This window comes from Microlunatus antarcticus, assembly GCF_014193425.1.
Taxonomy (GTDB): domain Bacteria; phylum Actinomycetota; class Actinomycetes; order Propionibacteriales; family Propionibacteriaceae; genus Microlunatus; species Microlunatus antarcticus.
The window spans coordinates 112,845-227,539 of record NZ_JACHZG010000001.1 but is presented as its reverse complement, the minus strand read 5'-3'; the positions used below and the strand labels follow the sequence as shown (position 1 = coordinate 227,539).

General features: G+C 73.6%; 108 protein-coding genes, 2 tRNA genes and 3 pseudogenes (2 of these 113 cut by a window edge). 58 read left to right on the top strand and 55 right to left on the bottom strand.

What is annotated here, in order from left to right; all coding sequences use genetic code 11:
* The 12 genes from FHX39_RS01130 to FHX39_RS01075 form a co-directional block, all read left to right on the top strand.
* Window positions 1-505 carry the 3' portion of an SPFH domain-containing protein gene (locus FHX39_RS01130; RefSeq protein ID WP_183336050.1) on the top strand. It extends 395 nt beyond the left edge of the window, so only the last 505 of its 900 coding nucleotides appear in the window; its start codon lies off the left edge, out of view; it ends in the stop codon at window positions 503-505.
* Between the two features lie 172 nt (window positions 506-677).
* Window positions 678-1,367: a M24 family metallopeptidase gene (locus tag FHX39_RS01125; protein ID WP_183336048.1), complete on the top strand. Its 690-nt coding sequence runs from the start codon at window positions 678-680 to the stop codon at window positions 1,365-1,367.
* 101 nt (window positions 1,368-1,468) lie between these two features.
* Entirely contained in the window at window positions 1,469-1,681 is a 213-nt protein-coding gene (locus FHX39_RS01120) for a TOBE domain-containing protein (protein WP_183336046.1), read from the top strand.
* 225 nt (window positions 1,682-1,906) lie between these two features.
* Complete coding sequence (locus FHX39_RS01115; protein WP_183336043.1) at window positions 1,907-2,326, top strand: TOBE domain-containing protein; 420 nt, start codon at window positions 1,907-1,909, stop codon at window positions 2,324-2,326.
* Complete coding sequence (gene modA / locus FHX39_RS01110) at window positions 2,323-3,123, top strand: molybdate ABC transporter substrate-binding protein (RefSeq protein WP_183336041.1); 801 nt, start codon at window positions 2,323-2,325, stop codon at window positions 3,121-3,123. Before FHX39_RS01115 ends, modA begins: the two co-directional genes overlap by 4 nt.
* Before the next feature lie 13 nt (window positions 3,124-3,136).
* Entirely contained in the window at window positions 3,137-3,928 is a 792-nt protein-coding gene (locus tag FHX39_RS01105; protein WP_332836604.1) for an ABC transporter permease, read from the top strand.
* Between the two features lies 1 nt (window position 3,929).
* Window positions 3,930-4,985 carry a sulfate/molybdate ABC transporter ATP-binding protein gene (locus FHX39_RS01100; RefSeq protein WP_183336039.1) on the top strand — a complete coding sequence of 352 codons (1,056 nt, stop codon included), beginning with the start codon at window positions 3,930-3,932 and terminating at the stop codon, window positions 4,983-4,985.
* Window positions 4,986-5,086: 101 nt separating this feature from the next.
* Window positions 5,087-5,554, top strand: coding sequence for a DUF1707 SHOCT-like domain-containing protein (locus FHX39_RS01095; protein WP_183336037.1), 468 nt, complete (start codon window positions 5,087-5,089; stop codon window positions 5,552-5,554).
* 25 nt (window positions 5,555-5,579) lie between these two features.
* The gene (locus FHX39_RS01090; protein ID WP_183336034.1) at window positions 5,580-7,010 is read left to right on the top strand and encodes a glucose-6-phosphate dehydrogenase; all 1,431 of its coding nucleotides are present in this window, start codon (window positions 5,580-5,582) and stop codon (window positions 7,008-7,010) included.
* A gap of 121 nt (window positions 7,011-7,131) precedes the next feature.
* On the top strand, window positions 7,132-7,812 hold the full coding sequence (locus FHX39_RS01085; protein WP_183336032.1) for a PadR family transcriptional regulator: 681 nt from the start codon (window positions 7,132-7,134) through the stop codon (window positions 7,810-7,812).
* A gap of 195 nt (window positions 7,813-8,007) precedes the next feature.
* Window positions 8,008-9,105, top strand: coding sequence for an alcohol dehydrogenase catalytic domain-containing protein (locus FHX39_RS01080; protein WP_232530558.1), 1,098 nt, complete (start codon window positions 8,008-8,010; stop codon window positions 9,103-9,105).
* Window positions 9,106-9,189: 84 nt separating this feature from the next.
* The gene (locus FHX39_RS01075) at window positions 9,190-10,626 is read left to right on the top strand and encodes a 13E12 repeat family protein (RefSeq protein ID WP_183336030.1); all 1,437 of its coding nucleotides are present in this window, start codon (window positions 9,190-9,192) and stop codon (window positions 10,624-10,626) included.
* Window positions 10,627-10,647: 21 nt separating this feature from the next.
* Here the strand turns inward: FHX39_RS01075 and FHX39_RS01070 are convergent, their stop codons facing one another.
* A complete protein-coding gene (locus FHX39_RS01070) occupies window positions 10,648-11,208 on the bottom strand; it encodes a hypothetical protein (RefSeq protein ID WP_183336028.1) in 561 nt (186 codons plus the stop codon).
* A 232-nt stretch (window positions 11,209-11,440) separates the two neighbouring features.
* On the opposite strand from FHX39_RS01070, the gene kdpF reads away from it, so the two are divergent.
* The 8 genes and pseudogenes from kdpF to FHX39_RS01035 all read left to right on the top strand — a co-directional run bounded on the left by kdpF (window position 11,441) and on the right by FHX39_RS01035 (window position 21,660).
* The gene (kdpF, locus tag FHX39_RS21600; RefSeq protein WP_183336025.1) at window positions 11,441-11,530 is read left to right on the top strand and encodes a K(+)-transporting ATPase subunit F; all 90 of its coding nucleotides are present in this window, start codon (window positions 11,441-11,443) and stop codon (window positions 11,528-11,530) included.
* An 11-nt stretch (window positions 11,531-11,541) separates the two neighbouring features.
* Window positions 11,542-13,191 carry a potassium-transporting ATPase subunit KdpA gene (kdpA, locus tag FHX39_RS01060; RefSeq protein WP_408631496.1) on the top strand — a complete coding sequence of 550 codons (1,650 nt, stop codon included), beginning with the start codon at window positions 11,542-11,544 and terminating at the stop codon, window positions 13,189-13,191.
* Between the two features lie 133 nt (window positions 13,192-13,324).
* Window positions 13,325-15,436: a potassium-transporting ATPase subunit KdpB gene (kdpB, locus tag FHX39_RS01055; protein ID WP_332836922.1), complete on the top strand. Its 2,112-nt coding sequence runs from the start codon at window positions 13,325-13,327 to the stop codon at window positions 15,434-15,436.
* A pseudogene (locus FHX39_RS20820) lies at window positions 15,436-15,738 on the top strand (potassium-transporting ATPase subunit C); the annotation flags it as partial. The gene kdpB and the pseudogene FHX39_RS20820, both read left to right, overlap by 1 nt.
* Window positions 15,739-16,104: 366 nt before the next feature.
* A pseudogene (locus tag FHX39_RS20815) lies at window positions 16,105-16,341 on the top strand (potassium-transporting ATPase subunit C); the annotation flags it as partial.
* A gap of 32 nt (window positions 16,342-16,373) precedes the next feature.
* Complete coding sequence (locus tag FHX39_RS01045; RefSeq protein ID WP_183336019.1) at window positions 16,374-18,944, top strand: ATP-binding protein; 2,571 nt, start codon at window positions 16,374-16,376, stop codon at window positions 18,942-18,944.
* Window positions 18,941-19,639: a response regulator gene (locus FHX39_RS01040; RefSeq protein ID WP_183336018.1), complete on the top strand. Its 699-nt coding sequence runs from the start codon at window positions 18,941-18,943 to the stop codon at window positions 19,637-19,639. The genes FHX39_RS01045 and FHX39_RS01040 overlap by 4 nt, the downstream gene beginning before the upstream one ends.
* Before the next feature lie 65 nt (window positions 19,640-19,704).
* Entirely contained in the window at window positions 19,705-21,660 is a 1,956-nt protein-coding gene (locus FHX39_RS01035; protein WP_332836602.1) for an APC family permease, read from the top strand.
* Window positions 21,661-21,810: 150 nt separating this feature from the next.
* On the opposite strand, the gene FHX39_RS01030 is transcribed toward FHX39_RS01035, so the two are convergent.
* Both FHX39_RS01030 and FHX39_RS01025 read right to left on the bottom strand, forming a co-directional pair.
* Window positions 21,811-22,611, bottom strand: a complete 801-nt coding sequence (locus FHX39_RS01030; protein WP_183336017.1) for a sugar phosphate isomerase/epimerase family protein — start codon at window positions 22,609-22,611, stop codon at window positions 21,811-21,813.
* 76 nt (window positions 22,612-22,687) lie between these two features.
* Window positions 22,688-23,848 (bottom strand): Gfo/Idh/MocA family protein, encoded by a 1,161-nt coding sequence (locus FHX39_RS01025; protein WP_183336016.1) that lies wholly within the window; start codon window positions 23,846-23,848, stop codon window positions 22,688-22,690.
* Between the two features lie 113 nt (window positions 23,849-23,961).
* On the opposite strand from FHX39_RS01025, the gene FHX39_RS01020 reads away from it, so the two are divergent.
* Window positions 23,962-24,591, top strand: coding sequence for a TetR/AcrR family transcriptional regulator (locus FHX39_RS01020; RefSeq protein ID WP_183336015.1), 630 nt, complete (start codon window positions 23,962-23,964; stop codon window positions 24,589-24,591).
* A 184-nt stretch (window positions 24,592-24,775) separates the two neighbouring features.
* On the opposite strand, the gene FHX39_RS21595 is transcribed toward FHX39_RS01020, so the two are convergent.
* Both FHX39_RS21595 and FHX39_RS01010 read right to left on the bottom strand, forming a co-directional pair.
* Window positions 24,776-26,788: a hypothetical protein gene (locus FHX39_RS21595; RefSeq protein ID WP_183336014.1), complete on the bottom strand. Its 2,013-nt coding sequence runs from the start codon at window positions 26,786-26,788 to the stop codon at window positions 24,776-24,778.
* Window positions 26,789-26,923: 135 nt separating this feature from the next.
* Window positions 26,924-27,811 carry a hypothetical protein gene (locus FHX39_RS01010; RefSeq protein ID WP_183336013.1) on the bottom strand — a complete coding sequence of 296 codons (888 nt, stop codon included), beginning with the start codon at window positions 27,809-27,811 and terminating at the stop codon, window positions 26,924-26,926.
* Between the two features lie 507 nt (window positions 27,812-28,318).
* Here FHX39_RS01010 and FHX39_RS01005 point away from each other — a divergent pair.
* Entirely contained in the window at window positions 28,319-28,834 is a 516-nt protein-coding gene (locus tag FHX39_RS01005; protein ID WP_183336011.1) for a DUF1990 family protein, read from the top strand.
* Here FHX39_RS01005 and FHX39_RS01000 read toward each other — a convergent pair.
* Entirely contained in the window at window positions 28,831-29,736 is a 906-nt protein-coding gene (locus FHX39_RS01000; protein ID WP_183336009.1) for an alpha/beta fold hydrolase, read from the bottom strand. The genes FHX39_RS01005 and FHX39_RS01000 overlap by 4 nt on opposite strands.
* A gap of 54 nt (window positions 29,737-29,790) precedes the next feature.
* Between FHX39_RS01000 and FHX39_RS00995 the strand changes: the two genes are divergently transcribed.
* Entirely contained in the window at window positions 29,791-30,585 is a 795-nt protein-coding gene (locus FHX39_RS00995; RefSeq protein ID WP_183336007.1) for a glucose 1-dehydrogenase, read from the top strand.
* A gap of 28 nt (window positions 30,586-30,613) precedes the next feature.
* On the opposite strand, the gene FHX39_RS00990 is transcribed toward FHX39_RS00995, so the two are convergent.
* Window positions 30,614-30,689 (bottom strand) — tRNA-Thr (locus FHX39_RS00990).
* 99 nt (window positions 30,690-30,788) lie between these two features.
* Here FHX39_RS00990 and FHX39_RS20550 point away from each other — a divergent pair.
* Window positions 30,789-31,211 carry a DUF6992 family protein gene (locus FHX39_RS20550; protein WP_198423212.1) on the top strand — a complete coding sequence of 141 codons (423 nt, stop codon included), beginning with the start codon at window positions 30,789-30,791 and terminating at the stop codon, window positions 31,209-31,211.
* A 24-nt stretch (window positions 31,212-31,235) separates the two neighbouring features.
* Here FHX39_RS20550 and FHX39_RS00980 read toward each other — a convergent pair whose 3' ends face one another.
* The 16 genes from FHX39_RS00980 to ssd all read right to left on the bottom strand — a co-directional run bounded on the left by FHX39_RS00980 (window position 31,236) and on the right by ssd (window position 50,300).
* A complete protein-coding gene (locus FHX39_RS00980) occupies window positions 31,236-32,858 on the bottom strand; it encodes an alpha/beta hydrolase (RefSeq protein WP_183336005.1) in 1,623 nt (540 codons plus the stop codon).
* Window positions 32,855-33,745: a PSP1 domain-containing protein gene (locus FHX39_RS00975; RefSeq protein WP_183336002.1), complete on the bottom strand. Its 891-nt coding sequence runs from the start codon at window positions 33,743-33,745 to the stop codon at window positions 32,855-32,857. The genes FHX39_RS00980 and FHX39_RS00975 overlap by 4 nt, the downstream gene beginning before the upstream one ends.
* A gap of 308 nt (window positions 33,746-34,053) precedes the next feature.
* Window positions 34,054-35,232, bottom strand: coding sequence for a DNA polymerase III subunit delta' (locus FHX39_RS00970; RefSeq protein WP_332836601.1), 1,179 nt, complete (start codon window positions 35,230-35,232; stop codon window positions 34,054-34,056).
* Complete coding sequence (tmk, locus tag FHX39_RS00965; protein WP_183336000.1) at window positions 35,229-35,891, bottom strand: dTMP kinase; 663 nt, start codon at window positions 35,889-35,891, stop codon at window positions 35,229-35,231. Before tmk ends, FHX39_RS00970 begins: the two co-directional genes overlap by 4 nt.
* On the bottom strand, window positions 35,888-37,411 hold the full coding sequence (locus FHX39_RS20800) for a CYTH and CHAD domain-containing protein (RefSeq protein WP_183335998.1): 1,524 nt from the start codon (window positions 37,409-37,411) through the stop codon (window positions 35,888-35,890). Before FHX39_RS20800 ends, tmk begins: the two co-directional genes overlap by 4 nt.
* A complete protein-coding gene (topA, locus tag FHX39_RS00955; protein ID WP_332836600.1) occupies window positions 37,411-40,272 on the bottom strand; it encodes a type I DNA topoisomerase in 2,862 nt (953 codons plus the stop codon). Before topA ends, FHX39_RS20800 begins: the two co-directional genes overlap by 1 nt.
* A 109-nt stretch (window positions 40,273-40,381) precedes the next feature.
* Window positions 40,382-41,917, bottom strand: a complete 1,536-nt coding sequence (locus FHX39_RS00950) for a DUF7059 domain-containing protein (RefSeq protein ID WP_183335995.1) — start codon at window positions 41,915-41,917, stop codon at window positions 40,382-40,384.
* Complete coding sequence (locus FHX39_RS00945; protein WP_183335993.1) at window positions 41,914-42,726, bottom strand: AMP-binding protein; 813 nt, start codon at window positions 42,724-42,726, stop codon at window positions 41,914-41,916. Before FHX39_RS00945 ends, FHX39_RS00950 begins: the two co-directional genes overlap by 4 nt.
* A gap of 4 nt (window positions 42,727-42,730) precedes the next feature.
* Entirely contained in the window at window positions 42,731-45,085 is a 2,355-nt protein-coding gene (locus tag FHX39_RS00940; RefSeq protein WP_183335991.1) for a sodium-translocating pyrophosphatase, read from the bottom strand.
* A 162-nt stretch (window positions 45,086-45,247) separates the two neighbouring features.
* A complete protein-coding gene (locus FHX39_RS00935; protein ID WP_198423211.1) occupies window positions 45,248-45,625 on the bottom strand; it encodes an Rv3654c family TadE-like protein in 378 nt (125 codons plus the stop codon).
* A complete protein-coding gene (locus tag FHX39_RS00930) occupies window positions 45,622-45,948 on the bottom strand; it encodes a TadE family type IV pilus minor pilin (RefSeq protein ID WP_183335989.1) in 327 nt (108 codons plus the stop codon). Before FHX39_RS00930 ends, FHX39_RS00935 begins: the two co-directional genes overlap by 4 nt.
* Before the next feature lie 71 nt (window positions 45,949-46,019).
* Window positions 46,020-46,271, bottom strand: a complete 252-nt coding sequence (locus FHX39_RS00925; RefSeq protein WP_183335987.1) for a DUF4244 domain-containing protein — start codon at window positions 46,269-46,271, stop codon at window positions 46,020-46,022.
* Between the two features lie 154 nt (window positions 46,272-46,425).
* Complete coding sequence (locus FHX39_RS21910) at window positions 46,426-47,217, bottom strand: type II secretion system F family protein (protein WP_183335985.1); 792 nt, start codon at window positions 47,215-47,217, stop codon at window positions 46,426-46,428.
* A gap of 1 nt (window position 47,218) precedes the next feature.
* Window positions 47,219-48,061: a type II secretion system F family protein gene (locus FHX39_RS00915; protein ID WP_183335983.1), complete on the bottom strand. Its 843-nt coding sequence runs from the start codon at window positions 48,059-48,061 to the stop codon at window positions 47,219-47,221.
* Entirely contained in the window at window positions 48,058-49,209 is a 1,152-nt protein-coding gene (locus FHX39_RS00910; RefSeq protein WP_332836599.1) for a TadA family conjugal transfer-associated ATPase, read from the bottom strand. Before FHX39_RS00910 ends, FHX39_RS00915 begins: the two co-directional genes overlap by 4 nt.
* Window positions 49,206-50,300, bottom strand: coding sequence for a septum site-determining protein Ssd (gene ssd, locus FHX39_RS00905; RefSeq protein WP_183335981.1), 1,095 nt, complete (start codon window positions 50,298-50,300; stop codon window positions 49,206-49,208). The genes FHX39_RS00910 and ssd overlap by 4 nt, the downstream gene beginning before the upstream one ends.
* 427 nt (window positions 50,301-50,727) lie before the next feature.
* On the opposite strand from ssd, the gene FHX39_RS00900 reads away from it, so the two are divergent.
* Window positions 50,728-51,507: a class I SAM-dependent methyltransferase gene (locus FHX39_RS00900; RefSeq protein WP_183335979.1), complete on the top strand. Its 780-nt coding sequence runs from the start codon at window positions 50,728-50,730 to the stop codon at window positions 51,505-51,507.
* Between the two features lie 365 nt (window positions 51,508-51,872).
* Entirely contained in the window at window positions 51,873-53,294 is a 1,422-nt protein-coding gene (locus FHX39_RS00895; RefSeq protein WP_183335976.1) for an aldehyde dehydrogenase family protein, read from the top strand.
* 7 nt (window positions 53,295-53,301) lie between these two features.
* Here FHX39_RS00895 and FHX39_RS21905 read toward each other — a convergent pair whose 3' ends face one another.
* Complete coding sequence (locus FHX39_RS21905; protein WP_183335974.1) at window positions 53,302-54,936, bottom strand: RecQ family ATP-dependent DNA helicase; 1,635 nt, start codon at window positions 54,934-54,936, stop codon at window positions 53,302-53,304.
* 80 nt (window positions 54,937-55,016) lie between these two features.
* Between FHX39_RS21905 and FHX39_RS00885 the strand changes: the two genes are divergently transcribed.
* The gene (locus FHX39_RS00885; RefSeq protein WP_183335972.1) at window positions 55,017-56,138 is read left to right on the top strand and encodes a baeRF2 domain-containing protein; all 1,122 of its coding nucleotides are present in this window, start codon (window positions 55,017-55,019) and stop codon (window positions 56,136-56,138) included.
* 83 nt (window positions 56,139-56,221) lie between these two features.
* Here the strand turns inward: FHX39_RS00885 and rfaE2 (FHX39_RS00880) are convergent, their stop codons facing one another.
* The 3 genes from rfaE2 (FHX39_RS00880) to FHX39_RS00870 all read right to left on the bottom strand — a co-directional run bounded on the left by rfaE2 (FHX39_RS00880) (window position 56,222) and on the right by FHX39_RS00870 (window position 59,339).
* Complete coding sequence (gene rfaE2 / locus FHX39_RS00880; RefSeq protein WP_183335970.1) at window positions 56,222-57,715, bottom strand: D-glycero-beta-D-manno-heptose 1-phosphate adenylyltransferase; 1,494 nt, start codon at window positions 57,713-57,715, stop codon at window positions 56,222-56,224.
* An 88-nt stretch (window positions 57,716-57,803) separates the two neighbouring features.
* Window positions 57,804-58,640, bottom strand: coding sequence for an undecaprenyl-diphosphate phosphatase (locus FHX39_RS00875; protein WP_183335968.1), 837 nt, complete (start codon window positions 58,638-58,640; stop codon window positions 57,804-57,806).
* A gap of 84 nt (window positions 58,641-58,724) precedes the next feature.
* The gene (locus tag FHX39_RS00870; protein ID WP_183335965.1) at window positions 58,725-59,339 is read right to left on the bottom strand and encodes a DedA family protein; all 615 of its coding nucleotides are present in this window, start codon (window positions 59,337-59,339) and stop codon (window positions 58,725-58,727) included.
* Window positions 59,340-59,399: 60 nt separating this feature from the next.
* Here FHX39_RS00870 and FHX39_RS00865 point away from each other — a divergent pair, with 60 nt between their 5' ends.
* From FHX39_RS00865 to FHX39_RS00830, 8 genes are all read left to right on the top strand, one after another.
* Window positions 59,400-60,500: a glycosyltransferase family 9 protein gene (locus tag FHX39_RS00865; RefSeq protein ID WP_198423210.1), complete on the top strand. Its 1,101-nt coding sequence runs from the start codon at window positions 59,400-59,402 to the stop codon at window positions 60,498-60,500.
* Window positions 60,497-61,480, top strand: coding sequence for a glycosyltransferase family 9 protein (locus FHX39_RS00860; protein WP_332836598.1), 984 nt, complete (start codon window positions 60,497-60,499; stop codon window positions 61,478-61,480). The genes FHX39_RS00865 and FHX39_RS00860 overlap by 4 nt, the downstream gene beginning before the upstream one ends.
* 110 nt (window positions 61,481-61,590) lie before the next feature.
* Entirely contained in the window at window positions 61,591-62,832 is a 1,242-nt protein-coding gene (locus FHX39_RS00855) for a glycosyltransferase (RefSeq protein WP_183335963.1), read from the top strand.
* 29 nt (window positions 62,833-62,861) lie between these two features.
* Entirely contained in the window at window positions 62,862-63,398 is a 537-nt protein-coding gene (locus tag FHX39_RS00850) for an HAD-IIIA family hydrolase (protein WP_332836597.1), read from the top strand.
* Window positions 63,395-64,480, top strand: coding sequence for a glycosyltransferase family 9 protein (locus tag FHX39_RS00845; RefSeq protein ID WP_183335959.1), 1,086 nt, complete (start codon window positions 63,395-63,397; stop codon window positions 64,478-64,480). The genes FHX39_RS00850 and FHX39_RS00845 overlap by 4 nt, the downstream gene beginning before the upstream one ends.
* On the top strand, window positions 64,470-65,129 hold the full coding sequence (locus tag FHX39_RS00840; protein ID WP_183335958.1) for a D-sedoheptulose-7-phosphate isomerase: 660 nt from the start codon (window positions 64,470-64,472) through the stop codon (window positions 65,127-65,129). Before FHX39_RS00845 ends, FHX39_RS00840 begins: the two co-directional genes overlap by 11 nt.
* Entirely contained in the window at window positions 65,126-66,607 is a 1,482-nt protein-coding gene (gene rfaE2, locus FHX39_RS00835) for a D-glycero-beta-D-manno-heptose 1-phosphate adenylyltransferase (protein WP_183335956.1), read from the top strand. Before FHX39_RS00840 ends, rfaE2 (FHX39_RS00835) begins: the two co-directional genes overlap by 4 nt.
* On the top strand, window positions 66,604-67,347 hold the full coding sequence (locus tag FHX39_RS00830) for an SDR family oxidoreductase (RefSeq protein ID WP_183335954.1): 744 nt from the start codon (window positions 66,604-66,606) through the stop codon (window positions 67,345-67,347). The genes rfaE2 (FHX39_RS00835) and FHX39_RS00830 overlap by 4 nt, the downstream gene beginning before the upstream one ends.
* Before the next feature lie 9 nt (window positions 67,348-67,356).
* On the opposite strand, the gene FHX39_RS00825 is transcribed toward FHX39_RS00830, so the two are convergent.
* The 5 genes from FHX39_RS00825 to FHX39_RS00805 all read right to left on the bottom strand — a co-directional run bounded on the left by FHX39_RS00825 (window position 67,357) and on the right by FHX39_RS00805 (window position 71,602).
* Entirely contained in the window at window positions 67,357-68,121 is a 765-nt protein-coding gene (locus tag FHX39_RS00825; RefSeq protein WP_183335952.1) for an MBL fold metallo-hydrolase, read from the bottom strand.
* Window positions 68,122-68,130: 9 nt separating this feature from the next.
* Window positions 68,131-69,084: a glycosyltransferase gene (locus tag FHX39_RS00820; RefSeq protein WP_183335950.1), complete on the bottom strand. Its 954-nt coding sequence runs from the start codon at window positions 69,082-69,084 to the stop codon at window positions 68,131-68,133.
* A gap of 43 nt (window positions 69,085-69,127) precedes the next feature.
* Window positions 69,128-69,952, bottom strand: coding sequence for a sigma-70 family RNA polymerase sigma factor (locus tag FHX39_RS00815; protein ID WP_183335949.1), 825 nt, complete (start codon window positions 69,950-69,952; stop codon window positions 69,128-69,130).
* A 122-nt stretch (window positions 69,953-70,074) separates the two neighbouring features.
* Entirely contained in the window at window positions 70,075-70,785 is a 711-nt protein-coding gene (locus FHX39_RS00810; RefSeq protein WP_183335948.1) for a GAF and ANTAR domain-containing protein, read from the bottom strand.
* A gap of 127 nt (window positions 70,786-70,912) precedes the next feature.
* Window positions 70,913-71,602 (bottom strand): GAF and ANTAR domain-containing protein, encoded by a 690-nt coding sequence (locus tag FHX39_RS00805; protein WP_198423209.1) that lies wholly within the window; start codon window positions 71,600-71,602, stop codon window positions 70,913-70,915.
* Window positions 71,603-72,018: 416 nt separating this feature from the next.
* Between FHX39_RS00805 and FHX39_RS00800 the strand changes: the two genes are divergently transcribed.
* Genes FHX39_RS00800 through FHX39_RS00785 form a run of 4 tightly spaced genes read left to right on the top strand, consistent with a single transcriptional unit; the run spans window position 72,019 to window position 75,857 of the window.
* Complete coding sequence (locus FHX39_RS00800) at window positions 72,019-72,738, top strand: hypothetical protein (RefSeq protein WP_183335946.1); 720 nt, start codon at window positions 72,019-72,021, stop codon at window positions 72,736-72,738.
* On the top strand, window positions 72,735-73,481 hold the full coding sequence (locus FHX39_RS00795) for a GAF and ANTAR domain-containing protein (RefSeq protein WP_183335945.1): 747 nt from the start codon (window positions 72,735-72,737) through the stop codon (window positions 73,479-73,481). The genes FHX39_RS00800 and FHX39_RS00795 overlap by 4 nt, the downstream gene beginning before the upstream one ends.
* 20 nt (window positions 73,482-73,501) lie before the next feature.
* Window positions 73,502-74,704: an MFS transporter gene (locus tag FHX39_RS00790; protein WP_183335944.1), complete on the top strand. Its 1,203-nt coding sequence runs from the start codon at window positions 73,502-73,504 to the stop codon at window positions 74,702-74,704.
* A gap of 46 nt (window positions 74,705-74,750) precedes the next feature.
* Complete coding sequence (locus FHX39_RS00785) at window positions 74,751-75,857, top strand: CDP-glycerol glycerophosphotransferase family protein (protein ID WP_183335942.1); 1,107 nt, start codon at window positions 74,751-74,753, stop codon at window positions 75,855-75,857.
* Here the strand turns inward: FHX39_RS00785 and FHX39_RS00780 are convergent.
* Together FHX39_RS00780 and mgrA are read right to left on the bottom strand one after the other, a co-directional pair.
* Window positions 75,833-76,834, bottom strand: coding sequence for an NAD(P)-dependent oxidoreductase (locus tag FHX39_RS00780; RefSeq protein ID WP_332836596.1), 1,002 nt, complete (start codon window positions 76,832-76,834; stop codon window positions 75,833-75,835). The two genes, FHX39_RS00785 and FHX39_RS00780, sit on opposite strands and share 25 nt — an antisense overlap.
* Before the next feature lie 96 nt (window positions 76,835-76,930).
* The gene (gene mgrA / locus FHX39_RS00775; RefSeq protein ID WP_183335938.1) at window positions 76,931-77,971 is read right to left on the bottom strand and encodes an L-glyceraldehyde 3-phosphate reductase; all 1,041 of its coding nucleotides are present in this window, start codon (window positions 77,969-77,971) and stop codon (window positions 76,931-76,933) included.
* A gap of 63 nt (window positions 77,972-78,034) precedes the next feature.
* On the opposite strand from mgrA, the gene FHX39_RS00770 reads away from it, so the two are divergent.
* A complete protein-coding gene (locus FHX39_RS00770; protein ID WP_198423208.1) occupies window positions 78,035-79,039 on the top strand; it encodes a LacI family DNA-binding transcriptional regulator in 1,005 nt (334 codons plus the stop codon).
* An 81-nt stretch (window positions 79,040-79,120) separates the two neighbouring features.
* Window positions 79,121-81,061, top strand: coding sequence for an acetate--CoA ligase (gene acs, locus FHX39_RS00765; RefSeq protein WP_183335936.1), 1,941 nt, complete (start codon window positions 79,121-79,123; stop codon window positions 81,059-81,061).
* Window positions 81,062-81,078: 17 nt separating this feature from the next.
* On the opposite strand, the gene FHX39_RS00760 is transcribed toward acs, so the two are convergent.
* Window positions 81,079-81,486, bottom strand: a complete 408-nt coding sequence (locus tag FHX39_RS00760) for a VOC family protein (protein WP_183335934.1) — start codon at window positions 81,484-81,486, stop codon at window positions 81,079-81,081.
* On the bottom strand, window positions 81,471-81,920 hold the full coding sequence (locus FHX39_RS00755; protein ID WP_183335932.1) for a helix-turn-helix domain-containing protein: 450 nt from the start codon (window positions 81,918-81,920) through the stop codon (window positions 81,471-81,473). Before FHX39_RS00755 ends, FHX39_RS00760 begins: the two co-directional genes overlap by 16 nt.
* A 49-nt stretch (window positions 81,921-81,969) precedes the next feature.
* Here FHX39_RS00755 and FHX39_RS00750 point away from each other — a divergent pair, with 49 nt between their 5' ends.
* Window positions 81,970-83,175, top strand: a complete 1,206-nt coding sequence (locus tag FHX39_RS00750; protein WP_183335930.1) for an MFS transporter — start codon at window positions 81,970-81,972, stop codon at window positions 83,173-83,175.
* Here the strand turns inward: FHX39_RS00750 and FHX39_RS00745 are convergent.
* On the bottom strand, window positions 83,172-83,621 hold the full coding sequence (locus FHX39_RS00745; protein WP_183335928.1) for a MarR family winged helix-turn-helix transcriptional regulator: 450 nt from the start codon (window positions 83,619-83,621) through the stop codon (window positions 83,172-83,174). The genes FHX39_RS00750 and FHX39_RS00745 overlap by 4 nt on opposite strands.
* A 205-nt stretch (window positions 83,622-83,826) precedes the next feature.
* On the opposite strand from FHX39_RS00745, the gene FHX39_RS00740 reads away from it, so the two are divergent.
* Window positions 83,827-84,258, top strand: coding sequence for a phage holin family protein (locus FHX39_RS00740; RefSeq protein WP_183335926.1), 432 nt, complete (start codon window positions 83,827-83,829; stop codon window positions 84,256-84,258).
* 16 nt (window positions 84,259-84,274) lie between these two features.
* Here the strand turns inward: FHX39_RS00740 and FHX39_RS00735 are convergent, their stop codons facing one another.
* The 6 genes from FHX39_RS00735 to nth form a co-directional block, all read right to left on the bottom strand.
* The gene (locus FHX39_RS00735; RefSeq protein ID WP_183335925.1) at window positions 84,275-84,862 is read right to left on the bottom strand and encodes a DinB family protein; all 588 of its coding nucleotides are present in this window, start codon (window positions 84,860-84,862) and stop codon (window positions 84,275-84,277) included.
* A gap of 84 nt (window positions 84,863-84,946) precedes the next feature.
* Window positions 84,947-86,701, bottom strand: coding sequence for an alpha-glucosidase (locus tag FHX39_RS00730; RefSeq protein WP_332836595.1), 1,755 nt, complete (start codon window positions 86,699-86,701; stop codon window positions 84,947-84,949).
* Between the two features lie 23 nt (window positions 86,702-86,724).
* On the bottom strand, window positions 86,725-87,414 hold the full coding sequence (locus FHX39_RS00725; RefSeq protein ID WP_183335924.1) for an HD domain-containing protein: 690 nt from the start codon (window positions 87,412-87,414) through the stop codon (window positions 86,725-86,727).
* On the bottom strand, window positions 87,404-88,015 hold the full coding sequence (locus FHX39_RS00720) for an NUDIX hydrolase (protein ID WP_198423475.1): 612 nt from the start codon (window positions 88,013-88,015) through the stop codon (window positions 87,404-87,406). The genes FHX39_RS00725 and FHX39_RS00720 overlap by 11 nt, the downstream gene beginning before the upstream one ends.
* Window positions 88,016-88,098: 83 nt before the next feature.
* Entirely contained in the window at window positions 88,099-88,731 is a 633-nt protein-coding gene (locus tag FHX39_RS00715; protein WP_183335922.1) for a TlpA family protein disulfide reductase, read from the bottom strand.
* Entirely contained in the window at window positions 88,728-89,429 is a 702-nt protein-coding gene (nth, locus tag FHX39_RS00710; protein WP_183335921.1) for an endonuclease III, read from the bottom strand. Before nth ends, FHX39_RS00715 begins: the two co-directional genes overlap by 4 nt.
* Before the next feature lie 168 nt (window positions 89,430-89,597).
* On the opposite strand from nth, the gene FHX39_RS00705 reads away from it, so the two are divergent.
* The gene (locus tag FHX39_RS00705; RefSeq protein WP_183335920.1) at window positions 89,598-90,275 is read left to right on the top strand and encodes a Crp/Fnr family transcriptional regulator; all 678 of its coding nucleotides are present in this window, start codon (window positions 89,598-89,600) and stop codon (window positions 90,273-90,275) included.
* Here FHX39_RS00705 and FHX39_RS00700 read toward each other — a convergent pair.
* The 6 genes from FHX39_RS00700 to FHX39_RS00675 all read right to left on the bottom strand — a co-directional run bounded on the left by FHX39_RS00700 (window position 90,272) and on the right by FHX39_RS00675 (window position 94,803).
* The gene (locus FHX39_RS00700) at window positions 90,272-91,279 is read right to left on the bottom strand and encodes an Rv2578c family radical SAM protein (RefSeq protein WP_332836594.1); all 1,008 of its coding nucleotides are present in this window, start codon (window positions 91,277-91,279) and stop codon (window positions 90,272-90,274) included. The genes FHX39_RS00705 and FHX39_RS00700 overlap by 4 nt on opposite strands.
* 182 nt (window positions 91,280-91,461) lie before the next feature.
* A complete protein-coding gene (locus tag FHX39_RS00695) occupies window positions 91,462-92,817 on the bottom strand; it encodes a trypsin-like peptidase domain-containing protein (protein WP_183335919.1) in 1,356 nt (451 codons plus the stop codon).
* Between the two features lie 45 nt (window positions 92,818-92,862).
* A complete protein-coding gene (locus FHX39_RS00690) occupies window positions 92,863-93,675 on the bottom strand; it encodes an MBL fold metallo-hydrolase (protein WP_332836593.1) in 813 nt (270 codons plus the stop codon).
* A gap of 4 nt (window positions 93,676-93,679) precedes the next feature.
* Window positions 93,680-94,198 carry a RidA family protein gene (locus FHX39_RS00685; protein WP_183335916.1) on the bottom strand — a complete coding sequence of 173 codons (519 nt, stop codon included), beginning with the start codon at window positions 94,196-94,198 and terminating at the stop codon, window positions 93,680-93,682.
* Window positions 94,199-94,200: 2 nt separating this feature from the next.
* Window positions 94,201-94,362 carry a DUF4177 domain-containing protein gene (locus tag FHX39_RS00680; protein ID WP_183335914.1) on the bottom strand — a complete coding sequence of 54 codons (162 nt, stop codon included), beginning with the start codon at window positions 94,360-94,362 and terminating at the stop codon, window positions 94,201-94,203.
* 9 nt (window positions 94,363-94,371) lie between these two features.
* On the bottom strand, window positions 94,372-94,803 hold the full coding sequence (locus FHX39_RS00675) for a VOC family protein (protein ID WP_183335912.1): 432 nt from the start codon (window positions 94,801-94,803) through the stop codon (window positions 94,372-94,374).
* Between the two features lie 92 nt (window positions 94,804-94,895).
* Here FHX39_RS00675 and npdG point away from each other — a divergent pair.
* The 3 genes and pseudogenes from npdG to FHX39_RS00660 form a co-directional block, all read left to right on the top strand.
* Window positions 94,896-95,579: pseudogene (npdG, locus tag FHX39_RS00670) on the top strand (NADPH-dependent F420 reductase); the annotation flags it as partial.
* Window positions 95,576-96,538, top strand: coding sequence for an ArsA family ATPase (locus tag FHX39_RS00665; protein WP_198423206.1), 963 nt, complete (start codon window positions 95,576-95,578; stop codon window positions 96,536-96,538). The pseudogene npdG and the gene FHX39_RS00665, both read left to right, overlap by 4 nt.
* Entirely contained in the window at window positions 96,535-97,710 is a 1,176-nt protein-coding gene (locus tag FHX39_RS00660) for an ArsA family ATPase (RefSeq protein ID WP_198423205.1), read from the top strand. The genes FHX39_RS00665 and FHX39_RS00660 overlap by 4 nt, the downstream gene beginning before the upstream one ends.
* A 341-nt stretch (window positions 97,711-98,051) precedes the next feature.
* Here FHX39_RS00660 and FHX39_RS00655 read toward each other — a convergent pair whose 3' ends face one another.
* Window positions 98,052-98,339 (bottom strand): WhiB family transcriptional regulator, encoded by a 288-nt coding sequence (locus FHX39_RS00655; protein WP_183335909.1) that lies wholly within the window; start codon window positions 98,337-98,339, stop codon window positions 98,052-98,054.
* Between the two features lie 311 nt (window positions 98,340-98,650).
* On the opposite strand from FHX39_RS00655, the gene FHX39_RS00650 reads away from it, so the two are divergent.
* A complete protein-coding gene (locus tag FHX39_RS00650) occupies window positions 98,651-101,062 on the top strand; it encodes a transglycosylase domain-containing protein (RefSeq protein WP_332836592.1) in 2,412 nt (803 codons plus the stop codon).
* A gap of 80 nt (window positions 101,063-101,142) precedes the next feature.
* Here the strand turns inward: FHX39_RS00650 and FHX39_RS00645 are convergent, their stop codons facing one another.
* Complete coding sequence (locus tag FHX39_RS00645; protein ID WP_183335907.1) at window positions 101,143-101,616, bottom strand: GatB/YqeY domain-containing protein; 474 nt, start codon at window positions 101,614-101,616, stop codon at window positions 101,143-101,145.
* A 93-nt stretch (window positions 101,617-101,709) separates the two neighbouring features.
* On the opposite strand from FHX39_RS00645, the gene FHX39_RS00640 reads away from it, so the two are divergent.
* From FHX39_RS00640 to FHX39_RS00630, 3 genes are all read left to right on the top strand, one after another.
* Window positions 101,710-102,639 (top strand): metallophosphoesterase, encoded by a 930-nt coding sequence (locus FHX39_RS00640; RefSeq protein ID WP_183335906.1) that lies wholly within the window; start codon window positions 101,710-101,712, stop codon window positions 102,637-102,639.
* 63 nt (window positions 102,640-102,702) lie between these two features.
* Window positions 102,703-102,776, top strand: a tRNA-Pro gene (locus FHX39_RS00635).
* A gap of 250 nt (window positions 102,777-103,026) precedes the next feature.
* A complete protein-coding gene (locus FHX39_RS00630; protein WP_183335905.1) occupies window positions 103,027-104,133 on the top strand; it encodes a hypothetical protein in 1,107 nt (368 codons plus the stop codon).
* 283 nt (window positions 104,134-104,416) lie between these two features.
* On the opposite strand, the gene FHX39_RS00625 is transcribed toward FHX39_RS00630, so the two are convergent.
* Together FHX39_RS00625 and FHX39_RS00620 are read right to left on the bottom strand one after the other, a co-directional pair.
* Entirely contained in the window at window positions 104,417-105,637 is a 1,221-nt protein-coding gene (locus FHX39_RS00625) for an aminotransferase-like domain-containing protein (RefSeq protein ID WP_332836591.1), read from the bottom strand.
* Window positions 105,634-106,302 (bottom strand): RraA family protein, encoded by a 669-nt coding sequence (locus FHX39_RS00620; RefSeq protein ID WP_183335904.1) that lies wholly within the window; start codon window positions 106,300-106,302, stop codon window positions 105,634-105,636. The genes FHX39_RS00625 and FHX39_RS00620 overlap by 4 nt, the downstream gene beginning before the upstream one ends.
* A gap of 97 nt (window positions 106,303-106,399) precedes the next feature.
* On the opposite strand from FHX39_RS00620, the gene FHX39_RS00615 reads away from it, so the two are divergent.
* The 4 genes from FHX39_RS00615 (at window position 106,400) to FHX39_RS00605 (ending at window position 110,415) form a co-directional block, all read left to right on the top strand.
* On the top strand, window positions 106,400-107,770 hold the full coding sequence (locus tag FHX39_RS00615; RefSeq protein ID WP_183335902.1) for an HNH endonuclease signature motif containing protein: 1,371 nt from the start codon (window positions 106,400-106,402) through the stop codon (window positions 107,768-107,770).
* An 89-nt stretch (window positions 107,771-107,859) separates the two neighbouring features.
* Window positions 107,860-108,738: an ABC transporter substrate-binding protein gene (locus tag FHX39_RS20545; RefSeq protein ID WP_198423204.1), complete on the top strand. Its 879-nt coding sequence runs from the start codon at window positions 107,860-107,862 to the stop codon at window positions 108,736-108,738.
* A gap of 31 nt (window positions 108,739-108,769) precedes the next feature.
* A complete protein-coding gene (locus FHX39_RS00610; RefSeq protein WP_332836590.1) occupies window positions 108,770-109,615 on the top strand; it encodes an amino acid ABC transporter permease in 846 nt (281 codons plus the stop codon).
* Window positions 109,612-110,415 (top strand): amino acid ABC transporter ATP-binding protein, encoded by an 804-nt coding sequence (locus FHX39_RS00605; protein ID WP_183335898.1) that lies wholly within the window; start codon window positions 109,612-109,614, stop codon window positions 110,413-110,415. Before FHX39_RS00610 ends, FHX39_RS00605 begins: the two co-directional genes overlap by 4 nt.
* On the opposite strand, the gene FHX39_RS00600 is transcribed toward FHX39_RS00605, so the two are convergent.
* Entirely contained in the window at window positions 110,394-111,440 is a 1,047-nt protein-coding gene (locus tag FHX39_RS00600) for an N-acetylmuramoyl-L-alanine amidase (RefSeq protein ID WP_183335896.1), read from the bottom strand. The two genes, FHX39_RS00605 and FHX39_RS00600, sit on opposite strands and share 22 nt — an antisense overlap.
* A gap of 10 nt (window positions 111,441-111,450) precedes the next feature.
* Window positions 111,451-112,737, bottom strand: a complete 1,287-nt coding sequence (locus FHX39_RS00595; RefSeq protein WP_183335894.1) for an aspartate kinase — start codon at window positions 112,735-112,737, stop codon at window positions 111,451-111,453.
* 145 nt (window positions 112,738-112,882) lie between these two features.
* Here FHX39_RS00595 and FHX39_RS00590 point away from each other — a divergent pair, with 145 nt between their 5' ends.
* The 3 genes in view from FHX39_RS00590 to FHX39_RS00580 are tightly spaced (at most 59 nt apart) and all read left to right on the top strand, a layout consistent with a single transcriptional unit that may run on beyond the window.
* Window positions 112,883-113,419 carry a DUF1707 SHOCT-like domain-containing protein gene (locus tag FHX39_RS00590; RefSeq protein ID WP_183335892.1) on the top strand — a complete coding sequence of 179 codons (537 nt, stop codon included), beginning with the start codon at window positions 112,883-112,885 and terminating at the stop codon, window positions 113,417-113,419.
* A gap of 59 nt (window positions 113,420-113,478) precedes the next feature.
* Window positions 113,479-114,483, top strand: a complete 1,005-nt coding sequence (locus FHX39_RS00585) for a Gfo/Idh/MocA family protein (protein ID WP_332836589.1) — start codon at window positions 113,479-113,481, stop codon at window positions 114,481-114,483.
* Window positions 114,480-114,695: the start of a hypothetical protein gene (locus FHX39_RS00580; protein ID WP_183335890.1), read on the top strand. It continues 330 nt past the right edge of the window; only the first 216 of its 546 coding nucleotides appear in the window; it begins with the start codon at window positions 114,480-114,482; its stop codon lies off the right edge, out of view. The genes FHX39_RS00585 and FHX39_RS00580 overlap by 4 nt, the downstream gene beginning before the upstream one ends.

Below are 114,695 nucleotides of genomic sequence, written 5' to 3'. Positions count from 1 at the left end.
CGACTACCGCGGCTTCGACAACATCGGCCCGGGCCTGGTGAACCAGGAGCTCGCCGCCGCGCTCAACTACGCGTTCAGCGACTACGACCCCCTCAGCCAGGCCAAGGCCGCCAGCGGCGACACGACCACGCCGAAGATCAGCAACGACCAGGTGGCGGACGCCGTCAAGGCCCGGCTCGTGGCTCGGATCGGGGACCGGATCGTCATCGAGTCGGTGATCATCCCCAAGGTCGACTACGACGAGGCGACCCAGCAGCGGATCAACCAGCTGCAGCAGGAAATCGGCAACACCCGGATCGCGCAGCAGCGCGAGCAGACGGCCGAGGCCGACGCGCGGGCGAACGCGAAGATCGCGGCGAGTGTGTCCAAGGACCCGAACGTGCTGGTCAGCAAGTGCCTCGACCAGCAGCGCGAGATGATCGAGAAGGGCCAGGCGATCCCCGTCGGTGGCCTGGGCTGCTGGCCCCAGAGCGGCCAGACCCCGGTCATCGTCCAGCAGCGCTGAGCCGGCCGCCCTCGTTCCGGCTCGAAGGCACAGCAGCGTCGCGCCGCGCTGGTTCTCGCTTCCACGGCGATCACCTCGCTGTTCCCGGCCCCTTGCCGAGGGCAGCCCGACGTGCCGCGAGGAGGTCCTGGAGCAGGTCGAGCGTGACGGGGCGGTCGTACGCTGACCGACCATGAGCGTCGTCGAGACCGACCGGGTCGCCGCCCTGCGCGACGCCGAGTCCAAGGCCGTACAGCTGTTCGACGAGGCCGTCCGCCGCGGGCTCGTCGTCCCGGGGATCACCGAGCGCCAGCTGTCGGACGAGATCCGTGACCTCGCGAACGAGATGTTCGGGGTGCGGAAGTTCTGGCACAAGCGGATCGTGCGGTCCGGGGTCAACACGCTCGAGCCGTACCGGTCGAACCCCGCCGAGCTCACCCTCGAGTCCGACGACATCGTGTTCTTCGACTTCGGCCCGATCTTCTCCGAGTGGGAGGCCGACGTCGGCCGCACCTACGTCCTCGGTGACGACGAGCACAAGCACCGCCTGGCCGCGGACCTCCCGGTGATCTGGGCGGCCGGGCGGGACCACTTCGCCGCGACGCCGGAGATCACCGGCGACGAGCTGTTCGCGTACGTGCTCGGGCTGATGGGCGAGCGTGGGTGGGGCCACGGCGCCCGGCACGCCGGGCACCTGGTCGGGGAGTTCCCGCACGAACGGGTCGAGGACGACCAGGTCACCAGCTACATCACCCCGGGCAGCCATCAGCCGATGCGGCGTCCCGACGCCGCCGGCAACCCCTGCCACTGGATCCTCGAGGTGCACCTCACCGACCGCGAACGCGGCTTCGGCGGCTTCTTCGAACAGCTGCTCGACCTCTGAGCCCAGGGCGGGGACGACCGGCTCGGCGGGGGCGCCATGGCCCGGCCTAGGCTCGCCGGGGCTCCGGACGGGGTCCGACCTCGACCCCGGGAGTCAGTCTGATGCGCCTCTCCACCCGTAACCAGCTCGTCGGCACGGTCGCCTCGATCGAGGTCGGCTCGGTGATGACCATCGTGAAGATCGATCTCGACGGCGGTCAGCAGGTGACGGCCTCCGTCACCCGCGACGGGGTCGAGGAACTCGGGCTGACCGTCGGCTCGAAGGTCACCGCCCTGATCAAGGCCACAGAGGTCATGCTCGGCGTCGAGGACTGAGCCGACCTCGGCGCCGGCGGGCGCCCGCGACCTCGAGCGCCACGGCGCCGCTGGCGTAGCGGCCGCCGGAGACGTCGCTGTCGGTGACACCCGCTCGTGGTGTCGAGGACAGGGCTGCTGGCCACGACCAGCGGCTGGAGCGGCGTCCCGGCCCCGGAGTGCGGACCCGCGCCTGCGGACAGGACGCGCGTTAAGAGCCGCTGCTGCTCGGCTAGGCTCGCTGTCGTGCCGAAGATCCGGATCCGCGATGCGGCGCAGTTCCTCAGCGTGAGCGACGACACCGTACGGCGGTGGATCGAGGCCGGCGTGCTGCCGGTCGAGACCGACGCCAGCAATCGCAAGGTCGTCGACGGCAAGGCGCTGGCCCTGTTCGCGCGCGAGCACGCCAACCCCGTCACGGACCCGTCGAAGGTCGAGCGCTCGGCGCGGAACCGCTTCGTCGGCCTCGTCACCGAGGTCACCACCGACACGGTGATGGCTCAGGTCGAGATGCAGTGCGGCCCGTTCCGGGTGGTGTCGCTGATGAGCAGCGAGGCCGTCCGCGAGCTGGGCCTCGAGCCCGGCTCCGTCGCGGTGGCCGTCGTGAAGGCCACGACCGTGATCATCGAGACCCCCCACGACCGCAAGCACCAGGAGACCGCATGAACCGCACCACCCTCGCCCTGGCCGCCACGGCCGCGGCCGTGACGCTCCTGGCCGGCTGCGGCGGTTCGTCCACGCCGGCCGGTCAGGCGAGCTCCTCGGCTCCGGCGGCCAGCTCCGCGTCAGGCCAGACGCTCACCGTCTTCGCGGCCGCGTCGCTGAAGGGCACGTTCACCACGCTCGGCCAGCAGTTCGAGACCGCGCACCCCGGCACGAAGGTGACCTTCAGCTTCGCCGGCTCGTCCGACCTCGTCACGCAGCTGCAGCAGGGCGCGCCCGCCGACGTCTTCGCCTCGGCCGACACGAACAACATGACCAAGGTCGTCACGGACCAGCTCGTCGCGGGCTCGCCGGTGAACTTCGCCACGAACACGCTCGAGATCGCCGTCCCCCCTGACAACCCCGCGAAGGTCACGTCCTTCGCCGACCTCTCGAAGCCGGGCGTCAAGCTCGTCGTCTGCGCGCCGCAGGTGCCGTGCGGCGCTGCTGCGGAGAAGATCGAGACCGCGACCAACACCACGCTCAAGCCCGTCAGCGAGGAGAACGCCGTCACCGACGTCCTCGGCAAGGTGGAGTCGGGCGAGGCCGACGCCGGGCTGGTCTACGTCACCGACGTCCAGGGCGCGGGCGACAAGGTCAAGGGCATCCCCTTCGACGAGTCGAAGGCGGCGGTCAACACCTACCCGATCGCCGCCCTCACGGCGAGCAAGAACGCCGACCTCGCCGGTCAGTTCGTCCAGCTCGTCACCGGCACCCAGGGCCAGCAGGTGCTGGCCGACGCAGGCTTCGCCAGGCCGTGATCAGATCTCCGGGGTGAGCCGGCCCCGTTCCGCGGTCCCGGCCTGGGTGTTCGTCCCGGCCGGCCTGGGTGCCGTCTTCGTCCTGCTGCCCCTCGTCGCGCTGGCGACGCGGGTCGACTGGCTGCACTTCGGCGCCCTGATCACGACCGAGGAGTCGCTCGACGCGCTCGGCCTCAGCCTGAGGACGTCCGCCGCGTCCACCCTGATCTGCCTGGTCCTCGGGGTGCCGATGGCGCTGGTGCTGGCGCGGACGACGTTTCCCGGGCAGCGCGTCGTGCGGTCGCTGATGCTCCTGCCGCTCGTGCTGCCGCCGGTCGTCGGGGGCATCGCGCTGCTCTACACGTTCGGGCGTCGCGGTCTGCTGGGCCAGACCCTGGAGGTCCTGGGCCTGCAGATCGCGTTCTCCACGACGGCCGTGGTGCTGGCGCAGGCGTTCGTGTCGCTGCCGTTCCTCGTGGTCAGCCTCGAGGGCACGCTGCGCACCGTCGGCCAGCGCTACGAGCAGGTCGCGGCGACGCTCGGGGGCGCCCCGACGCTCGTGCTGCGCCGGGTGACCCTGCCCCTCGTCCTGCCCGGGCTCCTGTCGGGCGCGGTCCTGGCGTTCGCGCGCTCCCTGGGCGAGTTCGGCGCGACGCTGACCTTCGCCGGCAGCCTCCAGGGCGTGACCCGCACGCTGCCGCTGGAGATCTACCTCCAGCGCGAGACCGACGCGAACACCGCCGTCGCGCTCGCGCTGCTCCTGGTGGCCGTCGCGGTCGCCGTCGTCGGCCTCGCGGCCGGGCGTCCGACCCGGACCTGGCGCTGACGTGGGGCTGAGCTTCTCGGCCCGGCTGGCCGCCCGCGACTTCGACGTCTCCCTCGAGCTGGGCGACCACGAGCGGCTCGCCGTGCTCGGACCGAACGGGGCGGGCAAGTCGACGCTGCTCGGCATCCTGGCGGGCACCGTACGCCCGGACTCCGGCCGCGCCGAGCTCGACGGCGAGGTGCTGTTCGACGTCCGCGCCGGGCGCTGGCCCGCCCCCCACCGGCGCCGCGTCGGCCTCCTGGCCCAGGACCCGCTGCTCTTCCCCCACCTCGACGTCCTGGCGAACGTCGCCTTCGGGCCCCGCGCCGCGGGCGTCCCCCGTCGTACGGCCGACGCCGCGGCCCGTGCGCACCTGGCGACGGTCGAGGCGGACGGTCTCGCGACGCGTCGGCCGGCCCAGCTCTCCGGTGGCCAGGCGCAGCGGGTCGCGATCGCGCGGGCGGTCGCGACCGACCCGCGGCTGCTGCTGCTGGACGAGCCGCTGGCCGCCCTGGACGTCACCGTCGCCCCGCTCGTCCGCCGCGTCCTCCGCTCCGTCCTGACCGGCCGGACGACCGTGCTCGTCACGCACGACCTGCTCGACGCCCTCCTGCTCAGCGACCGCGTCGCGGTGCTGGAGGGCGGCCACCTCGTCGAGACGGGGCCGACCGCCGAGGTGTTCCGGCACCCGCAGACCGCGTTCACGGCTCGGCTGGCCGGGCTGAACCTCGTGCTCGGCGTGGCCGACGCGACCGGCGTCTCCACCCCGGCCGGGCTGCACGTGGGCGCCGGTACGGGCGGGGTCGCGCCGGGCGCACCGGCGGCCGCGGTGTTCGCCCCGAACGCGGTGTCGGTGTTCGTCGACGCACCGCACGGCAGCCCGCGCACGGTCCTGCGCGCCCGGGTCGGCGAGCTCGAGCCGTCTGGCGACGACGTCCGCGTCACCACGCTCGCCGCCACCGGCGAGTCCATCACCGCCAGCGTCACGCCGGCCTCGGTCGGCGAGCTCGACCTCTACCCCGGGCGGGACGTCTTCCTCGCGATCAAGGCCACGGCGGTGACGGTCTACCCGGTCTGAGGACCGCGGGCTACGACCCCGGTCTCGACCTGGTCGGACCGGCGTCGTGGAGGCGGCGGCGGCTCTTCCGGAGCCCGGCCCACCACGCGAGGCTGACGCTCGTGGACCAGACCCCGTCGTACCAGCACGGCCTGAACCGACCGTCGCGCACCACCGAGCCCTCCTTCCGCGTCGGCGAGTCCGAGCGCTCGGCCGCCTGCGACGCCCTCGCCGACCACTTCGCCGCGGGTCGCCTCGACCCCGCCGAGCTCGACGACCGGCTCGCCCGCGCCGTCGCCGCGCGGTCGCACGCGGACCTGCAGGCCCTGTTCCGCGACCTGCGGCCCCGGCGCGTGGTGCCTGAGACACCGCTCCGTCCGGTCGGCGACGAGAGCCGCGGGATGCGCTCGGCGGTCCCCCTCCTGACCTCCCTGCTGATCCTCAGCGTGATGCTCGCCGGGGGCATGCTCCTGCTGCTCGGGTCGTACAACGGGGCGCTCGTCGTGGCCGCGCTCCTCGGTGGCACGGCCACGGCCGTCGCGGGCGGGTGCGTGACGGCGATCGGTCAGGCCACGTTGCGCCGACGCTGACCGAGGGTCGCCGTAGCGTGACGCCATGAGCATCTCCTCGGCCACGCCCGACCCCGACCTGACGGTGCAGGGCGCCCCCGTCCCCGCCGCGCACATCAAGACCCTCGTGCTGCTCGGCGCCAGCGGCGACCTGGCCAACCGGCTGCTCATGCCGGCGCTGGGCAAGCTGCTCGACGCCGAGCCGCAGCGGCGCGACATCGTCCTGCTGGGCGCCGGCGCCGAGGACTGGGACGCCCCGACGTGGCACGACCACCTCAAGGCCTCGCTCACCGCGGCCGAGGTGTCGACCGAGACGATCGACGCGCTGCTGGCCACGACCTCCTACCAGCGGGCCGACGTCACCTCCGCCGACGACCTGGGCCGCCTGATCGCCGCGGCCGCGCCCGCCCCCGCGCTCTACTTCGCGCTGCCGCCCGCGGTCACCGCCCGGGCCTGCGACGCGCTCCAGCACGTGACGCTGCCCGAGGGCACCGTGCTGGTGCTCGAGAAGCCGTTCGGCACCGACGTCGCCAGCGCCAAGGCGCTGAACGCCCGCCTCTCCACGCTGGTGCCCGAGGAGCGCACGTTCCGGGTGGACCACTTCCTCGGACGTTCCACGGTGCTCAACCTGCTCGGTGTCCGCTTCGCGAACCGCATCTTCGAGCCCGTCTGGAACAACCAGCACGTCGCCTCGGTCGACATCGTCTTCGACGAGCAGCTGACGCTGGAGGGTCGCGCGGTCTACTACGACAAGGCCGGCGCGCTCGTCGACATGATCCAGAGCCACCTGCTGCAGGTGATGGCCCTGGTCGCCATGAACCCGATCGGCGAGGTGTCGGCCTTCGACCTGCGCGAGTCCAAGGCCGAGGTGCTCCGCGCCACGCGGGTCTGGGGCGGGGACGCGGCCACCGCGTCCCGGCGGGCCCGCTACGTCGCCGGCGACGTCGACGGCCGTCAGGTCCCCGACTACGTGAAGGAGCCGGGCGTCGACCCCGCCCGCGGCACCGACACCCTGGCCGAGGTGACCCTCGAGATCGACAGCTGGCGCTGGGCCGGCGTGCCGTTCCGGCTGCGTTCCGGGAAGGCCGTCGGCGTCGCGCGCAAGGAGGTCGTCGTGACGTTCAAGGACGTCCCGCACCTCCCCGTCGGGCTGACCGGCGCCTGCGAGCCCGACCAGCTGCGGCTGGTCATGGGCCCCGACGCGATAGCCCTCGACCTCAACATCAACGGCGAGGACGACCCGATGAGCATCGACCGCGTCAGCCTCGACACCACGCTCAGCCCCGGCCGCCTCCCCGCGTACGGCGAGGTCCTGGCCGGCGTGCTCGACGGCGACCCGCTGCTCGCGGTCCGCGGCGACACCGCGGTCGAGTGCTGGCGGATCGTCGACTCGGTCCTCGACGCGTGGCGGTCCGACCGGACGCCGATGCAGACCTATCCCGCCGGCTCCCAGGGCCCGGAGGGCTGGCCGGTCTGAGTCGGTTCTCCGTACGAGGTCGCATGTCCCTTGAGGTCGCCCGGAATATCTTCTAGACTATCGGCGATATATCGGTGACGCCGTCACAGGGACGGCACCAGATCTCTGAAGGAGACACCAGATGCGTAGCCACTTCAACGCAGCTCAGCAAGGATTCATCCCCGGGAAGGCCTTCCGGCGCATGGCCGCGATGGCCGGCGGGTTCGACGGCCCGGGCTTCGGGCCAGGCGGTCACGGCGGTCCGGGCTTCGGCCCGGGTCGCGACTTCGGCCCCGGCGCCGACCGTGACTTCGGTCCCGGTGCCGGCCCGGGTCGCGGCTTCGGCGGCGGTCGTGGGCGGGGCTTCGGTCCCGGTCGCGACTTCGGCGGCGGTCGCGCCCGGCGCGGCGACGTCCGCAGCGCCATCCTCGGCCTGCTGGCCGAGGGCCCGTCCAACGGCTACGGCCTGATCAAGGCCATCGCCGAGAAGACCGACGGCGCCTGGAAGCCGAGCCCCGGCTCGGTCTACCCGACGCTCGCCCAGCTCGTCGACGAGGGCCTCGTGGCCAAGGAGGACGGCCCCCGCGGCGCGTACTCCCTGACGGACGAGGGCACCGCCCACGTCACCGAGAACCGCGAGTCGATCGACGCCGCGCTCGACAACGCCCGCGAGGGCGGCTCCGGCTCGGAGCTCCGCGACGCCGCCCGCAAGCTCCTGGGCAGCCTGCAGCAGTTCCGCGGCGCGAGCCCCGAGCAGCAGTCCCGCGCCAAGGAGAAGGTCGACCAGCTCCGCCGCGAGCTGTACGGCATCCTCGCCGAGTGAGGCCCGGGGCGGCCCCCCGAGGGCTGCCCGACCGGACGCACCCGCGTACCGCCCAGCCAGCCGCACAGGTCCCGACCTGTGCGGCTGGCTGCGTCCTGAGCGGCTCTGACGCAAGGCGTGCGGCTGTCGACCGTGGGGCGCGGCTCGCTACCGTGAGGGGCGCTCCCGCGCACCCGTCCCCATGAGAGGCACGACATGGCCGTCGACCCCGGCACCCCGGTCCCCACCACGATGCAGGCCGTGGTCAACCACGGACCCGAGGACTACCGCCTCGAAGAGGTCCCCGTCCCCACCCGCGGACCCGGCGAGGTCCTCGTCAAGGTCGAGGCCGTCGGCATCTGCGCCAGCGACCTGAAGTGCTACCACGGCGCCGCGAAGTTCTGGGGCGACGCCAACCGCCCAGCCTGGGCCGAGACCGAGGTCATCCCCGGCCACGAGTTCACCGGCCGCGTCGTCGAGCTCGACGACGAAGCCGCCGCGCACTGGGACATCACGGTCGGCGACCGCGTCGTCGCCGAGCAGATCGTGCCCGACTGGACCTGCCGCTACTGCCTCGACGGCGCCTACCACATGTGCGCCCGCCACGACATGTACGGCTTCAAGCGCGCGACCCCCGGCGCCATGGCCTCCTACATGGTCTTCACCACCGACAGCCTCGTGCACAAGGTCAGCGCCGACATCCCCCCCGCGCACGCCGCCTTCGCCGAACCGCTCTCCTGCGCCCTGCACGGCGTCGAACGCGCCCGCCTCACCTTCGACGACGTCGTCGTCGTCGCCGGCTGCGGACCCATCGGGCTCGGCATGATCTCCGGCAGCAAGGCCAAGAACCCCCGCCTCGTCATCGCCCTCGACCTCGACGACAACAAGCTCGCCATCGCCGCCCGCACCGGCGCCGACCTCACCATCAACATCGGCCGCGAAGACGCCGTCGCCCGCGTGAAAGAGCTCACCGGCGGCTACGGCGCCGACGTCTACATCGAGTCCACCGGCCACCCCTCAGCCGTCGGCCAGGGCCTCAACCTGCTCCGCAAGCAAGGCCGCTACGTCGAGTACAGCGTCTTCGGCAGCGACGTCAGCGTCGACTGGTCGATCATCAGCGACGACAAAGAGCTCGACGTCCTCGGCGCCCACCTCGGCCCCCACTGCTGGCCCGCCGCCATCCGCCTCATCGAGTCCGGCAAGCTCCCCATGGACGAGATCTGCACCCACCAGCTCCCCCTCGCCGACTTCCAGAAAGGCCTCGACCTCGTCGCCAGCGGCAAGGAATCCATCAAGGTCACGCTGATCCCGTAGCGGCTCGCGAGGGACACCACGTCCGACGGATCGGACAACACCGAGGTCCGTGTTCTGTCAGTGCTCGCTGGCAGAATCGCTCGTATGTTCGATCCGTCGGGGTGCACCGGAGCACAGCTCGCGGCGCGCGTGGTGGCGAACGAGGCCGACCTCCGCCAGCGCGAGTGCGAGGTGCTGGTCCTCGCTGCCGGGTGGGCGGACCTGCATGACCTCGACACCACCGCGACCGGCTACGAGCCGTTGGTCGAGCGTGGGGTCGGCTACGGCGGTGACGGGTGCCCGGACGTGTCGGAGTACGCGGTCCACGAGCTCGGCGCTCTTCGTGCCACAAGCAGCGGCACCGCCGAGCAGCTCGTGGCCGACGCCCTCGACCTGCGCCACCGTCATCCCCGCCTGTGGGACCGGATCCGTCACGGCGAGGTGCGCGCCTGGCAGGCCGTGCACGTCGCCCGCGCCTGCCACACGCTGTCGCGAGAGGCGGCCGACCTGGTCGACCGCGCCGTCACCGCTCATCTCGGCCGGCTGCCGTGGGCCCGGTTCGGCCGGATCCTCGCAGCGGCGATCGTGCAGGCCGACCCGGCCCTGGCCGAGCAGCGGGCCGAGGAGGCCCGCCAGGCCCGCGGGGTGTGGGCCTACCCCGGCGAGGACGGGCTGAAGACCCTCGTGGCCAAGGCCGCCGCCGGCGACGTCACGTTCCTGCTGGCCACCGTGAACCGCCTCGCCGACATCCTCGCCCTCGACGGCGACGCCGAGCCGGCCGACCATCGCCGCGCCAAGGCTCTCGGTCTCCTCGCTCGCCCCGCCCAGGCGCTCCAGCTGCTCATCGATCACCAGCACGACGCGGACCGCTCGACGCCCTCGCCGGACGACGAGTCAGAGCCCGACGACGGGGGCCCGTCCCTCGACCTGAGCGCGCCGACCGAGCTTGCCGACGTCGCGGCGCTGCGCCCGCGGATCGTGCTGCACTTCCACCTGTCCGACACCGCCACAGCGACCGGCCACGGGGTCGTCCGGCCCGAGCACGGCGAGCCGACCAGCCTCCAGCAGCTGCGGACCTGGCTCGCCGAGACCGGCTGCCCGGTGACCGTCCGCCCGGTCCTCGATCCCGCCGACCTCGCACCGGTCGACGCGTACGAGACGCCGCTCCGCCTGCGCGAGGCGCTGTTCACCCGGCACCCCGCCGAGGTGTTCCCCTTCGGCTCGGCGGTGGCCCGCAGCCTCGACGCTGACCACTCGATCCCGTACCGACAACCCGATCACGGCGGACCGCCCGGCCAGACCGGCCTGCACAACCTCGGACCACTCGCTCGAGCCCACCACCGTGCCGTCACCTTCGGACGTTGGCGCCGCCGACAACCCGAGCCCGGGACGTACGTGTTCCGCACCCCGCACGGCTACGTCTTCGTCGTCACCAACCAGGGAACCCTCAACCTCGGCTGCGCCGCGTTCGCCGACGACGTCTGGCGACGCGCCCACCAGTCACCCACCCACGCCCGGACCGGCGAGGAGTCGGCGGCCTGAGCGAGCGGCGGCCGGCGCTCCTCAGCCGGCGGCGCGGGTGAGGGTGAGGGTCGCGTCGGGCAGGACGACGAGCGCGGTCCCGGCGGCGTCGTCGCAGGTGACCTGCGCGGTCGCGGCCTGGCCGATGAGCTGGTTGGCCAGGCCCCCGGCGGAGTAGTTGCGGCTGACGCCGAAGCCCTTGATCGCCACGTCGCCGTGCGCGCCGGTGGTCTTCAGCGCCAGCGCCGAGGGGTCACCCTCGTACGTGCCGGTGATCTCGCCGTTGAAGCGCATCTCCGCGTTCACCGGGCCGAGGTCGAGCTTGGCCGGCTGCGAGCCGTCGGAGCTGATCGTGAACTTCCCCGAGGTGAAGTCGGCGGCGATGTTCCCGCCGGTCCCCTTGCCCGCGGCCGCGGCCTGGCCGCGACCTTCGAACGCCGTCATGACGTACGCACCGTCGGGGCAGGGCCCGGCGGAAGCCGTCGCGCTCGACGCGCTCGCGGACGGCGCGGGCGCAGGGGTGACCGTGGGCGTCGGCGCGCTCGAGCACCCCGCGACCACCAGCACGACGGCCGCGGTCGCCAGCAGGCTCAGCTTGGGCACGGACCCACCACCTCTCGATCGGACAGTCAGCGTAGGTGCGCGGCGTGAAGACCGCGTGAAGATCGCGGGCCGCGCGTAGCAGGCGCGTGAAGATCGCTGCGCCCCGAGGCCCTCCGGTGCTGTTCTCGGACACGTGAGAGAGCAGAGATCCGATGGCTGACGTGGTGTTCGTGGTGTTGACGGTGGTCGTGTTCGCCGTCCTCGCGCTGGTGGTCCGAGGGGAGCAGCGGCTGTGAGCGTGGAGAACGGGGTCGGCCTCGTCGTGGCCGTCCTCCTCGTGGTCTTCCTGGTGTGCGCGCTGCTGTTCCCGGAGCGGTTCTGATGTCCGAGACCCTGAGCGGCGTCGTCTTCGTCGCGTCCCTGGTCCTGGTGCTGGTGCTCGTGCACCGGCCGGTCGGGAACCTGCTGCACGCGGCCGCGACGTCGGAGCGCGACCTCACGCCGGAACGTGTCGTCTACCGCCTGGTCGGCGTCGACGCCCGCGCCGAGCAGTCGTGGGCGACGTACGCCCGCAGCGTGCTGGCCTTCTCGGCGGTGTCGGTGCTCTTCCTCTACGCGTTCCTCCGGCTGCAGGGCCACCTCCTGCTGAACCTCGGCTTCGGTGGCGTCGAGCCGTCCCAGGCCTGGAACACGGCGGTCAGCTTCGTGACCAACACCAACTGGCAGTCCTACTCCGGCGAGTCGACGATGGGCCACCTGGTCCAGATGGCCGGCCTGGCCGTGCAGAACTTCGTCTCGGCGGCGGTCGGCATCGCCGTCGCCTTCGCCCTGGTGCGCGGGCTGGCCCGCGCCAGCAGCGCGACGCTCGGCAACTTCTGGGTCGATCTCGTCCGCATCAGCCTGCGGGTGCTGCTGCCGCTCGCCTTCGTCGGCGCGGTCGTCCTGATCGCGTGCGGCGCCTTCCAGAACCTGTCCGGCGGCACCGACGTCACGACCCTCGCGGGTGGGACGCAGCACCTGACCGGCGGGCCGGTGGCCAGCCAGGAGGCGATCAAGGAGCTCGGCACGAACGGCGGCGGCTTCTACAACGCCAACAGCGCCCACCCGTACGAGAACCCGACCTCGCTCAGCAACTGGTTCGAGCTGCTGCTCATCCTGGTGATCCCGTTCAGCATCCCGCGGGTCTTCGGCCTGATGGTCGGCGACCTCCGGCAGGGCCGCGCCGTCGCCCTGACCATGGGTCTGCTCGCGATCATCAGCGTCGCCCTGACGAACGCGTTCCTCGTCCACCCGAGCGGCACCATCCCGTCCGCGGTCGGCGGGGCGCTCGAGGGCACCGAGGCCCGCTTCGGGGTGGCCCAGTCGGCCACGTTCGCGGCGATCACGACCCTCACCTCGACCGGCGCCGTCAACTCCTTCCACGACTCGTTCCCGGCGGCCGGGGGCGGCGTGGTGATGCTCAACATGATGCTCGGCGAGGTGGCGCCCGGCGGCGTCGGCTCGGGCCTGTACGGGCTGCTGGTCCTCGCGATCATCACGGTCTTCGTGGCCGGCCTCATGGTCGGCCGGACGCCCGAGTACGTCGGCAAGAAGATCGGCGGGCGCGAGATCAAGTTCGCGTCGCTGTACTTCCTGGTGACACCGACCCTGGTGCTGGCCGGCACGGCCGCCGCGATGGCGCTGCCGTCGGCCCGGGAGTCGATGCTGAACGGCGGCCCGCACGGGTTGTCGGAGGTCCTGTACGCGTACACCTCCGCGGCGAACAACAACGGCTCCGCCTTCGGCGGGCTGAGCGCGAACACGACCTGGTACAACACCACGCTCGGGCTCGCCATGCTGCTCGGCCGCTTCCTCCCCCTCGTCCTGGTCCTCGGGCTCGCCGGCTCGCTGGGAGCCCAGGGTCGAGCACCCGCGAGCGCCGGCACCCTGCCGACGCACCGCGGCCTGTTCATCGGGATGCTCGCCGCCGTCACCCTGGTGCTCGTCGGCCTGACCTACCTCCCCTCGCTCGCGCTCGGACCCCTCGCGGAGGCCCTCCGATGAGCAGCACGACGAGCACCAGCACGACCCAGAGCACCCACTCCCAGAACGAGGTGACGCGGTGAGCACCGCGACCCAGGACCCGACGACCCAGACGCCCACCGCGCTGGAGCCCCGACCCCCGGAACCACGCCGCATCGGCGGCGGCGTCCTCGACCCGCGGCTGCTGGTCACGTCCCTGCCCGACGCCGTGCGCAAGCTCGACCCGCGCACGCTCTGGCGCAACCCGGTCATGCTCGTGGTCGAGGTCGGTTCCGTCCTCACCACGGTCCTCGCGATCGCCGACCCCAGCCTCTTCGCCTGGTCGATCACCGTCTGGCTGTGGCTGACCGTCGTCTTCGCGAACCTGGCCGAGGCCGTCGCGGAGGGGCGGGGCAAGGCCCAGGCCCAGGCCCTGCGCAGGACGCGCGAGGACACCACGGCCCGTCGACTGACCGGCTGGACGCCGGGCGCCACGGAGCTCGACGAGCAGGGCGTGGCCGCGGCCGAGCTCCGCCGGGGCGACTTCGTGGTCGTCGAGGCGGGCCAGGTCGTCCCCGGTGACGGCGACGTCGTCGAGGGCATCGCCTCGGTCGACGAGTCGGCGATCACCGGCGAGTCCGCGCCCGTGATCCGGGAGTCGGGCGGCGATCGTTCCGCGGTCACCGGCGGCACCCGCGTGCTGTCGGACCGCATCGTCGTCCGCATCACGCAGGAGCCGGGCGCGAGCTTCCTCGACCGGATGATCTCCCTGGTCGAGGGGGCGAACCGGCAGAAGACCCCGAACGAGATCGCGCTGAACATCCTGCTCTCGGCGCTGACCATCGTCTTCCTGCTGGCCGTCGCGACCCTGCAGCCGCTGGCCATCTACTCCTCGGCCGTGCAGGGCGTCACCGGCGGCTCCCGGGTCATCGGCGCGGACGGCGTCACCGGCATCGTGCTGGTGTCGCTGCTCGTCTGCCTGATCCCGACGACCATCGGTGCCCTGCTCTCGGCCATCGGCATCGCCGGCATGGACCGGCTGGTGCAGCGCAACGTCCTGGCCATGTCCGGGCGGGCCGTCGAGGCCGCGGGCGACGTCAGCACGCTCCTGCTCGACAAGACCGGGACGATCACGCTGGGCAACCGGCAGGCCGTCGACCTGGTCACCGCGACCGGGGTCGACGCCCTGGCGCTGGCCGAGGCCGCGCAGCTGTCGAGCCTGGCCGACGAGACGCCGGAGGGACGTTCCGTGGTCGTCCTGGCCAAGAACGGCTACGGGCTCCGCGCCCGCCCGGCCGGTGAGCTGGAGGGCGCCACCTGGGTGCCCTTCACCGCCCAGACCCGCATGTCCGGGGTCGACCTGCCCGACCACGACGGGAACGGCGTCACGCTCCAGGTCCGCAAGGGCGCGACGGCCGCCGTGCTCGCCTGGGTCCGCCAGAACGGCGGCCAGCCGGACCCCCGCGTCGGTGAGGTCGTCGACGGCATCAGCGCCTCGGGCGGCACGCCGCTCGTGGTCGCCGAGCAGCGCGGCGACGAACCGGCCCGCGCGCTCGGGGTGATCCACCTCAAGGACGTGGTCAAGAGCGGGATGCGCGAGCGCTTCGACGAGATGCGCCGGATGGGCATACGCACGGTCATGATCACCGGCGACAACCCGATGACCGCGAAGGCCATCGCCGAGGAGGCCGGCGTCGACGACTTCCTCGCCGAGGCCACGCCCGAGGACAAGATGGCGCTGATCAAGGCCGAGCAGTCCGGCGGCCGGCTCGTCGCCATGACCGGCGACGGCACCAACGACGCGCCCGCGCTGGCCCAGGCCGACGTCGGCGTGGCCATGAACACCGGCACCTCGGCGGCGAAGGAGGCCGGGAACATGGTCGACCTCGACTCCGACCCGACCAAGCTGATCGAGATCGTCGAGATCGGCAAGCAGCTGCTGATCACCCGCGGCGCGCTCACGACGTTCTCGATCGCGAACGACATCGCCAAGTACTTCGCGATCATCCCGGCGATCTTCGCCGTGGTCTACCCCGGCCTCGACGCGCTCAACGTGATGCGGCTGCACAGCCCCACCACGGCGATCCTCTCCGCCGTGATCTTCAACGCGGTGATCATCGTCGCCCTCGTGCCGCTCGCCCTGCGCGGCGTCCGGTACGTCCCCGGCGGCGCGAGCACCCTGCTCCGCCGGAACCTCCTGGTCTACGGCCTCGGCGGCATCGTCGCCCCGTTCGTCGGGATCAAGATCATCGATCTCCTCCTCGCTCTCATCCCCGGGTTGTCCTGATGCGTCGTCCGTCCTGGTTGTCCACCCACCTCGCCGCCCTCCGGGCGCTGCTGGTCCTGACCGTGCTCCTCGGTCTCGCCTACCCCCTCGCCGTGCTGGCGGTCGCCCAGCTCCCCGGGCTCCAGAGCCGGGCCGACGGCTCGCTCGTGACGCGCGCGGGCTCCGACACGCCGGTGGGCAGCCGGCTCGTCGGGCAGTCCTTCACCGACGCCGACGGGAACGCGCTGGCGCCGTACTTCCAGACCCGTCCGTCCGCCGCCGGCGACGGCTACGACCCGACGGCGACCAGCGCGTCGAACCTCGGGCCGGAGGACGTCGTCGACACGCTGCCCGACCCCTCCGCCCCGGCGGACAGCGACGAGGCCGCCGGCTCGCCGAGCCTGCTGACCCAGGTCTGCGCGCGCAGCGTCGCCGTGGGGCAGGCGGACGGGGTCGACGGCCGACGTCCCTTCTGCACGACCGACGGCGTCGGGGCGGTCCTGGCCGTGTTCCACGCCGAGGGTCTCGCCGGTCCGGTCGTCCGCGTGGTCAGCGTCAACCAGGCCTGCCCCGCCCAGCCGTTCCTGGCGTCGTACGAGGGCGTGCGCGTCGAGTGCGCGACCCCGGGCGAGGACCTCACCGGGTCCGTCACCAGACCCGTACGCGGTGACGCACCCGCCGTCCCCGCGGTCCCGGCCGACGCCGTCACCGCGAGCGGGTCCGGCCTCGACCCGCACATCAGTCCCGCGTACGCCGCCCTCCAGGTGGCCCGTGTGGCCACGGCCCGAGGGGTCTCCCCGGCCGACGTCACCGCCGCCGTCGAGCGGCACACGCAGGGCCGGGCGCTCGGCTTCCTGGGGGAGCCGACGGTGAACGTCCTCGAGCTCAACCTGGACCTGGACGCGCGCTTCCCGGCGCGCGGCTGAACGGGGAGAGGCGCAGGAGGGATGATCACGTGGTGGGCAGAGGTGAGCTGAGGGTCTACCTCGGCGCCGCCCCCGGCGTCGGCAAGACCTACAAGATGCTCGAGGAGGGCCACCGCCGGCTCGCCCGCGGCACCGACGTCGTGGTCGGCATCGTCGAGACGCACGGCCGGCAGCACACGGCCGACCTGCTCGAGGGCCTCGAGGTCGTGCCCCGCACGACCGTCTCCTACCGCGGCTCGGAGCTCGTCGAGCTCGACCTCGACGCCGTGCTGGCGCGGCGCCCGCAGGTCGTGCTCGTCGACGAGCTCGCCCACACCAACGCGCCGGGCCTGCGGTACGAGAAGCGGTGGGAGGACGTCGAGACCCTCCTCGACGCCGGGATCACCGTCGTCACGACGCTCAACGTGCAGCACCTCGAGTCGCTGAACGACGTCGTCGGCGACATCACCGGCGCCCGCCAGCGCGAGACCGTGCCCGACGCCGTCGTCCGCCAGGCCGACCAGATCGAGCTGATCGACATGGCACCGGAGGCGCTGCGGCGCCGCCTCGCGCACGGCAACGTCTACCCCGCCGACCGCGTCGACGCCGCCCTGGGCAACTACTTCCGCATCGGCAACCTCTCGGCCCTGCGCGAGCTCGCGCTGCTCTGGGTCGCGGGCAAGGTCGACGAGCAGCTCGAGCGCTACCGGGCCGAGCACGGCATCGGCTCCCCGTGGGAGACCCGGGAACGGGTCGTCGTCGCGCTCACCGGCGGGCCCGAGGGCGACACCCTGATCCGCCGCGCCGCGCGGATCGCCTCGCGGGCGACCGCGGCCGAGCTCCTCGCCGTGCACGTGGCGCGGAGCGACGGGCTGAGCGCCGGCAGCCCGGCCCACCTCGCCCTGCAGCGCGAGCTCGTCGAGGACCTCGGCGGCACGTACCACCAGGTCGTGGGCAGCGACGTGCCGGACGCGCTGCTCACCTTCGCCCGCGCGGTGAACGCCACCCAGCTCGTCCTCGGCACCAGCCGTCGCGGCCGCTGGGCCCAGCTCCTCGCCCCCGGCGTCGGGATGACGACGACCGCGGAGTCGGGCGCCCTCGACGTGCACCTGGTGACCCACGAGCGCACGGCTCGCCGCAGCCAGGCCCTGCGCCACTGGCTGCGTGGTGGCCGGTCCAGCGCGCTGGGCCGGGGCCGGCGGCTCGCCGGGCTGGCGCTCGCCGTCGGCGGGCTCCCGGTGTTCACCGCGCTGCTCCAGCAGTTCGCCGGCGACGCGTCCCTGGCCACCGACCTCGTCTTCTTCCTGCTCCTGGTCGTGGCCGTCGCCCTGGTCGGCGGCATGCTGCCGGCCCTGGTCGCGGCGGTCGGCGGCTTCCTGCTGCTGAACTACTTCTTCACCCCGCCGCTGCGGCTCTTCACCATCGCCGAGCGCGAGAACCTCGTCGCCCTCGTGGCCTTCCTCGTCGTCGCGCTCTCCCTCAGCACGGTCGTCGACGCGGCGGCCCGGCGTACGCGGGAGGCGCTCAGCGCGCGGGCCGAGGCCGCGACGCTCTTCACCCTGTCCGGCAGCGTGCTGCGCGGCTCACGCCCGCTGGACGCCCTGCTCCACCAGGTCCGCGAGACCTTCGCCCTCGACGGGGTCACGCTCCTGGAACGCCGCGACGAGGCCGGCCAGGGGCCCGACGTGGAGCGCAGCGACGACGCCTGGCAGGTCGTCGCGTCGGTCGGCGAACCGGTCGTCCGCACCCCGAGCCAGGGCGACGCCGAGGTCCACGTCGACCAGCGCTACAGCCTGGTGCTCGTCGGGCACCCCCTCGAGGCCGACGCCCGCCGGGTGCTCGAGGCGTTCGCCGCGCAGGCCGCCGGCGCCGTGCAGCACGAGCGGCTGCAGGAGACGGCCGCGACCGCCGGCTCGCTGGCCGAGGTCGACCGGGTCCGCACGGCGCTGCTCAGCGCGGTCAGCCACGACCTCCGTACGCCGCTCGCCTCCGCCAAGGCCGCCGTCGGGACGCTCCGCTCCCCCGACCTGGACCTCAGCGCGCACGACCAGGAGGAGCTCCTCGACACCGCCGAGGGCTCGCTCGACCGCCTGGCCGCGCTGGTCGAGAACCTGCTCGACATGAGCCGGCTGCAGGCCGGGGCGCTGGCCCTGCTCGTCCAGGAGGTCGACGTCGCCGACGTCGTGTCCGGGGCGGTCGCGAGCCTGGGGCCGCCAGGGGCGCCCGTCTCGATCCGCATCGCCGACGACCTGCCCGAGGTGCGGGCCGACCCGGCGCTGCTCGAGCGGGCCGTGGCCAACCTCGTGCAGAACGCGCTGCGGTTCAGCCCGCCCGGCACCGTACCGGGCATCACCGCGAGCGCGCACGGCGACCGCGTGGAGGTCCGCGTGACCGACACCGGGCCCGGCGTGCCCGAGGACGACCGCGACCAGATCTTCCTGCCGTTCCAGCGGCTCGGCGACCGCGACAACAGCACCGGCGTCGGGCTCGGCCTCGCGCTCTCGCGCGGCCTGGTCGAGGCGATGGCGGGCACCCTGACGCCGGAGGACACGCCGGGTGGTGGACTGACCATGACCATCTCGCTGCCCTCGGTCTCCGCCCACCCCCCGCAGGAGCCCGCATGACCCGCGTCCTGGTCGTCGACGACGAGCCGCAGATCCTGCGGACGCTGCGGATCAACCTGCAGGCCCGCGACTACGAGGTCGTGACCGCGAGCAGCGGCCGCGGCGCCCTGCAGGCGGCCACCGACGCGCACCCCGACCTGGTGGTGCTCGACCTCGGCCTGCCCGACGTGGACGGCGTCGAGGTCGTCCGGTCCCTGCGCACCTGGACCTCCGTGCCGATCCTCATCCTGTCCGGCCGGCTCGACAGCCAGGCCAAGGTCGAGGCGCTCGACGCGGGCGCCGACGACTACGTCACCAAGCCGTTCAACGTCGACGAGCTCTTCGCCCGCGTTCGGGCGGTGACCCGACGCACGGGCGAGCCCGAGCCCGCCGGCCCGGTCCGCATCGGCGACTGGCTCGTCGACGTCGAGGACCGCACGGCCCGACGGGCGGGAGGTCCCGCCGGCCCGGACGGGGACGACCGGCTGCACCTGACCCCGACCGAGTGGCAGCTGCTGGAGGTGCTGGTCCGTCAGCCCGGGCGGCTGGTCGGGCAGCGCCAGCTGCTGCTCCAGGTGTGGGGTCCGACGTACGTGGAGCAGACGCACTACCTGCGCCAGTACATGAAGACGCTGCGCCGCAAGCTCGAGCCCGACCCGAGCCGACCGCGCCACCTGATCACCGAGACCGGGATGGGCTACCGCTTCCAGCCCTGAGCGACGCGTAGAGATCCCGTAGAAGTCCCTCCCGCACAGGCCCCTACGTGGCTTCACTGGGACACGTGGTCACCACCCTCCCGCCCGACGTGCGCTCGACCGGCCTGCGCACCTGGCTCATGCGCGGCACCGAGGAACACCCGGCCCGGCACCCCGGCCCGCACGCGGCGCCGCCGCCCGCGGAGAAGACCCACTCCTGGTGGAAGGTCATGTGCCTCACCGGGGTCGACTACTTCTCGACGCTGGGCTACCAGCCGGGCATCGCGGCCCTCGCGGCCGGCGCCGTGAGCCCGATCGCGACGGTCGTCCTGGTGGCGCTCACCCTGCTGGGCGCGCTGCCCGTCTACCGCCGGGTCGCCAAGGAGAGCCCGCACGGCGAGGGCTCGATCGCCATGCTCGAACGGCTGCTGACCTTCTGGAAGGGCAAGCTCCTCGTCCTCGTGCTGCTGGGCTTCGCGGCCACCGACTTCATCATCACGATGACGCTGTCGGCCGCCGACGCCACCGCGCACCTGACCGAGAACCCGCACCTGGAGCCGTACCTCGGCGGCCACCAGGTCGTCGTCACGCTCGTCCTGCTCGGGCTGCTCGGCGTCGTCTTCCTGCGCGGCTTCACCGAGGCGATCGGGATCGCCGTCGCGCTGGTCGCGACCTACCTCGTCCTCAACGTCGTCGTCATCGGCGTCGCCGCGGCTCATGTGCTCGCCGAGCCGCACGTGTGGGTCGACTGGCGTACGGCGCTGACCACCCAGCACGGCGACCCGCTGATGATCCTGCTGATCGCCCTGCTCGTGTTCCCCAAGCTCGCGCTGGGGTTGTCCGGCTTCGAGACCGGCGTCGCGATCATGCCGCAGATCCACAGCGCCCCGGGGGACACGCCGGAGCGCCCGACCGGTCGCATCCGCGGCGCTCACCGGCTCCTCGCCACCGCCGCGGTGATCATGAGCGTCTTCCTGATCAGCAGCAGCCTGGTGACGACGCTGCTGATCCCGGCCGCCGACTTCCAGCCGGGCGGCCCCGCCAACGGGCGCGCGCTCGCCTACCTCGCCCACTCCTACCTCGGCAGCACCTTCGGCAGCGTCTACGACGTGTCGACGGTGGCGATCCTGTGGTTCGCCGGTGCCTCGGCCATGGCCGGACTGCTCAACCTGATCCCCCGCTACCTGCCGCGGTACGGGATGGCACCCGCGTGGGCCCGCGCGGTGCGACCGCTCGTGCTGATCCTGATCGGCGGGGCGTTCGTGATCACGATCCTGTTCCGCGCCGACGTCGACGCGCAGGGCGGGGCGTACGCCACGGGCGTGCTGGTGCTGATCTCCTCCGCCGCCGTCGCGGTGACGCTCGCCGCCCTCCGGGCCCGCCAGCGCAAGCTGACCGTCGCGTTCGGGATCATCGCCGTGGTCTTCCTCTACACGACCGGCGCGAACGTCGTGGAGCGTCCCGACGGGGTCAAGATCGCGGCCGTCTTCATCGCGGCGATCCTGCTGGTGTCGTTCGTCTCCCGGTTCGGCCGGGCCTTCGAGCTCCGGGTCAGCAAGGTGACCTTCGACCAGCTCGCGAGCACCTTCGTCCGGGACTGCTCGCACCGCACCATCCGGTTCATCGCCAACGAGCCCGACCGGGGCGACCGAGGCGAGTACAGCGACAAGCTGCGGCAGGTGACCCGGGACAACGACATCCCCGACCCGAACGACGTGATCTTCGTCGAGATCACGATCACCGACCCGTCCGACTTCGCCAGCCGGCTGGACGTGGTCGGCGAGGTCCGGCACGGCCGCTACCGCGTGCTCCGCCTGCGCGGCTCGACCGTACCCAACGCCATCGCCGCCCTGCTGCTCGAGACGCGCGACCGGACGGGTCGGCTGCCGCACGTCTACTTCGAGTGGACCGAGGGCAACCCGGCCCTCAACCTGCTCCGGTTCTTCCTCTTCGGCGTCGGCGAGGCCGCCCCGGTGACCCGCGAGGTCCTGCGTCGCGCGGAGCCCGACCGCACCCGCCGCCCGCACGTGCACGTCGGCTGACCCGCCCCCTCGCCCGGCGTCACCTCCGGCGAGGACGGGCGAGCCTCAGGACTTTCACGTTCACGTGAAAAACTGGTGCTCACCACGGCAGATCTGCCGTGGTGAGCACCAGTTTTTCGTGCACCGCGGGCGACGGGCGCCCGCGCGCGACTACTGCCCGAGGGTCTTCCGCAGCCAGGCGTAGCTCTCGCCGATGCCGGCGAAGATGTCGCCCTCGTAGTGGTCGAACTCGATCACCGCGTACTGCGCGCTCGTGGCGGCCTCGAGCGCGGCGGCGAGCGGGACGTCGCCCGTGCCGGCGGGCTGCTGCGTACGCGGCAGGTCGCGCGAGGAGGTGCCCGGCTTGATCGGCCCGTCCTTCACGTGCACGGCGATCACGCGGTCGCCGAGGCGCTTCAGCAGCGCGACCGGGTCGACCCCGCCCGCGGCAGCCCAGTAGAGGTCGACCTCCAGCACGACGGCCGGGTCGAGCAGCCTGGCGAAGAGCTCGAGGACGGGCGTGCCGTCGAGCGTGGCCGAGAGCTCGTGGTCGTGGTTGTGGTAGCCGACCTTGAGGCCCAGCTCGGCCGCCTTGGCCGAGGCCTCGTTCAGGCGGTCGGCGTTGCGCTGCACGTCCTCGAGCGTCTGCCAGTGGTCCAGCGGCACGTACGGGTCGATGACGACCTGCACGCCGAGGGTCTGCGCAGCGGCGAAGACCTCCTCCGCCGGCGGGCGGGTCAGCAGGCCGTCGGGGGTGTTGGCCTCCTTCTCGATCAGCACCGCGTGCGCGGTCGGCGAGCTGAGGCCGTAGCGGTCGAACGACGCCTTGAGCGCGTCGGCCCGACGGACGAAGTCAAAAGCCTCGACGGTCGTGAGACCGGTCTCGGCGAGCTTGGCGAGCGAGCCGTCCAGGTCGGCGTCGAGCGCCTCGTGGATCGAGTACAGCTGGACCGAGATCTGGGGCGTGGTCATGCGCGTTCTCCTCTGCGTCTCTGCGGATGTGGTGACGAGCGGTGGTGCGGGGCGTACGAGGTCGGGCCGTACGCGCTCAGAGCGTGCGGGCGAACGGGTCGAAGTCCTCGGCGACGGCGGGGATCCGCTCGACCCGGCTCTCGACCTCGACGACGCGGCCCTCGTGCACCGACTCGTCGATCGAGACGAGGGTGTCGAGCACGTGGTAGCCGAGGTCGCCGGAGGCGAGGGGCCGCCCACCCGTACGGGCGGCGCGGGCCAGGTCGAGCACACCGAGGCCGCGCTCGGCGTACACACCGGTGACCGGCACGTCCTCCCACACCTGCGGGGCGGAGAGGGCGGCCTGGACCGCCTCCTGGTCGCCGCCGTCGGTGATCGAGACACCGCGAGCGATCTTGATCTCGCCGGTGAACCGGTTGGGGTCGGGGATGACGAGCGTGCCCTCGGTGCCGATGACCTCGACGACACCCTGCCGCTTGAGCGGGGAGTCGAAGCTGAAGACGCTCTGGCTGACGCCGCCGTCGACGTACTGCGCGATCGCCGACACGTGGGTCGGGACCTCGACGTCGAACGCCGTGCCACGGCGGTCACCGACCAGCACCGAGCGCTGCGCCCGGCTCTGCGAGCCGAAGGCCGCGACGCTGGCGACGGAGCCGAAGACGTGCACCAGGGTGGTGACGTAGTACGGGCCCATGTCGAAGAGCGGGCCGGCGCCCTTGGCGAACAGGAACTCGGGGTTCGGGTGGAACGTGTCCGGCCCGATGTACTGCATGACGGTCTGCGCCGACAGCGGCTGCCCGATGTCGCCGTTGGCGATGGCGCGGCGGGCGCTCTGGACGCCCGGGCCGAGCACGGTGTCGGGGGCGATGCCCACCAGCAGGCCGGCCGCGGCCGCCTGGGCCAGGAGCTCGCGGCCGCTCTCGCGGTCGGTGCTGATCGGCTTCTCCGACCACACGTGCTTGCCGGCGGCGACGGCCTGGCCGGAGACCTGCGCGTGCACGGCCGGGATGGTGAGGTTGACGACCAGCTCGACCTCGGGGTGCGCGAGCACGTCCTCGGGGGTGCCCGACTCGGCGACGCCGAAGCGGTCCGCCTGCGCCTTGGCCGCGGCCACGTTCAGGTCGCCCAGGATGACCACGCGCACGTCCGGGAACCGCGTCAGGTTCTCCAGGTAGGTGCTGCTGATCATGCCGGTGCCGATGAACCCGATACCGACGGGTCCGTTGCCTGACGACACTCGATCGCCTTCTCTCGTCTGCTCTGACGGGTCGCCGCGTACCGACGGCCGCTTCGATTGAATCGTAACCAACTGCTAAGTTTTGGTGCAACCCGGGGGTGGGAGGTGCAGACATGGACGTGGTCTCCGAGACCGCGAAGGCGGCGCGGGCCGAGCGCGGGCCCTACCGCAAGGGCGTGCAGCGGCGCCAGGAGATCGTCAGCGCCGCCGCCCAGGTCTTCGCCGAGCGCGGCTACAACGGCGGTTCGCTGCGCAGCATCGGCGAGCGGGTGGGCGTCTCGTCCGCCTCGCTCGTGCAGTACTTCGGGACCAAGGAGGGGCTGCTCACCGCCGTGCTCGAGGAGTGGGCGCGCGAGAGCCGCCCCGCGGGGACCGACGGCCTGCGCGGCCTGGCGTGGATGCGCAGCATGCGGGAGGCCATGGTCTACAACGCCACCCACCGCGGTCTGATCGAGCTGTTCCTGACGCTGACCGCGGAAGCGACGAACCCCGCGCACCCGGCGCGGACGTTCGTCCAGCACCGCTACGCCATGGTCGTGGCCGAGCACCAGCGACACCTGCACGAGGCGGTCGCCGACGGCGAGGTGACGCCGCTGAGCGAGACCGAGGTGGAGCAGGAGGCGCGGCTCTTCGTCGCGGCGATGGATGGCATCGAGCTGCAGTGGCTGCTCGACCCCCGGGTCGACCTGCTCGAGCTGTTCGACCGGTTCCTCGAGTCGACGCTGGCCCGCTGGGCGGGCTGAGACCGTACGACCCCGGGCGTGGGTACGGCCCGTCGGCCGGTTCAGCGCGCCACCCCCCGAGGACAGGGTGGGCGCCGAACCGACCGACGGGCGGTGGGTGCCGGGGACCAGACGCCCCCGCGTCTGGTGCCCGGACTGCTCGTGGCCGGACTAGTGGGTCCGGTTCTTGGTGGTCAGCTGGTGGTCAGCTGCGACGGCGGCGCAGGGTGAGGCTGAGCCCGCCGATGAGCAGGAGCAGTCCCCCGCCGAGCAGACCCGCGAGGCCGGCCGCGGCGCCGGTCTGAGCGAGCCGGTCGTCGTCGCCGTTGTTGCCGCCGAGGCCGTTGCCGGCCTGGCCCTGCGGGCCGGTCAGGAACACGGTGCTGGCGTTCCCGCTGTTGCCGTTGTTCCCGTTGCGGTTCCCGCCGTTGTTGCCGCCGCCGTTGTTCCCGCCGTTGTCGCCGTTGCCGTCGTCGCCGCCGTTGCCGTCGCCGGGCGTGGTCGGGGTCGTCGGGGTGGTGGGGGTGGTGGGGGTTCCGGTGGTGCAGCCGGTGGCGTTGATCAGGACGCAGGCGTCGACGCCGCCGACGCCGGGGATGGTGGTGCCGACCTCGCCGATGACGACCGGGATGATCGGGACGGCCGGGCCGGTGGGCCCGGTCGGGGTGGTGCCGGTTCCGCTGGTGCAGCCGAGGGCGTTGATCAGCAGGCAGGCGTCGACGGTGCCGACGACGGGCAGGTCAGCGGTGGCCTGACCCACGACCGGCGGCACGATCACCGGCAGCGCCGGCAGGTTGTTCGAGCCGGTGCCGGTGCCGGTGCCGGTGGTGCAGCCGGTGGCGTTGACGAGCGCGCAGGCGTTGACGTCGCCCACGATGGGCAGGTCGGCGGTGGCCGTGACGATCGCGGTCACGATCGGGTCGGTCGAGGTGTTCGGGTTCGACCCGGTCGAGCCGGTGTTGCCGGTGCCCGGGTTGGTGCCGGTGCCGGTGGTGGTGCAGCCGGCGGCGTTGACCAGGGCGCAGGCGTTCACGTCGCCGACGACCGGGAGGTCGGCGGTGGCGGTGACGATCGCGGTGATGATCTCGTTGGTCGAGCTGGTGGGGTTCGAGCCGGTGTTCCCCGTGCCCGGGTTGGTGCCCGTGCCCGGGCTGGTGCCGGTGCCCGGGTTGGTGCCGGTGGTGCAGCTGCCGGCGTTGATGAGGGCGCAGGCGTTCACGTCGCCCACGACGGGCAGGTCAGCGGTGGCGGTGACGATGGCGGTGACTAGCTCGTTCGTCGAGCTGGTGCTGCCCGAGCCGGTGCTGCCCGACCCGGTGTTGCTGGTCCCAGAGCCAAGGCCGGTGGTGCCGGTGCCCGTGGTGCAGCCCGTGGCGTTGATCAGGGCGCAGGCGTCGAGGTCGCCGACGACGGGGACGTCAGTCGCGGTGGCGGTGACCACCGAGGTCAGCAGCGGGCTCGACCCGAGCCCGCCACCGGTGTCGCCGGCGCCCGGGTTCGTGCCGGTGTGGGTCGGGTCGGGGGTGCGGTCGCAGCCGTCGGTGTTCACCAGGACGCAGGCCCGGACCGGCAAGTCCAGGACACGCCCGTCGGCCAGGACCCGGGTCGCGGGGATCAGACCCTTCAGCAGCGCCGCATCAGCCCGCACCTCGAGAGCCTGCTGACGCTGCTGGGCCGCCTTCACCTTCGCCGCCTTCACCTTCGCGGCCTTCACCTTCGCCGCCTTGACCGCCTTGGCCTTCGCCTTGGCCTGCTTGGCCCGTTCCGCCTTCTGCTCGGCCTTGACCGCGCGGGCGTGGGCCTGGACCTGGACGTACGTCCGGTTGCTCGTCGCCCGGCTGCTCGTGGACCGGTGCGAGGAGCTGTTGCCGGTGCCGACGCGGACGGCGACCTGGTTGCTGCTGCGCGAGCCGGAGCCGCCGCCGGTGCCGACGCGGACGCTGTTTGAGGAGTGGCGCGAGCCGAGGTTGACGTCGGCGCGGACCTTCACCGGCGTCCGCAGCGACACCTTCAACCCACCCGAATGCGACTTCGAGCTGGACGACTTGTGGCTGCTCGACTTCGAGCCGGAGGACTTGTCGTGATGGGTCGAGACCTTCACGATCCCGAGGTCGAGACCACCGTCGTGATCATCGGCGTGGGCGGCGCCGGTCGTCAGCGCCAAGGCGCCGACCGTGCAGGCTGCTCCGGCGAGCAGACGGGTGAACCATGCGTTCATGGGGGTTGCTTCTCTCTACGAGTTCAGGGAGGTAGGCCGACCGCACGAGGGGTGCGGGGGTGGCCCGGGGACCGGCGCGCAAGGAGCGCCGTGCCGACCCGCGAAGGGTGGGCACCTGGGGGTGGAGAGAAGACGTCAGTCGGGAGAGAAGCCGGGCTGACGCAGCAGCCCCAGCGTGTGCCCAGAACGGGCGTGCGCGGGCCGGGCGTGCAACGCCATCAGCCCCGCCAGACCAGCCGAGACGGCCAGCCCGAAGATCATGAGGCCCGAGACGCCGGCGCCCGCCGAACCGTCCGGGCTGACACCCGGCCCCGCACCGGCACCCGAGGCGCCGTACGCGGCCAGGAGGGACACCCCGGCCTCGACGTGAGCTGCGACCACACGACGGCCGTCGGCCTGGTTCGCCGTCACGGCAGCAGCACCGTCCGCCGACTGTCCAAGCGATGGGTGGACCAGATGGGTCGTGAGAAGAGGAGCAGCCGCCGGGTGCACGGACGACGCCGAGGCCGCGGCGGTTGACGTCGAGCTCGAGGCGTGCGGCGCGGTCGTGGCCAGCACCGCCACGGGAGGCAGACCGGCGCCGGGGAGGACACCAGGCAGGTCGACCTGCACCTGCGGCAGTCCGACGCTCACGCCCACCGACGGCAGCTCCACCACGGCCAGGTCAACCACGTTCAGGTCAAGGGCCGGAAGAGTCACAGCCACGTTCAGGTCAGGCAGCGTCACAGTCGGCAGCTCGAGCGGCGTACGCGGGGTCAGGACCGTGGAGGTCACGTCAGCCAGAGCCTTCGTCGTCACCTTCGACACGTCCACCGACACCAGCGCGGCCGGAGCGGTGCGGGAGCCCTTAGTCGGCTTCGCGGAGCTGCCGAAGACGGTCTTCGTCACGTCGGTGACGGCCCGGTCGACCTGCTGGACCCGCTTCTTCTGCGCGACCAGCTTCTTCTTCTGCGCGACCTGCTTCGCCACGCGCTTCTCGTGCGCCGTCTCCACGTGGACGACCCGCACCGCGGGCTTGGCCACGCGGTTCACGGTCCGCACCACCGGTCGGACCACGCTCTTACGCACCGACACCCGCTGCGTCGACACCTTCACCGACGAGCGGTGGGACGACGTGAACGAGTGCGACGACTTCGACGAGCTGGACGACTTCGACGACGAGTGGGACGACTGGGAAGACGAGGAGTGCGAGGAACCGGAACCGGTCACCTTCTTCACCGTGTCGGACACATGGCCCAACGTCCCACTCAACCCGCTGTCCGCCTGCGCAGCCCCCGCCGACAACGACAGACCAGCCGCCCCCGCCGCCAGCACCAGACCCGCCCGCAGCACCCAACGGCGCACACCAGCACCAGCGGCGTCTCGGGACTCTTCCCTGCGCCGCCACCCCTGGCCCCCGAGGCCTGACGTGTCGATACCGGCACTCAACCAGCCCCGAGAACCACTCGCAGCCGATAAGTGTGACCTTCAGAACATTCTCAGCGCCATGCTCGGCCGCCCGGCCCCTTCGTTGCGACGCACAGTAGAGGCGTGACGACTGCGGACCTGGCCGACCTCGCCCTCACGTACGACGAGGTCGGTGCGACCAGCGGAACGTTGCCGGTGGGCTACCACCACCTCGACGTCAGCCGCGTCGTCGGGCAGGGTCGCGACTGGTTCGACGTGGCGGCGGCGCGCGTCCTGACCTGGGAGGTGCAGCGCCGCGCGGGCCTCACGGTCGACGCCTCCGGCGCGGTGGCGCTCGGAGTCCGGGCCGTGCTGCGGATGCGCGTCGGGCCCGTGCTGGTCCGGGCGCCGGTCGAGGTCGTCGTCGTCACGGTCGAGCCGGACCGGGTCGGCTTCGCGTACGGGACCCTGGCCGGTCACCCGGAACGCGGCGAGGAACGCTTCGAGGTCGCGCTCCGCGCCGACGGCGCGGTCGAGGCGAGGATCCGCGCGTTCTCCCGACCGGGAGCCTGGTTCACCCACCTCGCCGGCCCGGTCGGGCGGCGCCTGCAACGGTCCACCGCAGCGCGCTACCTGGACGCCCTGACCCAGCCGTCCTAGGGAGCGCCGGCCGACCCCGGGTGCCGGGCCAGGTGCTCGATCACCAGGTCGGCGACGCGGTCCGGATCCTCCCGCTGCGGGAAGTGGCCGACCGCCTCGAGCACGACGCGGCGGTATGCGTCGAAGTGGCCCTCCAGCCCCTCGGACTCCGACGGCGGGTCGCAGGTGTCGGCCCCACCCTGGACCATCAGCGTCGGCACGGTGAGGTGGTCGACCGCCGCGACCCGCGCCCGGACGTCGTCGTAGCGCGCGTCCACCGGCTCGTCGGGCAAGAAGCGCGTGCGGTAGCCGTTGAGGGTCGTGGCCGGCCAGTCCGGGTGCCGGAACGCGACCTCGGCGGTCGCCTCGAGCTCGGCCTCGTCCCACCAGCCCGGCGGGCTCCACGTCTCCCACTGCCGACGGGCGAAGCCGACCGGGTCGCGGCGGACGGCCTCCGCACCGGCGTCGACGTACATCAGCCACTGGTACCAGAAGTTCTGGGCCTGGGCGAAGGACGGGAAGACGAACTCGCCGCGCGGCTGGTAGGCCAGCGCCAGCCCCGCGATGCTCGTGAGGCGTTCCGGCACGACGGCGGCCAGCACGTACGCCACCCGCGCGCCCCAGTCGTGACCCACGACCGCGAACCGCTCGATCCCCAGCGCGTCGACGAGGTCGAGGACGTCGGAGGCCAGCGCGGAGGCGGTCGCGTCGCGGACGGTGCCGGCCTCGCGGAACCGGGTCCCGCCGGTCCCCCGCCAGTCCGGCAGGAGCACGCGGTGGCCCTCGGCCGCGAGCCGGGCCGCCACCGGACCCCAGGAACGGGCCGCGTCCGGCCAGCCGTGCAGCAGCACGACCACTGGGCCGTCCGGGCTGCCCACCTCCGCGTAGGCGAGCTCCAGCACGTCGGTCGTCACGGTCGGCACCCGCGCGATCGTAGCCAGCGCCGACCCCGGGGCCGCGGGTGGTGGGATGGACGGATGAGCGAGCCCCTGGTCCCCGACGTCCCGGCCCTGTTCGACCTCACCGGGACGGTCGCGCTCGTCACCGGCTCGAGCCGCGGGATCGGGCGTGCGCTGGCCGAGGGCCTCGCCGGCGCCGGGGCGACCGTCGTGCTCAACGGCCGCGACCCCGACCGCCTGGCCCGCACCCTTGACGAGCTCGACGCGCGGCTCGGCGGCGGCCGGGTGCACGCGTACGCGTTCGACGTCACCGACGAGGCGGCCGTCGCGGAGGCGGTGGCCCGGGTCGAGACCGAGGTCGGCCCCGTCGGCGTGCTGGTCAACAACGCCGGCGTGCAGCACCGGGTCCCGCTCGTCGACCTCGAGGCGGCCGACTGGCGCCGGGTCCTGGAGACCGACCTCACCAGCGCGTTCCTGGTCGGGCGGGCCGTCGCCCGGAGCATGATCAACCGCGGGAGCGGCAAGATCATCAACATCGCGTCGGTGCAGTCCGACCTCGCCCGGCCGGGCATCGGCCCGTACACCGCGGCCAAGGGCGGCCTCCGCACGCTCACCCGCGCCATGGCGGCCGAGTGGGCGCGTTCCGGGATCCAGGTGAACGCGCTCGCCCCGGGCTACCTCGCGACGGAGATGACGCAGGCGCTCGTCGACGACGCCGACTTCAACGCCTGGGTGCTGGGCCGTACGCCTGCCGCCCGCTGGGGCACGCCGGCGGACCTGGTGGGTCCGGCGGTCTGGCTCGCGTCGCCCGCGTCGGCCTTCGTGAACGGCCAGACGATCTTCGTCGACGGCGGGATGACCGTGGTCGTGTGAGGCCCGGTCGGGCAGTTGCGGGGCAGGCTGGAGCCACCTATCGGATTCGAACCGATGACCTACGCTTTACGAGAGCGTCGCTCTACCAGCTGAGCTAAGGCGGCGGGCGCCCGCGGGCACGATGTGCCCCACGAACGACGGCCCACTGTACCCAACGGAACGCCTCGCGTCGAAGCGGCCGCAGGGCATGGTCTGATCGGGTGATGGATCCCTGGCAGCGTCAGATCGCCCTCGCTCGGGTCACGGTCGGCTGGTCCGTCCTCAGCACCGCCGTCGGCCTCCCGCTCGTGGCCCGCGGCGACGCGTGGTGGCGGGCGTTCGGGCGCCAGCAGGTCGGGTGGGCGGCGGTCGACGCCGGGGTCGTGGTCGTGGCCGGCGCGTTGCGGAGACGGCGGATGCGTCGGGTGGACAACCCGTACGCGCCGGCCGCCCTGCAGCACGAGCGTCGCGTCCTGCGCCGGGTGCTGGCGGTCAACGCGGCGGCGGACGCGCTCTACGTCGCCGGCGGCGTCTGGCTGTGGCGCGCGAACCCCGAGCGGCCGGAGCGAGCCGGTGCGGGCGTCGGGATCGCGGTCCAGGGCGCGTTCCTCTGCGTGCACGACACGTTCCACGCGCTGCGCGCCTGAGCCGGACGGGCTGCCCGGCTCACCTCAGTCCGCGCAGCGCGCCCCGAGCGCCGGGACGCGGCCGTCGTTGAAGTAGGCCTGCACGAGCCCGCGGACGCAGGCGCTGGAGCCGTACGCGGTGTGCCCCTCGCCCTCGTGGGTGACGAGCACGGCGGAGTCGAGGTCGCGCGCCATGTCGACCGCGTACTCGTACGGCGTGGCCGGGTCCCCGGTCGTGCCGACGACCACGACCGGCCGGTCGCCGACGCGGTGCAGGCGCCCGGTCTTCGGCGCCGGTGGCACCGGCCACAGCGGGCAGTAGACGTCCGCCCCGCTGAAGGGGCCCAGCACCGGGGCCCGGGGGACGAGGCTCGCCGCGCGCCGGTCGGCCGCCGCGACGCTCTCCGCCTGGCTGTCGCGGCAGCGGATCGCCGGGAACGAGGCCGCGATGGAGCCGTAGCGGCCGTCGCGGCCGCGCTCGTTCCCGGAGTCGGCCAGCGCCAGCAGCCCGGCACCCTGCCCCCGGCCGGCCTGGTCGAGCGCGTCCCGCAGCCGGGGCCACCCGTCGGCCCCGTCGTAGAGCGGGGTGACGACGCCCGAGACCCCGAGCTGCTGGGTGAGCTCCCGCCCGCCCGCGCCCGGCAGCGGGTGCGCGTCGAGGTCGGTGAGCAGCCGCTTCACGCTCGCCAGCACCGCCGCGCGGTCGGAGCCGAGGCCGCAGCGCTGCTGGGCGCACCAGGTGGCGAAGTGGTCGAGGGCCCGCTCGAAGCCCTGGAGCTGGTCGACCCGGGAGTCGTCGCCGAGGTCGACCGCCCCGTCCAGCACCATCGCGCCGGTGTGCTCGGGGAACGTGTCGGCGTACTGCGCGCCGATCTGCGTCCCGTACGAGAAGCCGAGGTAGCTCAGCCGCTCGTCACCGACCAGGCCGCGCAGCAGGTCGAGGTCGCGCACGGTGTCGGCGGTCGAGATGTGCTCGAGCAGCACCCCCGAGCCGGCCAGGCAGTCCCGGCCGAAGCCCTCGACCGCGGAGTTGAGCGCGACCGCCTCCGCGTCGTCGTCGGGCGAGCCGTCGAGGGCGAACAGGCGGTCCAGCGAGGCGTCGCCGGAGCAGCGGACGGGGGTCGAACGGCCCACGCCACGGGGGTCCCAGCTCACGAGGTCGTAGTGCTCGAGCCCCTCCGACGGGAAGCCGGCCAGCAGGTTCAGGCCCGAGCCGCCCGGCCCGCCCGGGTTGAGGAAGAGGCTGCCGAGCCGCGGGGAGGCGGTGGCCTTCACGCGGCCCATCACCAGCGTCAGCGCCCGGCCGTCGGGCGCGGACCAGTCCAGCGGCGCGGACACGGTGGCGCACTCGACGCGCCGGCTGCAGGCCGACCAGTCGGGTTTCTGCCCGGTGTAGCGACCGAGACCGGAGCCCGCGGGCGGGTCGGTGATCCCGGGGGCCACGACCGCCGGCACGGGCTGCAGCGGACGCCCGTCGGGCGGGGTCGGGGCCACCGACGGCAGCGCGGGGGCGGCCGTCGACCCGCTGGGGGCGGCGGACGGCGTGGACGCCGTCGACGGCCGGTCGGGTCCGGGCGACGGGGTCGCGCTGCACCCGGCGAGCAGGGTGACGAGCACGACGACCACGCCGGCCAGGCGAGCCGTGGGTCGGGGGCGCGACGAGGTCACGCGGACGGGTTCGCCCGGTGACGCTCGCGCCGGCGGGGCTTCGGCTCGGGACGTTCCTCGTAGGTCTGGCGCGACCCGCAGACGCTGGCCCGGCTGCACTGGCTGACCGCTCCGCTGTCCTTCATCCGCACGAGCACCGCGTCGGCGGGCACCTGGTGGGCGACGACGACCCCGGGCTCGCCGTCCACCTCCACCGCCGAGCCCACGGCCGGCACCTCGCGGGCGAACTCGGTGTAGAGCGGGTGCTCGTACTTGAGGCAGCACATCAGCCGGCCGCAGGCGCCCGAGATCTTCATCGGGTTGGGCGGCAGGTCCTGGGCCTTGGCCATCCGCAGGCTGACCGGCTCGAAGTCCTTGAGGAACGTGGCGCAGCACAGGTCGCGGCCGCAGTTGCCGATCCCGCCGCTGAGCCGGGCGGCGTCGCGCGACCCCACCTGGCGCAGGTCGATGCGGGAGTCGAGGCTGCGGGCGAGCTCGACGACCAGGACGCGGAAGTCCACCCGCTGCGGGGCGGTGAAGTAGAAGACGACGAGCTCCTCGGGCGATGTGGCCGGGTCGAGGTAGTCGACACCCACGATCTTCATCGCCAGCCCGTGGGTCTTGATCAGCCGCCGGACGACCAGCCTGGCCTCGGCCCGGCGACGGCGGTGCTCCGCGTCGCGCGCGAGGTCGGCGTCGGTGGCCGGACCGGCGCAGGCGGGCAGGTCGCCGAACGCCTCGACCCCGTCCCCGTCGACCCACTCCGGGGCCCACACGCACTCGGCGACCTCGGGCCCGGAGTCGGTGGGCACGAGCACCCGGTCCCCGACCCGGAACGTCTGCTCGCCGGGATCGAGGTAGTAGAGCCGCCCGTAGCGCTCGAACGAGACCGCCATGAGCCGGGGCATGGGCGCCAGCGTACGAGACGCCCGGAAAGACGGAAGCCCGGCAGATGCGGGTCTGCCGGGCTTCCTCGGGTGGGCGTACTGGGGGGCAGGTGGCCCACCCGGGCCAGGGAACGTCTGCGTCGGTCGCCGTCCCCCAGGACGGGGGACGGCCGAGCCGGTCGAACATGTCCGATCATGTCCGAAGGTCGAGGCCCCTCACAAGTCGCCGGGCGGTAGAGGCCCGATCCGGTGAGGAACATCGAATCTTTCTCAGACCGTACGGATCGGGAGGCCCCGCCGGATGCGTCTGGGGCCGGTCGTCTCGGACGTCAGGCCTCCACGAGAGCGATCATGGTCGACTCCAGCGCCAGCAGCGGCGCGACGTTGCCCTCGAGGGCGGTGCGGCAGCCCAGCAGCGCGTCGATCCGGCGGAGCGTCGACTCCGGCGTCGAACGGCGCGCCAGCGTCGCCAGCCGCGGGCCGAGCTCGTCGTTGACCAGCGCCGCGCCCGAGTGCGTCTGCAGGCTCAGCACGTCGCGGTAGAAGCCGGTCAGCTCGGTCAGCGCCCGGTCGATGGCGTCGCGCTGGAACCGCTTGGCCCGCGCCTTCTGCTGCTCGTCCAGCTCCTTGACCGCGGCCGCCGCCTGCCGGGGACGGGCGCCGCGGGTGCCGAAGCCGAGCGCCTCCTCGAGGGCGGCCTTCTCGCGGGTGTCGACCAGCTCGGTCGCCGCCGTCGCCTCGGCCGAGCACATCTCCACCAGCCGCGCCGCCGCACCGAGGCAGGCTGCGAGCGTGGTCAGCCCGAAGGGGATGAGCAGGATCTCGCGCCGTCGGGCGCGGGCCGACGGGTCACGCGCGAGGACCCGGGCGCGGCCGACGTGCCCCTGGGCCGCCCGCGCCGCCTCCGTCGCCAGCGCGGGGTCGATGCCGTCGCGGGTGACGAGCAGGTGGGCGACGGCCGCCGGGGTGGGGGTGGCGAGCGACAGCAGCCGGCAACGCGACCGGATCGTCACCACGACGTCGTCGGAGGTGGGGGCGCAGAGGATCCACACCGTGGCCTTCGCGGGCTCCTCCACGCTCTTGAGCAGCGCGTCCGCGCCGCGCTCGGTGACCCGGTCGGCGTCCTCCACGACGATCACCTGCTTGCGCCGCATGGTCGGGCTCATCGCCGCCCGACGGACGAGGTCGCGCACCTCCTCGACCCCGATCGACAGCTGCTCGGTGCGCACCAGCGTCACGTCCGGGTGGGCCCCGGTGAGCGCCGTACGACACCCGTTGCACCGACCGCAGCCCGCCTCGACGCCGTCGGGACGCTCGCACTGCAGGGCGGCGGCGAAGGCCCGCGCCGCGTTCGACCGGCCCGAGCCCGGCGGGCCCACGACCAGCCAGGCGTGCGACATGGCGTGGTCGTCGCCCCGCGCCGCCCGGCGCAGCGTCTCCACCGCGCCCGGCTGCCCGACCAGGTCGCCCCAGACCCCGTACGCCGGCTCGGTCGCCTGGATGCTCACCGGGGAAGTCTGTCAGCGTCCGCTGACAGCAGGGCGTCCACGCGTACGGCGACCGTCTCGGCCAGCACCTCGCGGGAGCGGCGGGCGGGCAGCACGAGGTAGCGGCCGGGGTCGCGCTCGGCCAGGGCGAGGAAGAAGGCCCGCGCCCGGGCGTGGAGGTCGAGGCCGGCGGACTCGAGCCGGTCCGGGTCCGTGAGGCCGCGCAGCCCCTCCTCGGGGGCCAGGTCGAGCAGGACCGTCAGGTCGGGGCGCAGGTCCTCGGTGGCCCAGCGGGCGATGCCTTCGACCTCGACCGGGTCGAGGACCCGGCCCGCGCCCTGGTAGGCCACCATGGAGTCGACGTAGCGGTCGCACACCACGACCGCGCCCCGGGCCAGCGCGGGGCGGACGACCTCGTGCAGGTGCTCGGCCTTGTCGGCCGCGTAGAGCAGCGCCTCCGTACGGGCACCCACGTCGCCGGCGTCGGAGTGCAGCAGCACGCCGCGCAGCAGCGCGCCCAGCCGCGTGGCGCCGGGCTCGAAGGTGCGCACGACCTCGTGCCCGGCCGCCTCGAGCCGGCGGACGAGCAGGTCGACCTGGGTGGACTTGCCGACCCCGTCGCCGCCCTCGAACACCACGAAGGCGCCGCGGGAGGCGGTGGGACCGGGGGGAACGGTCACGCGCCGAGCTTCCGCACCGTCTTCGCCCACCGCTCCACGAAGTCCTGCCGGGCCCGTCGGTGGGCGAGCCGGGTGCGTTCGTGGTCGCGGCCGGCCTCGAACGCCTCGGCCGGGCTCATCGCGGCGACGTCCGGGACGGTGGGCGGGAGCCCGAGCTGCACGGCGGCCAGCAGCGGCGCCGTCTTGCGCAGGAGGGCGAGAGCCGTCGCCGAGGCGTCCGGGAGCACGGGCGATGCGACCCGGGCGAGCGCCCGTAGCCGGTCCACCGCCCGCCGGACCTGGTCCCAGTGCGCGTCGGTCGCGTCGGCCCGCAGCGGGTCGGCGACCTCGCGCAGGCGACGGGTCTCGGCCTCGAGCATCCGGGCGAGGACCTCCACCGTCGGCTCCGTGCCGTCGACGACCAGCCGTGGCGACCGGGCGGCGGCGACCAGCCGCTCGAGCACGGAGAGGTAGCGCTCGCTGCGCAGCGGGGCCGCCCCCGCACCCCGCAGGGCCGGCGTCGCCGGGTCCTGCGTGGCGGCGACCAGCCAGTCGAGGTCGTCGGTCAGGTCCTCCGCCCACGCCGGGTCGAGGCCGGGTGAGAGCCCGGCGACCTCGGCGCGCAGCGCGGCCGCCTCCGTCGTCAGGCGGGCCAGCGCGTCCCCGTCGCCGCCGCGCAGGGCGAGGTCGCAGCGCACGACCTCGCGCAGCCGGTTGCCGACGAGCGCGGCGACGAAGCGGCGGAAGGGCATGGTGCCGTCGAGCGCCTGCTCGGCGGGGATGTCGGACGAGCCGGTCGCCGGGGCGCCCAGGCGGGTCACGAGGCGCGGGAACCGGGGCACCCGGTTGGCCCCGACGTGACGGAACGCCCGGTCGACGGAGGCCCGCTGGTCGGCGCTCAGCCCCGGACCGACGGGGGTGAGCATCACCTCGCGGTAGCGGGCGGTGGTGAGCCCGCCGCGGCGGACGGTCACCTTGTCGTCGCGCACCAGCGCCAGCGTGGTGCCGGCGTCGTCGCGCAGCGCGAACTCGCGGCGGTCGCAGTTGAGCCCGGCCACCGGGCCGAGCGTGGCCCGGCGTCGCAGCGGACGGATGAGCGTGGCGAGGTCCTCGGGCAGGTCGGCGTGGCCCATCAGCTCGATCCGGTCCTTGGGCAGCAGCGGCTGCCACTCGGGCGCGGTGAGGAACCACTCGCCCCGGCCGTCGAGCACGCGGTGCGCCAGCAGCACGCCCGACCGGATCAGGCGGTGGTCGGGCGCGTCGAGCAGGGTCACGTCGATCGAGTACGGGGCGTTGTGCCCGCCGCGGGCGACCAGGTTGTGCAGGCCGACGTCGGCGTTGATCAGCCGCGGCTCGGCCGAGCTGAACGGCACGTCGTACAGCCGCTGGCCCGGGGGCCGACCCGGGACCGCCGGGAGCTCGGGCGGCAGCGGCTCCTCGACGGGGCCGGCCGCCCGTGGTCCCCGGGCGGCCTTGTCCTTCGCCTTCGCCTCCGCCCGGTCCTGCTTGCGGGCGCCCTTGGCCTTGCGACCCTTGGCCATCAGCTCGTCGGGGCGGACGCCGTGGCGCGCGGCTTGGCGGCGGTCTTCTTGGCCGCGGCCTTCTTGGCGGGGGCCTTGGTCGCCGTCTTCGTCGCGGTGGACGTCGCCTTCTTGGCCGGCGCCTTCTTGGCCGGTGCGCGGCGCGTCGTCTTCTTCGGCGCCGGGCCCTTGGCCCGCTTGTCCGCGAGCAGCTCGGCGCCACGTTCCGCGGTGATGGTGGTCGGGTCGTCGTCGCGGCGCAGGGTCGCGTTCAGCTCGCCGTCGGTCACGTAGGCGCCGAAGCGGCCCTCCTTGACCACCATCGGACGGCCCGAGACCGGGTCCGGCCCGAGCTCGGCCAGCGGCGGCTTGGCCGCCGCCCGACCGCGCTGCTTGGGCTGGGCGTAGATCGCCTCGGCCTGCTCGAGCGTGATGTCGAAGATCTGGTCCTCGGTCTCGAGCGAGCGCGAGTCCGTCCCCTTCTTCAGGTACGGCCCGTAGCGCCCGTTCTGCGCGGTGATCTCCTCGCCGTCCGCGCCCGCGCCGACGACCCGCGGCAGGCTCATCAGCTTGAGCGCGTCCTCGAGCGTCACGCTGTCGACGCTCATCGAGGCGAACAGCGACCCGGTGCGCGGCTTCGCGTTCTTGGGCGCGCCCTCCTCGAGCACCTCGGTCACGTACGGCCCGAAGCGGCCCTGCTTCGCCACGACCGTCCGGTGGGTCTCGGGGTCGGCGCCGAGCTCGCGCTCCTCGCCCATCGGCTTGCTGAGCAGCTCCTGGGCCAGCTCGTACGTGAGCTCGTCCGGCGGCAGCTCGTCGTCGACGTTGGCGCGGCGCCCGTCGGCGTCCTCGACGTACGTGCCGTAGCGGCCCACCCGCACGACGACCGTCGAGCCCAGGTCGCCGACCGGGAACGTCGAGAGCCGGCGGGCGTCGATGTCGCCGAGCTCGGAGACCAGGCGCTGCAGGCCCTCGTGACCGGCCAGGTCCTCCTCGCTCAGCACGGGTGCGTCGGGTGCCGGCTCGCCGCTGCCGTCCAGGACGCGCTTGCCGCCCGCCCCGAAGTAGAAGTCGGTCAGGACCTCGACGCGGGCCGCGTTGCCCTTGGCGATCTCGTCGAGGGTGTCCTCCATCTGCGCGGTGAACTTGTAGTCCACGAGCGCGGGGAAGTGCTCCTCGAGCAGCCGCGTCACGGCGAAGGCGAGCCAGGTCGGCACGAGCGCCGAGCCCTTCTTGAACACGTAGTCCCGGCTCGTGATGGTCCGGATGATCGACGCGTACGTCGAGGGCCGGCCGATGTCGAGCTCCTCGAGCTTGGCCACCAGCGACGGCTCGGTGTAGCGGGCCGGGGGCCGGGTCTCGTGGCCGGCCGGGGTCAGCGACTCCGGGCGCAGCGTCTGGTCCTCGCGCAGCTGCGGCAGCCGCGCCTGCGCGTCGTCGCCGCTGCCGTCGGGCTCGTCGGACGACTCGACGTAGGCCTTGAGGAAGCCGTGGAACGTCAGCGTGCGGCCCGAGGCCACGAACGTGCAGGGCTCGGCCGCGCCGCCGTCGAGGCCGGTCGCCGGCGTCGCCTCGATGCGCACCGTGGTCGAGAAGCCCTCGGCGTCCTTCATCTGCGAAGCGATGGTCCGCATCCAGATCAGCTCGTAGAGCCGGAACTGGTCGCCCCGCAGGCCCGTCTGGGCGGGCGTCCGGAACGTGTCGCCCGCGGGCCGGACGGCCTCGTGGGCCTCCTGGGTGTTCTTGCCCTTGTTGGCGTAGATCCGCGGCGACGACGGCAGGTAGCTCGCGCCGAAGAGCTGGGTGACCTGGGCCCGCGCCGCGTTGATCGCGGTGTCGGACAGCACGGAGGAGTCCGTACGCATGTAGGTGATGTAGCCGCCCTCGTAGAGGTCCTGCGCGACCGACATCGTGCGCTGCGCGGTGTAGCCGAGCTTGCGCCCGGCCTCCTGCTGCAGCGTCGTGGTGCGGAACGGCGCGTACGGCTTGCGCGTGTACGGCTTGGAGTCGACGCCGGCGACCCGGAACGGCGCGGTCTCCAGCGACGCGGCGAGCGAGCGGGTCTGCGTCTCGTCGAGGTGCACCAGCACCTCGTTGGGGCGGCTGACGAGCTGGCCGCGGCTGTCGAAGTCGCGCCCCTGCGCGACACGACGCTCCCCCACCCGGGTCAGCCGGGCCGGGAACAGCGGCGGCTCGGCGCCCTCACCCGCGTCGAGGACGGCGTCGAGGTCCCAGTACGAGCCGGTGCGGAAGGCGATCCGCTCGCGCTCCCGCTCGACGACGAGGCGGGTGGCGACCGACTGCACGCGCCCGGCCGACAGCCGGGGCATGACCTTCTTCCACAGCACCGGGGAGACCTCGTAGCCGTAGAGCCGGTCGAGGATGCGGCGCGTCTCCTGGGCGTCGACGAGGTCGGTGTCGAGGTCGCGGAGGTTGGCCACCGCGTCGGCGATCGCCTTGGGCGTGATCTCGCGGAACACCATCCGCCGCGCCGGGACCTTCGGCTTCAGCTCCTGCAGCAGGTGCCAGGCGATCGCCTCGCCCTCGCGGTCGTCGTCGGTGGCGAGCAGGAGCTCGTCGGCCTGGGCGAGCGCGTCCTTGAGGGAGCGCATCGTGGCCTTCTTGTCCTGCGCGACCACGTAGAGGGGCTCGAAGTCGTGGTCGACGTCGACGCCGGTGCGGGCCCACTTCTCACCCTTGTACTTGGCGGGCACCTCGGCGGCACCGGTCGGGAGGTCGCGGACGTGACCGCGGCTCGACTCCACGATGTAGCCGTCGCCGAGATAGCTCGCGATGCTCGCGACCTTGGTCGGGGACTCGACGATGACGAGCCGTCGACCGGATCCGCCAGCCTTCGGCCGACCTGTTGCAGCCTTCGCCACGTGTTCCTCCATCTGGTGCCCGCCCGCTCGGGGCGCGAGCCGGGCACACTCTACGACCCGCCCTACCCTCCGAGCCGCCAACGATGCAGCGCGCTCCACCATTCCGGGATCAACGGTCGGCGGTGAGCAGCCCGTCCACGGCGAGGTCCCGGACCCGGTCGACGAGCGCGGCGGCCAGCGGCGCGGCGTCCACCCGGAGCAGCCCGGCCACGGTCTCCACCAGCGTCCGCAGGGGGAGGTCTCCGTCGCAGGCCCCGAGCACGCCGGCGGCGGCGGTGTCGAGCGCGACGGCGCGACGCAGCCCGCGCTGCTGGCGCAGGACGATCGAGGAGGGGTCGTCGGCCCCCGGTGCCCCGAACGTCTCCTCGACCACGTCGGGAGCCAGCGTCCAGGCGGTGTCGAGGACCTCGTCGGCGGTGCGCCCGCGGAGCGCGTCGACGACGTCCAGCTCGCGGGCGAAGGCCGGGGCGACCGGCTGCTCGACGCCGTACGGCCAGGACTCGAGCGTGCGGTGCGCGGGGCCCGTGCCGGAGCCGGCGCCGCCCGGCCCGCGGACCAGCAACCAGCCCATCCCGACGCCCTCGATGCCGAGCCGGTCGAAGTAGGCGCACCAGGCGGCGTACCGCTCGAGGTAGTCGGGCGCCCCGGTCAGCCCGGCGTCGGCGAGCCAGAGCTCGACGTAGGCGTACGGGTCGAGCACCTCGCGCTCGACGGCGTGCAGGTCGAAGCCCGCGGGCACCCAGGCGGCGACGCGGTCGGTCCAGTCCTCGCCGCGGACGTGGGCCCAGTTGGCGAGGACCTGCAGCACGCCGCCGTCGGTGAGGTGCTCGACGCCCTGGCGCACGACCGCCTCGACCAGGCCGTCCGACGTCCGGGTGCCCTCGCGGTAGGTGAGGCGCTCGCCGGTCGGCGGGGAGAGCACGTACGGCGGGTTGGTGACGACGAGGTCGAAACGTTCCCCGGCGACGGGGGCGTAGAGGTCGCCCTGGCGCAGGTCGACCTCGACGCCGTTGAGGTCGGCGGTGAGCCGGGCCAGGAGAAGGGCGCGCGGGTTGAGGTCGGTGGCCACGACCTCGCGGGCGTGCCGCGCGAGGTGGAGGCTCTGCACGCCGCAGCCGGTGCCGAGGTCCAGGGCCCGGGCGACCGGACGGCGGACGGTCATCTGGGCGAGCGTCGAGGACGCCGACGAGACGCCCAGCACGAAGTCGGGCCGCATCGGCGTGATGCGGGTGTCGAGGCCCGGCGTCAGGTCGGAGGCGATCCAGCCCGACGCACCGTCGTCGGAGGCGTACGGCCGCAGGTCGACGAGGGCGAGGACCGTGTCGTCGTCGGCCTGGAGGATCCCGGCGTCGGCGAGGGTCGGGACGAGGCCGGGCAGCGCCCGGTCGAGGTCGCGGCGCGGCACGCGGTCCTGCAGCAGCCACAGCCGGGTGAGCGTGGCGAGCGGGTCGTCCCGACCGGTGAGGGCCAGGCGGGCCGGGACGGTCGCGTTCCGGGCGAGCGCGGCGTGGGCGGGTTCGCCGATCGCCGCCACGACGGCGTCGACCTCGTACGCGTGCTCGGCGAACGCCGCCGTCAGGTCGGCGCAGGCGGCCGGGGTGAGCAGCCGCCCGGGCGCGCCGTCACCGGTCGTCGGAGCGGTCATCGGCGCAGCTCGACGGCGGCGCCGAGCATCAGGGGTGCGAGCAGCGCCGCGTACGGGGCCGCGTCGGTGGGGTCGTCGGCCGGGGCCACGTAGCTCCCCGGCGCCCACCCGGCGCGGACCGCGGTGTCGGCGAGGTCGGCGGCCCAGAGCTGGTCGAAGACCCTCGGGGGCTCGGCCGCGTCCTGCGTGGACGACCGGACGAGGAACGGGCTCCCGGGCGCCAGCTCGGCGCACGCCGCCGGCTGGAACGAGCCCGGCCGCATCAGGACCGCGAGGTCGAAGGACCCCAGGGTCGCGTCGACCGTGCCGGGGGCGGGGTGCCGCACCACCTCGTAGGTCGGGGTCATCCCGACCTCCTCGAGGACCGGGTCGAGCGCCGCGCGACGCTCGCCGTCCACGACGACGACCGTCGGCGGTGCGGTGGCCGGGTCGTTCCCGAGCCGGCGGACGTCGGCCGGCTCGGCGTCGACCAGCGGCACCGCGACCGCGCCCAGGCGGGCGCAGGCGAGCAGGCCGAAGAGGAGCTCCGGTCCGAGCGGCAGGGCGAGCAGGACGTACCGGCCCGGCGTCACCCCCAGCTCGCGGAACGCTCCCCCGAGCTGGCCGACCTGCTCGAGGAGGTCGGCGTACGAGTAGGAGGTGCGTGACCCCTGCTCGGCGAAGGGGTCCAGCAGCGCTGCCTCGTCGGCCAGTCCACGCACGACGTGGCGGTCGAGCGCGTTGTAGGCGAGGTTGAGCGTCCCGGTCGACGTGGAGGACGGCCGGGTGAACCAGTCCAGCGCGCCGGGATCGCGGGCGGGGCGGGCCACGGGGTCAGCTGGGGTTGCGCTCGACCGGGGTCGAGACCTCGGTCTGCGCCGGGCCCTGGGTGCGGCCACCCGAGCCCAACGACGGCGTGCTGGACGAGCCGCCGTCGTCGTGCAGCACCGACCCGCGACGCGCGCTGATCACGAGCATGACGACGATGATCGCGACGGCGGCGAGGGCGATGACGAAGCGCAGCCCGTTCGGGTCGCTGCTGAGCGGCGACATGGCCACGACGGCCGGCGCGATCAGCAGGGCGACCAGGTTCATGACCTTGATCAGCGGGTTGATGGCCGGGCCGGCGGTGTCCTTGAACGGGTCGCCGACGGTGTCACCGATGATCGTCGCCTCGTGGGCGGCCGAGCCCTTGCCGCCGTGGTGGCCGTCCTCGACGAGCTTCTTCGCGTTGTCCCACGCGCCACCGGAGTTGGCCAGGAACACCGCCATCAGCGTGCCGCAGGCGATGGCGCCGGCGAGGTAGCCGGCCAGCGCCGGGGCGCCGAGGCCGAAGCCGACCGCGATCGGGGCGCAGATGGCCAGCAGGCCCGGCGTCGCCAGCTCGCGCTGCGAGTCGCGGGTGACGATGTCGACGACCTTGCCGTACTCCGGCTTGCCCGTCCCGTCCATGATCCCGGGGATCTCGCGGAACTGGCGACGCACCTCGTAGACCACGGCACCGGCCGCGCGGCTAACCGCGTTGATGGCGAGCCCGGAGAAGAGGAAAACGACGGCCGCGCCGATGATCAGGCCGACCAGGGTCTGCGGGGAGAAGACGACCGACTCGTCGACGAAGGTCTGGTAGCGCTCGACCAGCACGCTGCGGATCGAGTCGGTGTACGAGCCGAACAGCGCGGTGGCGGCCAGCACGGCGGTCGCGATCGCGATGCCCTTGGTGATGGCCTTGGTGGTGTTGCCGACCGCGTCGAGCTCGGTCAGGACCTGGACGCCCTCGCCGTGCACGTCGCCGGACATCTCGGCGATGCCCTGGGCGTTGTCGGAGACGGGGCCGAACGTGTCCATGGCGACGATGACGCCGACCGTGGTCAGCAGGCCGCAGCCGGCGAGCGCGATGGCGAAGAGACCGACGATCCCGGACCCGCCCAGCAGGAAGGCGCCGTAGACCGCGGCGGCGATGACGAGCGCGGTGTAGACGGCGGACTCCAGGCCGAGCGAGATGCCCGACAGGATGACCGTCGCCGCGCCGGTGAGCGAGGTCTCGCCGACGGTCTTGACCGGCTTGTCCTCGGTCCCGGTGTAGTAGCCGGTGAGCTTGAGGATCGCGGCGGCGAGGACGATGCCGATGATCACGGCGCCGATGGCGACGACCCGCGGGTCGTCGATCGGCGCAGTCGTGCCGGCGCCCAGGTCGGCGAAGTCGCTCGGCAGGTAGGCGAAGCTCGCGATGGCGCAGAGCACGGCGGAGATCCCGGCCGAGAGGTAGAAGGACCGGTTGATCGTGCGGAGCGCGTTCTCCCCGGCCCGGGGGCGCGTGAGGAAGATGCCGATCAGCGCGGTGACCACACCGATCGCCGGGACGATGAGCGGGAAGACGAGGCCGGCCTCGCCGAAGGCGGCCTTGCCGAGGATGAGCGAGGCGACCAGCGTGACCGCGTACGACTCGAAGAGGTCGGCGGCCATGCCGGCGCAGTCACCGACGTTGTCGCCCACGTTGTCGGCGATGGTGGCGGCGTTGCGGGGGTCGTCCTCGGGGATGTTCTGCTCGACCTTGCCGACGAGGTCGGCGCCGACGTCGGCGGCCTTGGTGAAGATGCCACCGCCCACGCGCATGAACATGGCGAGCATCGCGGCGCCGAAGCCGAAGCCCTCGAGGATCGTCGGGGCGTCGCCCCGGAAGACGAAGACGACGAAGGCGGCACCCAGCAGACCGAGACCGACGGTCGCCATGCCGACGTGGGCGCCGGTGCGGAAGGCGATCTTGATCGCCGGCGTGCGGCCCGCGATGCCCGCCCGGGCGGCCGCGGCGACGCGGAGGTTGGCGCGCGTGGCCAGCCACATGCCGAGGTAGCCGATCAGGCCCGAGAACACCGCACCCGCGAGGAAGGCGATCGAGCGGGCGATCCGCAGCCCCCAGTGCGCACCCTCGGAGTCGGTGTGGGCGGGCAGGGCGAGCAGCAGGAAGAACGCGATGACCGCGAAGACCCCGAGCGTGCGGAACTGCCGGCTCAGGAACGCGGTCGCGCCCTCCTGCACGGCGCGGGCGATGTCCTGCATCGCCGGGGTGCCGTCGGCGGCGGAGAGCACCTCGGCCCGGAACCTCCAGGCCATGAACAGCGCGATCAGCGCGATGACACCCACGATGGCGACGAGGGTGAGGTTGCCTGCGGACAACGTCGTGACGTTCATCGGGGGTCCTCCTGGGTGCTTCGGGGGACGCGTACGAAGGTCACGGCGGCGCGTCTCCGGCCAGCCAGGCGCACACGTCCTCGTGCTCAGACCGGCGCAGTCTAACCACATGCGTCACTGGTTCGGTCGTGCGCCGTACGCGCGCCCGCGGCGTCCACCGGGTCAGGCCACCGGGCCGGCGTGCGCCCGGCCGCTCAGCGCCCGCGGGAGGCCCGGGACGCGCAGCCCGACCTCGACATCGACGGTCACGCTCACGACGTAGTCGACGTCGTCACCCACCCGGTCGCACCGGACCAGCCGGGCGTCGTTCACCCGGGCGAGCCGGGCGGCGGCCGGGCAGGGCGGACGCCCCTCCGCGTACGCCGCCGCCCCGCTGAGCGCGGCCAGGTCGGCCGCACCGTGGGCCCGGTGGCCCGCCACCAGGTAGGCCGCCGCCACCACCGCCATCATGGCCACGACCCCGACGACCCCCATCACCCCGACGACCAGCAGCGACCCGCTGCCCCGCTCGTCGCGGCGTCCGCTCGGACGGCCGGTCACCAGTCACCCCCGGGCTCCTTGGCCACACGCGCCTGTGCGGCCAGCGGCACCGAGGGCAGGCCCTCCACGATCGGCCGGGCCCGGACCCGGACCGTCACGGTCACGACCCCCGCGCGGGTGCTCGTGGTCACGCTCGCGCCGGCCGGTGCGGCCGCCTTGGCCATCCGCACCCCCTGGGCGTCGCCGCGGGCCGCCTGGCGGGCCACGGCCGCCGCGGTGTCGACGCACCGCAGCTCGACGACCACGAGGAAGATCCCCCACAGCATCATCCCGAGCAGCGCGAGGGCCGCGAGGGTGGCGACGGCCAGCTCGGCCGTCACCATCCCCCGCTCCCCCGGGCGCCGCACCGTCCGTCCGGACGTCCCGCTCCTGTCCACCGTGCGACGCCCCGGCCTCAGTGAGCGAACTTCAGGAACGTGCTCAGCACCTTGAGCACGATCCCGAGCAGCGCGGCCTTGACCGCCCCGGACGTCACCACCGCGAGCAGCACCCCGGCGATGGCGACCGCCGCGACGATGCCCACCGCCCACTCGGCGCTGACCATGCCGCGCTCGGTGCGCGGGCTCCGCACGGGCACCGACGGGGCCCACACGACCGCGCGCCCCTTCTCGTCCGTCGCCGCCACCGCGTCCTGCACCTGCTCCATCTCCGACCTCCTCAGGTCATCCCGCCCCACCGGGACGGGGCGTCCGCCCGGACGCACCGGGAGTCTCAGGACGGAACGCCGGACGGGCCGGTCGGGTCGGGGCCTGTGGACGGACCCCGCCCCGGGCCGTCGGGCCTGTGGACGGGCGGCCCGCTCACAGCGCGAGCGCACGACCCAGCGCGGAGGCGACGGTCGGGACGACCCCGAGCAGGAGGAAGGCCGGGATGAAGCAGGTCATCAGCGGCAGCACGCTGCGGACGCCGACGCTGCGGGCGACGACCTGGAGCGCCGCCTCGCGGCGAGCGCGCGCCTGCACAGCGTGGTGGCGCAGGGTCGTCACGAGCAGCGTGCCGGACTCGACGGAGCGCGCGAGGTCGGCGGCCGCCGGCCCCAGCTGGGCGTGGTCGGCCAGCTGGAGCCAGGCGTCCACGTCCGCCACCCCGAGGTCGGTCGACGCCCGGACCCGGCCGAGGTCCTCCCCCACCGGCCCCTCGAACGCGTCGGCCACCACGGCGCACGCCCCGCGGACCGGGAGGCCCGCGGCCAGGCACGACGCCATCAGCTCGAGCGCCTGCGGGGTCTGCAGCACGAGCACCTGCCGTCGCCGTCGGACGGCGACCGGCTCCACCCGGCCGAGCAGGACCACGACCGCCAGCGCCGCCAGCGGCCCGAGGGGCCAGGCCCACCCGGCACCCAGGCCGGACCTCACCGCGAGCAGCACCGCCACCGCGCCGAGGACCACCCCGAGCCAGACCCGCCGCACCACCGGCACGGCGTCCTCGCGCCCACGGATCCAGCCCGCCGGCCGCGACGACCGGTTCTGCGCTGCGGGCTCGAGGTCCCCCGGGCGGCGCGAGGGCGGCAGCAGCGCGAACGTCGTCAGCCCGGCGAGGACGGAGGCCGCCCACACCCAGGACGAGACCGCCGCCGGGTCAGGGGGCGCCACCTCAGCCCCCGGCGGCGGCGGCGCGGGCGAGCCGCTCGATCCAGAGGACTCCGCCAGCCGCCAGCAGCAGTCCCACCAGCAGGCAGGCCCAACCCACCGGTGCCGCCACCAGCCACTCCAGCGGCCGACCGCCCAGCAGGTAACCGAGGGCGATGCCGACGAGCGGCAGGACCGCCATGACCTTGCCGGTCGAGCGCGGAGCCGCGAGCTCGGCCGACACGACCGAGCGCAGGGACTCGTCCGACGCCAGCCCCGAGGCGACCTCCTCGAGGGCCGGCGCCATGGGCGCGCCGGTCGAGGACGAGACCTGCCAGGCCCGGGCCAGGTCCAGCAGGCCACCGTGGCCGGGGCGTCCGGCGTGGGCCCGCAGCGCGTCGGGGACGTCGCCACCGATCCGCTGCACGGCCGCCGCCTCGGCGAGCACGGGGCAGTCCGCGGCGACGAGGACCAGCGCGTCGGCCGGCACCTGCCCGACCCGGACGTAGGACGCGAGGACACCGCAGGCCCGCGCGACCTCGGTCTGGGCCCGGCGGGCGGCCCGGTCGCGGGCGTGGAGCACGACGATGCGGACGACGGTCCCACCGGCGATCGTCACCGCCGTGCCGAGCACGGCCCCACGGACCCCGCCGACGGCGGCCGACGCGACCACGACGGCCGAGCCCGACGCCAGCGCGAGCACGGCCGCGCCCCGCCGACGCCGCAGCGGCCCGGTCGACGCGGTCGTCGTGGTCGGCGACCGTCCCAGCCGCGCCCGGGAACGTGCGGCCGCCGACCGGGGCACGGCGAGCGCGGCGGTGAGGGCGGCCAGCACCACGGTCAGGACGGCGGCCAGGCCAGCGCTCATCGGGCGAGCATCCGTTCCAGCCGCGGACCACCGGGGCCGACCCGGGTCGTCCCGTCCGCGTCGAACGCCACGGCCTGCTCCGTCCGGGTCAGGCCCGTCGCCGCGTCGCGCGCAAACACCGAGATCTCGCTGACGCGCCGGCGCCCGTGGGCGTCCCGGGTGATGTGGACCGAGGCGTGCAGCGCCGAGGCGATCTGCGCGTGGACCGCGAGCCGGGACAGGCCCGCCAGGGCGGCCAGCGCCTCGAGACGGGCCGGGACGTCGGCGGAGGAGTTGGCGTGGACGGTCCCGCAGCCGCCCTCGTGCCCCGTGTTCATGGCCGTGAGGAGGTCGGCGATCTCGGGACCGCGCACCTCCCCGACCACGAGCCGGTCGGGCCGCATCCGCAGGGACTGCCGTACGAGGTCGGTCAGGGTGACGGCGCCGGCGAGCTCGGAGTTGGCCGGGCGCCCCTCCATCCGGACCACGTGCGGGTGCGCAGGCGCCAGCTCGCGGGAGTCCTCGACCACCACGATCCGCTCCGTCGGCGGGACGAGGGCCAGCAGCGCGGCCAGGAGCGTGGTCTTGCCGCTGCCGGTGCCCCCGCTGACGAGGAAGGCCAGTCTCGACCCGACGATCCGGGCGAGCAGCTCGGCCGCACCCGGGGTGAGGGATCCGGAGGCCACGCAGTCGGCGAGGGAGAACGTCCGGCTGGCCGGGACCCGGAGGCTGATGCACGTGCCCGGGTCGGCGACGGTCCCGAGGACCGCGTGGACGCGGCTGCCGTCGGCCAGGCGGGCGTCGACAAAGGGGACGGCGTCGTCCAGGCGGCGACCGACCGAGGCCGCCAGCCGCTGGGCGAGCCGGCGCACCTCCGACTCCGAGGAGAAGCGGACCGGCGTACGTTCCAGCCCGCGCCCCCGGTCCACGAAGACCTGGTCCGCGCCGTTGACCACCACGTCGGTCACGCCCGGCTCGGCGAGCAGCGCCTCGAGCGGGCCCGCTCCGACGCTGTGCCGGTGCAGGAGGTCCAGGGTGTCGATCAGCGCGGAGTCGCTCATCACCCGGCCCTCGGCCCGCATCGCCTCCGCGACGTCCGCCGGGGTGTGCGCCCGGCCGAGCCGGGCCAGCCGCGTCCGGATCGGCTCGAGCTCCTCGAGCGCGCTCACGCCGCCACCTCGGTCTCGGCGCGCAGGAGCCGGCCGCAGAGCCGGGCGAGCGACGACCGGGATGACCGGCCCGGCGGGTCCCCCCGCTCCGCCGCGCTGCGCACGGCCTGGTCCTCCTCGAGCACCCCGGCCAACGGCAGGTCGAGCGCGTCGGCGACCAGGCCCGGCGCGAGCGTGCGCCCCGGACCCGTCCGGACGACCACCTCGAGCTCGCGGCAGCGCGGGCCGAGCGACCGGGCGGCGTGGTCGGCGGCCGCGACACCCCGGACGTCGGCCCGGGTCAGCAGCAGGACGCGGTCGGCCCGCCGCAGGACCTCCTCGTGGGCGGCGTCGAGATGACGGGGCAGGTCGACGACGGTCACGTCGTTGCCGCGCGCGGCGGAGTCGAGCACCGCCGCCAGCTGCTCGGGCCGCAGGGCCGTGCCCGGACGGCCGGGTCGGTCCACCGCGAGCACGTCGACCCCGTCGCAGTGCGGGAGCTGGCCGGCGAGGTCGCCGAGGTGGCCGCGGGCTGCCTCCAGACGGTTCCAGCGCCAGCCCGGCAGGTGCTCGGCCCCGAGGAGGACGTCGATGCCGCCGCCACCCAGGTCGGTGTCGAGCAGCAGCGTGCGCAGGTCCTCGCGGGCGGCGGCGAACGCCAGAGCGGCCGCGAGGGTCGACGTCCCGACCCCGCCGGACCCGCCGGCGAGCGCCAGGACCAGACCCCGTCCGGCCTCGGCGGCCAGGGCGGACAGGGCTGCGGCCAGGTCGGCGGCGCCGTCCGGGAGCAGGGCGGCGGCCGCACGCAGCCGCGTGGACCAGGCGTAGGTCTCGACCCGGTCGTCGTCGCGACCCACGACGTAGACCTCCGGGCGCGTGGGGAGCGCGAGCGCGCTCACCGTGCTCGCCCGGTCCCACCCGACGAGGACGGCCGAGGAGGTGCGCCACGCGCGACGCACCTCGTCGTCCTCCGCCGCCAGGTCGGGCGCGAGCCCCACCGCGGCGACGACGGAGAGCAGATGGCGCGCGAGGAGAGCGTCGGCCGTCAGGACCAGGACGCGGGGACCCGGCTCGGGCGCCGGGTGCGGCGGTGGAGGACTCGGTCGTGGCACGTCCACACCTTGGGGACGGACCGGCGCCGCGTGCCGGGTCGAGCGCCGCCTGTGGACAGATCCGGACGTCGCGCCCCGCCCCTGTGGACAGCGGCACGATTCCGGGACGCGTCGCCAGAGTGGTGGTGAGGGAACGCCGCCAAACGAAAGAAGTCCTGTGAGCCACTTCACAAGAGCGAGGATCGGGTGCACACTCGGAGACAGGAGATCGCGGGTCGCGAGGCCCGCACCATCTCGGTCCGACGCCGGGTACCCACGCGGCGATCACCCATTGACACAGGGAGTTGCGTCCTCGGCTCGACCGGGGCCAACGTTGCACACGCACGCCTGGTCACCCGGCGCCGGACCACCTCCTCCGGAGGGCGCCGCCCGCTGCGGCAGGCGCGCCGACGCCGGCCCGTCCCGGTCCACGGCTACCGTTTGCGCCATGCCCCCCGCCCCCTCCTCCGGCAGCCGCCCGGGCCCCCGGGGAAGCGGTGCGCTGACCCCCGCCGCCGTCGACTGGCTGCTGGGCGAGGAGCCCGTCCGCGTCCTCGACCTCGGCTCGGGGAGAGGCGCCTTCGCCTCGACGCTCGCCGACGCCGGCCACGAGGTCTTCTGCCTCGACCAGGACCCCGCACGGGTCGCGACCCTCCCGGGGCGGCTCGGGACCCGGCTGCACGTCGCCGGGCAGGTCGAGTCGATGCCCTACCTCTCGTGCCACTTCGACGTGGTCAGCGCATCGCAGACGCTGCACCGCTTCGCCCCCGGCCTCGCCGTCACCGAGATCGCCCGCGTGCTGAGGCCGGGCGGCCACCTCGCCGTCGTCTACCAGACCCGCGACGACACCGTTCCCTGGGTGCGGCGCCTGATGGGCATCCTGCAGCGCGTGGACCCTTCCGCGATGCAGGGGGCCTACGGCGACGCATCGGTCGCGGAGGTGGGCGAGAGCCCCTACTTCCACTCCCTCGAGCGCCGCGACTTCCGGGCGTGGGTGCCGACGACCCGCGAGGGGCTGGTCACGATGGCCAGCCGGCGTTCGGCCGTCGCCGCGCTGCCGGCGGCCGAGCGCGAGGACCTGCTGGCGGAGGTCGGGGCCCTGTACGACTCGTCGGCCCGCGCACCCGAGCCGCTGCTGCTGCCGTTCCGCACGAGCTGCTGGCGCGCTCAGGTCGACCACACCGAGCTGTCGATCGACGACGACCCGGCTCTGACCATCGCCGTCTGAGGTTCTCGCGCACCGCCTCCGGAGCCCGTACGTCGCGCAGGTCAGCGGGGGCGTCGCGGAGGGCGACGCGCCCGAGGCCGGGTCAGCACCCCGGCACTGGGCGTCGTCACCCTCCGCACCAGGGTCGGCGCCCCGGTATGTCTCATTAGTACCCCGCCCGCACCATCTGACACAAGGAACACGCGGTCCAGCCCCGCCGATCTGCATCGCCCGGTCCGCACCACCGGTCCGCACCGCCGGTCGGTTCCGGCCGGCCGGCTCGGGTAAGAAGAACTCTGCACGCGAGCCCGCCCCGGGCCTGGCGTGCACCAGCCGGACCAGCACGACCGAGAACGATGCCCAGCACCTGACGGAGGCCAAGAACCGTGACCCTGCTCGACCAGCCCGGCACCGCCCGCGCGAGCGACGACCCTGACGGCTCGCGCACCATCACCATCGTCGACCCGCAGGACGGCAGCCCGGTCGGCACGGTGCACAGCGCCGACGAGGCGGACGTCGCCGGCGCCGTCGAGGCCGCCGTCCGGGCCTCCGAGGCCTGGGCCGCGACCCCGCCGGCCGCGCGGGGTGCGCTCCTGCACGCCATGGCCGACGGGCTCGCCGCCCGGGCCGACGAGGTGGCCGCGCTGAACACCCGGGAGACCGGCAAGCCGGCCGGTGACGCCCGGGGCGGGGTGGACGCGGCCGTCGGGACGCTGCGCCAGTACGCCGAGCTCGGGCCGCTGCACCGCACCCACAGCCTGCGCGGGGCGGACGTCGCCGTCGACTACACCCGGCCCGAGCCGCGGGGCGTCGTCGCCGCCATCACCCCCTGGAACGATCCCGTCGCCGTCGCCGCCGGCCTGATCGGGGCCGCGCTCGTCACGGGCAACACGGTCGTCCACAAGCCCAGCGAGCGCTGCCCGCACGTCGGGGCGCTGCTCGGCGAGATCTGGTCGGCCCCGCTGCCCGACGGCGTCCTGACGACTGTGACCGGGGACGGGCGTACGGGTGCCGCCCTGGTGCGCTCCGCCGCGGTCCACGCGATCGCCCACGTCGGCTCGACGGCCACCGGGCAGGCCATCGCCGCCGAGGCGCTGCACACGGGCGCCCACCTCGTCCTGGAGAACGGCGGGAACGACGCCCTCCTCGTGGACGCCGACGTGGACCCGGTCTGGGCCGCGGGCCAGGCCGCCCTCGGCGCGTACGCGAACAGCGGCCAGATCTGCACCTCCGTCGAGCGCGTCTACGTCCACGCGGACGTCGCCGAGGAGTTCGTCGCGGCGCTGGTGGCCGAGGCCGAGAGGTGGAACGCGGACGGCATGGCCCCGCTCGTCGACACCCGCATGCGGGCCGAGGTCCACCGTCAGGTCTCGGCGGCCGTGGCCGGCGGCGCGCGTGTGCTCACGGGCGGCAAGATCCCCGCGGGCTCTGGCGCGCACTACCCGGCGACGGTCGTCGTCGACGTCGCGTCGACCGACGACCTGATGCGGGAGGAGACCTTCGGCCCGGTGGCCCCGGTCCAGGTCGTCGCGAGCTTCGAGGACGGGCTGAACCGCGCGGTCGCGTCCCGCTACGGGCTCGCAGCCACCGTGCTGACGGGTTCGCTGGAGCACACGACGGAGGCGATCCGGCGGCTGCCGGTCGGCACGGTCAAGGTGAACGCCGTCTTCGGGGGCGCCCCGGGCGGGGCCGCCGAGCCGCGCGGGGCCAGCGGGCGCGGCTTCGGCTACGGTCCCGAGCTGCTCGACGAGATGACCACGCGCAAGGTCGTCCACATCGGGCGCCCGGTGCTCCGCGCCCGGGGCTGACCCCGCCTCAGACCACCCGCACCTCGAGCAGGTCGTGCTCGACCAGGGTGGGCACCGAGAGGGTCTTGTAGCCGACGTCGTCGAAGAGCACGGTGACCTCGTCGCCCTCGACGCTCATCACCACGCCGTCACCGAAGGCGGCGTGGTGCACCGGCTGCTCGGCGACGAAGGGCGAGGGCTCGGCCGTGGCCGTCTCCTCGTCCTCGTCCGCCGCGGCGCCGGAGCGGCAGTTGTCGCAGCGCTCGCAGCGCGGTGAGCCGTCCTCGCCGAGGTAGGCCAGCAGGAACTGGAGCCGGCAGCGCCGCGTCTCGGCGTAGCCGCGCACCATGTCGACCCGGGACCGTTGCAGGGCGCGGTAGCCCTCGGCCCGGCCGCGGACGTCCTCGACGCCGACGGTGTCGCCCTCGTCCCCGGCCTCGACCACGAGGTTGGCAATCCGGGTCAGCCTGCGGGCGCTGACCCCGGCCGCCTCCGCCTGCTCGGCCGGCGCGGCGTCGGGCAGCGTCGCGAGCGCACCGAGCACGCGGGTCACCTGCGCCGCGGAGGGCACCGCGACGGTCTGGAACTTGAGCAGGGCGAGGTCCTCGGGGCGGTAGAAGAGCACGCCCTGCGACGGTGCCCCGTCGCGCCCCGCCCGACCGACCTGCTGGTAGTACTCGTCGGGCGACTCCGGGATGTTGGCGTGCACCACCCACCGCACGTCCGCCTTGTCGATGCCCATCCCGAAGGCCGACGTGGCGACGACGACGTCCACCTCGGACGTCATGAAGTCGGCCTGCGCCTGCTCGCGCGTCTTCTTCGCCAGCCCCGCGTGGTACGCCGTCGTCGTCCGGCCCGCGTCGGCGAGCAGCCCCGCGTAACGCTCGGCGGCCCGGCGGGTGGCGACGTAGACGATCCCGCTGCCCGCGGCCCCGGCCGTGTGGGCGACGACCTTCTGCTCCTGGTCACGCTCGTCGAGGCAGCGCCGGACGGCCAGGTCGATGTTCTCCCGGGCGGCGCCGCCGACGACCACCGTCGGGTCCTGCAGGTGCAGCCGCTCCTGGATGTCGCTGCGGACCGGTGGGGACGCCGTCGCGGTCATGGCGATGATCCGTGCGTCGAGGCCGTCGAGCAGCTCGCCGAGGCGCAGGTAGTCCGGGCGGAAGTCGTGGCCCCACGACGACACGCAGTGCGCCTCGTCGACGGCGACGAGGCTCGGCCGCAGGGCCCCGACCGCGGCGTGGACGGCGTCGTTCGCCAGCTGCTCGGGCGCCAGGAACAGGAACTCGACCTCGCCGCGCGCCGCGGCCTCGAGCGCCTCCTCGCGCTGCCGGGGCGTCTCCGCCGACGAGACCCGGCGGGCCCGCGTCCGGCCGCCGTACGCGGCCAGGTGGTCGGTCTGGTCCTGCTGCAGCGCGAGCAGCGGCGAGACCACGAGCGTCGGCCCGTCCATCAGCACCGCGGCCAGCTGGTAGGCCAGCGACTTCCCGGCCCCGGTCGGCTGGACGAGGAGCACGTCGTGCCCGGCCAGCAGCGCCTCCACCGCCGGGCGCTGCCCGGCCCGGAGCCGCTCGTGCCCGAACACCGCGCTGGCGGCCTCGTCGATCCTGTCCGGCACCCGGTCTCCCCCGTCGTTCTCCGCACCGCCCGCACCCACGGGCACCGCTTACCCGCGGCAGGCCCCTCGGACGCCGCCCCCGGGGTCCCATCCTGGTCGCCACGGCGCCCGGTAGCGTCGGAGCCATGAAGCTTCCCGCCCTGTCCCAGGTGCTCGCGAACGATCCCGGCCCCTTCGCGACGGCGTACGCCGACGTCAGCCGCGTGGCCGCGGCCGGCGACGACGAGGTCACGCTGACCGCCCGTGCCGCCCACGACGAGCTCGTCGCCGCCGGCTGCCCGACCGACGTCGCCGAGGCTCTCCAGGAGGCGCTCGGCGCCAGCACCCACGAGGGTGGCGAGGTGGCCCGCGTGGTCGTCGCCAGCGCGAGCGGCGTGGTCTTCTCCGCCCTCGTCCGCGGCCGCCGCCCGCAGCCGACGACGTCGTGGGGCGCCCTGCCCGACCTCGGGCCGTGGCTCGCCGACGCCACGCTGGTCGTCCCGTTCGTGCTCGCCCGCGTCGACCACGCCGGCGGCGACGTGTCCACGTACAGCGACGGCGCGAGCGGCCCGCTGCGCGAGGAGCAGGAGGCGGGCGGCGACAGCAACTTCCTCCACAAGACCGGCGACGACAGCCGCGAGGGCTCCGTCGAGGAGGAGTGGAAGCGCAGCGCCGACGACGTCGCGGCCGAGATCACCCGTCAGGTCACCGCCGGCCCGTCGCTCGTGCTCCTCGGGGGCGAGCCGGACGCCGTGAGCGAGGTCCGGGCCAAGCTCAAGCACCTCGAGGCCGAGGTCGTCGAGCTGCAGGGCGGGCGCCGCAACGAGGACGGCGGTGACGCGGCCTTCGACGAGGAGATCGCCGAGGCCCTGCGCGGGCAGGTCGTCGCCGCGAACCTCGACGTCCTCGCCCAGCTGAAGCAGCGCCTCGGCGAGCGCGCCGCGGGCTCCAGCAGCCGGGGTGCCTCCGGCGTCGGCGAGGTGCTCGACGCCCTGGTCGTCGGCCAGGTCGACACCCTGCTGCTCGACCCGGTCGCCGCCGCGGAGACCTCGGTGACCCTGGCCGAGCACCCCGGGCTCAGCATCGGGATCATCGACCCCGGTCAGCCGCTGCCCGCCGACCAGGTCCTGGTCGCCCTGGCGGCGCTGACCGACGCCGACGTCCGGATCGAGCGCGTGGGCACCCTGGGCGGGGAGCCCGTCGCGGCGCTGCTGCGCTGGGACAACACCGCCGACGCGTCGACGACCTCGAGCGACGACCTGCACTGACGCACCCGTACGACAGCGCTGCCCGCCCCGGACGTCGTCGGGGGCGGGCAGCGTCGTCTCTACGCCCGGGGAACGACCCCGGCTCAGGCCTCGGGCGCGAGGCTCCGGATCCGGGTGACGACGTCCGTCGTGGAGTGCGCCGGGACGAAGTCGAGGATCCGGACCTCGCCGCCGTACGCGCGGACCACGGGGGTCTCGGCCATCATCTCGGGCGTGTAGTCGCCGCCCTTGGCGTAGACGTCGGGCTGCAGCAGCTCCAGCAGCGGGATGGGGGTGTCGGTCTCGAACACGGTCACGTAGTCGACGCAGCTGAGCGCGGCGAGCACGCTCGCCCGGTCCGCGGCGGTGTTGATCGGCCGCTGGGGGCCCTTGAGCCGGCGGACCGAGTCGTCGCTGTTGACCGCGACGACCAGCAGGTCGCCCAGCCGGGCGGCCTGGGCCAGCGAGGTCGTGTGCCCGCGGTGCAGAACGTCGAAGCAGCCGTTGGTCAGCACGACCCGACGGCCGGCCGCCCGCTCCGCCTGCACCCGCAGCGCCAGCTCCGCGTGGGGCATGACCCGCTCCGACGTCCGCCCGAGGTGGTCGGCCAGGTCGTCGGCGGTGCAGACCGAGGTGCCCGAGCGGTGCACCACCACGTCGGCCGCCGCCTGCGCCAGCTCCAGCGCCACGGGCAGCTCGACGCCGGCGGCGCGGGCCAGGGTGAGCGCGGCGACGAACGTGTCGCCCGCCCCGCTCGCCTGCTTGTCCAGCACCGGGCGCGCCGTCGTGCGGTGCAGGACCCCGGTGGCGTCGAGCAGCACGGCGCCTTCCGCGTCGAGCGTGACGACGACCTGCGTCGCACCGGTGCGCTCGAGGATCTCGGCGGCGGCGGCGTGCACCGACTCGACGCGCGCCGACGTCGGCGGCGTCCGGCCGAGCAGCCGGAACGTCTCCCCCGCGTTCGGGGTGACGAGGTCGGGGGCGACCTGGGCCCAGGGCGCGGGGTCGTGCGCGTCCACGACCAGCAGCGCCGGCCGGTCGCGCAGCAGCGCCTCCACCAGGGCGGGCGAGGGGCCGGAGCCGTAGTCGCAGACCACGACGGCGTCGCTGCGCCGCAGGACCGCCGCGGCGGCGACGGCCGCACGGTCGCGGAGCTCCTCCGGCGGCGCGACGTCGGTGCCCTCGTCGATGCGCAGCAGGATCTGCTCGCCGCCGACGATCCGGACCTTCGTGGTCGTGCGGACCTCGGGGGCGAGGACCAGGCCGGAGACGTCGACCCCGGCGGCCTCGAGGAGGCTGTGCAGCATGCGGCCGGCCTCGTCGTCGCCCGCGACGCCGACCAGACCGACCTGCGCCCCGAGGGCGGCCAGGTTCATCGCCGTGTTGGCTGCCCCGCCCGGCACGTGACGGCGCTCGAAGACCTCGACCACGGGCGCCGGCGCCTCACGGGACATGCGCTCCGTACGCCCGCGCCACCAGCCGTCGAGGATCGGGTCGCCGACCACCGTGACCCGGGGGGCGCGGTCGCGCAGCGCCAGCGGCAGCTCCGGCCCGAGCAGCCGCCCGCGCCCGCCGTCTTCCCACCCTGCGGCCTGCATCACGTCTCCTCGTCCTGCGCGGGACCCCTGCCCGCACGAGCCGCCATCGTGGCCGAACCCGGGCCCGGGGCCCGGGGAGCCCGACCCGTCAGCGGGCGTCGACCACGCCGGTCAGCAGCAGGACGGCGACGACGGCCGCGAGGACCAGCCGGTAGGCCACGAAGACCGTGATGGGGAACTTGGCCACGATCCGCAGCAGCCACGCGATGGCCGCGAGCGCGACGACCAGGCTGACGACGGTGCCGACGATCGTCGGGCCCCAGCCGACCGAGGAGGCGATGTCGTCGGCGCTGCCGACCGCCTCGAAGACGCCCGCCGCGGTCAGCGCCGGGATGGCCAGGAAGAACGCGAGGCGGGTGGCCGACACGCGGTCGAGCCCCCGGAACAAGCCGGCGCTGATTGTCGCCCCCGAGCGCGAGACGCCGGGGATCAGCGCGATGCACTGGAACAACCCGACGACCAGGCTGTCCTTGAGCGTCAGGCTCTCCTCGCCGCGGTCCTGCCGGCCGTAGCGCTCGGCGAGGATCATGACGAAGCTCCAGACCACGAGCCCGGCCACGACGAACCAGAGGCTGCGCAGCGGCCCGGTGATGAGGTCACGGGCCGCGAAGCCGACGATCCCGATCGGGATCGACCCGGCGATGACGAGCCAGGCCATCTTGTAGTCGCGCTCGGCGCGCGCCGCCTTGTTCGCCAGCCCCCGGAACCAGGCGGTCGCGAGCCGGATGATGTCGCCACGGAAGTAGACGATCGAGCCGAGGATCGCGCCGACCTGGATGACCGCGGTGAAGGCGGTCACGCCCCGGTCGTCGACGCTGAGGCCGAGCAGCTTCTCCACGATCGTGAGGTGCCCGGTGCTCGACACCGGCAGGAACTCGGTGATGCCCTCGACGACGCCGAGAAGGATCGCCTGCCAGAAGTTCATGGGCCGGAAGCCTAGGGGTGATCGGCCTCCAGGACCGATTCCTCCTCCTCAGCGAACGTCCCCCGGGCTCGTGGTAGCCCGGGGTCACAGCTCCGCGCCCCGCCTCCGCAGCACGCGTCGGACGAGCACCCAGGCCACGACCAGCACGACGACGACCCCCACGGCGATCTCGCTCGCGTGGTTCACCCGGGTCAGCACGGACGCGTACGCCGCCCCGGCCCCGTAGCCCAGCGAGGCGATCGCGACGGCCCAGGTCACGCCGCCGAGGACGTTGAACACGAGGAAGTCACGCTTCGCCATTCCGCTGGCCCCGGCCACGCCGGGCACGAGGGCCCGCAGCAGCGCGGTCCAGCGACCGAGCAGCACGGCCCAGCGACCGCGGCGGGCGACGAAGCCCGTCACCTGCTCCGCGCGGCCGCGGAGCCGGACGGGCAGCCGGCCGACCAGGCCCGGACCCCAGCGCCGGCCCAGCCGGTAGCCGATCTGGTCGCCCACGACCGCCCCCACGGCCGCAGCGGCGATGACCGCGGCGAGCGGGAGCCGGCCCCCGTGCGCGACGACGCCGGCCACGAAGACGGCCGTCTCCCCGGGCACGACCAGCCCGACCAGGGCGGAGGCCTCCACGGCCGGGAGCACGAGCGCGGCCACCAGCACGAGCGCCGGCGGCAGGGCCAGCAGCCAGGCGACGAGCTGCGTCAACGACCGACCTCTCCCTCGCGCTGGGCCGCTCGACCGAGCAGGCTCTCTATCCTGACGCCTGTGCAGCCCCCGTCGTTCCCGTCCGGCACCCTCGTCGGCGAGCTGGGGCCGCGCTTCGACGACGTCCGGCGGATCGCGGTGCTGCGCGGCGGGGGCATCGGCGACCTCATGTTCGTGCTGCCCGCCGTCGAGTCGCTCGCCGCGGCGTACCCCGGGGCCGAGATCGTCCTGCTCGGCATGCCGTCCCACGCGGCGCTGCTGGCCGACCGGCCCGCCCCCTTCAGCGCGGTCGAGGTCCTGCCCGTCCACCCGGGCGTGCGCGAGGGCGCAGGCGTCGACCCGGCGGCGACCGACGCGTACGTCGCCCGGGTCCGCGGGCTCGACCTCGACCTCGCCGTCCAGGCCCACGGGGGCGGCGGCAACTCCAACCCGTTCCTGCTGCGGCTGGGGGCCCGCCACACCGTGGGGACCGCCGCCCCCGGCGCGCCGCAGCTGGAGCGCGACCTCCCCTACCGCTACTTCCAGCACGAGACGCAGCGCTGGCTCGAGGTCGCGGCGCTCGCGGGCGCCCCGGCGGTCCAGCTGGAGGCGCGGCTCCGCGGCCGGGCCAACCGCCGTCCCCGTCCAGGGGCCGCGCCGCGGCTCGTCGTGCACCCCGGCGCCACCGACCCCCGGCGCCGCTGGCCGGCGCGACGCTTCGCCGAGGTCGCGGCCGCCGTGGCCCAGCGGGGCGTCGAGGTCGTCGTGGTCGGGGACGCGAGCGACCGTGACGCCGCGGCCGCGATCGTCGCGTACGCGGAGAGCCCGCTCGTCACCTCCGTCGCCGACACGATCGGCCTGCCCGCGCTGGTCGACCTCCTCGAGGACAGCGACGTGGTGCTGGCGAACGACTCCGGCCCGCGCCACGTGGCCATGGCCGTCGGCACGGCGACGGTCGGGGTGTTCTGGGGCCCGAACATGATCAACGCCGCGCCGGTCGCCCGCCGCCGGCACCGGGTGCTGCCCGGCTGGGTCCTGCACTGCCCACGCTGCGGCGCCCCCCTCGCGCAGGGCGACGACCGCCGCTGCGACCACCAGGAGTCGTGGGTGGCCGACGTCGGGGTCGAGCCGGTGCTCGCCGACGTGCTCGACCTCCTCGACACCCCACGGGACCTGTCGTGAGCGTCCCCGCCGTGGTCGCCCGAGCGCAGGACGACCGCCCCGTCGCCCTCGTGCTGCGCGCGCTGGGCCTGGGTGACCTGCTGGTCTCCGTGCCCGCCCTGCGGGCGCTGCGCCGGGCCCGGCCGGAGCACCGTGTCGTCCTCGCCGCGCCCGCGTGGCTGGGCCCGGTCGTCGACCTCGTCGACGCCGTCGACACCCTGCTCCCGGTGGCCGGGCTCGACGAGCCGCTGCCCGAGGTGGGCGGGGGTCCGCCCGACCTCGCGGTGAACCTCCACGGCCGCGGACCGCAGAGCCACGCCCGCCTCGACGCGCTCGCGCCGCGGCACCGGGTCGGGCACGCGGCGCCGGGCTGGGACGGGCCGGCATGGGTCGAGGAGGTCGGCGAACGCCTCCGGTGGCTCGATCTCCTGCGCCACCACGGGCTCGCCCGCGACGCCGACGACCCCGACGACCCGGCGGCGCTCGGCCTGCGACGTCCCTCCGTCCCGAGCCCGGCACCCGGTGCGGTCGTCGTCCACGTCGGGGCGGCGTACGGGTCCCGCTCCTGGCCCGCCGAACGCTTCGCCGCCGTGGCCCGCACGCTGACGGCGGCCGGGCACCGGGTCGTGCTCACCGGCTCCGCGGCCGAGCAGGAACGGGCGGGAGCGATCGCCGTGGCCGCCGGGCTGCCGCAGGGCGCGGACCTGGCCGGGCGTACGGGTCTGGCCGAGCTGGCCGCCCTGGTGGCCGACGCCGCGCTGGTCGTCACGGTCGACACCGGGGCGGCGCACCTGGCCACCGCGTACGGGACGCCGTCCGTCGTGCTGTTCGGCCCCGCCCCGGTCGCCCGCTGGGGCCCGCCGCCCGGCGGGCCGCACGTCGTCCTCACCGACGAGCGCGTGCGCCGCGGCGACGTCTTCGCCCCCGAGCCCGACCCGGCCCTGCTCGCCGTGACGGTCGACGACGTGCTCGGGGCCGCCGAGCGTCTGCTCCGGGCGTGACCCCGCAGACGTGGAACCCTCCGGTCACGACCCCGTAACGTCGGGGCGGTTTGGTTCAGGCCCCGGGTGGTACTAGGTACTCAGATCAGACGTCGGGCGAAGGAGATGGTGTGCGGATCGCTCTGGTGTCCGAGCACGCGAGCCCCCTCGCCGCGATCGGCGCGGTCGACGCCGGCGGGCAGAACGTCCACGTCGCCGAGCTCGCGAGCGGGCTGACGCGGCTCGGCCACGACGTCGTCGTCTACACGCGCCGGGACGCCGTCGAGCTCCCGTCGTCGGTCCGGACCGACGACGGCTACGACGTCGTCCACCTCGACGCGGGCCCGGCCGAGCGGCTGGCCAAGGACGACCTCTGGCCCCTCATGCCGAGGTTCGCGGACGCGCTCCGCCGCCACCTGCAGAGCCGCCCGGCGGACGTCGTGCACGCCCACTTCTGGATGTCCGGCTGGGCGGCGACGCGCGCGACGCGCGGTCTGGGCATCCCCACGTTCGTCACGTTCCACGCGCTGGGCTCGGTCAAGCAACGCCACCAGGGTGACGCGGACACCAGCCCGGCCGAGCGCGTCGACGTCGAGCTCGCCGTCGCCACGCGCGCCGCCGGCGTCGTGGCCACCTGCCGCGACGAGGTCGCCGAGCTCGCCGCGATGGGGGTCGACCTCGAGCGCGTCGACGTCGTCCCCTGCGGCGTCGACGTCCGCCACTTCACCCCCGACGCGGCCCCGCTGGACGACCCGCCCCGCCGCCAGCCGTACCGGATCGTCAGCGTCGGGCGGCTCGTCCCGCGCAAGGGGTACGCCACCGTCGTCGAGTCGCTCGTCGACCTGCCCGGGGTCGAGCTCGTCGTCGCCGGCGGTCACGTGGACGACGGGCACGTCGAGGCCGAGCAGCTCCGCCTCCAGGCGCTCGCCGCCGGGCTGGGGGTCGCCGACCGCGTCCACCTCATCGGCCAGGTCGGGCACTTCCTCATGCCCGCCCTGCTCAGCACCGGCGACGTCGTCGTCTGCACGCCCTGGTACGAGCCGTTCGGTCTCGTCCCCCTCGAGGCCATGGCCTGCGGCGTCCCGGTCGTCGCCTCGGCCGTCGGCGGGATGCTCGACTCCGTCGCCGACGGCGAGACCGGCGCCCTGGTGCCCCCGCAGGACCCGGCCGCGCTGGCCACCGCCCTGCGCGGGCTGCTCGCCGACCCGGCCCGGCGCCGGGCGTACGGGCGGGCCGGCGTCCGTCGGGCCCGGTCGCTTTACTCGTGGGACGCGGTCGCCACGGCGACGGCCGAGGTCTACGAGGAGGCGCTGGTCGCCGGGGTCGCGCCGAAGCACCGGGCGAGCCTGCTGCCCGCCCTGGGCCCGGCGTGAGCCCGGGCGTCGACGAGCGGCCCCGAGGTGTGCGAGCGGTCCTGTTCGACCGTGACGGCACGCTCGTGCACGACGTCCCCTACAACGCCGACCCCGACCTGGTCGCCCCGGTCGACGGGGCGCGGGAGGTGCTCGACGACCTGCGTCGCCGGGGCCTCGGCCTCGGCGTGGTCAGCAACCAGTCCGGCATCGCCCGCGGGCTGATCACCCCCGCCCAGCTCGCGGCGGTCAACGGCCGGGTCGACGCGCTGCTCGGACCGTTCGGGACGTGGCAGGTCTGCCCCCACGGCGCGGCCGACGGGTGCGCCTGCCGCAAGCCGGCGCCCGGGATGGTGCTCGCCGCCGCTGCGGCCCTCGGGGTCGAGCCGGCGGACTGCGTGGTGATCGGCGACATCGGCGCCGACGTCGGTGCCGCTCTCGCCGCCGGGGCCCGCGCCGTCCTCGTCCCGACGCCGGTCACCCGGGCCGAGGAGGTCGCGCACGCTCGCGAGCACGCCCTGGTGGCGCACGACCTCCGCGAGGCCGTCGCGCTGGCGCTCGCCCTCGGCGAACAGGTCGCCCCGTGAGCGCCCCGACCGGCGGCCACGTCCTCGTCGCCCGGCTCGACAGCGTGGGCGACGTCCTGCTCTCGGGTCCTGCCGTCCGGGCCGTGGCCGCGTCGTCGGCGCGGGTCACGCTGCTCGTCGGCCGGGGACGTTCCGCGGTCGCGCGGCTGCTGCCCGGGGTCGACGACGTGCTCGAGCTCGACGCGCCCTGGATCGTCGCCGACCCCGGGCCCGTGGACCCCGCCGCGATCGGCGCGTTCGTGGAGACCGTCCGTAGGGCCGGCGTCGACGCGGCGCTGATCCTCACCTCGTTCCACCAGTCGCCGCTGCCCCTGGCCCTGCTCCTGCGCCTCGCCGGGGTCGGCTGGGTCGGCGCGATCAGCGACGACTACCCCGGATCCCTGCTCGACCTGCGCCACCGGATGCCCGAGGTCCCGGCCGACGTGCCCGAGAGCGAGCGGGCGCTGTCGCTCGCCCGCGCCGCCGGCTTCGGTCTCGACGGGCCGGCCACGCTCGCCGTCCGCCGGCCGCTCCCCGACGTCTCCGCCCTCGTCGGACCGGACCCGTACGTCGTCTACCACCCGGGCGCCGACGCCCCGGCCCGCCGGCCCGGGGCCGAGCACAGCCGGGCGCTGGTCGCCGCGCTCGTCGAGGCCGGGCACCGCGTGGTCGTGACCGGGTCCCCCGGCGAGTCCACGCTCACCGGCCTCGTGGCGGGCGGGCTCGCCCTCGACCTCACCGGCGCCGTCGACCTCGCCGGCCTCGCCGCGGTCCTCGCGGGTGCCGAGGTCGTCGTGGCGCCCAACACCGGTCCGGCCCACCTGGCCGCGGCCGTGGGCACCCCGGTCGTCTCCCTCTTCGCCCCGGTCGTCCCGCCGGAGCGCTGGGCCCCGTACGGCGTCCCGGTCGTCCTGCTCGGCGACCAGGACGCGGCCTGCCGCCTGACCCGGGCGCGGCACTGCCCCGTGCCCGGACACCCCTGCCTGGACGGCGTCAGCCCCGCTGACGTCGTCGCCGCCGTGGCGGAGCTCCGCCGCGTCCCGCCCGTCGACGACCGTGACCCGGTCCCGGCCCGTCCCCGAGAGGTCGACCATGTCGCTTGACACCACGGTCAGCCCCCCGTCCGCCCGTGCCACCGAGCCCGTTCCGCCCGTACGCGCCAGCGACCGCCTCGCTCTCGTCACCGACCACCTCGCAGCGCTCGCCGAGGCGGCGGGCCGGGCCGGGGCGTACGCCGCCACGGTCAGCGCCTGGGGGGCCGAGCTGGCCCGGCGCTACGACGCCGGGGCGCACCTGATCGCCTGCGGCAACGGCGGCAGCGCCGCCGAGGCGCAGCACCTGACCGGCGAGCTGGTGGGACGGTTCCGCCACGACCGCCGGCCCCTGCCCGCCGTCGCGCTGTCCGCCGACTCCGCGGCGCACACGGCCATCGCGAACGACTACGGCTTCGACGAGGTGTTCGCCCGCCAGGTCACCGCCTGGGGGCGCCCCGGGGACGTGCTCGTCGCCTTCTCCACCAGCGGCACCAGCCCGAACGTGCTCGCCGCGGCCCGGGCCGGCCGCCGGGCCGGCGTGAGCGTGTGGGCGCTCACCGGGCCCGGCCCCAACCCGCTCACCGCGCTCGCCGACGAGGCGGTCGCCGTCGAGGCACCCACGACCGCGACGGTCCAGGAGATCCACCTGAGCCTCGTGCACGCGCTCTGCATCGCCCTCGACGACGCGCTCGGCGTCCAGCCCCCGGTCGTCGCGTGAGCACCACCCGCGCGGTCGGCCCGCTCGTCGTCGTCGGCGACTCCCTGCTCGACGTCGACCTCGAGGGCAGCTCGGAGCGCCTCGCCCCCGACGCCCCGGTGCCGGTGGTCGACGTCGCCCGCGAGTGGCAGCGTCCCGGCGGTGCCGGCCTCGCCGCGCTGCTCGCCGCCCGGTCGGGCCACGAGGTCGTGCTCGTCACGGCGATCGGGGCCGACGACTCCGCCGACCGCCTCCGCAGCCTCCTCGGCGGGCTCGTCGAGGTGGTCGCGCTGCCGCTGTCCGGCGGCACGAGCCGCAAGACCCGCGTGCTGGCCAACGGCGTCCCGGTGACCCGGCTCGACGTCGGCCGCGGTCGGGCGCTCGACGCCCCGGTCCCGCAGGCGGCGTACGACGCCCTCGACCGCGCCGGAGCCGTCCTGGTCGCCGACTACGGCCGCGGGGTCACGGCGCTCGACGGGATCCGCGAGCGGCTGACCGCCCGGGCCCGCCAGGTCCCCGTGGTCTGGGACCCGCACCCCCGCGGGACCGCTCCGGTCGCGGGCTGCGCCCTGGTCACCCCGAACGCCAGCGAGGCCAGAGCGCTGGGGGCCGTGGACGGCACCGCCGACCAGGGCCGCGTGCTCGGCCGGCTCTGGCGGGCCGAGGCCGTCGCCGTCACGCTCGGCGCGCGCGGGGCCCTGCTGGTCGAGGGCGACCTCGACACGCACGTCCCGCTCGACGAGCCCGAGACCTCTTCGACAGGCTCAGGACAGCGCGTCGACGCGGCCGGCCGCGCCCCGCACGCCGGTCGGCTCGACACCTGCGGGGCCGGTGACGCCTTCGCCGTCGCCGCCGCCGTCGCCCTGCTCGAGGGCGCGACCCCGGGCACCGCGGTCCGCCGTGCGGTCGCGAGCGCCACCGCGTTCGTGCTGGCCGGCGCCGCGACCGCCGTCTCGACCGAGGTCCCGTACGCGACGTCCTCCGACCGGCCCGAGCCGGCCGACGCCTTCGCGCTGGTGGCGCAGGTCCGCGCCGCCGGCGGGACCGTGGTCGCGACCGGCGGGTGCTTCGACCTGCTGCACCGGGGCCACGTGAGCCTGCTGACCGCCGCCCGTTCCCTGGGCGACGCGCTCGTCGTCTGCATCAACTCCGACGCCTCCGTCCGCCGGGCCAAGGGGCCGGACCGGCCGCTGGTCACGGCCGAGGACCGCGCCCGGGTCCTGTCCGCCCTGGCCTGCGTCGACGGGGTCGTCGTCTTCGACGAGGCCACGCCCGCCGAGCTCCTCGCCGAGCTCCGGCCCGACGTCTGGGTCAAGGGCAGCGACTACGCCGGCCAGGACATCCCGGAGGCCCGGGTCGTCGAGGAGGGGGGCGGGCGCGTCGTCCTGCTGCCCGTCGTCGACGGCTACTCCACCACCCGCCTCGTCGACCGGTCCCGTGCGACCGCGTCGGCGGCACCCGTTCCTGCACGTCCGAACCACACCGAGGAGATCTCATGACGTCGACCCTGACGCCCCCCGCCACCGACACCGCCGCGTCGTCGCGCGAGCGCACGACGCTCGGCACCGTGCTGATCACCGGCGGGTCGTCCGGCCTCGGCGCGGCCACGGTCGCCGCCGTCCTGGCCGCCGGGGGCACCCCGCTCGTGCTCGACCTCGCGCCGCCCGCCGGAGACGTCGCGTACGCGCAGGTGGACCTGTCCGACCCGCGTGCGGCCGAGGCGGCCGTCCGCGACATCGTGGAGGCCCACGGCGGGCGGCTGGACGGCGTCCTGACCGCGGCGGGCATCGACTTCCCCGCACCGCTCGACGGGATCGACGGTCCCACGTGGGAGCGGATCGTCATGGTGAACCTGTTCGGCACCGCCGCCGTCGCGCGCGCCGCGCTGCCCTACCTCAAGGCCAGCCACGGCCGCATCGTCACGGTCGCCTCGACGCTCGGCATCAAGGCCGTCGGCGACGCGACCGCGTACTGCGCGTCCAAGTTCGGCGTGGTCGGCTTCACCCGGTCGCTGGCCGCCGAGACCGCCGGCCAGGTCGGCGTCACGCTGCTGATCCCCGGCGGCATGCACACGCACTTCTTCGACGAGCGGGACGCGCAGTACAAGCCCGGTGCCGACGCGGTGCTCAACCGGCCGGAGGACACGGCCGCCGCGGTCGTCTTCGCCCTGTCCCAGCCCGCCGGCTGCGAGGTGCGCGAGCTCGTCGTCGCGAGCTCGGTCGAGACCTCCTGGCCGTGATCTAGAGGGTCAGGCGACGCCGGCCGCGCGGGCGGCGTCGACCGCCGCCCGGCTGCCGCGGAGCCACGGCTCGCCGTGGCCGGGCAGCACGGCGGCGACGTCGAGCTCGGCGACGGCCGTGAGGGAGTCCAGGGCGAGCCGGGCGTCGTTCGTCGCCGCCCGGGCGACCACCCGCGGGCCCCGCCGCCCGGTGTACGGGTCCAGGGTGACGAGCGCGTCGCCGGTCAGCACCGCGCCGTGGTTGGGCAGGTGCACCACCAGCTCCCCGTCCGTGTGGCCGGGCGCCGGGACCAGCTCGGGGCGGCCCGGCAGGTCGAGGGACGTCCGGCCTCCGACGAGGTGGTCGGCCGTCACGCCGGGCACGCGCAGCGCGCCGGCCCGCACCATCGAGCCCAGCACCGGCCAGGACCGCGGGTGCACCGGCGGGTAGGTCAGGCGCGGCCGGGCCGGGCGGTAGCGGTACGGGTGGCGCACCAGGAAGGCGTCCCCCGCGCCGGCCCAGACCTCCACGCCGTGGTCGCGCTGCAGGCGCCCGGCGAAGCCGACATGGTCGAAGTGCCCGTGGGTCAGCACCAGGCCCCGGACGTCGGACACGCGGCGACCGACGTCGGCCAGGCACTGCCGCACCGCCGACCACGTCCGGGGGTACGCCGCGTCGACGAGGGTGACGCCGTCCTCGCCCTCGACGACGTAGCAGTTGGTGTGGCCGTGGGTGACCAGGTGGACCCCCGGCACGACGTCGCGGACGGTCTGGACGTGATCGGCGGCGGGCACCCCTGCTCCCTACCCGGCGACGGCCTCGGCAAGCACCCGGTCCCAGTCGCCCAGGAACCGGGCCAGCCCGTGCCGCGCGAGCGCCGCCTCCCGGGCCACCAGCCCGGCGGCCCGGGCCTCGTCCGGGTCGGTCAGCAGCCGGCGTGCCGCGGCGACCAGCACGTCCGGGTCGGCCGAGATCGCCCCGGCGGCCGGGGGCACCGTCCGGGCGGCGACCGTGGTGTCGAGGACGACGACGGGCAGCCCGAGCAGCATGGCCTCGATCAGCGACAGACCCAGCGAGGTCCAGCGGTTGAGGTGCAGGTACGCGCGCCGCGCGACCAGGGCGTCGCGCAGCTGCGGGGGCTTGAGGTTGCCCGCGAAGGCCACGCCGGGCTGGTCGTCGAGCGCGGCCGGGAGCAGGTCGCCGTCGATCCCGAAGGCGTCGATCCCCAGCGGGGCGAAGCGCGGCAGCAGGTCGGTGCCGGTCACCCGCCAGCGGCGGACGGGCTCGTTGACCACGAACGCGAGGTGGTCGACGTCGCCGACGTAGCGCAGGCCGGGGTCCGGCAGCCCGTGCTCGACGACCGTCGTCGGCGTCCGTCCGCAGTCCCAGAGCAGGGCGTTGAGGTGGGTGACGTGGACGACCCGGATCGGACCGTCGGCGAGCGGGTGCCGCGTGTTCGGCACCGACTCCTTGGGCGTGTTGTGCTCGAGGAACACGGCCGGCACGTCCGTCCCGGCCCGCAGGCCGGTCCGATCCGCGATCGTCGCCGCGTCCTCGGGCCGCTGCAGGAGCACGACGTCCGGCGGGTCGTCGCGGAGCTCGGCCGAGTCGACCTCGCGCGCCCGGGCCGGGGCCAGGGCGCCGAGGCGGGACAGCCCGCCCCGGCCGTCCACCGCCGGCAGGAACGCGTAGTCGTGCGCCCCGGCGAGCAGCGCGTCGGTGTAGCCGCCGTGCACGTCGAACAGCAGGATCCTCACGACGCGGGAGCGTACGGCGCCGCCCGCGGCCCACCCGGTGCGGTCAGGCGGCGTGGGACGCGACGGTGGGCTCGTCCAGGGACCCGATCATCCCGCGCAGCCGCATGAGCAGCCGGGCGAGCATGCGGGAGACCTGCATCTGGTTGGTGCCCAGCGCGACCGCGATGTCGGCCTGGGACCGCTCCTCGAAGAAGCGCATCTGCAGCAGCCGCCGCTCGACGTCGGTCAGCTCCTTCCACACCGAGGACACGAGCACGTGCGCCTCGGCCCGGTCGGAGTCCGGCTCGTCGCTCTCGTGGTCGTGGGTCAGGGCGTCGAGGGAGCTGCACGTGTACGCCTGCGTGGCGCGACGTGCCCGCCGGACGTCGTCGAGCGGCACCCGCAGCACCTCGGCCAGCTGGCGCTCGGTCGGCTCGCCGCCCACCGCCTGCGCGACCTCCGGCCAGCGCCGCCACATCTCGGCGGACAGCTCCTGGGTGGGGCGCGAGGGCCGGATGGACCAGCCGTGGTCCCGGAAGTGGCGCTTGACCAGCCCGGTGACCGTGGGGAAGGCGAAAGCGGCGAACGAGCCCTGGTCGGGGTCGAAGCGGGCACAGGCCTCGACCAGGCCGGACCGGGCGATCTGACGCAGGTCCTCGGAGTCCTCGCCGCGGTCCCGGAACCGGCGGGCGACCGAGTCGGCCAGCCAGAGGTGGGAGACCACGACCTCCTCGAAGAGCGCCTGGCGGCCGGCCTCGTCCGCCACCCGGGCGGCACGCAGCCGCGCCAGGGTCAGCTCGGCCAGCTCCAGACGCTGGGCGGGATCCGACCCACGGGTCGGGGCACGTCCGGTGGAGACGGTGGGGAGAGGGGGTGCGAGAAGTGACATGGCGCGCTCTTCCGTCCGTGTGTGTACGAACGTGGCGCGCTGCTGGCCACAGCAGGAAGTGAACCACAGACTCGGGCGGTCGGGTACCCCCCTAGGGGCGACCGCCCCGGCCGGCTCGCGGCCTACGTGGAGCGGCCCGGCAGCGGCGGCACCACCCGGGTCCGGACGATGTGCCCGGCGAGCTGCAGCAGCCCCACCTGCGTGCTCTGCGACAGCCGACGCAGGTAGTCGTACGCCTCGTCCGCGCCCAGGTCGAACCGCTCCATCACGATCCCCTGGGCCTGCCCCAGGCCGACCCGGGACACGAGCGCGCGCTCACGGTCGTCGAGCATCCTCGCCTCGGCGCTCGCCCCGGCGAGCTGGCTCGCCAGTGCCGTCGCGAGCTGCTGCCGGCCCGGGTCCCAGACGTCCGGGCGGTCGGCGTAGAGCGTGAGCGACGCGACGACGTCCTCGTGGCGCTCGAGCAGGACCGACATCGTCGAGCGCACCCCGAGGCCGTCCACGACGCGGGGGGCCCAGGTGCGCCAGCGCGGGTCGGTGCGGAGGTCCTGGCTGACGACCGTCGTCCGGCCTCGCACGCTGTCCAGGCCCGGCCCCTCGCTCAGCTCGTGCTGCCAGGCGTCCCCCCGCACCACGACGTCGTCGGTGGCGGCGACGCTCTCCACGAAGGCCGGCGTCAGGAGCGTGACCCCCGCGTGGTCGCAGCCCGGGACGAGCCTCGCGAGCAGCTCGACACCCCGCTGCAGCCGCCCCCCTGCGGTCGAGGGCTCGTGCACGAGCGCGGTGAAGACGCCGAACGAGCGCTGGGCGTGGTCGAGATGAGGTGGGGCCATGAGGGCCAGCTCCTGCTTGGGCGCCGGCGTCGCCGGGCCACGGTCCCGGCCGCTTCCTGACCTGAGGGTCGAAATTCTTGCACGGTGCGACCGTCTGCGCGGGGAGTCCGACGCAGTCGTCGTCGCGTCAGTCCGCCTCGACCAGGTCGAGGTGCCCGGTCTCAACGAGCTGACGGGCGACGTCACGCAGGGGCCGGTTGGTCGACTGGCTGACCCGGGCCAGCACCCGGAAGGCGCCGTCGCCGTCGATGCGGTAGCGCTCCATGAGCATGCCCTTGGCCTGCCCGATCAGGTCGCGGCTCGCGACGGCGCGATCCAGGTGGTCCAGCTTCTGCGCATCGGCGAAGGCGACCGCCGCATGGACGGCGAAGAGCAGCCCGACCTCTTCGGACTCGTCGTCGAAGGCCCCCGCCGCCCGGTTGTAGAGGTTCAGCGCGCCCAGGGTGTCGCCCTGCACGTACAGCTGGAACGAGAGCATGCTGCCGGCGCCGGCCTGGTAGGCCTCTCGCGCGAACTTGGGCCAGCGCCGCTCGTGGCGCATGTCCGGCACCCGGACGGTCTGGTGCTCGTACGCGGCGTCCAGGCACGGCCCCTCGGCCGTCGCCGTCTGGATGGCGTCGACCTTCCCCGGCAGGTCGCCCGTCCGGTGGGGCGAGGAGATCTGGCGCCGCGCGACCACCAGGCTGATGGAGGCGTCCTCGGCGCCTGGGATGAGCCGGACCGCGGCCGCGACGACCTCGTCGAGCATGGCGGCGGTGTCGTCCTCGGCCTCCAGCGTCCGAGCCAGCCGGCCCAGCTGCCCGGCCAGGTCGCGCACGGCCTCGACCTCGGAGCTCGGAGGTCGGGGGTCTCGCGCAGGGGCTCCTGGACTACCGGTCATCGGGGACACCTCTCGCTGCGGACGCCACCGTCCGGCGGCGCCGCTGGTGCGACCCTACCGAGCGGACCGGCGGACCCTTGCCGCATCCGTGCGTGTCCGGACGGAGAACGGGGTAGACCACGAGTGCTGGTCGTCGAGGTGCTCGACGACCGCACAGGTTCGGCGAGTTCAACAGCGCAGCCCGCCGGGCCCTCCCACCCCCGGCGACGCACGCCGGACGCCCCGTGGCGTGAGGGACTGCGCGCTAGCCTGTGCCCGGCTGGGAAGTTGCCGGGGCGCTCGCGTCCCCACTCTCCCAGCACCTCCGAAGGTGGCTCGATGCCCTGGCTCCGCCGGTGCGAAGCAGCGTGGTCGTGGACCTGACCGCCGACCTCCTCCAGTCCGTCAGCCACCGCATGCGCGGAAGCACCGGGCTCACCCCGGCCGTCCTCGCGCAGGCCGCCGTCGACCTGCTGCCGGTGGACGCCGCCGGGCTGTCGACCCTGCTCGAGATCCTGCGGCTGCCGCTGGGCGGGAGCAGTGCGACTGCGTCCACCGCCGAGGAGCTGCAGACCTCCATCGGCGAGGGTCCGTGCCTGGCCGCGGCCGTGGCCAAGGCCGCCTGCGTGGCCGACCTCGCCGAGCTGACCCACCGCTGGCCCGTCTACGGCGAGGAGCTGGTGAAGCGCACGCCCTTCCGCTCGGTCGCCTCCATCCCCCTGAGCACGCCGGACGGCGAGGTCTTCGCCGCGCTCGACCTCTACGCCGAGGACGAGTACCTCAGCCGCCGCCTGGACGTCGCCGCGATCACCGACCACGTGGCGGGTCCGGTCTCGGCCCTCCTCAGCATCTGCATGGCCGACGTCCACGACGTCGACCTCGACGACGCCATGCCCGACTGGTATCGGGTCGCCACCAGCCGACGCCACCACGTCTGGGTGGCCACCGGGATGCTCGTCGGCCGGCGCCGTCAGGCCACCCGCGACGCGCTGGCGCTGCTCCGGGCCCACGCCTACTCCCTCGACGTGACCCTGGACGAGCTCGCGGACGACCTCGTCGCGGGCCGGACCACCCTCGACGAGCTCGAGCAGTGACCGTCCCCGACCCGCAGCCGGGTCACCACCTGCCGATCGAGCGGCTGCAGAACCTGCTGCTCGACGTGGCGGACATCAAGCTCTTCCTGAAGGAGCTGGCCGAGCTCTCGACCACGGTGCTCAAGGCCCCGGTGTCCAGCGGGATCATGCTCCGCTACGACGACACCCTGCTGACGTTCGGCTTCAGCGACGCCCGGGCCGAGACCCTCGACGAGACGCAGTACCGGGTCGGGTCGGGGCCGTGCCTGGAGAGCCTGAGCCGGGGCCAGGTCGTCTCCGTCGTCGACGCTCGGACCGAGCAGCGGTGGCCGGACTACGTCGGGCTCGCGGCCGAGACCGGGCTCCGGTGCTCGCTGAGCCTCCCGCTGACCATCCGGAGCGACACCTTCGGCGCCCTCAACCTCTACGGCTTCTCCGAGCCCGGCCTCTTCGGCCCGACCGAGCAGCGCGACCTCGAGCTGTTCGCGACCCAGGCGGCCGGCACCCTGCGCGTCGCGACCCGGCAGGTCAAGGACGCCAACCTCCTGGCCCAGATGGAGGAGTCGCTCCGCTCGCGCACGGTCATCGACCAGGCGCTCGGCATCATCATGGGCCAGCAGCGCTGCACCGCGACGGTCGCCTTCGAGCTGCTCCGCCGCGAGTCCCAGAACGGCCACCGCCGCCTCCGCGACGTCGCTGCGGACCTGGTGCAGCGGACCAGCGGTCAGTCCCCCGAAGAGGGACGACCCTTCGACCCCTCCTGATCTCGGGCAGAGTTCTCCGCGTGCCGCACTCCTCCACGTCCTCCCCGGTCGCGATCCAGGCCGGGGTACGGGCCACGTACGCGGCCTTCATCGCCACCGGCTTCGCCTTCGCGAGCTGGGCGTCGGAGATCCCGCAGGTCCGTGACCGGCTCGAGCTGTCGTCGGCCCAGCTGGGCCTGGTCCTGCTGGCGATCGCCGCCGGGTCGGTGATCTCGCTGCCCCTGGCCGGACCGGTCGTCGCCCGGATCGGCTCGCGGCGCACCGTGCAGCTGATGGCGCTCGTCGACGCCGTCGCGCTGGTCGTCGTCGGCCTGGGCTACCTGGGCGGGGTCGTGCCGGTCGTGGTGGGGCTGTTCCTCTTCGGTTTCGGCCAGGGCGCCTGGGACGTCGCCATGAACGTCCAGGGCGCCGTCGTCGAGCGTCGCCTCGGGCGGGCGATCATGCCGCGCTTCCACGCGGGCTTCAGCATCGGCACGGTCGGCGGCGCGCTCAGCGGCGCGGCGCTCGTGGGCCTGGGCGTCGGCGTGACGGTGCACCTGGTCGTCGTCGGCGTCCTCGTCGCCGCGGTGGTCCCGTTCGTCGTCCGCGGCTTCGTCGCCGACGCCGACGAGCCGGTGCCCGGGGACGGACCGGCCCCCGAGCGGCGCAGCGCGCTGGCCGCCTGGCGGGAGCCGCGCACGCTGCTGGTGGGGCTGTTCGTGCTCGCCTTCGCCTTCGCCGAGGGCACCGGCAACGACTGGACGAGCGTCGCGCTGATCGACGGCTACGGCACGTCGCGCGTCGTGGGCATCCTGGGCTTCGCCACGTTCCTCGCCGCGATGACCGCCGGCCGCTGGTTCGGCCCCGAGCTGCTCGACCGCTACGGCCGCGTCGCCGTCTGCCGGGTCATGGCCGCCGCGAGCGGGCTGGGCCTGCTGCTCTTCGTCTTCGGCGGGCACCCGGCGCTCGCCTTCGCCGGGGCCGTCCTGTGGGGGGCGGGCCTGTCGCTCGGCTTCCCCGTGGGCATGAGCGCGGGGGCCGACGACCCCGCGCACGCCGCGTCGCGGGTCAGCGTCATCGCCTCGATCGGCTACCTCGCGTTCCTGGGCGGGCCGCCGCTGATCGGGTTCCTCGGCGAGCACATCGGCGTCCTGCACGCGCTGACCGCCGTCGCCGTGCTGCTGGCCCTGGCGGTCGCCATCGCCGGGACCGTACGCCCGCTGCCGAGCGACGACCGGCGCTGACCCGGCGTCACCGCAGGTCGTTTCGACTTTCCTGCACACTTCATCGGTGAGGTTCCTTTACAACGCGTTCAACGGGCGCTACGCGGACAGCCCCCGCGCCCTCCACCAGGGCCTGCTCGCGCGGGGCGTCGAGGCCGAGCACGTGTGGCTGCAGGACGAACGCTTCGTCGGCGGCTTCCCGGCCGGCGTCACGACCGTGCCGATCGGCACCCCGGCCGCCGTGGCCGCGCTCGAGTCGGCCGACGTGCTCGTCAGCAACACCCACATGCAGCTCGACCGCTGGCGCAAGCCGGCGGGCGCCTTCTACCTCCAGACCTGGCACGGCACCCCGCTCAAGCGGATCCACCGCGCGGCGGCCAGCATCCCGGCCGAGGAGATGATGCGTGAGCTCGACGACGACATCGCGAGCTGGGACGCGCTGGTCAGCCAGAGCCCCGCCGCGACCGTCCTGCTGCGCGACGCGTTCGGCTACGGCGGACCCGTCCTGGAGACCGGCTACCCGCGCAACGACGTGCTGAGCGCACCGGACGCCGCCGAGCGCCGGGCCGCGCTGCGCGACGAGCTGGGCATCGGCCCTGACATCACCGCCGTCCTCTACGCCCCGACCTACCGCGACGACACCGTGGACGCCGCGGACTCGCCCGACGGGCTCGACCTCGAGCTCCTGCTCGAACGCCTCGGCCCCGGCTACACGGTGCTCCTGCGCCAGCACTACTACCTCTACCGCCGCCCGGTGCGGACGGGCGTGGCCGGCCTCGTCGACGTGTCGGACAACCCCGACATCGCCGACCTCTACCTCGCCGCCGACGCGATGGTCACCGACTACTCCTCGGCGATGTTCGACTTCGCCGTGACGGGCAAGCCGCTGCTGCTCTACCCGTACGACCTCGCGCACTACCGCGACGAGCTCCGCGGCTTCACCTTCGACCTCGCGACCGAGGGTCCGAGCGCCCTCGTGCTCGACCCCGGGTCGCTGGCCCAGGCGCTGCTCGCCCTGCCCGCGACGTCGGCCGCCGACGCCGCGCGCTACGCCGCGTTCCGCGAGCGCTGGTGCGCCCTCGACGACGGCGGGGCCACCGACCGCGTGCTCGACCAGGTGCTCGCGCGGCTCCGGCCGGGCGCCGACGCTCAGCCGGCGGGACGGTTCCGGTAGCGCCCGACCAGCTCGGGCGCGGCCTGCTGCATCCGGACGGGGGCGAGCCCGCGGGCCAGCAGCTCGAGGTCGTCGACGACCATGTCGCCGATCTCGAGGAACGCGGCCGGGATGCCGCCCGCGCGGTGGGCCGACAGGAGCAGGCCCTCCATCGACCGGAAGGGTGAGTCCGCCGGCACCGGCTCGGTCGGCCACACGTCGGACGCGGCGAGGAAGCGGCCCGCGGCGACGCGCTCGCCCAGGGCCTCGTAGTCGGTCACCGCGGCGCGGCTGACCAGCACCAGGCGGGCACCCTCGGGCAGCAGGTCGAGCTCGCGGGGGCCGAGCAGGTGCTGGCTGTCGTCGGTGACCGTGGCCAGGACGACGACGAACGTGCTGCGGCGGAGCACCTCGTCGAGCGACGCGGGCTCGACGTCCGCGTCGCGCAGGACGGCGTCCGGGAGCCACGGGTCGTACGCCCGGACCCTCGCGCCGAACGCGGCCAGCAGCGGGCGCAGCGCGCGTCCGATGTTCCCGTAGCCGACCAGGCCCACGTCGGCGTGCCGCAGCAGCACCGCGTCGGCGTTGCCCTCGCCGAGGTAGCGCTCACGCCCGGCGCGGAACGCGCGGTCCTCCCGGCTGATCCCCCGCGCCAGGTCCAGGGCGAGCCCGAGCGCGTGCTCGGCCACGGCCTGCGCGTACGCGGGCCCGCAGCCGAGCACCCGGATGCTCCGGGTGAAGCAGGTCGGGTAGTCGACGTTGGGGTAGAAGTTCCCCTCGACGTTGAGCACGGCCCGCAGGTGCGGCGCGCGCTCGAGCCGCTCGGTCGGCAGTTCGGGCTGGCCCACGATCGCCCAGGCGTCACCCAGCGCGGCGTCGAGCTCGCCCTCGGCCGGCTCGACCACCTCGAAGGCTTCGTGCAGCCGGGCCAGCGTCTCGGGGCGGAAGATCCGCTCGACGGGCTGCGGCTGCGGGACGAGGACGACGGTCGGCTTCACGGGGACATCATCCGATGACTCCGCGAGCGGTAGGTTGCCGCGTCCCTGATGCCAGGATCGTCGCGGCAACCTACCGCTCGTGCGGGAGCTCTCGGCTCAGGCGTCGGTCGCATCCCGCGCGTCGGCCCAGAGGTCGACGCCGGACTCGACGGCCAGGTCGTCGATCTGCTTCAGCTCGTCGTCGGAGAACGTGAGGTTCTTCGTCGCCGCGACGTTGTCCTCGAGCTGGGCGACGCTGCTCGCGCCGATCAGCGTGCTGGTGACGCGGGCGTCGCGGAGCACCCACGCCAGCGCCATCTGCGCCAGGGTCTGACCGCGGCCCTCGGCGAGGTCGTTGAGCTTCTTGACCCGCTCGATGACCTCGGGCGTGATGGTCTCCTGCTCCAGCGACTTGCCCTGCGCCGCGCGGGAGTCGGCCGGGATGCCGTTGAGGTAGCGGTTGGTCAGCAGCCCCTGGGCGAGCGCGGTGAAGGCGATGCAGCCGACGCCGGCCTGCTCGAGGGCGTCGAGCAGCCCGCCTTCGATCCACCGGTTGAACATCGAGTACGACGGCTGGTGGATCAGCATCGGCGTGCCGAGCTCGCGCAGGATCTTCGCCGCCGCGAGCGTGTGCTCCGGGGAGTAGGACGACACCCCGACGTAGAGCGCCTTGCCCGCGCGGACGGCCGCGTCGAGCGCGCCCATCGTCTCCTCGAGCGGGGTGTCGGCGTCCGGGCGGTGGTGGTAGAAGACGTCGACGTAGTCGAGGTTCAGCCGCTTCAGCGACTGGTCCAGGCTCGCCGTCAGGTACTTCCGCGAGCCGTGGTCGCCGAACGGGCCCGGCCACATGTCCCAGCCGGCCTTGGACGAGATGACGAGCTCGTCGCGGTAGGGCTTGAAGTCCTCGGTGAGGATCCGCCCGGCGTTGGTCTCGGCGGAGCCGTACGGCGGGCCGTAGTTGTTGGCGAGGTCGAAGTGGTTCACCCCGAGGTCGAACGCCCGGCGCATGATCGCGCGCTGGGTCTCGATCGGCTTGTCGTCGCCGAAGTTGTGCCAGAAGCCGAGCGAGACGGCGGGCAGGTGGAGACCGCTCACCCCGCAGCGGCGGTAGGGCTGGACGTCGTAGCGGTTCTCGTCGGCGAGGTAGGGAGGGGTCACGACTGAACGTTAGAGCCCTAGCATGAGCGACGTGAGAGCGGCCCCGAGCGCGGCACGGCCGCGGTGACCGTCACCGTCGTCCCGACGCTGAAGATGGTGGCCGCGGCGGCGGGCGTCTCCAAGTCGACCGTCTCCCGCGTCATCAACGACTCGCCGAGCGTCACGCCCGAGGCCGTGGCCGCGGTGTCGGCCGCGATCGAGCGGCTCGGCTACACCCCCAACCGCGCCGCCCGCTCGCTGGTCAGCCGGCGCACCCAGACCCTCGCGCTCGTCATCCCCGAGAAGACGGCCACGTTCTTCACCGACCCCTACTTCGCCTCGGTCATCCAGGGCGCGGCGATGCGCGTGTCCCAGACCGACTTCACCCTCGCCCTGCTGATCTCCGCGGGCTCGGAGGACAAGACCCGGCGCTACCTGCGGACCGGGAGCGTCGACGGGGCCCTGGTCCTGTCGCACCACAGCGACGACCGCTCGTACGCGCACCTGGACGACGCCCTGCCCCTGGTCTTCGGCGGCCGCCCGATGAGCGCGGAGGGGTCGCTCCCCTGCTACGTCGACGTCGACAACGTCGAGGCGGCCGCGACGGTGACCCGCCGGCTCGTGGCCGCAGGGCGGGCGCGGATCGCCACCATCACCGGGCCCGCCGACATGGGGGTCGGCGTCGACCGCCTCACCGGCTGGCGCCGGGCCCTCGCCGAGGCCGGCCAGGCGGACGACCTGGTGGAGCACGGCGACTTCAGCCCGGCGAGCGGGGGCGAGGCCGCGCGCCGGCTGCTCGCCCGCGGCGTGCCCTTCGACGGCCTGTTCGTCGCCAGCGCGCAGATGGCCGCCGGCGCCCTGGCCGTCCTGCGCGAGCACGGTCTGGTCGTGCCCCGCGACCTCGGCGTGGTCACGGTGGACGACAACTACTACGCGCAGAGCTCGGTGCCGCCGCTCACGACCGTCCGCCAGCCCACGCTCGAGGTCGGGCGGACGATGGTGGACGTGCTCATCGGCCTCGTCGAGGGCCGGCCCGTCGAGCGCGTGACCATCCTCGAGACCGAGGTCGTGCCGCGCGGCTCGGAGTGAGCCCGTACGGCCGGACCGTCCGGTCCCGGCGGGCTGTATAGGGTGCGAGACGCACCCGACCCACCTGCTGAGGAGCACACCGTGAGCGACGACGCCCGGACCGACCGCTTCCCGCCGCCGCCGGGGCTGGCGGAGCACGCCAACGTCACCGAGGCGACGTTCACCGAGGCCGCCGCGGACGACGTCGCCTTCTGGGCGGAGCAGGCCGACCGGCTCTCCTGGGGCACCCCTCCGACCGAGACGCTCGACTGGAGCAACGCGCCCTTCGCGCAGTGGTACGCCGACGGCACGCTCAACGCCGCGTACAACTGCCTCGACCGCCACGTCGAGGCCGGCCACGGCGACCGGGTCGCGTTCCACTTCGAGGGCGAGCCCGGCGACACCCGCACGATCACGTACGCCGAGCTCACGGCCCAGGTCTGCCAGGCCGCGAACGCGCTGACCGAGCTGGGCGTCAAGGCCGGCGACCGGGTCGCGATCTACCTCCCGATGGTCCCGGAGGCCGCGGTCGCGATGCTGGCCTGCGCCCGCCTCGGCGCCCCGCACACGGTCGTGTTCGGCGGCTTCTCCTCCGACGCGCTGGCCACCCGGATCCTCGACTGCGGCGTCGAGCACGTCATCACCGCCGACGGCGGCTGGCGCAAGGGGAAGTCGTCGGCGCTCAAGCCCGCCGTGGACGAGGCCCTGGAACGCTGCCCGGAGGTCAAGAACGTCCTCGTCGTGCGCCGGACCGGCCAGGAGACCGCGATGGTCGAGGGCCGCGACGTGTGGTGGCACGACCTCGTCGAGTCCCAGCCCACCGAGCACGCGTACGAGACGTTCCCGGCCGAGCACCCGCTCTACATCATGTACACCTCGGGCAGCACCGGTAAGCCGAAGGGCATCCTCCACACGACCGGCGGCTACCTCGTCGGCGTCGCGTACACGCATTGGGCGACGTTCGACCTCAAGGCCGACACCGACGTGTTCTGGACCGCGGCCGACATCGGCTGGGTGACCGGGCACTCGTACCTCGTCTACGGCCCGCTGGCCAACGGCGCGACGAGCGTCATGTACGAGGGGACGCCCGACAGCCCGCACCAGGGCCGGTGGTGGGAGATCGTCGACAAGTACGGCGTCACGATCCTCTACTGCGCCCCGACCGCGATCCGCACGTTCATGAAGTGGGGCGAGGACATCCCCGCGCGCTACGACCTGTCGACGCTGCGGATCCTCGGCTCGGTCGGTGAGCCGATCAACCCGGAGGCGTACGTCTGGTACCGCCGTCACATCGGCCACGACCGCACGCCGGTGGTCGACACCTGGTGGCAGACCGAGACCGGGATGCACATGATCTCGCCCATGCCGGGCGTGGCCGAGGGCAAGCCCGGCTCGGCGATGCGCGCCGTGCCCGGGGTCAGCGTCAAGGTCGTCAACGACGAGGGGCAGCCGATCGCGGACGACGCCGCCGGCTACCTCGTCATCGACAAGCCGTGGCCGGCGATGCTGCGCGGCATCTGGGGCGACGAGCAGCGCTACACCGACACCTACTGGTCGCGCTTCCCCGGCGTCTACTTCGCCGGCGACGGCGCCAAGCTCGACGCCGACGGCGACATCTGGCTCCTGGGCCGGGTCGACGACGTGATGAACGTGTCCGGGCACCGGATGTCGACCGCGGAGATCGAGTCGGCCCTGGTCTCGCACCCCAAGGTCGCCGAGGCGGCCGTGGTCGGGGCGACCGACGACACGACCGGCCAGGCGATCGTCGCCTTCGTCATCCTGCGCAGCGAGGCCGGCGACGGCGGTCCGGACGTGGTCGCCGAGCTGCGGACGCACGTGGCGAAGGAGATCGGCCCGATCGCCCGGCCGCGCCAGATCATGGTCGTCCAGGAGCTCCCGAAGACCCGCTCGGGCAAGATCATGCGCCGCCTGCTCCGCGACGTCGCCGAGAACCGCGAGCTGGGCGACGTGACGACCCTGACCGACTCCACGGTCATGGACCTGATCAAGGGCAACCTGGCCACGACCTCGTCGGAGGACTGACGCCGTCTCGCCCGGCGTCAGCCCGGCAGCTGGGCGATGCGGACGTGGTTGCCGAACGGGTCTCGGAACCCGAAGTCCTTCCCGTAGCCGCGCTCGGTCGGCTCCTCCGGCAGGTCGACGCCCTTGGCCTTGAGGTCGTCCCAGGTCTGCTGGACGTCGTCGGTGTTGAAGAACAGCGTGCCCGCGCTCGCACCCTTGGTGACGAGGTCGCGCACCTGGTCGGCGGTCCCCCCGTCCATCGCGGGCGGGCCGGGCCGCTCGAGCAGGACCTCGCGCGTCTCGCCGGGGACCCGGACGGTCAGCCAGCGCATGAAGCCGAGGTCGAGGTCGCTGCCGACCTCGAGCCCGAGCGTGCCGACGTAGAAGTCGAGCGCCTGGTCCTGGTCGAGGACGTAGAGGGACGTGATGGTCAACGAGGTGAGCATGCGTCGGACGCTAGTGCCGTACGGCCGTCCCCCGCTTCTCCGAAACTGCTCGGTCGCAGCCAGGCCATGGCGAAGCAGGACGGCACCGGCGGCAGCGGGCCCCGGGCGCGGTATGCGGTGGGCGTCTCCCCGACCACCCGGGTGAACGTCCGCGTGAACGTGCCCAGGCTCGCGAACCCGACGGACCAGCAGACGTCGGTGACGTTCGCCGGCGTCGAGCGCAGCAGGAACATGGCCCGCTCCACCCGACGCCGCTGGAGGTAGCGGTGCGGCGTCTCGTCGAACGTCGCCGCGAAGGTCCGGATGAAGTGGCTCGGCGAGCAGCAGGCCAGCCGGGCCAGGGCCGCGATGTCGAGCTCCCCCTCGTAGCCCGCGTCCATCGCGTCCCGGGCGCGGAGCATCGCCCGGTTGCGTTCCTCGCCGGCTCGGGTCACCGGGCCATTCTCGTTCGCGACCGACCGCGGCGCAGGGCAGGCTGCACCCGTGAGCTCTCCCGCCCGGGTCGTCCGGCACCTCGCGGTCGCGCAGGCCTTCGCCGTCGCCGGCTCGAGCGTCGACCTGACCCTGACCGGCATCGTCGGGACGCAGGTCGCGCCGCGCCCGGAGCTGGCCACGCTGCCGTTCAGCCTGCTGTTCGTCGCCGCCGGCCTGACCACCTTCTTCGCGTCCCGGGCGATCGGCCGCTTCGGCCACCGGGCGACCTTCGTGGTGTCGGGCCTCGTGGCCACGGCCGGCGGCACCGTGTCGGCGCTGGCCATCGCCCACGGGTCGTTCGGCCTGTTCTGCGTCGGGACCGCGCTCGTCGGCGCCTCTAACGCGACCGTCGGCTACTACCGCTACCTCGCCGCCGACACCAACCCGGACGCCCGGGCCCGTGCGGTCAGCACCGTCCTGGCCGGCGGCCTGGTCGCCGCCCTGGTGGGGCCGTTCGCCGCGACCGGCGTGCGCGACCTGACGCCCACCCCGTACGTCGCGTCCTACCTCCTGGTCGCCGCGCTCGGCCTTGGCTCCGCGGTCTGGAACAGCCGCCTCCGGCTCCCGCCGCCGGCACCCCGGCCCGAGGCCGGCTCCCCGGACGCCGCGGCACCCCGTCCGTACGGGGTCCTGTGGCGCCAGCCCGTCCTGCTGCTGGGGACCACGGCCGCCGTGGTCGCCGCGCTGACCATGCTGGCGCTGATGACCGCCGGGCCGATCCTCGGGCTGGCGGCGGGCCGGACGCCCGGGCAGGCGGCACTCGCGATCCAGCTGCACCTGGTCGGGATGTTCGCCCCGGGCTTCCTGGTGCCGCGCGTCATCGGGCGCCTCGGCGAACGTCGCGTCGCCGCGCTCGGCTGCGCCGTGATCCTGCTGGCCGGCCTCGCCGCCGCGGGAGGGGCCTCGCTCCCGCTCTACCTGACGGCGATGTTCGCGGTGGGCGTCGGGTGGAACCTCGCCTACTCCGGCGGCAGCGCCATGATCGCCTCGTCCTACCGCCCGGCGGAACGCGGCCGCGTCCAGCCGGTCGCGGAGGTGCTGGGCATCGCCGCGCAGGTCGGCGGCTCGTTCGCGGCTGCCGGCTTCACCACCGAGAGCAGCTGGCGGGCCCTCGGCTGGGCCACCGCCGTCGCCGCCGTCCTCGTCGGCACCCTCCTCCTCGCCGCCCGTACGCGGGTCGAGGCACCAGCCGCGGTGGAGGGCCGGGCGGGCTAGGCCGGCTGCGCGGGATGGGCGGCCAGGACGCGGTCGAGCAGCAGCCGCAGCTGCTCCCGCTCCTCGGCGTCGAGGGCGACCAGCAGCTCGTCCTGCACCCGGGCCGCCCGGCGCTCGAGGTCACGCAGGTGGTCACCCCCGGCGGCGGTCGCCGTCAGGACCAGCCGCCGGCCGTCGTGCGGGTCCGCGGCGCGCTCGAGCAGCCCCTCGCGCTCCAGCCGGGTCACGATGCGGTTGACGTTCGCCCGGTCGAGGCCGAGGCTCCGGCCGATCTCGGCCTGGCTCAGCGCACCCAGCTCGTCCAGCGCGGCCAGCACGGCGAAGTCCGACCGCGCCTCCAGGGCCATGTGCGCGGCGGTGAGCCGGGCGCCGAGCGTGGCGACCCGCCCGGCCTGCCAGCTGGCCAGCGCCCGGAGCCGCGCCGGCGCCGTCTGCTCCTCCGCCATGTCCGTCCCCTTCGCTCTCGTCGTCGCACGTCCTCGAGCACGTCGGTGTCGACGACCCAGAGACAACCCTGACGACCCGCGCGGCCGTCCTGGCCGGCCCCCTGCCCCCGGCCCTGCTGGCCGCCGCGTCCCGACGACGCCGGACCGCTGCCCGACGCAGCCCGGTCTAGCCACTAGGCTCCGGAGCGAACGAGGGAGGCACATCATGGCGGAGCAAGCCGTCGGCGACATCATCAAGGCCATCACGGGCGACGTGAAGGAGCTGGTGCGCGACGAGGTCCAGCTGGCCAAGGCCGAGCTCGTCCCCGCCGCCAAGGCGGGCGGGATCGGTGCGGGCCTGCTCGCGGGCGCCGCGTTCTTCGGCGTCTCGGCCGTCTTCATCCTCTACTTCTGCGTCGTCTACGTGCTGGTGCGGCTCGGGCTGCCCGAGTGGGCCTCGTTCCTCATCGTCGGCGCAGCGCTGCTCGTGCTGGCCGGTATCCTCGGGGCGATCGGCTACAGCATGATCAAGAAGGTCAAGGCCCCGCAGCGCGCGATCAAGCAGGCCAAGGAGACCGTCGACGCCGTGAAGGCGTCGGCGCAGCAGACGCTGGCCGGGATCAAGGGCTCCGACGTCAAGAAGGCGCTCGACCGCTAGGGCTGCACCGGCGCCGTCAGGCGCCGAGCGTCCCGGGCGCCGGCACGTACGGCGCGAAGAAGTCGTTCGGCGGCGCACCGTCCTCGGTCAGCACGAGGGCCGGGACCGAGACGCCGTCGATCTGCTCCCGCAGGATGTCCGCGTGGCCGGCGTGGCGCGCGAGCTCCTCGATCTGGTGGAGCAGCTGGTAGCGACGCCTCACCGGGCGCTCGTCGTCGATCCCGTCCCACGGTGCCGGCGGCGTCAGCGTCCGTGCATCGGGGTCGGTCCCGGCGATCGCGGCGAGGTAGCCCGGTCTCGCCGCCTCGAACTGCTCGAGCACGCCCGCCGCGGTCTCGTCGTCGGCGAGCACGAAGCTCGCCTCGTGGGCCGCGAGGTCGAGCTCCGCGGCGAGGTCGGGACCCCGCGTCAGCGTCACCACGGCCTGCCTCATCACCCGCGTCACGTGCTTGACCAGCCCGGCCGGCGAGAGGGCGCTATGGCAGGGTGTCGAGCGCGCCTGCTCCTCGGTCAGGCCGAGCAGGCTCGCGTGGATCGCGGCGAGCTGCTGATCGGCGTAGCGGACGGACGTCGTGACCTCGTCGTCCTCGGTGGGTGCGTACACGGTCTCCTCCGATGCTGGGCTGAGATCCAGCATCGGTGCACCCTCTGACAGAGCTGCGGCGGGTCCGCACCGCGACCGAGCGCCCTAGCCGAGCAGGAAGACCCGCGACTCCCAGGGCGCCAGGTCCGCGCCCCGGCGGTCGCCGTGCGTGGCCAGCAGCAGGCGGGCCGAGGCCACGTCGGGCAGGGACCCGTCCGGGACCGTGGCCGGCGTGGAGGAGAAGTTCGCGACCAGCAGCACGCGCTGGTCGTCGAGCGTGCGGGTGAGCGCCCAGATCTGCGGGTCGTCGCCGAGCAGCAGGTCGAAGCGACCCTCGGCCACCGCCGCCAGGTCGTGGCGCAGCGCGATCAGCTGACGCGTGTGGTGGAACACCGACGCCGGGTCCATCCGCTCGGCGCGCGCGTTGACCGTGACGTAGTTCGGGTTCACCGACAGCCACGGGATGCCCTCGGTGAAGCCGGCCTGGTGCGTGTCGTCCCACTGCATCGGCGTCCGCGCGTTGTCGCGGCTGTGCGTGGCCAGCCCGGCCAGCACGGTGTCGGGGTCCTGCCCCAGCCCCACGGCCTCGGCGTGGTAGTTCAGCGCCTCGACGTCGCGGTAGTCCGCGATGCTCGCGAACCGCGTGTTCGTCATCCCGAGCTCCTCGCCCTGGTAGACGTACGGCGTACCGCGGTGCAGGTGCAGGACGCTCGCCAGCGTCTTGGCCGAGGCGACCCGGTGCTCGGGCGAGTCGTCGCCGAAGCGCGACACCGCCCGCGGCTGGTCGTGGTTGTCCCAGTAGAGCGAGTTCCAGCCGACGTCGGCGAGCCCGACCTGCCACGCCTCGAGGTTGCGCTTGAGCGCGACCAGGTCGAGCGGCACGTGGGAGAACTTGGAGCCCTCCGGGTCGCGGTCGAGGTTGACGTGCTCGAACGTGAACACCATGTTCAGCCCGTGGTTCGCGCGGTCGGTGATCGTGCGGGCCAGCTCGACCGTCGAGCCGGGCATCTCGCCCACGGTCAGCAGGTGGTGCTCGTCGAGCCCCACCTGCTCGTTCATCTCCGCGAGGAACTCGGCCAGCCGGTGGCCGTTGCCGACCGCCTCGAACCCGTCGCCGTACGGCTGCCCCGCCCGGAGCGGCACGTCGACGAGCTCCGTGGGCTTGGAGATGAGGTTGATGACGTCCATGCGGAAGCCGTCCACCCCGCGGGCGACCCACCAGCGCATCATCGCGTAGACGGCCTCGCGGACCTCCCGGTTCCCCCAGTTGAGGTCGGGCTGCTTGCGGGTGAACAGGTGCAGGTAGTACGCGCCCGCCTCCTCGTCCCAGTGCCAGGCGGGGCCGGAGAAGGCGGAGGCCCAGTTCGTCGGCTCGGCGCCGGGCGTCCCGGGCTCGTGCCCGTCGCGGGCGGGGCGCCACCAGTACCAGTCGCGCTTGGCCGAGCCCGGCTGGCGCGACTCGACGAACCACGGGTGCTCGTCCGAGGTGTGGTTGACCACGAGGTCCATGAGGATCTTGATCCCGCGCCGGTGGGCCTGGGCGAGCAGCTCGTCCATGTCGGCCAGCGTCCCGAACAGCGGGTCGATGTCCTGGTAGTTGGCGATGTCGTAGCCGTTGTCGTCCATCGGCGAGGTGTAGACCGGCGACAGCCAGATGACGTCGACGCCCAGCTCGGCCAGGTGGTCCAGGTGGGCGATGATCCCGGGGATGTCACCGGTGCCGTCACCGTTGCTGTCGGCGAACGAGCGCGGGTAGATCTGGTAGACGACGGCGTTGCGCCACCAGCCCTCGACTCGCTCGGAGGGGACCACCGCACCGGGGGGCGTGGTCTCGGGGCTGGTCGTCGTCGATGCCGTCACGACGACCAGCCTGCCATGACCGGTCAGAGCTCCAGGGCTGCGGGCGGGGCCTCGATGCCGAGGTGCTCGGCGAGCTCGCGCACCTCGGCGGCGACGTTCGCGCGGGCGGCCGGGGTCAGCAGCTTGCCCTTGCCGGTGCGGTAGATCTCGCCCTCGACCCAGGGCTCGAGGACCTCGAAGCGGGCCGAGAAGAAGTCGTCGTCCGCCACGTCGGCGTACTCCTCGCGGACGTCGGCCACGTACGCGGCGTACTCCTCCGGCGAACCGGCCAGGACGGCGAGGTCGGCGTCGCACAGCAGCTCGCCCTCGGGGTCGCGGCTGCCGGGCACGTGGTCGGCGGTCATCCGGACGAGGCGGGCGACCTGCGTGAGGTCCTCCTGCTCCAGCCCCGCACGGCTCAGCTCGCGCAGCGCCAGCCGGGCCGAGCCCTCCTCGTTCGTCAGCTCGCGGAACGGGATGTCGTAGATCGCGTCGTGGAACCACGCCGCCAGCCGGACGATGAAGAGGTCCTGGTCGCTGGCCAGCGCGTCGACCTGGCGCAGCACGGCCAGCAGGTGGCGGACGTCGTGGTAGCGACGCCAGGGCTCGCGGTAGCGCTCGACGAGGTCCGCGCCCATCGCCTCCTGGTGCGGCAGCACGGCGTGCCAGCGCTCGGCCAGCTCGGCGGCGTCCGCGTCGGACAGGGGGCGGGGCGTACGGGTCTCAGTGGGCATCGGGTCCTCCGGTGTCTCGGGCGAGCGTGCTCGGACGACGGTCGCGCAAGTAACGGTCGGGGATCCCGACCTCGCGCGTGTCGTCCCAGGGCGTGGTCCAGCCGGCCAGGTCCAGCACGGCGGCGAGCAGGTGGGCGGTGAGGCCCCAGACGAGGTGACCGGCGACGGTGAACGCCGGGCCGCGGAAGCCCGTCGGGTGCCGGGCGGTCACGCGGTTGGCCGGGTCGACGAGGTCGGCGACCGGCACCCGCAGCACCGCGGCGACCTCGCCCGGGTCGGCCGGGGTGTCCGCCAGCGGGACGCGCCACCAGGCCACGACCGCGGTGACGTCGAAGCCGCTCACGACGACGTGCGCGGCGGGAAGCGCGCCGAGGACCTCGACACCGTCGCGCAGCACGCCGCACTCCTCGTACGCCTCCCGCAGCGCGGTGTCGACGAGGTCGACGTCGCCCGGGTCGGCGGCGCCGCCGGGGAAGGCGATCTGGCCGGGGTGCGAGCGCAGCGTCAACGCCCGCTCGACGAGCAGCACCTCCGGTCCGGACGGACCCTCGCCGAAGAGCGCGAGGACGGCCGACTTCCGGGCGCCCTGGGCGGGCCGCAGGACGTCGACCCACGGTTCCGCGTGCTCGGCCAGCGCGGCAGCGAGCGGCCCGACCCAGCTCGGACGGACGACCGGCTCCGCGCTCACGGCGCGACGCCCAGGTACTGCCGGCTCGCGTCGGCGAGCTCCTGCGACGAGGTGAACCCGCCCGCGTGTCGCCCGGCCACGGTCCCGTCGGGACGGACGAAGAACGTCACCGGCAGGCCTCCGACCTGGGCGCGGCGGAGGACCTGGTCGGCGTCGTAGAGCTGGGGGTAGGTCCAGCCGGCGTCGGCGGCGAAGGTCACCGCCGCGTCGGGGGCCGGGTCGTTGAAGCTGACGCCGATCAGCCGGACCGCTGAGCCCGCCCGGCCGGCCTCGGCCAGGAACGGGGCCTCCGTCCGGCACGGCCCGCACCAGGACGCCCAGACGTTGACGATCAGCGGGCCGCGCAGGGACGCCAGCCGCACGTCGCGCCCACCGTCCAGGCACTCAACGCTGGCGTCCGGCAGCCCGCCCTTCGCCGGGCTGGCGTCGGTGGTCGGGCAGTCGGCGATCCCGGCCGCCTTCTTGGCCGCCGCGAGGTCCGGGTTCGGCGCCGAGGTCGGGTCCGCGGGTGCGGCCGTCGACGGGGCCGTGGCGGGCTGCGTGGAGCGCACCACGCTCGGCGTCTCCGTGCAGCCGGCCAGCGCCAGGACCAGACCGACGACGGCCGCCGTACGCCGCAGGCCCCTCATCCGCGCGGCTCGCGGACGAGCTTCGCCGCCTTCGTCGGGTCGGTCTCACCCTCGCCGTACGACGGGCAGAGCTTCGCGACCGGGCAGGCGCCGCAGGCCGGGTTGCGCGCGTGGCAGCGACGGCGGCCGTGCCAGATGACGTGGTGGCACAGCATCACCCAGTCCTTCTTGGGAAAGAGCGCGCCGACCTCGGCCTCGACCTTGACCGGGTCCTCCTCGGTCGTCCAGCCGAACCGGCGCGAGAGCCGGCCGAAGTGCGTGTCGACCGTGATCCCGGGGATCCCGAAGGCGTTGCCGAGCACGACGTTCGCCGTCTTGCGGCCCACCCCCGGCAGCGTCACGAGCTCGGCCAGGGTGGCGGGGACCTCCCCGTCGAAGCGCTCGAGGAGCTGCACCCCGAGCTTGAGCAGGGTGTCGGTCTTGGCCCGGAAGAACCCGGTGGGGGTGATCAGCGTCTCGAGCTCGACCCGGTCGGCCCCCGCGTACGCCGCCGCGTCGGGGTAGCGGGCGAAGAGGACCGGGGTGATCGTGTTGACCCGCTTGTCCGTGCTCTGCGCGGAGAGGATCGTCGCGACGAGCAGCTCGAGCGGCGTCGTGAAGTCGAGCTCGACGTGGGCCTCGGGATAGGTGTGTCCCAGCGTCCGGTCGATCGACCGGGCCCGACGGACCAGGGCGGTCCGCGTGTCGCTCGGGCTCACGCCGCCACCCTACGTCTGCGGCTCATCTGGCGACCTCTCCTTGTCTGGGACCACATCGCCGTTACGGTGAGGGTGCCTGCGGACCACGCCGGTGCCGTCCCCGCTCGCCGTCGAGCCGACGACGGTAGGTTGGCCGAGCAGTGTGACGCGAACTACAGGAGGGCGCCGGTGGATCCCGAGGTGTTGACCAAGGCCCCGCTCTTCGCCGAGCTCGACGCCGAGAGCGCATCGGCGCTCGAGCAGGCGATGGGGACGCTGCGGCTGTCCAAGGGCGAGATCCTCTTCCGGGAGGGCGAGACCGAGGACCGGCTGTACGTCGTGGTCGCCGGCAAGATCAAGCTCGGCCGGAGCGGTTCCGCCGGTCGGGAGAACCTGCTGGCCGTCCTCGGCCCGGGCCAGATGTTCGGCGAGCTGTCGGTCTTCGACCCCGGCCCCCGCTCGAGCACGGCGACCGCGGTCACCGCGGTCGAGGTGCGCACGCTCGAGCACGACGAGCTGATGCGCTGGATCGAGGGGCACCCCGAGGTCGCGCGGAGCCTGCTCGCGCAGCTCGCGGGCCGGCTGCGCCGGGCCAACGACGTCGTCGCCGACCTGGTCTTCTCCGACGTCCCGGGACGGGTGGCCAAGCAGCTGCTCGAGCTCGCCCGCCGCTTCGGCGACCGCAAGGACGACGGCGTGCACGTCCACCACGACCTCACCCAGGAGGAGCTCGCCCAGCTGGTGGGCGCCTCCCGCGAGACGGTCAACAAGGCCCTCGCCGACTTCGCCGCCCGCGGCTGGATCCGGCTCGAGCCCCGTTCCGTGACCCTGCTCGACGTCGAGCGCGTGGAACGCCGGGCGCGCTAGCTGCTGTCCCGCGACGGCTGGCGCCAGGCGGACGGCCGGTTCAGACCGAACCGGCGCAGCAGCGGACGCGTGCGCTCGGCCAGGTCGGACGCGTACGACTTCAGGACGTACGACCCGCCGCGGTAGAGCTCGGAGTACGGCTCGACGAGCTCGGGGTGCTGCTCCCCCAGCCAGCGCAGGAACCACTCGCGCGCCCCGGGCCGCAGGTGCAGCGCCATGACCGACGCCGAGGTGGCACCGGCCTCCGCCACCGCGGTGATCACGCGTTCGAGGTCGTCGTCGCGGTCGGTCAGCAGCGGCAGGACCGGCGCGATCAGGACCTGGCACGGCAGGCCCGCCGCGCGGATCGACCGGACCAGCTCCAGGCGGGCCCGCGGCGAGGGGGTGCCGGGCTCCAGCGTCTCCTGCACGGTCTCGTCGAGCAGGGCCAGCGAGACGCCCATCATCACGGGCGCACGGCTCGCGGCCTCGGCGAGCAGCGAAAGGTCGCGGCGAAGCGTGGTGCCCTTGGTCAGGATCGAGAACGGCGTCGCCGACCCGGCGAGGGCCTCGATGATCCCGGGCATCAGCCGGTAGCGGCCCTCGGCCCGCTGGTAGGGGTCGGTGTTCGTGCCGAGCGCGACCGCCTCGCGACCCCAGGACGGGCGGGCGACCTCGCGGGCCAGCACCTCGGCGACGTTGACCTTGACCACGATCTCGGCGTCGAAGTCCGCCCCGGTGTCCAGGTCGAGGTAGGAGTGCGTCTGCCGGGCGAAGCAGTAGACGCACCCGTGGGTGCAGCCGCGGTAGGGGTTGATCGTCCAGCGGAACGGCACGTCCGAGGTGGCGGGCACGTGGTTGAGCGCGGACCGCGCCATCACCTCGTGGAACGTGACCCCCGCGAACTCCGGCGTCCGCACCGTCCGGACGAGCCCGGGCATCTCCTCCAGCCCCGGCAGCGCGGCGGCGTCGGACACCACGTTCCCGACCGATTGACCCGCCCACCGCATGCTCCATGAGAACACACGTTCTAATCGAGCACCAGCCGCGAGACCTGGACTGCCCAGGCCCCGCCCGGAGCCACCACTGGTCACTTGCGCGGGTCCCGAAGCTGCGGAACCTGCCAGGAGCGACCAGTGGTCAGAAACCCGGCACCCCGCACCCCGGTCGGAGCCGGCCCTGACCACTGGTCAGGGCCGGCTGCGCGTCAGGAGGAGCCGAGCTTGACGTCGACCGTCTGCGCGGCGCCGCCGTCGCGGACGTACGTGACGGTGACCGTGGTGCCCGGGGCGAAGTAGCGGGTCGAGGCGATGAGGCCGTCGGCGGTGGTGGTGTGGAAGTCGTCGACCTTGGTCACGACGTCCCCGGCCCGCAGACCGGCGGCTGCCGCGGCGCCGTCGGGCACGACGGTCTGCAGCGCGACGCCGGTGGCGGTCGACAGGTCGGAGTCCGCGCTGCCGCCGACCGTGACGCCGAAGGCCGCGTTGACCGACTTGCCGTTGGCGATCAGCTCGCCGGCGACGCGGACGGCGACGTCGGACGGGATGGCGAAGCCGATGCCGATGTTGCCGGACTGGCTGCCGCTGCCGCCGCTGGAGCCGGTGCTGGCGATCGAGGAGTTGATGCCGACGACCGAGCCGTTGAGGTCGACGAGAGGGCCGCCCGAGTTGCCGGGGTTGATGGCCGCATCGGTCTGGACGGCGAGGTAGACCGCGTCGTTGTCGTTCCCGGAGCGCACCGGACGGGCCGTGTTGGACACGATGCCGCTGGTGATCGACTCCGACAGACCCAGCGGCGCACCGGCCGCGACGACGGCCTGGCCCACCTGCAGGGCGTCCGACTTCGCGAACGTCGCCGGCTTGAGGTCCGCCACGCCGTCGACCTTGATCACGGCGAGGTCGTTGCTGGCCGAGGTGCCGACGACCGTGGCCGGCGCCGTCGTCCCGTCCGGCAGCGTCACCGTCATGCTCGTCTGCCCGGAACCCGCGGCGGCCGAGACCACGTGGTTGTTCGTGAGGATGTGGCCGTCGGTGTCGAGCACGACGCCGCTGCCGATGTCGCCGCTGTTGCCGGCCTGCACGGTGATGGTCACCACCGAGGGGTCGATCTTGCCCGCGGCCGCGCTGATCGTGCCGTCGAGCACCGGGCTGCTGGCCGCGGGGACGGTGGTCACGCTGATCGGCGAGCCGGCCGAGGTCGCCGCTCCGCCGAGGTAGGCGTACGAGCCGATCCCGGCGCCGGCACCGATCACCGCGGCGAGCGTGGCGGCCGCGAGGATCCCGCCGCGCCGACGTCGCGGGCGCTCGACCAGCGCGGTCGTCCCCGGCTGACCCGGGGTCGACGTGCCCGGAGCCGGCGTGCCGTAGGGCTGTCCGGCGTACGACTGGCTCCCGTAGGACGGCGCGCCGTACGAGGGGCTCCCGTAGGACGGACCGCTCGGCTGCCCGTACGCCGACCCCGTGGGCGGCGGGTAGCTCCCGCCGGAGCCGTAGGAGTACGGCCCCTGGTAGGCCGAGGGAGGGGTCGAGGGGGTGCCCGGGTCGCGCTGCTCGTCCGACGTCATGCGTCTACGGTGCAGGCCGAGCCTGTGCGGTTGCTGTGCGTGCGCTCAGTGCTGCCGATGAGCGTCGAGGTGGTCGAGCTGGGCGCGGACCGACTGGAGCGCCGCGCCCTCGATCGGCGTGCCGACCGAGTCGGGGTAGACCGCGGCCAGCACCTCCTCCGGCGTCCGGGCGCCCGCGGCGAGCGCTGCACGCACCTGCGCCAGTCGCTCCCGCCGGTGGGTGCGGTAGCCCGTCAGGACGCCCTCGGGGTCGGCCACGACCGGGCCGTGGCCGGGCAGGATCCGGGTGACCCCGCGGTCGTCGACGACGCCGAGGAGGCGGTCGAGCGAGTCGAGGTATGCGCCCAGGTCGCCGTCGGGGTGCGTGATGACGGTGCTGCCGAAGCCCAGGACGGTGTCCCCGGTCAGGAGGTCGACCCGGGGCACCCCGTCCTCGGCGTACGTCGCGAGCAGGCTCACCGAGTCGCTCGTGTGCCCGGGCGTCGCCAGCACCTCGAGCCGGACGCCGGCGGCCTCGATCACCGTGCCGTCGTCGAGCCCGTCGTCACCGACCCGCCAGGCGGGGTCCACGGCCCGGACGCCGCAGCCCGCCCGGGCGGCGAACGTAGCCGCCCCCGCACTGTGGTCGAGGTGGCGGTGGGTGAGGAGCACGGTGACCACCCGGCCCCCCGCGGCCTCGAGCACCCGGGTCAGGTGACCGTCGTCCTCGGGACCCGGGTCGACGACCACGACCGGGCCGAGCGCCGGGTCGCCGAGGACCCAGCTGTTCGTGCCCTGGAGCGTCATCGGGCCGGGGTTGGGCGCCAGGACCGACGCCACCACGCCCGGCACCGCCGACCCCGCCCGCACTGCCGACACCGCCTCAGACGGGGACGACGGTGGGGCGGCTGCGGACCTCGGCCACGACCTCGACCTCGACGGGCGAGTCGAGCGGGAGCACGACCACGCCCACGGCGCTGCGCGCGTGGGCGCTGCCGAAGACCTGGCCGAACAGCTCGCTCGCCCCGTTGGCCACGGCCGGCTGGCCGGTGAAGTCCGGCGTGCTCGCCACGAACACGACGACCTTGACGATCCGGACGACCGCGTCGAGCCCGCCCGCCTGCTCGGCCACGGCGGCCAGGGCGTTCAGCCCGGCGACCTGTGCGAGGTGGGCGGCGCCGTCGGCGTCGATCTCGGACCGGATGCCGTCACCGACCTTGCCGGTGGCCAGCAGCTTGCCGTCGACGAACGGCAGCTGTCCGCTCGTCCAGACCGTGTCGCCGAGCCGGACCGCCGGGACGTACGCGGCGACCGGCGCCGCCACGGCCGGCAGCTCCAGCCCGAGCGCGGCCAGGCGGGCCGTCGGCGTCTGGCCGTCCGTCGATGACTGCGGGGCTGTCACGATCAGGCCGTCGGCAGCGGGCGCTTGAGGTAGGCCACGAGGTTCTCCGGGTTGAGGCCCGGCACCACCTGGACCAGCTCCCACCCGTCCGAGCCCCAGTTGTCGAGGATCTGCTTGGTCGCGTGCACCAGCAGCGGAACGGTCACGTACTCCCACTTCGTCATGGGCGGAGCCTAGCGAGAGGTCCCCTCCGCCGCGCCCGCCGTGGCCGGCGCTGACACGCACAGGCAGAACGGGTGGCCCGCCGGGTCCAGGTAGACCCAGTAGTCCTGCTCCGTGCCCGGCCCGCGGACACGGTGGGCGCCGACCGACTCGGCGAACGCGCCGGCCGACTCCAGGTCGTCCACCGCGAGGTCGAGGTGGACCTGCTGCGGGACGGCCGGGTCGGGCCACGTCGGGGCCACGAAGTCGGGGGCCAGCTGGAACGCGAGCCGTGCCCCCGCACCGGGTCCCGTCCCGCCGTCCGCGCGGATGGTCACCCAGTCGTCGCTCGCGTCGCCGCTCTCGACCTGCCAGCCGAGCAGGTCGCAGTAGAAGCGGGCCAGACCGGCCGGGTCAGGCGTGTCGAGGGCGACGAGGTCGAAGCGCACGGGACTCTCACTCATGACGCCAGCGTCCTCCTGCGGTCTGACACTTCCGCGACGGGCCCCGACGCCCTGCTGACTACCATCGGGGCCATGACCCCCACGCCGTACGAGCCTGCCGTGAGCGCCGCGTGAGGATCGGGATCCTGGGCGGGACCGGCCCCCAGGGCCGCGGCCTGGGACGCCGGTTCGCGATGGCCGGGCACGAGGTGCTGCTCGGCAGCCGGGACGCCTCCCGGGCCCAGCAGGTCGCCGAGGAGCTGGCCGACGCCGGGAACGTCTCCGGCGTGGCCAACGCGGAGGCCGCGCAGGCCGAGCTCGTCGTCGTCGCCGTCCCGTACGAGGGGCACGCCGACCTGCTGACCTCCCTCGCCGACGCCCTGGCGGGCAAGGTCGTCGTGGACTGCGTCAACCCGCTCGGCTTCGACGCCCACGGCCCGTACCCGCTCGACGTCCCCGACGGTTCGGCCGCCCAGGAGGCGCAGCGGATCCTGCCGGGCTCGACCGTGGTCGGCGCGTTCCACAACGTCAGCGCCCGCCTGCTCGACGACCCGTCCGTGACGCACATCCCCGGCGACGTCCTCGTGCTCGGCGAGGACCGCGACGCGATCGCGCTCGTGATCGACCTCGTGACCGCGCTCCCGGGCTCCCGCGGCCTGTACGGCGGGCGGCTGCGGCTGGCCCGCACGGTCGAGAGCCTCACCGCCAACCTCATCGCGGTGAACCGCCGCTACAAGACCCACTCCGGCATCTCGATCAGCGGCCTGCCCGACGTCCCCGCCGCGAGCGCGCCGTGAGCGCTCCTCGCCACACCCTCCACATCGTCAGCGGCAAGGGCGGCACGGGGAAGACGACGGTCGCCGCCGGGCTGGCCTGCGCGCTGGCGACCCGCGGTCGGCGCGTGCTGCTCTGCGAGGTCGAGAAGCGTCAGGGGCTGAGCGAGCTCTTCGGCGTCCCGCCGCTGGAGGGCGACGAGGAACGGCGCCTGACCCGTACGCCGGCCGGCGGCAGCGTCTTCGGCCTGTCGATCGACGCCGAGGACGCCCTGCGGGAGTACCTCGAGACCTTCTACCACCTGGGCCTCGCCGGCCGGGCGCTCGACCGCTTCGGCGTGATCGACTTCGTGACGTCCATCGCGCCGGGGCTCCGCGACGTGCTGCTCACCGGCAAGGTCTACGAGGCCGTGCGCCGCGGCGTGAAGCGGCTCCCGACCGCGTACGACTCCGTCGTCCTCGACGCGCCGCCCACCGGACGCATCGGGCAGTTCCTCAACATCCACGACGAGGTCTCGGGCATCGCCAAGGTCGGCCCGATCCGGTCCCAGGCCGACTCGGTCGCGGCGCTGCTGCGGTCGCGCTCGACGATCGTGCACCTGGTGACCCTGCTCGAGGACATGCCCGTCACCGAGACCGAGGAGGCCGTCGGCGCGCTCCGCGCGAGCGGCACCGGCGTCGGCACGGTCATCGAGAACATGGTCAACCCGTCGCCCTTCGAGCCCGCGGTGCTCGCCGACGTGGCCGCCGGGTCCGTCGCCCTGGACGTGCCGGGGTGGGAGCAGCAGCAGAACGCGGCGCTGGCCGCGGAGTTCGCCGTCGAGGCCTCGCGCACCCTCGAGCAGCAGGTCCGGCACGAACGCCTCCAGCAGCTCGGGCTCCCGCTCGTCCAGGTCGACTTCGACCCGCTGGGGATCGACGCCGAGTCGCTCTTCGCGATCGCGGAGCAGCTCACCGACCAGCTCGCCCTGGAGGTCGCGTGACTCCCCCGCCCGCCCGTACGGGGCACGCCGTGCACACGGCGCCCTTCCTCGACGTCGACACCCTGATCGGCGACCGCCAGATCGAGATCGTCATCTGCTGCGGCTCCGGAGGGGTCGGCAAGACCACGACCTCCGCCGCGCTCGCGGTCCGGGCGGCCGAGGCCGGCCGTCGGGTCGTCGTGCTGACCATCGACCCGGCCCGCCGCCTCGCGCAGTCCCTCGGACTCGGCGAGCTCGACAACACCCCGCGACCGGTGGTCGGCATCGACACCACCGCCGGCGGCAGCCTCGACGCGATGATGCTCGACATGAAGCGGACCTTCGACGAGGTCGTGGTCACGCACTCCACGCCGGAGAAGGCGCAGCAGATCCTGGCGAACCCCTTCTACAAGGCCCTGTCCTCGTCCTTCTCGGGCACGCAGGAGTACATGGCCATGGAGCGGCTCGGCCAGCTGCACGCCCAGGCCAGCACCGACGCCGCGGCCGGTCGGCCCGCCTGGGACCTGATCGTCGTCGACACCCCGCCCGCCCGCTCGGCGCTCGACTTCCTCGACGCGCCCGAGCACCTGAGCTCGCTGCTCGACGGCCGGTTCATCCGGCTGCTGCTCGCGCCGGCCAAGGGCCCGCTCCGCCTCATGGGGGTCGGCTTCAACCTGGTCTCGAACGCCATGAACAAGGTGCTGGGCAGCAGCCTCATCACCGACGTGCAGACCTTCGTCCGGGCCTGCGAAGCGATCTTCGGCGGGTTCCGCCAGCGCGCGGAGGAGACGTTCGCGCGGCTCAGCTCACGCCACACGGTCTTCCTCGTCGTCGCCACCGCCCAGCGCGACGCGCTGCGCGAGGCCTCCTACTTCGTCGACCGCCTCACCGAGGAGCGCATGCCCCTCGCCGGCCTCGTCGTCAACCGCGTCCACGGCAGCACCCTCGACGTCTCGGCGGAACGTTCCGCCTCCCTCGCCGAGGACCTCGACGGCACGCACGAGCTGGAGGCCGAGGCGCTGCGCCGCCACGCCGACCTCATGCGCGTGGCCGACGCCGAGTCGACCCTGCTCGACCGCTTCGCCTCCTCCCGCCCGGAGGTCCCGCAGACCCAGGTCCCGGTCCTGCCGAGCGACGTCACCGCCCTCGCCGACCTCCGCGAGGTCGGCAGGCTGATGGCCGAGAAGGACTGACGCGCTCAGAGCCGAGCGCCGGTGCCGAGCGCGATCCCTCACCAGCTGCTGGTCGATCGACAAGCGCAAAGACGCAGCAACGGGGAAGACCGGCGCACGGGATGAAGCCGCCCGGCGACAGGACGCCCTGGATCGACCACGGCCCCGCGCGGGCGCGACCTCGAAGGACGGTCCGAGGAGGACGCCGCCGAGCCTGGATGGGTCTGGCGGGAGCCCGGGCGTGAAGGCACCGCACCAGGACGTCGTACGCGACGACGCCCGGGCGGATGGTTGTGAGGCGGCGTTCTCCTCGGACCGTCCGGCAGCAGAGCCTGCACCCGGACGGGACCAAAGACGAAGAGCTAAGCGGCCTTCTCGACCTGACGACCGCCACCCATGAGCAGGTCCGCCCAGGAGGTGACGTCGGGACGCTGGCGCAGCAGCTGGCGGCGCTCGCGCTCGGTCATGCCACCCCACACACCCCACTCGATGCGGTTGTCGAGCGCCTCCGAGAGGCACTGCATGCGCACGGGGCACCCCATGCACAGCTGACGGACGCGCTTCTGCTCGGAGGCCTCCGGGAACAGGGCGTCTTCCATGCCCCGGCACTTGGCGTCCATGGTCCAGTCGGCGTGCGTGATGGCAGACATGCTGGTTCTCCCCTTGTGGTTGTGGCTGTCGACCCGGGCTATCCCCGGCCCATGCGGGTCGACTGCTGAATCGTACGAACGTCGTGCCTGTTACGCCACTCTTTCTAAGAAACTGATGAGATCGTGACGATATCTTGATTTCGTTGCCCACGATCCTCTGGATTGCCTCTCGTACAAAATTTCTCCACGAGACCTCCCGCCGCCCCGGGAGCGGGTGTGCAACGATCCGGAGTTGCTCTGCGCGGGGTTGCGCCGGGGCCACCCGGCTCACGTACCCTCACGAGGTGCCCAGTCCAAAACGTGTCGGGAGCGTGGCGTACTCGCTGACGATGTTCGCCATCGTCAGCGTGCTCGCCGGCGTCCTCGTGGCCGGCCTCTTCGTCCCCTACGCCGGCCTCGCCGGGATGGGGAGCAAGGCCGCGGCCGACGAGCTGAACAGCCTGCCGACCGAGCTCGCGACGCCCACGCCGCCCACCCGCTCGACGGTCTACATGGCTGACGGCAAGGTGCTGGCCCACTTCTTCGCCGAGAACCGCATCGCCGTCCCCCTGGACAAGATCGCGCCGGTCATGCGCCAGGCGCAGCTGGCGATCGAGGACCACCGCTACTACGAGCACGGTGCGCTCGACGTCAAGGGCACGCTGCGCGCCCTCGTCCGCAACTCCACGAGCACGGACGGTACGCAGGGTGGGTCGTCGATCACCCAGCAGTACGTGAAGATGGTGCAGATCGAGGCCTGCCAGACCAAGGGCTCCTCGGCCGCCGTGACGAAGAAGTGCGTCGACGACTCACGGGCGCCCACGATGGAGCGCAAGGTCCGCGAGCTGCGCTACGCCATCGCGCTGGAGAAGCGGCTCACCAAGGACCAGATCCTCTCGAACTACCTCAACATCGCCTACTACGGCGACGGGACGTACGGCGTCGAGGCCGCCGCGCGCCACTTCTACAACACCTCGGCGGCCAAGCTCACCCTGCCGCAGGCGGCCATGCTCGCCGGGCTGGTGCAGAACCCCGACGCGAACAACCCGATGAACAACAAGCCCGCCGCGCTGGACCGCCGCGACGTGGTGATCAACCGCATGGCCGAGCTCGGGCTGATCACGCCGGCGCAGGTCAAGTCGGCCAAGGCGCAGGGCTTCAGCACCAAGGCCGTGAAGCCGATCATCAAGGGGTGCCAGGGCACCCGCTTCCCGTTCCTGTGCGACTACGTCAAGCGCAGCCTCGAGCTCGAGCCGAGCCTGGGTGACAACATCACCGAGCGCGACAACACGCTCAACCGGGGCGGGCTGAAGATCTACACCGCGATCGACCCGAAGACCCAGAGCATGGCGCAGAAGAAGGTCAGCGCCTTCGTCGGGTCGAAGGACCCGCTGATCTCGACCATGAACATGATCCAGCCGGGCACCGGCCTGATCCTGGCCTCGGCGCAGAGCCGACCGGTGATGGGCTCGAAGAAGGGCCAGACCTACTGGAACCTCTCCGCGCCGACCGAGATGGGTGGCATCCAGGGCTACCAGGCCGGCTCGACCTTCAAGGCCTTCACCCTCGCCGCCGCGCTGGAGAAGGGCATCCCGATCAGCAAGAAGTTCAACGCGAAGTCGCCCTACAACTTCAGCGGCAAGTCGTTCGACACCTGCGACGGCCGCAAGAAGGTCTACGGGACCTGGAAGGTCAAGAACTCGGTCGGGCACAGCAAGAAGATCGGCATGACCGAGGCGGCCGAGTGGTCGGTGAACACCTACTTCGTGCAGCTCGAGCTGGCGACCGGCATGTGCGGGGTCACCAAGATGGCGCAGAAGACCGGCGTGGACGTCGGGCACCAGATCGGGGCGCCCTCGGTCAACATCGTGAAGAAGTACCAGGACAAGCCGTCGTTCACCCTCGGCACCGTCGAGGTCAGCCCGCTGTCGATGGCCGAGGCGTACGCGACCTTCGCCTCGGGCGGCATCCACTGCAACCCGATCATCGTCTCCAAGATCGTCGACCGTAAGGGCAAGCAGCTGGCGACCCCCAGCGGCGACTGCAAGCGGGTCATGGACAAGGACGTCGCCGACGGGGTCAGCAAGGTCCTCAAGGCCGTGATCAACAAGGGCACCGGCACCCGGGCCCTCGTCCGCGACGGGCGTGACCAGGCCGGCAAGACCGGGACGATCGACAGCGCCGAGGCCGTCTGGTTCGCGGGCTACACCCCCGAGGTCGCCGGCGTCGCGATGATCTCGATCGACAACCAGAAGAAGCCCTTCATGAAGGGCAAGTCGGGCTTCCGCAAGAACGGCGTCACGGGCTACCGCGTGCCGTCGACCGGGAAGTACCTCGAGGGCTCGGGCTCGGGCGACTCCGGCCAGTACATCTGGAAGCCCGTCATGCAGGAGTACTTCAAGCAGGTCCCGCGCACCAAGTTCGACGACCCGCCCAAGCGCATCGAGACCGGCAAGAAGGTCACGGTCCCCTACACCGGCAACCTGAGCCTGTCGTCGGCGACCAAGAAGCTGCAGAAGGAGGGCTTCAACGTCGAGACCGAGTACCGCTACAGCAACCGGCCGAAGTACTCCTTCATCGGCTGGTCGGCGGGGGCGGGCAGCCGGGTGTCGGAGTTCAGCACGATCTACAAGCTGGTGAGCAAGGGCAAGGACCCGGCGATCGAGAAGGCCAAGAAGGCGGCCAAGAAGAAGGCCGAGGAGAAGAAGAAGAAGGACGAGAAGGACAAGAAGGACGGCGGCTAGCCCGCCCGAGCAGACGAACGAGGCCGGTCCCCGGAAGGGGGCCGGCCTCGTTGCTGACGGGGTGGAGCGTGGGCGGTGCGTCAGCCGGCGAGCTGGCGCCGTACCTCGGCGGCGACGGCGCCCCCGTCGGCCCGGCCCTTGGTCCGGGGCGTCACCAGGCCCATGACCTTGCCCATGCCCTTCGGGCCGAGCTCGGCGGCGCCGGCCTCCGTGATGGCGTCGCGGACGACCGCGCTGATCTCCTCGGGCGTCAGGGCCTGCGGGAGGTAGTCGGCGAGGACGTCGGACTCGGCCTGCTCCTTGGCGGCGAGCTCCGGGCGTCCGGCGGAGGTGAAGGCCTCCTGCGACTCGCGCCGCTTCTTCGCCTCCCGGACGACCACGTCGAGCACCTGCTCCTCGCTCAGCTCGCGCGCCTCCTTGCCGGCCACCTCGGCCTCGCTGATGGCGGCGATCACCATCCGGATGGTGCCGGAACGCACCTTGTCCCGGCTGCGCATGGCGGCGGTGAGGTCGGTGCGGAGACGCTCCTTGAGCGGGGTCGACGTGTCGGACATGCCGCCCAGTCTGGCAGCCCGGTGCGAGAGCCCGTACGGGTTTGGCGTCGCGGAGCAGGCGGGCGGAGGCCGTCGCGCCTGTACCGTGAACCCGTGCCCACCGCTTCCGTCGTGGCGCGCCGCGGGCTCCAGGGCCTCGGCGTCGCCGGCCTCCTCGGGGCGGGGACGCTCGCCTACGCCGGGCTGTACGAGGTCGAGTCCTACCGGCTGCGCCGCGTCTCGGTCCCGGTGCTGCCGGCCGGCGCCCGCGACATCCGCGTGCTGCACCTGTCGGACATCCACATGACGCCGAGCCGGACGAAGCGGCAGCGCTGGCTCACCGAGCTGTCCGGCCTCGAGCCCGACCTCGTCGTGGACACCGGGGACAACCTCGCGCACCCGGACGCCGTGCCCTTCGTGGTCCGCAGCCTCGGCCGCCTGCTGGACCGTCCGGGCGTCTACGTCTGGGGGTCGAACGACTACTTCGCGCCGTCGTTCAAGAACCCGTTCCGCTACCTCACGCAGCGCGGCAAGACGCCCAACCAGCACCCCGAGCGCGAGCTGCCGTGGGTCGACCTCGGCGAGGCCTTCACCCGGCGCGGCTGGGACGACCTCACCCACACCACGACCACGATCGAGATCGAGGGCGTCCGGCTCGGGTTCCGGGGCACCGACGACGCGCACCTGCGCCGCGACCACTACGCCGAGGTCGCCGGGCCCGTCGACTGGAGCGAGGTCGACGTGGCCATCGGGGTGACCCACGCGCCGTACTTGCGGGTGATCGACGCGATGACGGCCGACGGGATGGACCTCGTCCTCGCCGGGCACACCCACGGCGGCCAGGTCGCCGTGCCCGGCTACGGCGCGCTGGTCACGAACTGCGACCTCGACACCCGCCGGGTCAAGGGCCTGTCGCAGAACACGGCAGGCGGCCGAACGTCCTGGATGCACGTCTCGGCGGGCCTGGGGACCTCCCCGTACGCGGCGGTGCGCTTCGCCTGCCCGCCCGAGGCGACGCTCCTGACGCTCACGCCCAAAACCTGAGCGGGCGGCGGGTCCACAGACCTTGATGGGCTAGACTCTGGGAGGTCCGCAAGGGTTGGATCACGGGGTGTGGCGCAGCTTGGTAGCGCGCTTCGTTCGGGACGAAGAGGTCGCAGGTTCAAATCCTGTCACCCCGACCGTGTGTGTTGGTTGGAGAAGTTAGCTGGCTGTACGATTCATTCGTTTGAGGAGAGCTTGCCCCGAAGGGCAGGCTCTCCTTTTTCCTCTACACAGACCGGCAGTGCCATGAATCTACTCGAGCTGGCATTCACTCGCGTCTAGCTTTAGCATTCAGACGGAGAAGCTCAGTTGGATAATCAACTTGGGCTATCGGCAGCTGGGGCGGCACCGCCACACGCAGATTGAAATTAGCGCGAAGGGTCTATTGTGAGCGACGAGAACGCTGAGGAGACAGACGCCGAACTCACCCTTCCGGCTGGCATAACTGCCGCTCAGGTCAATCAGGCGATCCTCCGCTCCGGGTATCCGCTTCAGACCGTGGTCACTCATAAGGTGAGCGCGATCGACGGGCTTGTTTCGAAATCAGAGTGGGGCTTTCGCGACCGGTTCTCTGGTGAAATGCGTGCGATAGATTTACAATGCTTTGTCGATCTCTCCGATGGCGACCCCAATAGGTACAGGGTCCGTCCGGGAGTAGCCGCACTGATCGAGTGCAAGCGCTCCGAGTTGCCCTATGTGTTCTTCTCGGAAGCGACAGTGCCTTTCGGCAACTTCCCGGTCGTGGCAGGGTTGCGGAGCGACGACTTGGAGTTTAAGACAGACGATGATCGATCAACCTGGGCGCTGCCGATCTTACAATCCTTCGACCTCACGTGGCATGACTTTGTGCGTTCGGCGGCCTCTTGCACGACCTTAAGCAAATGTGAGCGGAGTAAGGGGAAGGATCTCGTTTTGTCGGGATCAGACGCCTACCAGTCGCTCGTCATGCCTTTACGCAGCGCAGTCGAACACTACTGCTCATCAATTAAGCCGACCAACCAGCCTTACTACTTCGACGCACACTTAGTGCTCGGAATCGCCGTTCTGGATGCACCAATGCTTGCTGCCACCATCGGGAGCGACGGTCAGCTCGCATTGAGCAACGTTCAGTGGCAAAGACTTTGGCGAAACGAGCCCGTGAGTGGGACTGAGTTTGCTCGCGAGCACGGAGAGACATCCGCCATCGACATCGTCCACGTAGACTTTTTGGACGAGTATCTGCAGAGCCATCTACTACCGTTTGGTCGCGCGTTCGCAGAACTCGCGCAGACGCATGCCGAGGAACTTGCCAGTGGGCGGGCGTTTGCACGAGGTATGGGCGAAAACTCTTTCACTGGTATCGCAGAGCGTATGGAACCTCGATCGGCACCGCTCCCGCCGCCCCCAGTTAGGGTTACGCACAGCGCCCCGCGAGCCTCGATCAATCTAGCCGTAGATCTAGTGAAACTCGTCAGGTCGAATCTGCGTACTCGATGTGCCCGCAGAAAGTTGTGACTTGACGCCCGACTTGCTGCCAAATGCTTCCGCAGAGTCGAGCGAGCACAGATTAGGGCTGCGCCGGCAGCAGGTGCATCTAGCAGTCGTCATCGCGACTATGGTCTCATTTGCAAAGACCTGGATTGTAGTGGTAACTCTTTGGGCGGTGGCGCCACACTTTTAATCACAGCTTCAAGAGGCTCTGCTCAGCCTTCGCTATCTCACGGGACGAGTTGGTTCGATTACCACCGCACAGTCCCGACCGTGTGGCGCCTCCCGAGGGCACCAGTCGCCGCGAGGCTCAGAGTTCGCGTTGCAGCAGCCGCCCCATCCGGGTGACGCCCTCCACCAGACGCTCGTCCGGGACGCCGGAGAAGCTCATCCGGGCGTGGTTCGGCTCCTGTCTCACCGGGAAGAACGTCGCCCCCGGCACGTACGCCACCTTGGCCTCCGGCAGCAGCACGCGCTTGAGGAAGTCGGCGGCGTCGAAGCGCTGTCCTGAGCCTGTCGAAGGGCCGTCCGGGAACGTCAGCCACACGAACAGCCCGCCCTCCGGCCGCGTCCGCAGCACCGCGTCCGGGAACGTCGCGTCCATCGTCGCGAGCATCAGGTCGCGCTTGTGGCGGTAGACCGGCAGCGCCCTGGCCAGGTGCGCCTCGAGGTCGTACGCCTCCAGGTACGCGGCGGTGGCGGCCATGTTGAGGGTGCTGTTCTGGGTGTCGGCGGCCAGCTTGAGCAGACCGAGGCGCTCGACGACGTCGGGGCTCCCGGTCGCCCAGCCGAGGCGCAGGCCCGGCGCCAGGATCTTGGAGAAGCTGCCGAGGTGCAGCACGCGCCCCTCGGTGTCCAGGCTGAGCAGCGTCGGCAGCGACGCGCCCTCGTAGCGGTGGGAGCGGTAGGGCGTGTCCTCGACGACCAGCAGGTCGTGCTCGTTGGCGAGCTCGAGGAGGCGGTGGCGACGTTCCAGGGCGAGGGTGGCACCGGTCGGATTCTGGAAGTCGGGGACCGTGTAGAGCAGGCGCGCGCCGGGGTGCTGCTCCAGGACCCGCGCCAGGTCGTCCGTGTCCATGCCGTCGGCGTCGGTGCGCACGGGGGCGTACGTCGGCTCGGTCGGCGCGAAGGCGATCAGCGCGCCCAGGAACGTCGGGTTCTCGGTGACGATGACGTCACCGGGGTCGACGACGAGCTTGGCTGCGAGGTCGAGCCCCTGCTGCCCGCCCTGGATGATCAGGACGTCGTCCGCCGTCCGCGGAGCCCCGTCGCGGGTCAGCCGCTCGGCGACCTGCTGGCGGAGCACCGGCAGCCCGTTGGAGGTCGTGTACTGCAGCGCCTCGGCGTGCTCGCGCACCAGGAGGTGGGCGTACACGGAGGCGAGCTCCTCGACCGGGAAGAGCGAGGCGTCGGGGTAGCCGCCGCCGAACGAGGTGACGCTGGGGTCGGCCCCGAGCCGGAGCAGCTCGCGGATCGCCGAGGGGCGGACGCCGCTCATGCGGCGGGCGAGGTGGAAGGGCGGGACGCTCACGAGAAGCTCAGCCGGCTGTCGCGGCCGTCGCGCAGCGCGGCCAGGTGCTCGTCGAGGTTGAGGTGGTCGAAGAGCGACTCCCCGCCCTCGATCGCGGCGCGCAGCGCCTCCTCCCGCGTCTGGATCGCCTCGGCCCCGTCGAGAGCGGCGGCGATCTCGGCCGGGGACCCGACCACCACGCCGTCGTCGTCGGCCAGGACGAGGTCGCCCGGGCGCACCTCGACGCCCCCGAGGGTCAGGGTGACGTCGCCCGACGGGACCGCTCGGGCCGGGCACGCCCGCGGACTGACCCCGGTGGCGAAGAACGGCAGGGCCAGCTGCCGCAGCGTCCGGCTGTCCCGGCAGAGCCCGTGGACGACGATCCCGGCGAGCCCGCGGCGCAGCGCCTCGGTGGCGAACAGCTCGCCCGCGATCGCGCGCTCGGGGTCGCCGGCCACGACGAGGACGTCCCCCGGCCCGGCTGAGGCCAGGCCCACCAGGACGGGCACCAGGTCACTCTGGGCGTCGACGGTGACCGCACGACCGGCTAGGCGCGATCCAGGGCGGACGGGGCGGATCTCCGCCGGCAGCACGCGTAGACCCGGGCCTGCGTCCGCGAGCGAGGTCGTGTCGACGCGCGCCAGGCGTGCCAGCAGGTCGGTGGTGGACGGGTCCTCGTCGGGCACGGTTCTCCTCGGGTTGTTCCTCGGCTCAGCAGCGTAGAGCGCGGGTCTCGTCGAACGTGTGTTCGAAACTGTCAGTGGGCCTCCGTAGGTTGAAGCCGTGGAGTTCGAGGGCGGTGAGAGCGGTGCGGCGGTGCCCGTCGACGACGCTCTCGACGACTTCGTCGGGGCGCTCGACCGGCTGATCGGGGTCGTGGAGGCCGGCGGGTTGGACGGCTTCGACGGCGTGGGGCTGGTCGGGTTCCTGCAACGCTTCGAGCAGACGCGGAACCGGATGTCCCTGGTCGACCACCGTGCGGTCCGGGTCGCGGAGACGGTCCGGCTGTCAGAGACGGTCGGGCAGCCGAATCTGGCCGCCACCCTCGCCTGGGTGCTGCGCCTCTCTCGCGGTGAGGCGTCCCAGCGGGTTCGGGCCACCGAGGCCGTGGGTGAGCGGGTCGCGATGACCGGCGAGGAGCTCGGGCCGTTGCGGCCAGCCCTCGCTGCGGCGCAGCGGGCCGGGGACGTGAGCCCCGAGCAGGTCGATGTGTGCGTCCGCGCGCTGGAGGGTGTGGACCGGCGCGGCTTCGACCCGGCCGATCTCGATCTCGGCGACCGGCTCCTCGCCGAGTACGCCGTGACGTTCGGGCCGAAGGAGCTGCGGGTGATCGCTCAGCAGGTCGTCGACCGGATCGACCCCGACGGCACCGTCCCGGCCGAGCAGCTCAACTCTGAACGGCGCCACCTCGCGTTCCGCAAGCTCACCGACGGCATGTACGCCGTCGAGGGCCGCCTGACCGGTGAGCTCGGCGCCAAGCTCCACGCCGTCCTCGGCCCGTTGGCCAAGCCACGGTTGGAGACGGTGGTGCTGGAGGACGGCCGCACCGTGGACGGGCCCGACCCGCGCCATCACGGCCAGCGCACCCACGACGCGCTGGTTGATGTGTGCGACCGGCTCCTGCGCTCCGGGACGCTGCCCGACTCCGGCGGCACCCCCGCGACCGTGATCGTCATCATCCCGGAGGACGACCTACAGGCCCGCGCCCGGTGGGGTGTGACCAGCGAAGGCACGATGCTCTCGACCGAGACGATCGTGAGGCTCGCCGACCAGGCCGACGTCTACCCCGCCGTCCTGACCAGGACGGGCGTCGTCCTCCAGCTCGGCCGCACCCGACGCCTCGCGAGCAACGGGCAGACCGTCGCCCTGATCGCCCGCGACGGCGGCTGCTCGTTCCCGGGCTGCGACCGACCACCCGAGTGGTGCGAACGCCACCACGTCACCGAATGGAGCCAAGGGGGCAGGACGGATCTGCACAACCTGACCCTGTTGTGCGCGTGGCACCACCACAACTTCGCCGCCCGCGGCTGGACCTGCGTCATGGTCGACGACCTGCCCGCCTGGATCCCACCCACGTGGGTCGACCGTGAACAGCGGCCCGTGCTCAACGCCCGCATCCTCGCCCGACAACGCGGACTCGGACTCAGGTGCTGAGGATGAGGTGGCATGGACGGCGTCGCCGGCCTGCCCGCGTGATGCCACGATGAACCCCACCTTGCCTCCGGACTGCCGAAGGGGACCCCATGCACCGGCGCCCGACCCGCACCTCGACCGCTGCCCTGCTCTCGACCGCCGCCCTGCTTCTGGCGACGGGTGCGTGCGCGCCCCAGGACGACGCCCCCGCGGCCTCCGCGGCCGCGACGCCGGCCAGCTGCACCCCGGACCAGCTGGGCACCGTCAAGCCCGGCACCTTCACCGTGGGCACGGACAAGCCGGCGTACGGGCCGTGGTTCGCCGACGACGAGCCCTCGAACGGCAAGGGCTTCGAGTCGGCGGTCGCGTACGCCGTCGCCGGCAAGCTGGGCTACGACCGGGCCACGGTCACGTGGACGGTCGTCCCGTTCACCAGCGCGTACGCGCCCGGGGACAAGGCCTTCGACGTCGACATCAACCAGGTGTCGATCACCGACGCCCGCCGTAGCGCCGTCGACTTCTCCTCGCCGTACTACTCCGTGACCCAGACCGTCGTCACGACCAAGGGCTCCCCGATCGACGGCGTCACCACCGTCGCCGGGCTCCAGGGGGCCAAGCTCGCCGCGCAGGTGGGGACGACGTCGTACACCGCCATCCAGGACCAGATCAGGCCGACGAAGACCGCGGCGGTGTACGACACCAACGACCTCGCGATCCAGGCGCTCAAGAACGGCCAAGTCGATGGAGTCGTCGTCGACCTGCCCACCGGTTTCTACGCCGTGGCGGCCCAGCTCGACGACGGCGTCATCGTCGGCCAGCTGCCCCAGGGAGCGGGCGCGGCCGACCAGTTCGGGATGGTGCTGGCCCAGGGCAGCGCCCTCACGTCGTGCGTGTCGCAGGCCGTGGACGCCCTGCGGGCCGACGGGACGCTGGCGGGGCTGGAGAAGACGTGGCTGGCGGGCACCGACGGCGCGCCGCAGCTCTCCTGACCGGGGTCCGGACGTCGTGACGCTGCCGTCGGTGTGGCAGCCGTCGCCGCTGCAGCAGCAGCGCGAGGACTACCGGCGCCGACGGGCACGGCGCTCCTCCCTGGTCGCGCTGGGAAGCACGCTCCTCGTCGGGCTGGTGCTGGTCCTCGGCGTCGGCGCGACCCCCGGCTGGCCCCGCGTGCGGGAGACGTTCTTCGACCCGGCGCGCGGCTGGGCCGCCCTGCCCGCCGTCGCCACCGGACTGTGGCTGAACGTCCGCGTGATGCTCGTCTGCGGCGTCCTGATCGCCGTGCTCGGGCTGCTCGTCGCCGTGCTGCGGACGCTGCGCGGCCCGGTCTTCCTGCCCGTCCGGCTGCTCGCGACCGCGTACACCGACCTGTTCCGGGGGCTGCCGCTGCTCCTGGTGATCTTCCTGCTCGGGTTCGGCGTGCCCGCCCTCCGCCTGCAGGGGGTGCCGAACGACGCCGTGATCTGGGGTGGCGCGGCACTCGTCCTCACCTACACGGCGTACGTGGCCGAGGTCTTCCGCGCCGGCATCGAGTCGGTCCACCCGTCGCAGTGGGCGGCCTCCCGCTCGCTCGGCCTGTCCTACCCGCAGACGCTCCGCTTCGTCGTCCTGCCCCAGGCGATCCGCCGCGTCGTGCCCGCGCTGCTGAACGACCTGGTGAGCCTGCAGAAGGACTCCGGGCTGATCGCCGTGCTCGGGGTCATCGACGCGATCCGCGCGGCGCAGATCGAGACCGCGACGGACTTCAACTTCACCCCGTACGTCGTCGCCGGGCTCCTGTTCGTGGTGCTGACGATCCCGCTGGCCCGGCTGACCGACTGGGTCGCCCGTCGGCAGGGCTGGCTGGGCGCGACCGGGGCCGCCCGATGAGCTCCCCGGCCATCCCGGCGCAGCCCCTGCTGTCGGCCCAGGGGCTGCGCAAGGCCTTCGGTCCCCAGGTCGTGCTCGACGGCCTCGACCTCGAGGTCGGCGCGGGCGAGTGCGTCGTGCTGATCGGCGGGTCGGGCTCGGGCAAGTCCACGCTGCTGCGGTGCCTCAACCTGCTCGAGACGGTCGACGACGGGCAGATCCTGCTCGAGGGCACCGACATCAGCGACCCCCGTGCCGACGTCGACGCGGTGCGGTCGCGGATCGGCATCGTCTTCCAGGCGTTCAACCTGTTCCCGCACCTCACGGTCCTCGACAACGTCACGCTGGCCCCCGTCCGCGTGCACCGGGTGCCGCGGGCCGAGGCCCGGGCCCGGGGGCTCGAGATGCTCGTGCGGGTCGGCCTGGCGGACAAGGCCGCGATGCTCCCCGACCAGCTCTCCGGCGGCCAGCAGCAGCGGGTGGCCATCGCCCGCGCGCTCGTGCTCCGGCCGGCGCTGATGCTCCTCGACGAGGTCACGTCGTCGCTCGACCCCGAGCTCGTCGGCGAGGTCCTGGGCCTGCTGCGCGAGCTGCGGTCGGACGGCATGACCATGGTCATCGCGACCCACGAGATGTCCTTCGCCCGCCAGGTCGCCGACACCGTCTGCTTCCTCTCCGGCGGCCGCGTGCTCGAGTCCGGCCCGCCGGAGCAGGTCTTCACGGCTCCCAGGACCGAGCGGCTCCGCGACTTCCTGGCGGCGCTGACCCCGTACGCCCCGTCAGCGGACGAACCGAGGGGTCAGGAACCCGACGGCCGGTAGCGGGCCGGGCGGTCCACCCGTCCGTCGCCCGGGGTGGCCGCGGTGGTGAGGCACTGCTTCAGCTGTTGCACGCCCGCGCTCGGCTGGGACACCGCACCGGCCGGCAGGGGCACCGCCGCCTCGACGCCGACGAGGAGGCCCTTCGCGTACGCCTCCTCGGTCGCGATGCTCATCGCCTTCGTGGTGCTGCCGCCGCTCTTGGCGCCCGCCTCGTTGTAGACCCACGGGACCTTCGCCAGCAGCTGGACGATCGCCAGGTTGCCCGGTTCGAGGGGCGCCCGGCCGGTGTAGGTGTTCTCCCGGACGCCGACCGTCCGGCCCTGGGCCTTCGTGCGCTCGCGGGCGATGGCCTCCGCCGCCTTCTCGCTCGCCTGCGCGACCTCGGCGTCGGAGAAGACCGTGCGCTTGCTCCCCGTCCCGCGGTACATCGCGTGGTAGTCGCCGTCGTGCCTGATCCCCCGCTGCGAGTACGTCGCCTGGAAGGCCGGGCCCTGCGAGTGGTCGTCGTGCACGCTGACGGCCAGCGCGGCCTTCGCGTCGTTCGCGATCTTCGCCCGGGCGACGAGCCCGACGCTGTCGAGCGCCTTCGTCTTGGTCAGCGCGACCCGGTAGCCGTCGGCCCGGAGGCCCTTGCCCACGCAGACGCTGATGTCGAACATCTCGTAGATCTCGGGGTAGTTCGGGTAGTCGATGTCGCGCAGGCCGGACGCGGCGTCCGTGCTGCTGATCGACTTCCCGCTGTGCCCGGGGTCGAGGACGACCAGCGGCGCGACGGCGGTTGTCGACGGGGTCGCGCTCGGCGTCGGCACCGCGGTCGCGAGCGGCGTCGCCGCAGGGGTGGGGACGGCCAGCACGCTCGGGCTCGGGGACGGGCTGGGGCTCGCCGTCTGCGGCTCGGGCGAGAAGACCGTCTGGGGCGGGGTCGGCAGCAGGGGTCGGGCGACCGGCTCGGCGGACCCGCACCCGGCCAGGACGAGCGTCACGGCAAGCGCCAGCAGAGCCCCGGCTCCGCCTCGCGCCGCCACGAGGCCTGCCTCAGCGACCGGTCCCGGCGTACACGACCGCCTGCTCGGTGGCGTCGAGGCCGAACGCGGTGTGCGCGGCGGCGACCGCCCGGGCGACGTCGTCCTGGCCGACCACGACCGAGATGCGGATCTCCGAGGTGGAGATCATGCCGATGTTGACGCCCGCGGCGGCGAGCGCCGAGAAGAACTTGGCCGTGACGCCCGGGTGCGACCGCATGCCGACGCCCACGACCGACACCTTGCCGATCTGGTCGTCGTAGAGCAGGTCGGTGAAGCCGATCGACTCCTTCAGCGCGTTCAGCACCGCGACCGCCGTGGCGCCGTCGGACTTCGGCAGGGTGAAGGAGATGTCGGTGCGGGAGGTCTGCACCGCCGACACGTTCTGCACGATCATGTCGATGTTGATGTCGGTCGCGGCGACGGCCTCGAAGATCCGGGCGGCCTCACCGATCTGGTCGGGGACCCCGACGATCGTGATCTTGGCTTCCTTGGTCTCGTGCGCGACGCCGGAGATGATCGCCTGCTCCACCATGCCTCCTTGATGCTGCTCGGACGGGTCGACGGGCACGCGGTCGCGGACCCAGGTGCCGGGGAGGTGCGAGAACGACGAGCGCACGTGCACGGGCACCCGCTCGCGCCGCGCGTACTCGACGCAGCGCAGGTGCAGGATCTTGGCCCCGCACGCCGCCATCTCGAGCATCTCCTCGTACGAGATCTCGGGGATCCGCTGGGCGCTCGGCACGATGCGCGGGTCGGCGGTGTAGATCCCGTCGACGTCGGTGTAGATCTCGCAGTAGTCCGCCCCCAGCGAGGCGGCGAGCGCGACGGCGGTGGTGTCCGAGGCGCCGCGCCCGAGGGTCGTCACGTCCTTGGTGTCCTGCGCGACGCCCTGGAAGCCGGCCACGATGACGATGTGGTCCTCGTCGAGGGCCTTGGTGATCCGGCCCGGGGTGATGTCGATGATCCGGGCGTTGCCGTGCGTGCCGGTGGTGATGATGCCCGCCTGCGACCCGGTGAGCGAGCGCGCGTGCATCCCCTGGTCGGCGATCGCCATGGCCAGCAGCGCGGCGCTCATACGCTCGCCCGCGGTGAGCAGCATGTCCAGCTCGCGGGGCGGCGGCTGCGGGGACACCCGGAGCGCGAGGTCCATCAGCTCGTCGGTGGTGTCGCCCATGGCCGAGATGACGACGACGACGTCGTGGCCCTGCTGCTTGGTCGCGACGACGCGCTTGGCGACCCGCTTGATCGCCTCGGCGTCGGCGACCGACGAGCCGCCGTACTTCTGCACGACCCTCAACGCAGACCCTTCCGACGTGACCGGGATGGCGGCCGCACCCCTCGGGCGCCGACCGCGCGCAACTTTACGTGCGCGCGCCTGCGACCGTGGCGATCGTCCAGGTGAGGGCCGGAGGCCCGACCTGCCCGGGTGCGATAGTGGGATCGTGACCGAGCAGGGGCAGCCCCGCCCGCAACGGATCGGCGACGCCGAGCGCGACAGCGCCGCTGAGCTGCTGCGCGAGCACATGGCCCAGGGCCGCCTCTCGCCCGAGGAGTTCGACGAACGCATCGGCGCTGCGCTGCAGGCCAAGGTGGCGAGCGACCTCGACCCGCTGTTCACCGACCTCCCGGGACCACGCCCCGGGCAGACCGTGGCCACCACGCCGTCGTACGAGACCCCGCCCTGGCAGCGCCCCGCCACGCCGGCTCCGACCGACCTGCCCACACCCGCCGTGCTGCCGCCCCGGACGGGCGGCGCGGAGGCGTTGCGCGGGCTCACCGGAGCGCTCTGGATCGTGATCCCGCTGGCCATCACGTTCATCCCCCAGCTCGGCTGGCCGAGCTTCTGGTGGCTGATCTTCATCCCGACGATGATCTCGATGGTGCTGGGCAAGAGCGAGTCCGACCGGGACCGCGAGCGCAAGCGGATCGCGCACGAGCAGGAACGTCTGGACAAGCGCCGCCGCGCACTCGGCGACTGAGCCCGCCGCCCCGTCGCCGTCGCGGAGGGCCCGCCGGGACCCGCCCTACAGTGGCCTGCGTGAGCACAGACCGGGTGATCCGCTGGGGCATCGTCGGACCGGGTCGCATCGCCGACTCCGTGGTGCCCGACTTCGCGCACGTCGAGGGGGCCGAGCTCGTTGCCGTCGCGAGCCGTTCGGAGGAACGCGCCCAGGCGTTCGCGTCGAAGCACGGCATCGCCCGGGCGTACGGCGGGTACGGCGGCATCCTCGGCGACGACGAGGTCGACGTCCTCTACGTCGCCACCCCGCACCCGCAGCACGAGGCCGTGGCACTGGCCGCGGCGGCCGCCGGCAAGGCGGTCCTGGTGGAGAAGGCGTTCACCGCCACGGTCGCCGGTGCCGAGCGCGTGATCGACACCGTCCGCCGCGAGAAGGTCTTCGCCATGGAGGCGATGTGGACCCGCTTCCAGCCCGCCGTGGTCAAGATCCGCGAGCTCGTGGCCGACGGGGCGATCGGCGAGGTCCGCCAGGTGCAGGCCGACCTCGGCGTCGACCGCCCGTACGACCCGAAGGACCGCCTCTTCGACCCCGACCAGGGCGGCGGCGCGATGCTCGACCTCGGCGTCTACGTCGTCTCGATCGCCCAGCACTTCCTCGGCGACCCGACGAGCGTGTCCGTGACCGGGTCGCTCGCCCCCACCGGCGTGGAGGCGGAGGCCGGCCTGCTGCTCGGCTACGACGACGGCCGGGCCGCCTCGCTGCTGATCTCCCTGCGGCACCAGACTCCCGGCACGGCCCGGCTGCACGGCACGCGCGGCTGGATCGACATCCCACCGCGGTTCCACCACCCGAAGTCGTTCGTGCTCAACCGCTCCGGTCACGAGCCCGAGCGCTTCGACCTGCCGCCGCTCGGCGTCGGCTACAGCCACGAGCTCATCGAGGTGACGGAGGCGCTGCGCGCGGGCCGGTTGGAGAGCACGGTCATGCCGCTGGCCGACACGCTCGCCGTCCAGCGCGTCCTCAACGACGCCTGCGAGCAGCTCGGCGTGATCCACCACGAGGACGAGCGGGTCGCCGTATGAGCACGCGTGAGCTGAGCGCCGCCACGCCGGTGCCGACGGCCGTCCTGCCCGGGATCGTCACGGGGGCGGGTTCCGCTCTCGCCGCCATGCTCGTCTACCAGGTGCTCCGGCTGGGCTTCTGGGCCGCGTCCGGGCTGACGATCCAGCCGGGCGCGACTGCGCCGGCCGGTCTCGGCGGCGGGGAGCACTTCGTCGGCAGCGAGCTGCTGCCG

Excerpts from the sequence above, each read along its gene's own strand:
- FHX39_RS00645 (WP_183335907.1), bottom strand. The coding sequence starts at position 101,616 with ATGTCCGACACGTCGACCCCGCTCAAGGAGCGTCTCCGCACCGACCTC.
- FHX39_RS00885 (WP_183335972.1), top strand. The coding sequence starts at position 55,017 with ATGAAGCTTCCCGCCCTGTCCCAGGTGCTCGCGAACGATCCCGGCCCC.
- FHX39_RS20545 (WP_198423204.1), top strand. The coding sequence starts at position 107,860 with ATGCACCGGCGCCCGACCCGCACCTCGACCGCTGCCCTGCTCTCGACC.
- FHX39_RS00725 (WP_183335924.1), bottom strand. The coding sequence starts at position 87,414 with ATGCCCACTGAGACCCGTACGCCCCGCCCCCTGTCCGACGCGGACGCC.
- rfaE2 (WP_183335970.1), bottom strand. The coding sequence starts at position 57,715 with ATGCAGGCCGCAGGGTGGGAAGACGGCGGGCGCGGGCGGCTGCTCGGG.
- FHX39_RS01040 (WP_183336018.1), top strand. The coding sequence starts at position 18,941 with ATGACCCGCGTCCTGGTCGTCGACGACGAGCCGCAGATCCTGCGGACG.
- FHX39_RS00715 (WP_183335922.1), bottom strand. The coding sequence starts at position 88,731 with ATGAGGGGCCTGCGGCGTACGGCGGCCGTCGTCGGTCTGGTCCTGGCG.
- FHX39_RS00695 (WP_183335919.1), bottom strand. The coding sequence starts at position 92,817 with ATGACGTCGGACGAGCAGCGCGACCCGGGCACCCCCTCGACCCCTCCC.
- FHX39_RS00655 (WP_183335909.1), bottom strand. The coding sequence starts at position 98,339 with ATGTCTGCCATCACGCACGCCGACTGGACCATGGACGCCAAGTGCCGG.
- FHX39_RS00680 (WP_183335914.1), bottom strand. The coding sequence starts at position 94,362 with ATGACGAAGTGGGAGTACGTGACCGTTCCGCTGCTGGTGCACGCGACC.
- FHX39_RS00975 (WP_183336002.1), bottom strand. The coding sequence starts at position 33,745 with ATGCCCCGGCTCATGGCGGTCTCGTTCGAGCGCTACGGGCGGCTCTAC.
- FHX39_RS00915 (WP_183335983.1), bottom strand. The coding sequence starts at position 48,061 with ATGAGCGCTGGCCTGGCCGCCGTCCTGACCGTGGTGCTGGCCGCCCTC.
- FHX39_RS01075 (WP_183336030.1), top strand. The coding sequence starts at position 9,190 with ATGTTCGATCCGTCGGGGTGCACCGGAGCACAGCTCGCGGCGCGCGTG.
- FHX39_RS00875 (WP_183335968.1), bottom strand. The coding sequence starts at position 58,640 with ATGAACTTCTGGCAGGCGATCCTTCTCGGCGTCGTCGAGGGCATCACC.
- FHX39_RS20800 (WP_183335998.1), bottom strand. The coding sequence starts at position 37,411 with ATGGCCAAGGGTCGCAAGGCCAAGGGCGCCCGCAAGCAGGACCGGGCG.
- FHX39_RS01120 (WP_183336046.1), top strand. The coding sequence starts at position 1,469 with ATGCGCCTCTCCACCCGTAACCAGCTCGTCGGCACGGTCGCCTCGATC.
- FHX39_RS00605 (WP_183335898.1), top strand. The coding sequence starts at position 109,612 with ATGAGCTCCCCGGCCATCCCGGCGCAGCCCCTGCTGTCGGCCCAGGGG.
- FHX39_RS00745 (WP_183335928.1), bottom strand. The coding sequence starts at position 83,621 with ATGGCGGAGGAGCAGACGGCGCCGGCGCGGCTCCGGGCGCTGGCCAGC.
- FHX39_RS01020 (WP_183336015.1), top strand. The coding sequence starts at position 23,962 with ATGGACGTGGTCTCCGAGACCGCGAAGGCGGCGCGGGCCGAGCGCGGG.
- FHX39_RS00940 (WP_183335991.1), bottom strand. The coding sequence starts at position 45,085 with ATGAACGTCACGACGTTGTCCGCAGGCAACCTCACCCTCGTCGCCATC.
- modA (WP_183336041.1), top strand. The coding sequence starts at position 2,323 with ATGAACCGCACCACCCTCGCCCTGGCCGCCACGGCCGCGGCCGTGACG.
- FHX39_RS01085 (WP_183336032.1), top strand. The coding sequence starts at position 7,132 with ATGCGTAGCCACTTCAACGCAGCTCAGCAAGGATTCATCCCCGGGAAG.
- FHX39_RS00830 (WP_183335954.1), top strand. The coding sequence starts at position 66,604 with ATGACGTCGACCCTGACGCCCCCCGCCACCGACACCGCCGCGTCGTCG.
- FHX39_RS00900 (WP_183335979.1), top strand. The coding sequence starts at position 50,728 with ATGCCCCCCGCCCCCTCCTCCGGCAGCCGCCCGGGCCCCCGGGGAAGC.
- FHX39_RS01125 (WP_183336048.1), top strand. The coding sequence starts at position 678 with ATGAGCGTCGTCGAGACCGACCGGGTCGCCGCCCTGCGCGACGCCGAG.
- FHX39_RS01090 (WP_183336034.1), top strand. The coding sequence starts at position 5,580 with ATGAGCATCTCCTCGGCCACGCCCGACCCCGACCTGACGGTGCAGGGC.
- FHX39_RS00950 (WP_183335995.1), bottom strand. The coding sequence starts at position 41,917 with ATGACCGCTCCGACGACCGGTGACGGCGCGCCCGGGCGGCTGCTCACC.
- FHX39_RS00840 (WP_183335958.1), top strand. The coding sequence starts at position 64,470 with ATGTCGCTTGACACCACGGTCAGCCCCCCGTCCGCCCGTGCCACCGAG.
- FHX39_RS21595 (WP_183336014.1), bottom strand. The coding sequence starts at position 26,788 with ATGAACGCATGGTTCACCCGTCTGCTCGCCGGAGCAGCCTGCACGGTC.
- FHX39_RS00930 (WP_183335989.1), bottom strand. The coding sequence starts at position 45,948 with ATGGTGACGGCCGAGCTGGCCGTCGCCACCCTCGCGGCCCTCGCGCTG.
- FHX39_RS00740 (WP_183335926.1), top strand. The coding sequence starts at position 83,827 with ATGGCGGAGCAAGCCGTCGGCGACATCATCAAGGCCATCACGGGCGAC.
- FHX39_RS00675 (WP_183335912.1), bottom strand. The coding sequence starts at position 94,803 with ATGAGTGAGAGTCCCGTGCGCTTCGACCTCGTCGCCCTCGACACGCCT.
- FHX39_RS00925 (WP_183335987.1), bottom strand. The coding sequence starts at position 46,271 with ATGGAGCAGGTGCAGGACGCGGTGGCGGCGACGGACGAGAAGGGGCGC.
- FHX39_RS00995 (WP_183336007.1), top strand. The coding sequence starts at position 29,791 with ATGAGCGAGCCCCTGGTCCCCGACGTCCCGGCCCTGTTCGACCTCACC.
- FHX39_RS00760 (WP_183335934.1), bottom strand. The coding sequence starts at position 81,486 with ATGCTCACCTCGTTGACCATCACGTCCCTCTACGTCCTCGACCAGGAC.
- FHX39_RS00810 (WP_183335948.1), bottom strand. The coding sequence starts at position 70,785 with ATGGCCCCACCTCATCTCGACCACGCCCAGCGCTCGTTCGGCGTCTTC.
- FHX39_RS00815 (WP_183335949.1), bottom strand. The coding sequence starts at position 69,952 with ATGTCACTTCTCGCACCCCCTCTCCCCACCGTCTCCACCGGACGTGCC.
- FHX39_RS01030 (WP_183336017.1), bottom strand. The coding sequence starts at position 22,611 with ATGACCACGCCCCAGATCTCGGTCCAGCTGTACTCGATCCACGAGGCG.
- FHX39_RS01080 (WP_232530558.1), top strand. The coding sequence starts at position 8,008 with ATGGCCGTCGACCCCGGCACCCCGGTCCCCACCACGATGCAGGCCGTG.
- FHX39_RS20550 (WP_198423212.1), top strand. The coding sequence starts at position 30,789 with ATGGATCCCTGGCAGCGTCAGATCGCCCTCGCTCGGGTCACGGTCGGC.